This window comes from Paraburkholderia sp. BR10936 (assembly GCF_040965735.1).
GTDB classification, from domain to species: domain Bacteria; phylum Pseudomonadota; class Gammaproteobacteria; order Burkholderiales; family Burkholderiaceae; genus Paraburkholderia; species Paraburkholderia nodosa_A.
This window is the reverse complement of the sequence record NZ_JBFRCM010000011.1, coordinates 171,067-284,889: the sequence shown is the minus strand read 5'-3', so window position 1 is coordinate 284,889 and position 113,823 is coordinate 171,067. Positions and strand designations below refer to the sequence as shown.

The window sequence follows — 113,823 nt, the reverse complement described above, 5'->3', positions numbered from 1 at the left end:
GCACTGCCCGGCACGAGCCCCACCCACTCCCACTGCCGGTCGGGCCAGGCTTTCCGGTCAGGGCGGTCGCTGTCGAATGCGGATACCAGCATCTGGCTGCGTCCCTTGCCCGCGGCATTTACAAGCACGGCCTTCAGCTTGTCGTCGGGATTGAATGGCTTACCCTTCTCGATGCCGAGTTGGGCGAGCAGTCCATACATGGGCAGTAAGGCAGGATTCTGCGGCTCTTCCTGAATGATCTTGTCGAGGACTTCCCAAAACTGAATATTGTCTTCCCAGCGAAGCGACGAACTGTCCATCGCGCGTTTCGTGGTGTCCACGGCCTCGAGCGCCGGGCTGCTGGCGCCGCCTTCGGACCAGCGCCGGATCTTGACGGCGCGCAGCGCATCCATTGCCTTCGGAATATCTCCGCCGACCGGCAATGCGCGAACAGCAAGTAGATTCTTCAGCGTCGGAGAACGGGCAACGTAGTAACCGTCGGGTACCGTGCCCTTCCATCCCGGCGGCAGGATCAGGTGCTTGCCGCCTTTGCCCGCGTCAGGACCAGGAAGGCCGAGGTCCTTGACCCAGCCCTGGTTGTGGTCGTTGACAAGACCAATGTACGGCCCAGGCGGCAAGTCGATCTCGATCGGCCCCTGTGACAAGTCCAGCACCGCTGAGCCGTACGGGGTATCCGAGTTCAGTGTGAAGCCCACTTGCCTTGGGCCCGCGGCCGCGATCCCCCACTCCTTGCCATCCTGAATGCCAGCCGTACGAGTGCCGTTAAATATGCCTTCCACCGATACCGTTGGATACCAGAAGCGATAGGTGACGACGGCCGTTTGCAGCACTTCGTCGGCACGCGTGCGCTCCGACGTTTGCGGCGTGGGATAGCCACGGTCGAAGTCGTATCCCATGTTGTCTTTCGCGTGGGCCGCCGTGCCGGCACAGGCGAGAAGCAGTGCAGCAATCAAGCGTCGATGCATAAAGGCTCCTGTAGGAAGGAAAAGCAATTACGCTGCGGTGCGCTGCAGATCATGCGGTTTTCAGCGTAGGCATTTCTTTATTCTTTGTTCCAGGCGGTTCTTCATGTCACAGGAAAACCCAGACTGCAAGATATGGAGGACGCGGACGGCCGTATTCGGTGCGACCGGATTCGTAGACATGCATCACGCACGTCGCTCGCGCTTTCGCTCGTAAGCCACTGCCGGGTAGCTTTTCAGGCCAATAGAAACTCGGTGGCAATTGTTTGCCCTCTCGGCTTCGTCCACCGATGATTTCCCCCTTTTCTAATAGCCCATTTTCGATGCTTTACTACTTTTAGGTTGCCGACCATGCGGAATTTAGCTTTGACGCATCAAAAGAATATCAAGCATCTATAATTTTTGCATCAGTCATTGACTCGATAGTTGTCCCTGAACAATTCGTTTCTCGTGCCGTCGGCGTCACGCGGGGAAGTCGGCGGCAATGAAACAGTTGAACAAGGCAGCGAGAATTAAGGCACAAAGAAGCCGCAGGTTCCTGATCATGCGCAGGTTGTGACCTGCGCCGCACAGCACGGCGTGCATCGCATCGCCGAGCGCCCCCTTTAGCCGGTTCCGGTCGAGCTTCCCATCGGTCTTCATGTGGCCGATAGCTGGCTCGATCGCGCTGCGCCGTCTGATCATTGCGCGTAGTCCGCGTGTGATACCCGGTGGTAGATCTTCACGCCGTCGATGGCGACAACCTTGTAGCCGCGGTCGACGAAGGCGACTTCTGGCGTGGCGTCGCACAGGATTGCCGCCTTCTCCAGTGCTTCAGCCAGCATGTACCAATCGTACGGATTGCCAGGCATCGAACGCACGCCAACGAACTAGCTATCGTAGAACTGTCGGTGGGATCGGGCTGGCCATTTCATTATGTCCGCTCTTGTTGAAGAACGAATGGAAGCGCTGGTACGTCGCCAACCTTTGATGGTCCGCGGCGTTTCACTGAAGACTCGCGACTTGCTGAACGATCTCCATCCGCATAGCTTCTTGGCAATCTATCTGGATCTGTCGCAATAAGGAGATCTGCTATGCCGACGGGCCCTGAATGCGTGGCGTGATCGATGAACCGGGAGCTGAGTCCCGCGGTAGCAAAAGTTCTCAAACAGTTGCATTATCCGCTGGACGTGACGTTACTCTGCGTTCGGTGGTACGTGGCATATCCGCTGAGCCTGCGTCATCTCGAACAGATGATGGCCGAGCGCGGGATTGTGATCGATCACTCGACGATTCATCGTTGGGCGCTCAAACTCTTGCCGGTCCTGGAGAAGGCGTTTCGACGGTGCAAACGGGCGGTCGGCAAGAGCTGGAGGATGGACGAGACCTACATTCGAATCAGGGGTGAGTGGCAGTATCTTTACCGGGCTGTCGATAAGGCAGGCAACACCGTCGATTTTCTGCTGCGAGCCCGACGGGGTCAGATGAACGACGGCCGTAAGGCACTCACTCCCGCGCAGCAATTCTATTCTCTCTCTGCATAAGCAATCCTCTGTATTTCAGCACACTCGCCGGCCATCTTCCTTATTGCGACAGAACCCGATCAGCTTCTGCTGCCGTGGACTGGTCGGCCCATCAGCAAGCTGGCCTGGCTGAGGCAATCACCGGGGGAGCCGCGCGCAAAGGCCGTTCTGGCCCATATCGATCGTTTGCAGGCGATCCGCGCACTCGACTTGCCGCCGGACATCGGCCGCAACGTCCATCAGACCGGCTACTGCGTCTGGCGCGTGAAGGCGGACAGACCGCCGTCTATCAGATTGAGGAATATGAAACCGACCGGCGTCACGCCACCTTGATTGCGATCCTGCTCGACACGACCGCGACACTGACGGATGAAATTCTGAATCTCCACGATCGACTGATCGGCTCGTTCTTCACCAAAGCCAAGCACAAGTACGAGAAGCGTTTGGCGGCCGAGGGCAAAGCGGTCAATGACAAGGTGCGTCTCTACGCGAAGGTCGGCGCAGCATTGATCGCAGCGAAAGACGCGGGCGACGATCCGTTCCTGGCCCAGCCCTACGGCAGCAGCGCGAAATCGACGAAAGCCTGATCTCGCACGTCGCCCCGCTCGGCTGGAAGCACATCGACCCGACCGGCGACTATGTATGGCATGCCAATAAGCGCGTCGCCAAGGGGCGATTCCGAACGCTGCGCGTCAGGAAATCGACCGGGGCGTCTTAACGTACGAAAAAGTACGTTTCTTGAGGGCACCCCGAATCGCGGCATCGAGGTGCGCCGGGCCGAACGCGTGCCGGGAACGAAGAAGCCACGCGAGTTCACGCAGGGGACATGGAAGCGGTGATCGTGAAGCTGGTGCAGCCCTCAAAACCAGAGTCAAAACCTGGCCGGCGGCCGGCCAGGGCCCGCTGAATGGACGTAAGCGCCCTGCTGCTTCAGACGCTATCCTTCAACACTAAGTGGAGATCGAACCCGGGAAAGACAGAAGAAAATCTCTCTAAAACCGGACATTTCTTATATGGTCGCCTCCCATTTGCAAGGTGATTGTGCGTGGCGAGGAGGGTGGTTGCGGACTTATATCCGGACTCGATCGCGGGCATGCCCGCCGGCCCCGATGGATTTCGCCGCAAAGGTCCTAATCTAATTAGCGGACTCGAGGTCCGAGAAATGTCTCAGGCTTGCCTTTGCGCGGTCCAACCTGTCTTGCCATCACTCAGTACACCTGTGCAACCGTGAATGGGGTTACTGCCTTTGAAGCGTGGTCACTGCGCTTGAGCTGCTTCATACGTTCGGCCGTACGCGAGGAGCGCCCAGATTGTTCGCGCCATCTTGTTGGCGAGTGCAACAGCTACGACGTTCGTTGGACGACGGGACAGCATCTGGCGCAAGCGCTCCGGCAAGTGCCTTGCGCTTACGATGACCGATCGCGCACCGTGGATCAGCAGCGTTCGCAGATACACGTCGCCACGCTTGCTGATGCTGCCGAGCTTCACCTTGCCGCCGGAGCTGTTCTGTCGCGGTACGAGCCCCAGATAGGCGGCAAATTCCCGTCCGGAGCGAAACGTCTGTGCCTGTCCGATGACCGATACCGCAGCGGTTGCCGTGAGCACGCCCACGCCAGGAATCTCCGAGATGCGTTTGCATGCATCATCATTGCGGCGCCAATCGAGAATGCGCTGCTCGATCCGTGCGATCTGATCGTCGAGTGCGCGAAGCCGCGAGAACTGGTCCTGCAGGCTGTCTGCGAGCATGGCTGGCAGCTGCTCGGCCAGTGACGCCAGCGCGACTTTGGCGGCCTCGATCGATGCCCGGCGACCTTGCGGCAGCACGATACCGAATTCGTAGAGCAGCCCTCGAAGCTGGTTGACCTGCATGACGCGGATCCGGACCAGTTGCTGGCGTATCCGGTGCATCGCCAGCATGGCCTGCTGGTCTTCGGTCTTGACGGCCACGAACCGCATGCCGGGACGCTGGGCAGCTTCCCAGATCGCCGCAGCGTCGGCCGCGTCGTTCTTGTTTGACTTCACGAATGGCCGTACGAACTGGGCTGCGATGAGCCGGACGTCGTGCCCAAGCCGCGCGAGCACCCGTGCCCAGTGATGGGCGCTGCCGCAGGCCTCCATGACGACACGGCTCGCAGGCCGGTTGGCGAAGAACGGCACGAGCTGGGCGCGTTTGAGTACCTTGCTGCGGATTGCGCCGGTCTCGGTCTCGACGTAATGAATCTGGAAAACGCGCTTGGCCAGGTCGATGGCAATGGTCGTGGGTTCCATCTGGTTCTCCTTGGCGGCTGGACTGCCGAACCAGCAATGTCGCATGTTCAGGACGCGAGACTGCGGCGCTGGACGGCCCATTAAGGCGGGAGGCGACCATTCCATCTATTGAGCCGGAGATCGGATATCTGTATCTGGCCGGGACATTATAATGTTCGCAAACGACAAAACTCGTTGCATCCCATCCCATCTCACCGATCACCTTCAACGACCGCGGGCTTACCGCCCGCGGACCTCCGCCCAATCTTTCTAGCCGTAACGATAGACCCCGCGCCCAGTCTTCCGACCCAGACGTCCTGCGGCCACCAGTTCACGAAGCAGCGGGCACGCGCGGTACTTCGAATCGCCGAAGTCATGGTAAAAAACGTCCATGACCGAAAGCACCACATCGAGTCCAACGAGATCGGCGAGCGCCAGCGGCCCGATCGGCTGATTCGCTCCGAGACGCATGCCGGTATCGATATCCTCGGCTGGCGCGACGCCTTCGGCGAGCAGGAAGAAAGCCTCGTTGATCATCGGCACGAGAATGCGGTTGACCACGAAGCCCGGCGAATTGCGCACGCTGATCGGCGACTTGCCGAGCCGCACCGTCAACTCGTGGACCGCCTCCGCTGCGGCGCTACCGGTTTCGAGGCCCCGGATGATCTCGACGAGCGGCATCAACGGCACCGGATTGAAGAAGTGCATGCCGACGAGGCGCGACGGGTCGGCAAGCGCGGCGCCAAGCGTGGTGATCGAGATTGAAGACGTATTGGAAGCCAGAATGGCGTCGGGGCGCGCGACTGCTTCAATCTGCTTCAAAATGCGCAGCTTCAGTTCGAGGTTTTCGGTGGCGGCTTCGATAATCAGCCCCGCAGCACCGAGGCGCTGATAATCGGTGCACGTCTCGATGCGGGCAAGCGCGGCCTCGCTCGCCGCCGCGTCCAGCTTGTCTTTCGCGATGAGCCGATCGAGGCTTCCCTTCAGCGCGGTAAGACCTTTGTCGAGCGCGGCTTCGCTGACGTCGACCACAATCACGCGCACGCCAGCGAGCGCGGCGACCTGCGCGATGCCGGAACCCATCGTCCCGGCGCCCACGATTCCCAATGTTTCGATTTGCATGGCTTTATTTGGCGCGCCCGAAGGCGCACTCAACTCACTGGACGTTTTCGAAAATGGCGGCGATCCCCTGCCCGCCGCCAATGCACATCGTGACGAGCGCGTAGCGGCCACCAATGCGCTTGAGTTCGTGCAGCGCCTTCACGGCGATCAGTGCGCCGGTCGCGCCAATGGGATGGCCGAGCGAAATACCCGAGCCATTGGGGTTCACCTTTTCCGGGTCCAGACCCAGCTCCTGCGTGACCGCGCATGCCTGGGCGGCAAAGGCCTCGTTCGATTCGATCACATCGAGGTCCGCGACGGACAGCCCCGCGCGCTGCAACGCAAGACGCGTAGCCGGCACCGGCCCGATGCCCATGTAAAGCGGATCGACGCCCGCATGTGCATATGCCACGAGTTTTGCCATCGGCGCGAGGCCGCGCGCCTCGGCCGCTTCGCGCGACATCAGCAGCATGGCTGCGCCTGCGTCGTTGATGCCGGAGGCGTTGCCCGCCGTGACCGTACCGTTCTCCTTCGCGAATACGGGCTTGAGCTTCGCGAAGTCGTCGATCGTGGCGTCGTGGCGCAAATGTTCGTCGGTGTCGAAGACGGTCTCGCGCCCTTTCACCGTGCGCTTGACCGGCACGATCTGGCTGGCGAAGCGGCCCTCGGCGATCGCTCGCGCTGCGCGGCGATGCGACTCGAGCGCAAGATTGTCCTGTTGCTCGCGCGTGATGCCGTAACGGCCAGCGACATTCTCGGCGGTCACGCCCATCGGCACGGTGTGAAAAGGATCATTGAGCGCGCCCAGCATCATGTCGATGAGGCGTGCGTCGCCCATACGTGCGCCGAAGCGCGCCTCGGTCGTGATGTACGGCGCGCGGCTCATGTTCTCGGCGCCAGCGCCGATCGCCACGTCAGCATCGCCGAGCAGAATGGTCTGCGCGGCGGAAACGATCGCCTGCAGGCCGGAACCACACAGCCGGTTGACGTTGAACGCAGGCGTCGATTCGGGAATGCCGGCATTGATCGCGGCGACGCGAGACAGGTAGAAGTCCCGCGGCTCGGTGGCGATCACGTTGCCGAACACCACATGCCCCACGTCCTTTGCCTCGACGCGGCTTCGTGCGAGCAGTTCGCGCACGACGATTGAACCGAGTTCGGTTGGCGGCACGTCTTTCAGGCTGCCGCCGAATTTGCCGATCGCGGTCCGCACACCGCCCACCACCACGACTTCCCTATTCATATGGATTCCTCAGTTATCTGTCTGTCGCCTGTGAAGCGCCGACGCAGCCTGTATCTACCTCTGGTCCCGACCTGTTCAGGAAGTACCCAAGGCACGCCGTGGCAATCCTAGCGCCAACCGGCGCCTGACAGACTGATCAAACCGGCCGACATACTGACAAAACTGGCCATGTCATGCCGTCCACGGCGGCCGGACCGTGGAACGCGGTCACCCCTGTTAAGGTTTTGTTAAGGGGCCGATGCGTAGAATCGCCTTTGACAACCGGAACCCCCTTCAAGTGTTAACGCAAGAACGGGGGTGAAAACAGAGGGCCCCCATGGACGCAGTCGAAACACTGAACCGAACGTTTTTTATCGCACTCAATGCCACACCCGCGACGCCGCATTGGCTCATTACCGCGGGCACGCTGATCGCGGACTATGCGATCCTGCTGGTCCCGGCCATGCTGGTGGCGCTATGGCTGACAGGCTCGGACGAACGCCGCGCGTTGGCGGTGCGCGCCTGCTTTGCCGGCTTGCTGGCTCTCGGCATCAACCAGTTGATCGGTCTGGCGTGGTATCACCCCCGTCCTTTCGTCAGCGCAACGGGCTATACGTTTCTCGCCCATGCGCCCGATTCTTCGTTTCCTAGCGATCATGTGACGCTGCTTTGCGCAGTCTCGTTCACCTTCCTGTACGGCGGGAAGCGGGGAATCGGCTTGCTTGCCTTGTTCGTCGATATCGCTGTTGCCTGGGCTCGCATCTTCGTCGGCGTGCACTGGCCATTCGACATGATCGGCGCGGCGATCGTCGCGTGGCTGGCCTGCATGATCGGCAGCCCGTTCTGGCGCCTCGCGGGCGTGGCGGCGACCGGCGCGTTGATCGCGCTTTACAGGAAGGTTCTCGCTGTACCGATTGGCTTGCGATGGTTACGGCCGTAGTGAGCCCACCATCTTCGCGTTTCCTTTGTTTTCCAGATCGGAGAGGATCGGACTCCCGCGGCGGATAGCGGCTATCGCACCTTGAATATTCGATCGCGCGACAGCAATTCCCATATCCAGAATGATCTCGGCCGGCGCGCGCGAGTCGATACAACTGAGGACGATTGCTGCAGGATACTGGCCGCTGGCGCTCGCCCTCTTCTGCGCGAGGCAGTCCTGCTTTTTCATTTTGCCGGTACGAAACCGCTCGTTGCCGGCTTTCATCATTTCGATGATCTGATCGGGAGTCAGCGCATTGCGCTGCGATTCGGACAATGCCGCCGCCTGGATATCGCCCGCCGTGAACGGCGTGCCGGCAACGAGCGTCGCCACACTTATGCCGGCCTGGCCAGCGTGAAAGAAACATGAAGATGGTCAGACAGAGTATATGCAACTAGAAAGATAATCCTTCTTATCACTAGAGGCTTATTTCTACGCTAAACTTCGTCAGATGAAAACGCGTCACACACCCCTTGCCGCACCCGCTTCCACCGAGCCGCCCGGATTCCCCGACGCCGACGAACTCGCCGTGCTGCGCGCGTGGTATGCAGGCCTCGCCGTGCGGCCCGCCGTCGAGCGTTATCTCCCCTCGGCGCTCGGCGACGGGAAATCGGCGCGTGGCGTGCTCGGACGCATCCGGCGCAGGCTCGTCGCCCTCGCGCGCGAGGCGCATCGCGACGATCTGGTGGCGCTGTTCGAACATCCCGTGGAGGAACGCGAGCGGCACGCCAAGGCTGTCGCGCAGGCAATCGACAGCCTGCGCAACGCCCGCCCGCCCGAACCCCAGATTGCTGACGACATCGCGCAGTGGTTCACGCCGCGCGCCGTGCGGGTGCTGTACGCGCACGGCATCACCACGCTCGCCGACCTCACCGTGCGTATCCCGCGCCGCCGCCAGTGGTGGAAAGCCGTGCCGGGACTCGGTGTGGCGAGCGCCCGCGCGATCGAGGCGTTCTTTGCGGCCTGGCCAGCACTCACGGAAAAGGCGCGCGCGCTCATCGTGGCGAGCCAGCGCGGCGACATCGCACCGTGGGAGTCTCTTAAACTGCCGCACGAAGTCGACGGCTCCGAAGGCACCTTCCGTGCCCCCCGCGCGACCTGCACGCTGGACGCGTCGAACGACTATGAAGCGATCCAGACCTGGCTCGCGCTGCACGAGTCGCCCGCCACGCAGCGTACCTACCGGAAGGAAGCCGAACGGCTGATCCTCTGGGCGATCGTCGAGCGGGGCCGCGCGCTCTCGTCGCTCTCGACCGAAGACGCCATCGCCTACCGCGCGTTCCTGCGCCATCCCTCTCCACGCGGACGCTGGGTCGGCCCCGTGCGGGCACGCACGTCGCCGGACTGGCGGCCGTTCAACGGCAGCCTCTCGGCGCGCTCGGTCGCGCATGCGCTATCGATCCTCGGCGCGCTGTTCCGCTGGCTCATCGAGCAGCGCTACGTGCTCGCCAATCCGTTTTCCGGCGTGAAAGTGCGCGGCGCGAGCGGCGCGCAAGCACTCGATACATCGCACGCATTCAGCGAAGGGGAATGGGCGCTCGTGCGCACGATCGCAGACGGCCTCGAGTGGTCGTACGGCTGGTCAGCGCCGGCGGCTCAGCGGCTGCGCTTCCTGCTCGATTTCGGCTACGCGACCGGCCTGCGCGCGAGCGAACTGGTTGGAGCCACGCTCGGCCACGTCGAAACAGATGCACGCGGCGATCACTGGCTGCGCGTGACGGGCAAGGGAAACAAGCTTGCGCGCGTCGCCTTGCCGCCGCTCGCGTGGGAGGCGCTCGCGCACTATCTGGCCGAACGTGACCTGCCGGTCGTGTCCGTGCGCTGGAATCCGGCGACGCCGGTCATCGGCAGTCTCGAGGCCGACAGCGACGCCGCGATCAGCAGCGTGCGTTTGTGGGGGGTGCTGCGGCGCTTCTTCCTGCTGGCCGCCAAAGCCATCGAGGCCGATCATGCGCCGCTCGCGGAAAAGCTGCGCCGCGCGAGTCCGCACTGGATGCGCCACACGCACGCCACCCACGCGCTCGGGCGCGGCGCCGAACTCACCACGGTGCGCGACAACCTGCGGCATGCTTCCGTTTCGACGACCTCGATCTATCTGCACAGCGACGAGGTCAAGCGCGCGCGGCAAATCGCGGACGCATTTGGCAAAGCGAAATGAATCCACGTTCAGCCGAAGTAAGCGACCTGACAGCCGCTTATTGGGCCGGCTTAGTCGGGTCTTCCTGCGCGAGCCGGGTCAAGACGTCGGCGAGTGCGCGAATCCTGGCCTGAGCGGCGCGTTGCGAGGGATAGACGAGGAAATAGCCCAGTCCATTTTGCACAACCTCGCTGAACGGCATAACGAGTGCCCCCGCCTCAAGGCGCTCCTTCGCCATGGCCGCGCGATGCAATAGTTGGATGATGCGCCGATGGCCGACTCGTTGTTGTTCGCCCAGTTGAAGTTGTTCAGGAACAGGCCCCCGCTTCCGAATAGTACCGGTTCGGCGCGGGAAAGACCCCTGTCATGACTTCAATCAGGAACGGGCCGTCATATCGACTTGCTTCACCAAGAACATCGTCCAGCTCGTCGATTCCGCTAACCACGCGTGCCGCCACACCAAACGACGATGCAAACGCGGTCCAGCTATGACGGGGCAGTCTGGTGAACTGCTCGGAAATCAGACCGCCCCTCATCGCATCGATGTGAATTGCACCGTGCGCAGAGTTGTTCAGGACGACGTAGATCACTTTGACGCCGTAGCGAGCTGCCGTCTGAATCTCCGTTCCGTGCATCATCATGCATCCGTCGCCTGTGACTACGACGCAAGGGCGTTCGGGGGACGCAAGCTTGACGCCAATTCCGGCTGCAATAGCCCAGCCCATCGGCGCGAGAGCGTTGGACGAAAAGTAGTTGCCCATACCCGACGACAGCCAGTAGTGGGCCATGAATATACGATGGGCACCGGAGTCCACCACGACGTTGCTGTTGCTGGGCAACAGTTTGCACAGGCGCTTGATGACGGCGCCAGGATAAAGCGATTCATTACCGCTGGAGGTCTGCTGCGCGGAAAAATCCTCGAATTGGCCGTCGTACAGGGGAGTCTGGCTGACCCCGGCGATCCATGCCCTCCTTCTTTCGAGCACTTTCTGGAAATCGTCGCTGGCGCCCGTGTTGATCCGGGCAAGCAACCGGAAGCTAGCCCCGATTCCCGAGAAAATGCTGCGCTGGGCAATGTGCCCCATCGGCGGCTGATCAAAGCCATCATCGAAGACAAGCAGATCCTTCCCCTCGGTCAGCTTCCTGCTCCAGTTCATGCTGTCGCGCTGGTTCAGATCGCTGCCAAATACAACGAGCGCGTCAAGCTCGTCCGAATTGATCACACGTGCGGCGCGCGAATGGCTTGAGAACCCGTAGATGCCCAGCGCGAGTTCGTGTCCCTCGGGAAAGGCACCCTTGCCTGCCAGCGTCGTCGCGACCGGAACGTGAAATTTCTCGGCAACCTCAAGAAGCGCCCTTGCAGTTTCCGCGTCATTCCCGCGACTACCAATCAGAAACGCGACTTTCTTCGACTGGAGCAGATAGAGGCGGCACAGGGCATCCAGCGCGGTACGGTCAGGGGGCGCTTCACCCAGATTGAACTCGTGCTGGGCGTAGGGTCGCCGTCCTACCTGCGGACCGGGAGGGACGTCCTGCTTTTGAACGTCAACAGGGATACTGATGAATGACCGCGCCCGACGCATCCAGTTCAGCCCGTCCGTCGCACGACGTAGCTCCGCCTGAACATTATCCTTGTTCTTCAGTTCGACCACGTCCGTCATCAGACCTCTGACCACGCCACTTTCATAGATGCCACCTGATGTCGCATCCTGGAACGCCCCTTTACCCTCCGCTGTCGACGAAATCGCTCCCGCAATATAGAGCATCGGAATCCGGTCTGCCTGCGCGGCTGCCATGCCTGGCACGAAGTTCATGGTACCGGGACCGGAAATTCCTGCGCAAACGCCGAATTTGCGGCTAGCGCGCGCATAGCCATCGGCCATGAAAGCGCTGCCCGTCTCATGAGCGCCAACGATGCCGCGAATGGATGGTGAATCATCAATCGCAGCCAGAAGCGGGTAAATCAGCTTTCCGGGGACCAGAAACACGTGGTCTATTCCCGCGGACTCGAGCGACTTCACAACTACCTTCGATACGTTGGGGGAAGCGGAAGATCTCATGGTCTTTGATTGCGATCCGGACAGAAATCAACATTCGGATCCTGCCGCTCTCCATCCCGGGGTAATGCACGGCCTTGCGGATTTGAAATGCACCGAAGCCGGCGACAACCGATGCCTGGAGACAGCAAGATGGCCTTTGACACACTGCACATGGCGCTGCAGTCGTGTCTCGCGCTACTTCAACGGGCCCGCTCGTAACGCGGCCCGCGTGTCTCCATCCGGGAGTTCCTCGTCGCCGGCTGCGGCAACATACGGCGAGCGTCATCGTGGCTCTGCGTCCACTCGACCGGCCTGCGCTCTGTTCTGAATCGCCGCCCAAACCTCGCAGCCCGGTTCAGAATGTCTGCCAGTCCGATGTGCCGGCAGCGGTGGCAGCCAGAACTTTGCTCCCGCCCCCGGACGGCTCAGCCACCACGGCGACCTTTCTCGTTGTTGCCGGAGAGGACGTGAGGCGGTTCCGGGAGACGGTTTGCGAGGCCTTCTGCAGCTTCGTCGCCGGAGATGAAGTCGATTCGTTGCCATTGAACCTGAAAAAGGCCACCGCTTTGCGTAGGCTCTCCGCCTGCTGCGCCATCGTCTGCGCGGCTGCCGAAGCCTCCTCGACGAGCGCGGCGTTCTGCTGCGTGACCTGGTCCATCTGGTTGACCGCCTGATTCACCTGCTCGATACCGGTGCTTTGCTCGCTCGATGCCGACGAGATTTCGCCCACGACGTCCGTCACGCGCTTCACCGATTGCACGACTTCCTTGATTGCGCCGCCTGCTTCTTCGACGAGCCTCGAGCCTGCTTCCACCCGGTGAACAGAGTCGGAAATCAGTTCCTTGATTTCCTTCGCAGCAGTCGCACTGCGCTGCGCGAGCGTGCGAACCTCGCCCGCTACGACGGCGAAGCCGCGCCCTTGCTCTCCAGCGCGCGCCGCCTCGACTGCTGCATTCAGTGCGAGGATGTTGGTCTGAAAGGCGATGCCCTCGATGACACCGATAATCTCGGACATTCGCGTCGAACTCGTGGAGATGTCGCGCATCGTCTCGACGACGCGACCAACGATCTCGCCGCCGCGCTGCGCCACACCCGAGGCTGTACCCGCGAGCGTGGCAGCCTGCGTTGCATTGTCCGTGTTGTGGCGGACCGCCGCGGTCAGTTGCTCCATGCTCGACGCGGTTTCTTCGAGCGACGCGGCCTGTTCTTCGGTGCGGCTCGACAGCTCGAGATTGCCTTGTGCGATCTGCGCGCTCGCAGTCGCGACACCTTCAGCGTTTTCACGCACCTCCGACACGACCCGCATCAGGGCCTCGCACATGGACTTCAGCGATGCCATGAGGCTGTTTGTGTCGCCGGCGCGCAGGTCGATGCTCACGTTCAGGTCACCCGCGGCCACGCTTCTGGCCACGGCGGCGGCGGTTGCAGGCTCGGTACCCAGTTGCCGGGTGACGCTACGCATCATCCAGATGCCGATACCGAGGCCGATCGAGACGGACATCGCCACGAGGACAAGCATCAGATTGCGGCCTTCGCCGTACACGGCGTCGTTGGATTCCGCCGTCCTTTGCGCGTCGCCCTGTTTCAGGGTAACCAGATTGCCCATCAGGACGAGCGTCCTGAAACCCTTGTTGTGGTACTCACCCAGCATGTATTCAGTCAAGCCATCCCGGTCCTGTAACGCGGCAGAATTGATCTTGCCTTTCATTTCGTTGAAGGCCTGGATGTAGTCCTGCCAGCCCTGATCAAGCTCGCCGAAGGTCGCCTTCCCCTTGTCGGTATAGACGAGCGGTTCTGCCTGGTTCAGGTGATCACGCGCCTGGGCCAGTGCCTTGTCGGCCTGGTCCAGCGAGCCAGCCCGCTGCCCGGCCGTTGTGGCCAGAACCGCATTGCGCAGATAAGTTCCGACTCGCAGTACGTCCGCGTTAGCCTGCTGGATCAGGTTCAGTCCAACAAGATCCTCTCGATACGTCTTGTCTGCATTTGCGCTGATTTGCGCCATGTTGCGCAGACCGATCCCGCTAACCGCAGCGCTGATCGCCGAAACCAGGATGAAAGCGCTGATCAGTTTGGTGCCGAGCTTCATGTTGCTGAAATTCATGATTCACTTTGGTGAGAATGAAAGAACCAGAATGCTTAAGCGAGTTCGTGCCCAGCTCGACGCGGTATCAACGTCGAAAAGTCCGGCAACGGTGTTTCGACTCAACGAACAAGCGCAAACGCCTGGCGTCCGTGACGCCTGACACCGGTGCACTGCCACACGAACACCGGAAGCAGCACGGGACATATCTGGGTTATCGGCGGCATTATTTATTTCTTCATACAAATTGTTCATCTGCCGGCGAGATTTTTATTACATCGCTGCACGGTCCTTACGGGCGCGTCCTGGGAGTCCGAAAACGTTTCCAGCAACACAGCTGTCATAGACTTGCCATCGATTTCATTACACAAATCTTTCATTATTGCCCGATGCAATTGCCGAAACATTTATCCTTAAGACGTTTTCCAGGGTTTGGGTATTGACGCTGCACGCGCCATTCTTCTTGCCGTCCGGCTGCCGGCATTCCAGGTGCTCGTTTTTCCAGGAGAACTCTCGCGGCGTGCGGGGTCGGTGGCAGCAGCGAGTCGACAACGTCCACCTCGACGGCCACTCCTTCGAGCATCGGCGGCACCGTAGCAGTCGGCGACGCGCTAGCAGGTGCGAACGTCACGCTGATCGATTCGACGGGCAAGAGCGTCACGGCAACGAGCGACGCAGGTGGCAACGACTCGATGCCCCTCACGAAGTACAGTCGACCACTGGTTTCCTGAAGCAGAGGTGCGTGGGTGCCCCGTAAGCGGCATCCACGCTTTTTCCCGGCATGCTCCACGCCGGATCGCCTATCAGCTAGCCGAGCCCATCGCCGATTGCTGATAGTTTTCCAGGCCGATCTTGTCGATCAACCCGAGCTGGATTTCCAGCCAGTCGATGTGATCCTCGGTGTCGTCCAGGATCTCGACGAAAATCTCCCTTGAGACAAAGTCCCGAACGGATTCGCAGTAAGCAATGGCTTCCTTGCACTGTGCCTGCGCAGTGCGTTCGAGCGTGAGATCGCACTCGAGCACTTCGCGAACGTCCTCGCCGATCAGGAGTTTGCCAAGGTCCTGCAGATTGGGCAGGCCATCGAGCATGAGTATCCGCTCGATCAGTTTGTCCGCATGCTTCATCTCCTCGATCGACTCGTCGTATTCGTGTTTGCCGAGTCCTGCGAGACCCCAGTGTCCGTAAAGTCGTGCGTGCAAAAAGTACTGATTGATCGCCGTCAGCTCGTTCTTCAGTTCCGCATTGAGATATTCGATGACTTTCGGATCTGCTTGCATGACTCCCTCCGGGGCGCTGTGTCGGCACTATTACAACGAGCATAGACAGCTGACGCGCGCAGCGCACGAACGAGAGCATCGACGAGAAGAATTCAGCGTTTTACCGGCTCGATTTACGCAGAGGAATGACGCTTTAAACCGTCCATTGGCGTGTGTTGTTTGCGAACCACCGGATCAGCGCTGTGAAAGTTCCGGCCTGCGATCGTGCCAGCGGATCGGGTATGATCGCCGCAAAATCGATCTATGTTTGTATTCGTTACGACTGAGTTCCATGGAAACAGATATGTCGACGTCAGAGCCGGCCCGTGCAGGCTCCGCGCTTGAAGTCCTGCGAGTCTTTCTGAAGCTGGGCCTGACGTCCTTTGGCGGTCCCATCGCCCATATCGGCTACTTCCGTCGCGAGTTCGTCGAGCGGCGTCGCTGGCTCGACGACGCAACCTTCACGGATCTGCTCGGTCTCTGCCAGTTTCTCCCCGGTCCCGCCAGTAGTCAGACCGGATTTTCGATCGGTCTGCTGCGCGCCGGCTGGCGAGGCGGCCTGGCAGCCTGGTGCGGCTTCACGTTGCCATCCGTTGCACTCCTGATCGCCTTTGCCATCGTCGCGCCTGAACTCGGCGGCCCCGTGGGGAACGGGCTGATTCACGGACTGAAACTCGTCGCCGTTGCCGTCGTCGCGCAAGCCGTATGGGACATGGCGCGCCGCCTGTGCCCCGACCACCGCCGCGCCGGCATTGCACTCATTGCGGTCGTGCTTCTCGCTGTCATGACGACGGCGTATGCACAGTTGATCGTCATCGTGCTCGGCGCGGCGCTCGGTATCGTGCTGTGCCGATCCACGACTTCGGAAACCATCGCCGGCACGCGTCAGCACACGCAGGAGTTTCGCGTGTCGCGTACCGCCGGTCTGGTCGCGCTCGTCCTCTTTTGCGCCCTGCTTTTCGGGCTTCCGGCGCTTGCCGCATTCGACACGACGCATACTGTCCGCGTGTTCGACGCCTTCTACCGCTCGGGCGCCCTCGTGTTCGGCGGCGGTCACGTGGTGCTGCCGTTGCTGCAGCGTGAGACCGTGGCGACGGGATGGGTCTCGCCGAACGACTTTCTTGCCGGCTATGGAGCCGCCCAAGCGGTGCCCGGTCCGCTCTTCACGTTCGCGGCTTTCCTTGGATGGATCATGAGCGGCCCATCCAGTCATGCGCTCGGCGCCTTCGTGGCACTAGCAGGCATCTTTTTACCAGGCCTGCTTCTCGTGCTCGCCGCGCTGCCTTATTGGCAAGCGCTTCGCGCCCATCCCTCCATGGCGGCCATGCTGGCGGGCGTGAATGCAGCCGTGGTCGGGCTGCTCGCCATGGCGCTCTATTCGCCGGTGTGGACGAGCGCCGTCCAGTCACGGGTCGACTTTGCGGTCGCGGTCATCGGTTTCTTTTTGCTCACGCGCTGGAAGGTGCCGCCGCTCGTTGTCGTCGTGTTTTTGGCGGCGGCCGGCGTGGCCGAGATGCTTGTTCGTTGATGGCGAAGCTCACCCTCGCCAGGCTTGAAGAAACCTGAGCCAGGCCGTTGCGCCGGGATCGGCGTGACCGATACTGCGTTCCTGCACCCACGCCGCGCGTCCCTTCTTCGACTGCAACGCGGCCGTGGCGAGCACCTGTCGCTCCGCCGTGTCGATCATCGCGTCGAGGAGCGTGCGCTCGTCGGCGCCCAATTCGAACGCTTCTAGCGTATCGAGACTCGGCACGAGTGCATCGAGCACCGTCTTGTCGCCGAGCTGCGACTTGCCCCGCTCGGCTATGCGCGCGGCCACCGCGCGACCCATCGCGAGCGCTTCGGGCCGGCCCGCTGCATGGCTGCCCGTCACGGTCTTCGCCGCAGCGAGCAGCCCGCCGCCCACGAGCGCGCCGAACGTCGAAGGGTTCGCCGTCGAAAACGCCTTGCCCGTGGCGATCAGCACGTCGCCCAGCGCAGCGTCGGGCGGCAGCTTCGCAATGGCATCGGCTGCCGCGAGCGAGCCCGCCTTCACGGTGACGCCCAGGTCGCCGTCGCCGAGCGCGGCGTCGAGTTCGCGCAGTTCCTCCGCGCTGGCGGGCATCGCGTTCAACGCATCGATGAGCCGCGCCCGGACTTCGCTGACCGAAAGACTCATCGCGCACCTCCCTCGTCCACGCGCCAGCCTTCGCGCCAGAACGGCGAGCGCACCGGCGCATCGAGCAGCGTGTCGAGTTCCTCGTCGAGTTGCATCACGGAGATCGAGGCGCCCGCCATTTCGAGGCTCGTCACGTACTCGCCTACATAAGCACGCGCCACGCGCAGCCCGGCGGCGGCAACGGCCTGCGCGGCGCGCCGGTACAGCAGATACAGTTCTTCGAGCGGCGTCGCGCCGAGCCCGTTGACGAGCAGCGCCACGCTCGCCCCCGCCTTGGCCTGCAAGTCGCCGATTATCGCGCCCGCAAGCCGTTCGGCGATGGCATCCGCGCTCTCCAGTTTGCCGCGGTGCGTGCCCGGCTCGCCATGAATGCCGATGCCGATCTCCATTTCGCCATCGGGCAGCGTGAACGTGGGCTTGCCTGCCGCCGGCAGGATCGTCGGCGAAAGGCCCACGCCCATCGTGCGCGTCGCGCCGTTCGCCTTCGCGGCAATGCGCGCGACTTCGTCGAGCGTGTCGCCGCGTTCGGCCGCCGCGCCCGCGCACTTGAAGCCGAACACCATGCCCGCTACACCGCGGCGATCAGAAGCCCGCTCGGGCGGCGCGGAAGCGACATCGTCGGCAACGAGCACGGTGCGCGTCTCGATGCCGTCCGCGTCGGCCAGGTCCGCGGCGAGATCGAAGTTGAGGACGTCGCCGCCGTAGTTGCCGTACAGGTAGAGCACGCCCGCGCCGCCGTGCACCGCCTTGGTGGCCTCGTAGATCTGCTCCGACGATGGCGACGAAAACACGTTGCCCACTGCCACGCCGCTCGCGAGCCCCTTGCCCACGTAGCCGAGAAAGCCCGGCAGGTGCCCGGAGCCGCCGCCCGTCACGATGCCGACCTTGCCCGCGTTCGGCGCGTCGGCACGCACGAGCGCGCGGCGGTCGGCCGTGACCGGCTTGAGCCAGCCCGGATGGGCGAGCAGCAAGGCGTCGATCATCTCGTCGACAAATTGATCAGGATGATTAATGATCTTTTTCACGTGTCGCGTCTCCAGTAATGGGTGGCGTTCGCACCACCGCTCACGTTGACTTCTCCGTTCAAAGCTTGCGCCGTTGGCTCAGCGCGTCGAGCAAGACGGCCGCGAGAATCACGCCGCCCTGGATGAACTGCGTCCAGAACGGATTGACGCCGAGCAGCGAGAGCCCGACATTGATCACGCCGATCAGCACCACGCCAATGAACGTGCCGACGATCGAGCCGCGCCCGCCCGCGAGCGAGGTGCCGCCGATCACGACGCCTGCGATCACCTGCAGCTCGAGCCCGTTGGCCGCCGACGGCAACGCCGAATTGAGCCGCCCCGCGAGGACGATGCCCGCGATGGCAGCGGTCACGCCCGCTAACATGTAGGTAAGAAAGATCACGCGGCTCACCGGAATGCCCGCGAGCCGCGCCGCTTCCTTGTTGCCCCCCACGGCGAACACCTGGTGGCCGAATTCGGTCTTGCGCAGCAACACGTGGCCAATGACGAATACGGCCAGCATCACGAGCATCGGCGCGGGCAGGCCCGCAAACGTCTTCGCGCCGAACGCGGTAAACACGGCGGGGAAGTCGAATTTCGTGCGCCCGTCCGAAATCGCGAGCGTAAGGCCGCGCCCCATTGCCATCATCGCGAGCGTGACGATGAACGGCACGAGCCGCAGCCACGCAATGCCAAAGCCGTTGAGCGCGCCCACCGCCGCGCCGGTGACGAGCGCGATCACGAGCCCTGCTACGCCGAGCCCGACCGCGTCCGGGCTCGCGCCGGCCATGACAGTCGCGGCCACCATGCCGCTCAGCGCGACGAGCGAGCCCACGGAAAGGTCGATGCCCGAGGTGATGATCACAAACGTGCCGCCCACGGCCGCGATGCCGACCACGGACACCTGCACCATGATGTTGGTGAGCGTGCTCGTGGTGAGAAATTCGGGCGACGCCAGCGAGAGCGCGATACAGATCAGCACGAGCGCCGCAATGAGCGGCCCGAGGCCGCTGCGCAGCTGGCGCAGCACGCGCTGTTGCAGGGTTGGGGTTTCTTCACGCGGTCGAACCGTGGTGGACGTCATGCTGCAACTCCGGTGGTAGCCCATTGAATGATCGTCTCCGAGCTCGCGTGCTCACGCGCGACTTCGCCGACGATGCTGCCGCGATACATCACGAGCACGCGGTCCGACATGCCGAGCAGTTCGGGCAGTTCGGAGCTCACGAGCACGACGGCCGCGCCCGCGCGCGCCATCGCGACGATATGTGCATAGATCTCGGTCTTCGCGCCGACGTCGATGCCGCGCGTGGGCTCGTCGAGCAGGATCACAGCCGGCGACGTCGCGCTCGCGCGCCCGAGAATCACCTTCTGCTGATTGCCGCCCGAAAGGTTGCCGGTGAGCGACGTGACCGAAGGCGCGCGCACCGCGAAGCGCTCGACCGCCTCGCGCGCGAGGCGGCGCTTTCTCGCCGCGCTCACGAAGCCGCCGCGCACCAGCGCCCGCAGGCTCGAAAGCGCGACGTTTTCTTCGATGCTCGCGTCGAGCACGAGCCCTTCGAGCTTGCGGTCCTCGGCGGTGTAGACAATGCCCGCGCGCATGCCTTGCGCGGGCGAGCGCAGCGCGAGCCTGCGCCCGCGCAGCCGCAGTTCGCCACGGGTAAGCGGGAGCGCGCCGCAAAGCGTCTTCAAAAGCTCGGTGCGCCCCGCGCCCGCAATGCCACCGATGCCCACGATCTCGCCCGCGCGAATGCTGAAACTCGCGTCGCGCAGCACGGGCTCGCTCGCCACGTTGTGCGCTTCCAGCACGACGTCGCCATAGGGCCGCGCCTCCCACGGATAGAACGAGTCGAGATTGCGCGCGACCATTGCCTGAACGAGCGCCGGTTCGTTCCACTCCGGCATGGGCCGCGCGCCGACCGTCGCGCCGTCGCGCATCACCACGGCCGAATCGGCCAGTTCGAACACTTCTTCGAGATGGTGCGAAATGAAGATGATGCCCATGCCCGCCGCCCGCAGTCGCCGCACGACGGCGTAGAGATGCTCGATGTCGTGATGCTGGAGCGCGGCCGTGGGCTCGTCCATCACGAGAATGCGGGCGTCGCGCGCGAGCGCCTTGGCGACCTCCACGAGTTGGCGCTTGTTGAGCGGCAGATCACCGAGGCGCATGGCGGGTGGCACGCCTTCCAGTCCGACCTGGGACAGCGCCTCGCGCGCCATGGCGTTGGCGCTGCGATGATCGACGAGGCCATAGCGCCGCGGCATGCGGCCAAGAAAGAGGTTTTCGGCCACCGTCATGTCGTTGACGAGCGAAAGCTCCTGATAGATCACGGCCACGCCCGCGTCGATTGCGGCCTGGGTGCCGCGCGCGAGTCGTACGCCGTCGATCTCGATCGTGCCTTCGTCCGGCTCGTAAGCCCCGGAGAGCGTCTTGATGAGCGACGACTTGCCCGCGCCATTCTCGCCGACGATCGCCATCACGTGCCCCGCATGCAGCTCGAGGCTCACGCCTCGCAGCGCCTTCACGCCGGGAAAGCTCTTCACGATGCCGTTCATGCGCAACAGCGGCGGCGCGTCTGTGCTGCCGCCCGCGCTGTTGTTCGCCTGCTGCGATACGTCCATTGCCGAACCTGATTCGCGTTTCATCCGTTCATCCCTGGCGCCGGCGCACGCGTCACGCGCGGCCGGCGCTTAAGACCGCCCGTTACTGCTTGACTTCGAGCGCCCACAGACCGTATTGCTTCACGCCGTCCGAATCGATATTCGACTTGTCGATCAGATAGGTCGGCCACGCGTAATTCGAGGGCACGTCCTTCTTCGCCTCGTAGTCGGTAATGAACGTCATCGCCTTGGCGGACATGCCGATCGGGTTCTGCGAGATCGTCGCGTCCTGCTTGCCCGCACGGATCGCAGACAGCGCCTGCGCCGTGCCGTCCGCGCCGATCACCATGATGTGGCCGGGGTCGCCGAGCGGCTTGTAGCGGCCCGCATTGTCGATGGCTTTTTCCGCGCCCACGGTGTTGTCGTCGTTGGCGCCGAATACCGCATCGATCTGCGGGTACTTCTGGAGAATGCTCGTCATCGCGTTGAGCGACTTCTCCTGGTCGAAGCCACCTTCCTGACGCGCGACGACCTTGATGTCGGGATACTTCGCGATCTCTTCCGAGAAGCCCTTCTCCCGATCGGTCGCCGCCGTGGTGCCGATGAGGCCGATCAGATCGACCACGTTGCCCTTGGGCGAGCCATAACGCTTGCTCAACTGGTCGGCGATCCACTTTGCGCCGGTGGCGCCGAGCGCTACGTTATCCGAAGCAACGAACGAGGTCACCTTGCCGCCGTCCGAGCCGCGGTCGAGCATGAACACCGGGACGTTCATCGAATTGGCCTTCTCGACCGCCGGGATGATCGCCTTCGAATCGATCGGGTTGAGCACGATCGCCTGCACGCCCTGACTCAGCAGATTGAGCGTGTCGTTGACCTGCTGCTGCGCGTCGCCGTTCGCGTTCGTTTGCACGAGATCGAAGCCCTGCTTATCCGCGCCGCGCTCCACACCATTCTTCAAGCCGACGAAGAACGCGTTATTGAGCGTGGCGATCGAAAAGCCTACCTTGATCTTCGTGACTGCCGGCGCCGCGGCAGCGGCCTGCGCCGGTGCACTCGCAGCGGCGGCGTCGGACGCAGCCGCGCTGGTCGAAGGCGACTCGCTCTTCGAGCAGCCTGCCAGCATTGCCGCCGCGGCGAACATCGTCACGCCGGCCGTAGCTCCCATGCGCGCGCTGCGCGCCACCCAACTGTCGAACCCTGCTGAACTCCACGCCATCACCGTCTCCTGTCTTTGATCTGCTGGTTTTTGACTGACCTGCGAACCGCCAACCGACTGCGTAATCGTTTGTACCGCGTGTGTTTTGCAATGCAACGACTGCCTGGACGCGCGCGAGCGCGTATTACTTGCGCGGGCCGTAGCCCTTGAACTTCTCGATGACTTCCTCCATTTGCGCGTCGGAAAGCAGCGGCGGCTCGCCGAGTTGGCAGGCCAGCAAATATTGCTTTGCGAGCACCTCCACTTCGTTCGCCAGCCACAACGCCCGTGCGAGATCGCGCCCGAGCGCGATGACGCCGTGATGCGCGAGCAGGCACGCGAGCCGCTCGTGCAGCGCTTCGAGCGCGTGATCGGAGAGCGCCTGGCTGCCGAAAGTCGCGTACGGCGCGCAGCGAATCGAATTGCCGCCCGCCGCGGCCACCATGTAGTGATGCGCGGGTATGCCGCGACTGTGAATTGCGAGCGCCGTCGCGGCTTGTGAATGCGTATGGACCACGGCGTTCACGTCGGCGCGCGCGCGCAAGATGTCGCGATGAAAACGCCACTCCGACGAAGGGCGTTGCGCTTCAAAGAGCGGATCGTCGTCGCGCACGTCGAGCGGCATCCAGACGATGCGCTCGCGCGTGAGCGCGGCGCTCGGCACGCCGCTCGGGGTAACCAGAAGTCCGTCATGCCAGCGCGCGCTCACGTTGCCCGAGGTGCCCTGATTGATGCCGAGACTCTCCATTTCGCGCGCGGTATCGACGATCTGCTGGCGCATTTCGGTTTCCGCCCGCACATCGCGCGCACGTTCCGCCGTTTCGCCCGCACGACGCCCTTCGCTCGCGCCGCTCACGCCGCGGCTCCGTTAGCGAAGAGTGCGGCAAGGCTCTCCTCGAACGGCGCGCGCACGATGCCGCGCTCCGTCACGATGCCGGTCACGAGTGTATGGGGCGTGACATCGAACGCGGGGTTGCGCACCTGAATGCCTTCAGGCGCGGTGCGCTGTCCCGCGAGATGCGTCACTTCCGCCGCTCCGCGCTCCTCGATCACGATGTCCGCGCCGCTGGAGGTGCGCAGATCCAGCGTGGACGAAGGACACGCCACATAAAACGGAATGCCGAAATGCTTCGCCGCGATCGCCACGCCGAGCGTGCCGATCTTGTTCGCGACGTCGCCGTTCGCGGCCACGCGATCGGTGCCGACGATCACGAGATCGATGAGCCCCTGGGCCATCAGGGTCGGCGCCATACTGTCGGTGATCAGCGTGACGTCGAGCCCCGCTTGCTGCAGTTCGTAAGCGGTGAGCCGCGCGCCTTGCAGGAGCGGCCGCGTCTCGTCTGCGTAGACGCGAAACGCGACGCCGTCGCGGTGCGCGCAATAGAGGGGCGCAGTCGCCGTGCCGATACCCGCCGTGGCCAGTGCACCGGCATTGCAGTGCGTGAGCACGCCGCTGCCGGGTGCGATGAGCGCACGTCCGGCTTCGCCGATCCGCGCGCACAATTCGATATCTTCTTGATGAATGCGCTTAGCCTCGGCAACGAGCGCTTCATAAAGCGCGGCGCCCGTCGCACTGGACTCGGCGCGTGCGCGCGAGAGCATCCGCTCCAGCGCCCAGCGCAAATTCACAGCAGTGGGCCGCGCGCTGTCCAGAAACGCGGCGTGCGCTTCGAGACGCGCGAGGAACGTATCGCGCGGATCGGTTGGCTCGTGCCGCATCGCCACACACAGGCCATAGGCGGCCGCCACACCGATCGCAGGCGCGCCGCGAACGCGCAGCTCGTGTATCGCGCGCCAGACCGCCTCGACACTGCCCACGGCTTCGACCACACATTCGCGCGGCAAACGCGTCTGGTCGAGCAGATAAAGGGTGCCGTCGCGCCACTCGATGGTGGGCGGAAGACTCGATTGTTGCGCCTGCAACGTCATACGTTCTCCGTCGATGCCGGTTGTCCGGGCTCTGCCGCTCATACGGCAGCCTGTGTTCGATTACGCCGGTTCGATGAGCACCTGAGCGGCCAGCGCGGTAACCGCCTCGATCGACGCCAGCTCGCGCCGCCCGACCAGCAGCGCTTCGGCGAGCTTCAGACAGCGCACTTCCACGCGCGCGCGCACCGTATCGTCCTCGATACTCGTAATTTCCGCCACCTTCGCCATGCCGACGATGCGGCGGATCATCTTGCAGCCCGCAAAGCCGAGCGTATCGGCGAAGAGGCGTTTGATGAAATCGTCGCGGAAGGCCTCCGCCGCACGCGTGCCCGCCGGCCCGCCAATGTACGCGTGGCCGGTCTCGCGCTCGTGCAGCCGCCAGATCTGCGCGAACTTCTTCGCGAAGGCGTTCCACACAGCCTCGACCTGTTCGAGCAGCCAGCCCTGGTAGGCGGCCGGGTCGCGCCCCGTCTCGCGGTCGTGCCAGTCGCGCGCGTAATACGCGAGCAGCAGGTTCGCAATGAACGCGCCCGTGTCGAAGCCCATCGGCCCATAGAACGCGAACTCGGGATCGATCACATACGTCTCATGCTCGTTCGCCATGATCGAGCCGGTATGCAGGTCGCCGTGCACGAGCGTTTCCGCATGGTTCATAAAGGCCCACTTCATCTCGCCTGCCGCGAGCCTCAGCGGCTCGTGCGTGCGCAGCCGTTCGATTGCAGCAACCGGCAGCGCGGGGCTGTAGACATTCGAGGGATGATCTTCGAACGGAAACGTGAAGACGAGTTCCTCGGTGATCTTGCACAATTCCGTGTTGATGTCGCCGCCGACGGCCGCTTTCTTGGCACCCGGCGCCAGATAGAGATCGGACCCGTGAAAGAGCGTGCGGGCCAGAAACGTGGAAATGTGATCGGCGAGCCGCGGATATACGATGCCGTCTATCAGCCCCCCGCGCAGCACGCGATGCGAATCGAGCCGCTGCATCACCATCAGGAACTTCTCGCTATCCGCGTGAAAGACGCTCGGCACGTGCTCGGGGCACAACGCGCCGAAGCGGCGCAACGCCGCCACTTCGCGCTCCATGCGCTCGCGCGGCAAGGGCCACGCTTCGCCAACCAGCCGCAGGTACGGCGGCGCCTGCTTCACCACGACGCTCAAGCGCGGGTCGCGCGTGCTGCTCACGAAGTAGACGTAGTTCAGATTGCCATCGCCCACTTCGACGACCTGCAATTCCCTGTCGTCGCCAAGCCTTGCACAAACGGCCGGAATGCCCAGCAGATACTCGGTCAATTCGGCAGAGCTGAAAGCTTCGAAGTGCATACGTTCTTCCTGTCCGGAAATGGGCCGCTGGCCCGCCTAACGTCGCTTGCGCACGAGATCGAACTTGAAAATGCTGGCGTTGTAGTAGTCGTTGCTGTAGCAGACCGCGCGGCCGGTCTCGTCGAAATCCACTTCGTCGATCAGCAGGAACATGCCGATGTTCTCCTGCAATTCCGGCAAATCCCGCGGGGTGAGAACGGTCGGCTGGATCGAACTATGGGTGTGGGAGAGCCGAACGCCCGCGCGCTCCAGCGTGCCGAACAGCGACTCGCCCAGCTCCTGCCCTTCGAGCAGCGCCTTGGGCACGATGTCGATGCAGTAAGCGGCGATTGCATCGTCGGCGCGCCGCACGCGCTCGAAGCGCATGCAGGGATCGCCTTCGGCGATGCCGAGCTTTTGCGCGAGGCTGCCGGAAGCCGCGATCGTCCTCACCTGCAGACGGCTCGTGGAAGGCACCGCACCGACACTGCGTATCATGTCCGTCACAGACATCAGATCATCCAGACCGCCTTGCAGCTTGAGCGTGATTTGTCTGACGAAGGTCCCCTTGCCGTGCACGCGGGTGAGCAGACCGTGGGAAATCATCTGCGCGACCGCCTCCCGCAGGCTCGAGCGGCCCACGCCCAACAGCTCGCAAAGTTCGGGCTCCGGTGGGATTTGATCGCCCGGCTTGAGCGAGCGCTCGCGGATCATTTCCAGCAGCGAATCCTGGATTCGCTCGCACATCGACTGATCGACGCTCAGGCGCATGGCTTCCGCAAGATTGCGTGGGTTGGCGACATTGGGCTCCAATCTACATCAGACGTCTGATGTTATGGGCTCGTGGTTTTCCCTTTCATGCGGCGCAACACGACGAGAAGTGTGGGCGCGCTGCGCTATTTGACGCTCACCGAAAGCGGCACCGACTCGAGCAGATCCTCGATCCCGAGCCACAAGATCTGCAGGCCGATGCACAGCAGCACAAACGCAAGCAAGCGCATGAGCACTTCGGTCCCGACCGGTCCGAGCCGCTTGCCGACATGCCCCGCGAAGCGCACACACAGATAGATGCAGCCGCAAAGAACGACCAGGGCGAGCAGCACGCCGACGACATTGACGAGTTGCACGTGACCGCGGGGCCGACCCGTACCAAGCGCAATCGCGACCGCAATCGACCCCGGTCCGACAGTGACCGGCAGCGTGAGCGGATAAAACGCCATGGCGCGCAGCGTCGCCTGGCGCGCCGAAGCAGTGGGCGCCTGCGATTGTGCCGCCTCGGAGCCAGCGGGCGATTTGTGCAGCAGATTCCAGCCGGCAAATGCGATGACCAGCCCGCCCGCAACCCGCAACACGGGTATCGATATGCCGAAGAACGAGAGCACATAGGCGCCCATGAGCAGCGCCCCGAGCAGAATGAACAGGCTGTTGATGGCAATGATCCGCGCGAGAAATGCGCGTTCGCCGGCCGTCGCATGCGGCAGCATGCTCAGCACGATGAACCCCGCCGCGGGCGGATTGATCACGGGAAAGAGTCCCGCGAAGACGAGCAGGAAGGTGTCGGAGAGTTGATTGAGCATCCCTGTTCCCCCTTGGCATGACGGAGTATACGGACCCGCTCGCCGCCCGTTCAATACGACGATGATCCCACTGAATGACGATTATGGAACCGGAATGGAACTTCATCGGTCGATCCCGCTCGAACAATGCCGCCAAAATCTCGACGCGCACAGCGCAGACCCAACGTTCAAGCCCATCCGTCGATGCCTTTCGCTTCCCGACTTCGATTGCTGCACAGCCTGCTCGCCCTGATTGTCGCGGCCCTCGCGGCCGGCGCGGTTCCAGCCAGCGCCCATGCCGCCGCTCATCGCAGCGCGGCCGAAAGAACCCACCACGCAACGGCCACGAAGAAGAAGAGAGTCGCGCACAAGACGAAGCCCGCACATCGTTCGATGCCCGCCGATGCGCCCTCCACCAAACTCTCCGGGCCGAAGCGCCGCACCAAACGCGCGAAGCCCAGACATGGGCCGCCGCCCGCGCCGCAACACGCCGTGCACGCGAGCGCCAAAAACGCGCACGCTCCTCGCCTGCTCGCCCGCTGCGGCTTTACGCCGGCGTCGCGCAAGCAGCTCTTTTCGCATGCCGTCTACGTTGTGGACGAAAACACCCACACGCCGCTCTACGCGCGCCATGCCGACACGGTGGCGCCCATCGCATCGGTGTCGAAGCTCATGATGGCCATCGTCTGGCTCGATAGTGCGCATGCGCCCCTGCAACAGCGGCTCTCAGTCACGACCGCCGATCTCGACACGCTCAAATTCACGCATTCGCGCCTCGGCGTGGGCGCGTCGCTCACGCGCGCGAATATGCTGCACGTTGCGCTGATGTCCTCGGAAAACCGTGCGGCTTCGGCGCTCAGCCGCGATTATCCAGGCGGCCAGCCTGCGTTTATCGCGGCAATGAACGCGAAAGCGCAGCGCCTCGGCATGAAGCACACGCATTTCGTCAATGCGACGGGGCTCTCGCCGCAGAACGTTTCAACCGCGCGCGAACTGGCGAGCCTCGTGCGCGCAGCCGATGGCTACCCGCTCATTCGCCGCTATTCGATCGATCATCAGGAACGCGTGGCCACGGGCCACGGGCAGTTGCAGTATGTGAACACCAATCGGCTGGTGCGCTACGGGCAGGTGCGCGCGAGCGTGCAGAAAACCGGCTTCATCAACGAGTCCGGCCACAACATGGTGATGCGCGTGATGGTGCACGGCCGGCGGCCGGTGATCGTCACAATGCTAGGGAGCGCCACGCCCGAGGGTTCTCGTCTGGACGGCGTGCGCATCGCGCACTGGCTGTCGTGCTCCTTGCGCTGAGCGAGCGCGCGCGTCAGGAATTCTTTACATCAACGCCCTGCGCTCGCCGAGCGCATTCCAGCGGCGGATGGCGCGGCTTTCGTGGTCGAAGCCGAGAATGCTCACCGAAGCCGTGTCGAGATACAGATGCTCGCCGAGCGCCGCCGAACCGGAAGCCCAGCAGCCCCCCAACGCGCGCAGGAAATGCGCGTGTGAAAAGAGTGCCACGCGGCCCCGCATGGCCAGCAGGCCCTCGATTACCGACGCCGCCCGCGCCTGAACCCGCGCGAGATCCTCGCCATGCGCGATGGGCGAATGCCACACGCTCCAGTCGGGTTCGGTCTTGCGGATATCCGCTGTCTTGAGGCCTTCGTAAATCCCATAGTCCCACTCGTGCAAGTCGGCCGAAATCGTCATCTGGTCGCCGAGGCCCGCGAGCTGGCAGGTCTCGATGGCCCGCGCCATCGGGCTGCAAAGCACCGCGTCGAAGTGCTGTGCGGCGAGCGACGGCGCCAGCGAGCGCGCCTGCTCGCGTCCGTGACCGGTGAGCGCGATATCGGTGCGGCCGGTGTGCTGCCCGGAGAGGCTCCATTCCGTTTCACCATGACGGATCAACCAGACTTCGCGCAGTCCAGAGGACACACTGGCAGGATTGGCAGACATCGGGAGCTCCACGTTCGTGCCCCGCGCGGAACACACGGGATGCCTGCAGCATACCTGTTCTGAGGGCTTTTCGCCGTGCCGCTATCCTCCTGTTGCACATGGCAAAATGAAGGCAGATCGAAAGCGACGAGGCTGTCATGCCGCGCCGCTATTTATTTGCACTCCGTAGTAATGTGATTCAGAAAAGATGCGAGATGCCAGGCACGGCAAGCGTTTGCGAAGAATGCGGGGTCGTGACGGAAATGCCGGGCCAGCTCATCATCGCCTGGCCGTGGTTCTTCAGATAACCCGCACGCGCGTAAAGGCTCGTGCGCTTCGATATCTGATGATCGTAGCCAAGCTCCACACCCAGCGTCTCGTCGCTAACGCCGTGAATGTTGCGCTGAATACCGGCGATCTGGATCGCGTCGAACGAGGTGGCCTGAATCGTCGCGCCAACCTCCGTGACGTTATACGCATTCGCGGTGCCGAGCGCAGCAGCGAGTGAATGCGACGGTGGCATTTTCGGCCTCGCATACGAATAGTTCGCCTGCAGCCGCCGTTGTTCAGGTACTGGAAAAACGTGTCGGCCACGCCGTAGAGCGTCACGCTCGTCTGGGCGCAAGCGGCGCTCGCGGCCATTGCGAACGTCGCGCCCATCACACCCTGGCTAATCAGCTTCAAACGCATGCATGTCTCCTCTTCTATTGTCGGTATCCGCTCGTTGGAGGAATGGATTGCACTGCGAATTACCAGGAACCCGGCCGAGATAATCTTTCGGTCGAATCGGGCACGCGGATGTCAGCGCGCCCCGCGGCCCTCCTTTGTGGGCTGCAGCCACAGAAAGCCCGCCACGCCCGCTACGGCGAGTAGCGCGCCCATCGCGCCGAAACCCGCTTCGTAGCCGCGTGGGCCTGCCGTCGAATCGACGAGATGGCCCATGAGCGCCGGCGCGAACAAGCCGGCCGTCGTGGCGAGCGCGTGAACGCTCGAGAGCATGGCCGCTCGGTTCGCGCCCGGTACGACTTCGGCGACGAGTTGCGGCCCGAACGTAAACGCCTGAGTGGCGAATGCGCACGCCACGCCTACCAAAGCGAACCTTCACGAGCGGCGGCCACAATGCAAACGAGGCGCACAGCAAGATCCCGCCGACCGTGCAGCATGCGCTCACGAGCATGCCTCGCGCGATGCGCGTCGAAACGTTGCGCCTGAGCAGCGCGTGCGAGAGCGTGGTGCCCGCGTTCGTCGCGCAGTTGCTGGACGGCGTGGCGCCCGCCCGCGCGCGCATGGCGGACTCAACGGGTGCCGCCGATCTTTCGCCCTACGCCGCGGACTCTCCCGCCGACGCGCTCACGGCGCGCGAACTGGACGTGCTAAGGATGCTTTCGGCCGGCCACCGCAACCGCGTGATCGCGGAGAAGCTGTTCGTCTCCGAGCTGACGGTGAAGTCGCATCTTCGAAAGATCAACGCCAAGCTCGGCGCGGGCAATCGTACCCAGGCAGTCGCCATCGGCCGTGCGAAAGGGCTGATTCCTTGATTGTGGATCTCGCCGGCCTGAGCGCCGAACGCGCCACGCGCGGACAGCATGACGCCGCCGCCCCTTTCGAGGCGGCGGCGCGGTGGGTTAGCGATCGTTTATCAGTGATGGCGCTTCGTGTCCTTCTCCACGTCCTTTGCGGCCTCCTTCATGTCACCAACGTTCTTGCGTGCCTGGCCAGCTCCCTGCTGGAGGTCCCCCTTCACTTCGCGCGCCGGGTTGTCGGTTGCGCGGCCTACGGCCTCATTGACCTTGCCCTTCATCTTTTCAGCCGTGCCCTTCACCTGGTCCTTGTTCATGGTCACACTCCACGTAAAAGCGACGGTGTGTCGCGACGCTTCACATAGCGCATGCACCGTGCCCGCGGTTCCGGCGCCCGTATTCGGGGACGCAACGTCACACGTCAGTCGTGCGCCATGGCGCGGTCGATCGAGATCTGCGTGGGCATCATGTTGACGTTTGCGTTGTGCATGACCCACAGCGAAAGCCCGACGATCACCGCGATCAGGAACGCCGTGCAGATGAAGATGCCCGTGTTGGCGCGCTGGCTGCGCGATGCGCCGATATGCAGGAAATACACGAGTTGCACGACGAGCTGCGCGATGCAGAGCACGACGATGGCCGCAAGCCCGAAGGCCGGCGAAACGACTCGAAACATCACCACGCCGAACGACGCGAGCGTCAGCACGAGCGAGAGCACCGTGCCGATCATGTAGCCCTTGAAACTGCCGTGCGACGCGTCATGCACGGCGTGGTGGGTGGCATGGGACTGGCTCACAGGAAACCTCGCAGGTAAACAAACGTAAATACACAGATCCACACGAGATCGAGAAAGTGCCAAAAGAGGCTCAGGCAGGCGAGGCGGCGGCGGACCGTGCCGGTCAGACCGAACTTGAAGGTCTGGTGCATCATGATCGCGATCCACAACAGACCCGCCGTGACGTGCAGCCCGTGCGTGCCGACCAGTGTGAAGTACGCCGAAAGGTAGGCGCTCGTGCCGGGCCCCGCCCCATCGGCGATGAGCTTGGCGAACTCGTTCACCTCCATCGCGACGAAGCCCGCCCCGAACAGGAACGTGACGGCGAGCCACACGTTCACCTGTCCGCGCCGCTGCGCGTAGAGATTCAGCATGGCCATGCCGAAGGTGACGCTGCTCGCAAGCAGCAGCAGCGTTTCACCGAGCACGTAAGGCAGTTCGAATAGTTCCTTCGCGCCCGGACCGCCTGCCGTCGCATTCGCGAGCACGCCGAACGTGGCGAAGAGCGTCGCGAAGATGAGGCAGTCGCTCATCAGGTAGATCCAGAAGCCCAGCGTGGTTCTGGTGCTGTCGTCGTGATCATGACCATGGGCATGACCATGGGCGTGAGTAGTAGCAGCGTGAGCCATGGTTTATGCCATCTCCTCGATGTGCTCGGATTGATCGAAACGCTGGATGCCGAGTTGCCTGAAGCGCGCGTTCTCGATGCGCTCGACCTCGGCGGCGGGGACCCAGTAATCCACGTCCTGGTTGTAGGTGCGCGCGATGAACGTGGCGATCATGCCGATGAGTCCCGCCGCCGCGAACAGCCACATGTGCCACACGATCGCAAAGCCGAACAGCAGGCTGAACGCGGCGATGATGAAGCCCGCGCCGGTGTTGCGCGGCATATGAATGTCCTCGTACTTCGCCGGCTGCACGTAGGCGCGGCCCGCTTCCTTGTTGTCCCAGTGCTGCTCCATCGAAGTGATCTCCGGCAGCACGGCGAAGTTGTAGAACGGCGCAGGCGAAGCGGTCGACCACTCGAGGCTGCGGCCATCCCACGGGTCGCCGGTCACGTCGCGGTTGGCCTCGCGATCGCGCAGGCTCACCACGATCTGCACGATGAACGAGAGAATGCCGAGGCCCACGAACACCGCGCCCACGAGCGCCACCACGAGCCACGGGTGCCACTCGGCCACCTCATAGTGATTCATGCGGCGGGTCATGCCTTCGAAGCCGAGGATATAGAGCGGCGTGAACGCGAGCCAGTAGCCAATCAGCCAGCACCAGAACGACACCTTGCCCCAGAACTCGTTGAGCGTGAAGCCGAACACCTTGGGGAACCAGAAGCTCACGCCCGCCAGACAGCCGAACACCACCCCGCCGATGATCACGTTATGGAAGTGCGCAACGAGAAAGAGCGAGTTGTGCAGCACGAAGTCCGCCCCCGGCACGGCCAGCAGCACGCCGGTCATGCCGCCCACGGCGAACGTCACCATGAAGCCGATGGTCCAGAGCGTGGCGCTGTGATAGCGGATGCGCCCGCGATACATCGTGAAGAGCCAGTTGAAGAGCTTCACGCCGGTCGGGATCGAAATGACCGTGGTCATGATGCCGAAGAACGCATTGACGTTCGCGCCCGAGCCCATCGTGAAGAAGTGGTGCAGCCACACGAAGAACGAGAGGATGCCGATCGACGACGTGGCGTAGACCATCGACTTGTAGCCGAACAGCGGCTTGCCCGAGAACGTCGCGATGATTTCCGAGTACGCACCGAACGCAGGCAGGATGAGGATGTAGACCTCCGGGTGACCCCAGACCCAGATCAGGTTGATGTACATCATCGCGTTGCCGCCCAGCTCGTTCGTGAAGAAGTGCATGTCGAAGTAGCGGTCCATCGTGAGCAGCGCGAGCGTGGCGGTGAGCACCGGGAACACCGCGACGATCAGGATGTTGGTGATGAACGCCGTCCACACGAACACCGGCATCTGCATCATCTTCATGCCCGGCGCGCGCATACGCAGGATCGTGACGATGAAGTTGATGCCCGAGAGCGTCGTGCCGAGACCCGATAGCTGCAGCGACCATATGTAGTAGTCCATACCGACTGTCGGGCTATAGCCAAGCTCCGATAGCGGCGGATACGCCACCCAGCCCGTGGCCGCGAAATCGCCCACGAACATGGAGACCATCACGAGCACCGCGCCCACGACCGAAAGCCAGAAGGAGAGCGAGTTGACAAACGGATAGGCCACGTCGCGCGCGCCGATCTGCAGCGGCACGACCACGTTCATCAGGCCGAGAATGAGCGGCGTCGCCACGAAGAAGATCATGATGACGCCGTGCGCCGTGAAGATCTGGTCGTAGTGATGCGGCGGCAGATAGCCCGCGGCGTCGCCATACGCGAGCGCCTGTTGCGCGCGCATCATGATCGCATCGGCGAAACCGCGCAGCAGCATGACGACCGCGAGAATGATGTACATGACACCGATGCGCTTGTGATCGACCGACGTGATCCACTCGCGCCATAAATAGCCCCACTTGCCCGCGATCGTGATCGCGGCGAGCAAGGCGAGGCCGCCGAGCGCCACGACGGCGCCCGTGCCCATGATGATCGGCTCGTGCCAGGGAACGGCGTCGAGCGTGAGTTTTCCGAACATGGTGTGATTACTCCGCTGCCAGAATGGCGCTACGGTTGAGCGTGAGCGCCGGGGCGCCTGTGCCAGGGACTGCGCTGGGGGCCGTGCCCGGGACCGCGGGGACCGTGCCGCAAATCGGGTTGCCGTGCACGTCCCGCATGTATTTGCCGACCACGCCGTCGAACAGGCCCGGCGCGACGTTCGAATAGAGCGTCACTGGGGTCTTTTCGCCGGGCAACGCGAGCTGTTCGTAGGCCGCCCGGCTCAGCATCGTGGGCGACGCCTTCGCCTGCGCAATCCAGGCGTCGAAGTCGGCGCGGCTCTTGGCCAGCGTTTCGAAATGCATGTCGGAGAAGCCCGGGCCGCTGAATGCCGCCGACCGGCCCGCATAGATGCCGGGCTCGTTCGCGATGAGATGCAGCTTCGTCTGCATGGCCGGCATCGCATACACCTGACTGCCCAGCTGCGGGATGAAGAACGAATTCATCAGCGACTCGGCGGTGAGGTTGAACTCGACGGGCGTATCCACGGGAATCGCCAGCTGGTTCACAGAGGCCACGCCGTAATCCGGATAGATGAAGAGCCACTTCCAGTTGAGCGCAACCACGTCCACGCGCACGGGTTTCGTCTGCGATTCGATCGGGCGATACGGGTCGAGTGAATGCGTCGTGCGCCAGATCAGCACGGCGAGCGTGAGCACGATCACGCAGGGAATCGTCCACACCACCACTTCGATGACCGTGGAATGCGACCAGCGCGGCGCGTAAGTCGCGTTCGGGTTGGAGGCGCGATAGCGCCACGCGAACCATAACGTGAGCACGATCACGGGGATCACGACGAGCAGCATCAAGCCGAGCGCGATCAGGATCAGATTCTTTTCCTGCACGCCGATGTCGCCCTTCGGGGCGAGCAGCGCCATGTTGCAGCCGCTGAGCAGCACGAGCGGGATGCCCGCCGCGCCGAGAGCGGCGCGCCGCAGAAAGCGGGGGATGAGGAGTGGACGTGATGAAGAAGGCGGGCCGGCGGTAGCGGCCCGCCCCGAGCGAGGGTCTGGATTGCGCATGTCTGGTTCCAAGGTTGACGTTCGCGCAAACCCATCCATACGTGCTCACTCTGCTGCCGCACGAGCGGCCTTGGAGGGCCGCCGCAGAAGCCATACATAGCCTATATGTATGGATTTACGCGCTTCATGCACGCATGCTAGAGTAAGACATGACGCATACATCCGCGACAGAATGACACACGACCAACCTGCTGAAAGCGCCGGAGATATCAATGCATGGGCCACGGCGATGCAGTCCGGCAACGGCCCGCGCTACCTGCGGCTCGCCGATTTCATCGAAGCCGCGGTGGCGCACGGCACGCTGCGCCCCGGCGAGCGCGTGCCCGCGCAGCGCAGTCTCGCCACCCTGCTTGCGGTCGATCTGACCACCGTCACGCGCGGCTTCAACGAAGCCCGGCGGCGCGGCCTGATCGAGGCGCGCGGGCCGCTAGGCACGTTCATCGCCGCGCCGCGCGCCGAGCTGCTCCAACGCGTGGACCTCAGCATGAACATCCCGCCTGCGCCCGCCGACCTCGACATGAACGCGCTGCTGCGCGAAGGCATGGCGCGCGTGCTGGTGCGCAGCGACGCCGATCTGCTCATGACTTACCACATGGGCGGCGGCGGCCGCGCCGACTGGCAGGCGGGCGCGAAGTGGCTGCAGCCCGTGCTCGGCCACGTCGCGCCCGATCGCGTGGTGGTCTGTCCCGGCGCGCAGGCGGCGCTGGCCGCGCTGATCCTTGCGCTCACGCAGCCGGGCGAGGTCATCCTCGCCGAGCCGCTGCTCTATCCGGGTCTGCCGCACGCGGCGGCGCAACTGGGCCGCCGCATCGCACCCGTTGCCGTGGATGACCACGGCATGCGCCCCGACGCGCTCGAAGCGGCTTGCCGCAAGCACGCGGCGCGTTTCATCTACGTGAACCCCACGTTGCAGAACCCGACGACGGCGACCATGCCGGAGACACGCCGCCTGGAAATCCTGCGGGTGGCGCAGCGCTGCGGCGCGTTGATCGTCGAAGACGATCCTTACTGGCGTTTCGCGCCCGATGCGCCAGCGCCATTTGCCCGGCTCGCGCCCGCTCAGGTCTGCTATCTCGCGACGCTTTCCAAGACGCTCTCGCCCGGCCTGCGCACGGCTTATCTCGCGCTGCCCGACGAAGACGCGCGCACCCGCCTCGTGACCGCGCTGCGCACGTTCTCGCTGATGGCCGCGCCGCTCACCAACGCGCTCGCCACACACTGGATCGAGGAAGGCGTGGCCGAGCAGATCTTCGCGGACGTGAAGGCCGAAGCGCGCGAGCGCCAGCGCATCGCGGCGCATACGCTGGGATCGTCGGCGGGCGCGGGCATTCATCTCTGGTACACGCTGCCGCGCTACTGGCAGGCGCGCGAGCTGGCCGCGGCCGCGAGCACCGAAGGCCTCGCCGTGGCGCCCTCCACGGCTTTCCAGCAAGGCCCGGAGACCGCGAACGCGATCCGCATTTCTCTGGGCGCGACGGGCGGGCGCGAACAATTGCAGGCCGCGCTGCGCAAGCTCTCGGCGCTGCTCGCGAACGACCGCAGCGCGCAGGCGCAAGTCATCGTGTGACGGCGCTTGCCGCGATCTTCCCTGGCACCGTAATTGCTGCGGTGTATCGTTTCCCCTGCTTCAGCGCGGCTGCGCGGCCATGCCCACATAATGGCAAAGACGCGGCGCAGCGGCGCAAGTACACTCGTCGCAGCAGGCGGCGACCCGATTCGAGTAACCGCGCCCGCAAGGGCGCCCCAAATACGGGAGATACGACGATGGCAAACGAGCAAATGCTGGCGCAGATGCGCGACAAACCGGGCTTCATCGCCGCGCTGGATCAGAGCGGCGGTTCGACGCCTGGCGCGCTGCGCCAGTACGGCATCCCCGAAAGCGCGTATAGCGGCGACGCCGAAATGTTTCGCCTCATCCACGAAATGCGGGTGCGCATCGTCAGCGCCCCCGCATTCACGGGCGAGAAGGTAATCGGCGCGATCCTGTTCGAGGCGACCATGGACGGCCAGGCGCAAGGCAAGCCGGTGCCCGACTTCCTCTGGAACGAACGCCGCGTCGTGCCCTTCCTCAAGGTCGACAAGGGGCTGGAGGCCGAGTCCGACGGCGTGCGCCTCATGAAGCCGATTCCGGGCCTCGACGCCCTGCTCGAACGTGCGGTGACGGCCGGCATTTTCGGCACCAAGATGCGCTCGGTGATCGAGCACGCTTCGCCTTCCGGCATCGCTTCCATCGCCGCGCAGCAGTTCGCAGTCGGCGCGCAGATTTCGGCGCACGGACTCGTGCCCATCCTCGAGCCCGAAGTCTCCATCAAGGCCCCCGACAAGGCCAAGGCCGAGAAGCTGTTGCGCGACGAACTGCTCAAAGGGCTCGACGCGCTGCCCGCCTCGCAGAACGTGATGATCAAGCTCACGATTCCCGATACGCCCGACTTCTACCTGCCGCTCATCGAACATCCGCGCGTGGTGCGCGTGGTGGCGCTCTCGGGCGGCTACTCGCGTACTGACGCGTGCGAGCGTCTCGCCAAAAACCATCGCATGATTGCAAGCTTTTCGCGCGCGCTGATCAACGACCTCACGAAGTCGATGAGCGATGCCGAGTTCGATGCCGCGCTCGCCGCGAGCATCGACGAAATCTGGAAGGCTTCGGTGCGGAAGGACTGAATCCGGCCTGAACTCGGCCTCAAGCGGTGCCGGGCGCCGCGCCCGGCACGACACCGGTCAGGGATGTGAAAACGGGATGACACGCAGCCGGCCTCATTAATCGGGGCCGGTTATACTTGCGCCTTCTTTTTCTCCTATGCACCGGCCATGAGGCAGTTCCTCTGCCTGCTCGTCCTGTTGCCGGGCCTCGTGCAGACCGCGGCCGCGCAGGCGCAGCAGCAGGCGCCCGCTAGCGACGTCGTCAGCGCATCGGCTGCGAGCGAGGTTGCTCCCGCAAGCTCCAGCGCCATGTCCGGCGCGGTTTCGAAATACCTCACGCAAAAGTTCGGTATCGCGAAAGGGAAAGCGGCGCAAATCTCGCAAGCCGTCACGGGCGCCGCCGAGAAATATTCGCTGCCGCCCGCGGTGCTGCTCGCCATCATCTCGATCGAGTCGCGCTTTCGCGAGAAGGCGCACGGCGCGAATGGCGCGACCGGACTCATGCAGGTCGTGCCGTCGGCGCATCGCAATCTCCTGCACAACAAGGATCTCACCGACCCCGAGGTCAACATCGACGTGGGCTCGTCGATCCTCTATGGCTACCAGCGCGCGGCCGGCGGCGACCTCAATGCCGCGATGAAGAACTATGGCGGCTCGAAGGCCTATGCGGAAAAGATCCGCACGCGCGCCGTGGAGTTCAGCCGGGTGCTCGACACCGCTAGCACGCCTGCCGCGAGCGATGCGCGGGCGAGCGTCGGGCTGGCGGCATCGGCGGCTTCCGCCTTTGCGGCTGCGGCGGCAACGGCCGCGATCGGCGCATCCGGCCCTGCCGCTGCGCCCTCCGCGACATCGGCGGCCTCCGCGCAGGCTGCCGCGCAAGGCACCGCTTCGGCCAGCGCGCGCTAACACTGCTACCTGCTTCGCTCAGGCTGCCTCGCGTGCGATCGGCGGCCATGCGATGCGCATCGAAAGCACCCGAGTTCCCGATACGAAGGCCGACGTGCGCGCCGAAGGTTGCGCGCGCATCGATCGGCAGCGCCTCGCCAGACGTGCGAACGTCCCTCGCGCGGCGGTGCCGCGAGAGGGGCGTTTCGACGAGGGAACTTCCGGCGCGCGGGCTTAGGCGCCGCTTGCGGGCGTCTCGCCGTTTTCCGGTTGCTGTACCGCGGCTTCCGGCGCGCTGGACGGCGCTTGCGGCTCTACGCTCTGGGCTTCGAGCTGGGGCGCGGGTTCGGTCTTCGCCTCGGCCTTGGCCTCTGTCTTGACCTCCGGCTGGGCGTTGCCCTCTTCGCGCGTCTTGGCTTGCGCCTCGGCCTTGGCCTTCTGACGCGCCAGCGCCGCATTTGCGCGGCCGACGTGCGACGGGTCGATGCCCGGACCTTCCGAAGCCGTGCCGTCGAGTTCGTAGCGCGAGCCGCCTGCGGCCACGCGCTCGTGATAGCGCGGATGGTTCACATGGCGCTTGAGCACGGCGACGATCATCGTGCGCTCGTACTCGGGGTGACGCGCGACGAGGTCCTCGGCCACGCCGATCTTGAGCGGCAAACGGTCGCGGAAAGCCGGATAGTGCTTCGCGAACACATTCCAGACCGTGTTCAACTGGCGATTGCGCTCGATGCGCGCCTTTTCGGCCTCGCTCAGATTCGCGGCCGGCGGCTGCTGGGGACGCGCCGGACGGCGGCGTTGCTGCTGCCCGGAACGCTCGGCCGCCTCAGGTCCACGGGCCGGCTTCGGCTGCTGCGGCCGGCGCGGCTGCTGCGCGCGCTGCCCCTGCTCACCTTGATTCTGCTCCTGCGCTCGCGCGCCCTGAGGCCGGCCATGGCGCGAGCGCGCACGCTCGTCCTTGCCGCCGGCTGCGCCAGCAGCCGCCGAACCCTCTCTCGGCGCACGCGGGCCCTTCGGGGCGTGCGAGCCGCCATGGCCCTTCGCGCCCTTGTGAGCGGGCTTGCCTTGCGATTTTTGCGCCTGTTCTTCGGCTGGCTGGCCTGAGCCGCCCCCCATGCTCTTCTTGATCTCAAGAAGACCTTCCTTGAAGCTCAGGGTACGGCGTTGTTGCGATGCGGCTTTCACGTCCAGATCTCTTCCATATGGAACCGGACGCTATGATACCGAAAACACGGCCGATCCAACCGGGCAATCGTTTGTTGCGCCCCGTTTCGCGTCCGCCGTCGTGTGCCGCGCCACACCGCGACTGCACGCGGCGCGCGGCAAAATCCCTCGATTTCATGCATCGACACCTTGCGCAAGCAAGGATCGCATCCCTTTATCATCACGACACCATGACGATTTCGACATCCGCCCCCCGTTCCACCATTCGCGCCATCGTGACCGGCCATACGCGCGGATTGGGTGCGGCGCTCGCGCAATCGCTGCTGCAACGGGACATCGAGGTGCTCGGCCTCGGCCGTGGCGCGCATGCGGAACTGGCTTCCCGCCATCCGGAACGGTTCGCCGAGGCCGTCGTGGACCTCGCCGATCCCGCCGCACTCGAACGCTGGCTGGCGGGCGACACGCTCGATGCGTTCACGCTCGGCGCGCAGTGCGTGCTGCTCTTCAACAACGCGGGCAGCGTCGAGCCGATTGGCCCGCTCGGCGCGCAGGACCCGCTCGCCATCGCACGCGCCGTGACGCTCAACGTGGCAGCGCCGTTGATGCTCGCGAATGCGCTCGCCGCCACGTCTGCGCCCGGCGCGAGCGCATCACGACGCATCGTGCATATTTCGAGCGGCGCCGCGCGCAACGCGTATGCGGGCTGGAGCGTGTATTGCGCGACCAAGGCCGCGCTCGACCACCACGCGCGCGCCGTCGCCCTCGATGCGCCGGCCGGCCTGCGCATTTGCAGCATCGCACCTGGCGTGATCGATACCGGCATGCAAAAGATGATCCGCGCGACGAGCGTCGACCAGTTCCCGATGCGCGAGCGCTTCGAACAGCTCAAGCAGAACGGTTTGCTGTCCACGCCCGAAGCGGCCGCGCAACAATTGATCGACTATGCGTTGAGCGATGCCTTCGGCTCGTTGCCCGTCACTGATGTGCGCGAACCTGGCAAGGCGTGAGCGCGTCGTGCGTTGAATCGTTGCCGTCGCGCTTCACGTAAGCGCGACGCGCGGCCGTACCGCTTTCAGGCGCCGCATGCCACCCGCGAGCGCGAGCAATGCGCCGACCGCGAGCACGTCGCCCGCGAGCCGTGCGGGCAACGAAGCGGTGACATGCGTTGCACGCAGCAGCGTGTCGATGACGTTCGAAGCCACCGCGCCCCCCACGAAACAGACGAGGCCCTGCTGCCCCACGGTGACGACGGCCGGCAGCCGCTGCGCAAGCCACGCTATCCAGCCCTTGCGCACCGCCTGCGCGGCGAGCCACGCCACGGCGGCGAAGTTCACGATGCGCACGCTCGCGAGATTCTGCTTCATGTAGCCAGGCTGAGGGTCCAGATCGGCGAACAACTGGATGAACGCGAACGTGGCGACGAGCACCAGCGCGAACGCTGTCAACGCGCGGCCCGTCCAGGAGACCTGGAACGCACGCGACACCGGATAGATGCGGCACAGCAGCCCCAGCATGAACATGGCCTGCCAGGCAAACGGGTTGAACGGCCAGATGGCGCCGGGCGCGGTAGGCAAATACCCCACGAGCCAGCACCCGCCAAACCACAGCACGAAGCTGCCCACGAGCACGAGATCGGGCGAGCGGCGCGCAAGCGGCATCACGAATGGCAGGAGCATCACGAGCACGATGTACATGGGCAAGACGCCGGCCAGATACGGCTGGTCGCGAAACACCGCGATATTGGCGAGCATCGTGAACGGCTGCGCGGCGAAGCGCAGATAACCCGACTCTGCGACCAGCGGCGAATCCACCCGCATCGTTACCGCGGCGGCGCCCGACAGCAGCATGAGCGCAGCGGTGCACAGGTAGGCGGCGTAGATCTCGCGCCCGCGACGCCAGAAGCGCCGGTTGGCCGCGCCCTCGCCCTTGCGTCCGGCAATGGCGAGCCAACTCGCCGCGCATACATAGCCGCTCACGAACACGAACACTTCCGCGGAGTCGCAGAACGCGAAGTTGTGCAGCATCGCATGCGAAAGCACGCTGGAAGGAATGTGATCGAGCGCGATGGAAATCAAAGCGAAACCCCGGAAAAAGTCGATTTCGATCGATCGCTTCGCTGTCTGACTCATGGGTGACGACTCCCGTTCGTGTCGAAGATTACGATTGAAGGGGTGCGCGACTTCGATTCGATGAAGCTGTCAGCTTTACGGCTATTTTTGTAAGGATGCCTGATCGATTCATGGCCACACGCGCAACGCATGAAAGGGTTCCGTAAAAGGCTGCGCCGGAGCGCCGCCTCACCAAGCGACTTTAATGCCAGCTCCACGCGCAATGGGCCTGCGTAACCCATGGTAAGCATTTCGCCCGCTTCACGGTTGCACGCAGTCGCGCGCGCAGCCCCGGACGGTGCGCGCCATGCACACGGAATCGGCGTCCGCCCGTTTCTGGTGCCACATCCTATGGCGTCCCGGCGTCTGCACCGTCGCGGCATTTGGGCCGTCGCGTCTCGTGGAAAGGCGCACGAAAGCCTGCGTGTTCCCTTTGCTTGCGTCATTGGCGAGTTGACGCCGCGCCGCACCAAGGGTTCCACAAATATTCAGATGTTTCGCCGCCGCGCCCAGGGTCATCCCGCCCTCGCTCGCAAATTACTTGACACCTAAAGTAACTGAACCTACATTGACCTTGCAGACTGAACGAAGGAGCGAGCATGCGCATTGTTTGCATGGGTGGCGGGCCCGCAGGCCTCTATTTCGGCCTTTTGATGAAGCGCCGTCACCCCGACTACGAAATCGCCGTAATCGAACGGAACCGTCCGTACGACACGTTCGGCTGGGGCGTCGTGTTCTCGGACCAGACGCTGGGCAACCTGCGCGCGGCCGACCCCGAAAGCGCGGACGAAATTCTCGACGCCTTCAATCATTGGGACGACATCAAGATTCACTTTCGCGGCAGCGCAATCCGCTCGTCGGGCCATGGCTTCTGCGGCATTGGCCGCAAGCGTCTGCTCAACATTTTGCAGGCGCGCTGCGAGGCGCTCGGCGTGAAGCTCGTGTTCGAATCGCAGATCACCGACGACGACGTCGCCCACGCGGACCTCATCATTGCGAGCGACGGCCTGAACAGCGCCACGCGCCAGAAGTACGCCGCCACGTATCAGCCGGATATCGATTTGCGCAACTGCCGCTTCGTCTGGCTCGGCACATCGAAACTCTTCGACGCGTTCACGTTCGCGTTCGAAGAAACCGAATGGGGCTGGTTCCAGGCGCACGCCTACCGCTTCGACGACAACACGTCGACGTTCATCGTCGAAACGCCCGATCAGGTGTGGCGCGCAGCCGGCCTCGACACCATGAGCAAGGAAGACAGCATCGCGTTCTGCGAGAAGCTGTTCGCGCGTTATCTCGACGGCCACGCGCTGCGCTCGAACGCGTCGCACATGCGCGGCTCGTCGCAATGGATCCGCTTTCCACGCGTGGTCAATCGCGAATGGGTGCACTGGAAAACCGCGGCCGACGGTAAGCAAACGCCTGTCGTGCTGATGGGCGACGCGGCGCACACCGCGCACTTCTCGATCGGCTCAGGCACGAAGCTCGCGCTCGAAGACGCGATCGAACTCGCCAACAGCATGCAAGCGCATCCCGGCGATCTGCGCGCGGCGCTCACGCACTACACGAACGTGCGTAGCGTGGACGTCCTGCGCATTCAGAACGCCGCGCGCAATTCCACGGAGTGGTTCGAGCACGTGGACCGCTACGCGAAGTTCGATCCGGAGCAGTTCGCCTATTCGCTGCTCACGCGCTCGCAGCGCATCTCGCACGAGAATCTGCGCGAGCGCGACGCGCATTATCTGTCCGGCTTCGAAACGTGGCTCGCGCAACGCGCGGGTGGCGAGCCGCGCGCCGTGCCGCCCATGTTCACGCCTTATACGGTGCGTGGCGTGACGTTGAAAAACCGCGTGATCGTCTCGCCGATGGCGCAGTACTCCGCCCATGACGGCGTGGCCGGCGACTATCACCTCATGCATCTGGGCGCGCGCGCCATGGGCGGCGCCGCGCTCGTGATGACCGAAATGACCTGCGTCTCCCCCGAGGCCCGCATCACGCCCGCGTGCCCCGGCATGTATGCGCCCGAGCATCTGCAGGCGTGGAAGCGCATCGTCGATTTCGTGCATGCGAACTCGGACGCGAAAATCGGCATGCAGCTCGGCCATTCCGGCGCCAAGGGCTCGACGCGCGTGGCATGGGAAGGCATCGACCAGCCGCTCGACGACGGCAACTGGCCGCTCGTCTCCGCTTCGCCGCAGCAATATCTGCGCGGTGTGAGCCAGTGGTCGCATGAAGCGAGCACCCAGGAACTGCGCGACATCGAGGCGCAATTCGTCCAAGCCACGCAAATGGCAGACGAAGCGGGCTTCGACTGGCTCGAATTGCACTGCGCGCACGGCTATCTGCTTTCCAGCTTCCTCTCGCCGCTCACGAACCAGCGCACCGACGAGTTCGGCGGATCGATCGAAAACCGGCTGCGTTATCCGCTCGAGGTTTTCAAGGCGATGCGCGCGGTCTGGCCGGAAAACAAGCCCATTTCAGTACGCGTCTCGGCACACGACTGGGTGGAAGGCGGCAACACCCCCGACGACGCCATCGAAATCGCGCGCGCGTTCAAGGCGGCAGGCGCGGACATGATCGACGTTTCGTCGGGCCAGGTGAGCAAGGAAGAAAAACCCGTCTTCGGCCGCATGTTCCAGACGCCTTTCGCCGACCGCATCCGCAACGAAGCGGGCATCGCGACGATCGCCGTCGGGGCGATTTCCGAAGCGGATCACGTGAACGGCATCATCGCTGCCGGTCGCGCCGACCTGTGCGCCGTGGCGCGGCCGCACCTGGCCAACCCCTCGTGGACGCTCACTGAAGCGGCGCGCATCGGCTATCTCGACATCAAGTGGCCGAACCAGTACATGGCGGCCAAGACCCAACTCGAACGCAACATCGAGCGCGAACGCGCCGCAGCGGCAGCCGCGGCCGGCCTGTCGCCGATCGAGCGTGCGCAACGCGCCGAAGGAACCGTGTGAGCATGAACCAGGCAATCCTGAACGATCGTCATGCCGTCGTGACCGGCGGCGGCAGCGGCATCGGCGCGGCGACTGCCGCCGCGCTCCTGCATGCCGGTGCGCGCGTCACACTGATGGGCCGTGACGCCACGCGGCTCGACGCCCAGCGTGCCGCGCTCGGCGGCGGCGAGAACGTGGCTTGCGTGAGCGTCGATATCACCGACGAAGACGCCGTAAACGCCGCGTTCGTGCATGCGGCGCAATCGCTCGGCGCCGTCGATATCCTCGTGAACAACGCGGGCCAGGCTCAGGCCGCGCCGTTCACGCAAACCGACCTCGCGCTGTGGAAGCGCATGCTCGACGTGAATCTCACGGGCGCGTTTCTGTGCACGCGCGCGGTGCTGCCCGGCATGCTCGCGCGCAAGGCCGGACGCATCGTCAATGTCGCGAGCACGGCGGGCCAGGTCGGCTATCCGTATGTCGCCGCCTATTGCGCCTCGAAACATGGCGTGATCGGCTTGACGCGCGCGCTTGCGCTCGAAGTGGCCACCCAGGGCGTAACCGTGAACGCCGTGTGCCCCGGCTATACGGAAACGGAACTGCTGCAGGCGTCGCTCGAGCAGATCACGCGCAAGACTTCGCGCAGCGAAGCCGAGGCGCGCAGCATTCTCGTGCGCCACAACCCGCAGAAGCGTTTCGTCACGCCGGAAGAAGTCGCCAACGCCGTGCTGTGGCTTTGCGCGCCTGGATCGTCCGCGATCACGGGCCAGTCCCTATCCGTTTCCGGTGGAGAAATCACATGACATCGCCCGCATCCACGCGCAAGAACGCCACCGCGAAGGCCGCAACGAAAGCGCCGCGCAAGGGCGTCGAAAAGCCGGCGGAGAATGTCGTCGACATGGAAATGAGCACGGGCGCCGACAGCCACATGGGCCTGCGCCTGTGGCTGCGCCTGCTCACCACGACGAACCTCGTGCAGGCCGAATTGCGCCGCCGCCTGCGCGTCGAGTTCGACACGACGCTGCCGCGCTTCGACCTGATGGCGCAGCTCGAGCGCCACCCCGAAGGTCTGCGCATGACGGAACTCTCGCGCCGCCTGATGGTGACGGGCGGCAACGTCACGGGCATTACCGATCAGCTCGAAAAGGAAGGCCTCGTCGTGCGCGACGTCGCCCCCGACGACCGGCGCGCCTTCGTGGTGCGCCTCACGCCCGAGGGCCGCGCCCTGTTCGACCGCATGGCGGCCGCGCACGAGCAATGGGTGGTGGAACTGTTCGGCGGCCTCTCGCTCGACGAGAAGTCGAAGATGCACGAGCGGCTCGGCAAGCTCAAACAGCATCTGCGCAACGGGCTCGAAAGCTGATCACACTGAAATTGCAAAGATCCGGGAGACATATCTTGACGACACGTTCCAGCGCCGAAGCGCTCTTCGCGGGCAACCGCGTCACGCTTGCCGGTTATGAGGCGCAACATTTCGGCTGGTCGGTTCAAGGCCGCGTCGCAAGCATCACGCTGAACCGCCCCGAACGCAAGAATCCGCTCACGTTCGAATCGTATGCGGAACTACGCGATCTGTTTCGCCAGCTCGCCTATGCGACGGACGTGAAGGCCATCGTGCTGCATGGCGCGGGCGAAAACTTCTGCTCGGGCGGCGACGTTCACGACATCATCGCGCCGCTCATCGATCTGCCGATGCCCGAACTGCTGATGTTCACGCGCATGACCGGCGACCTCGTGAAAGCCATGCGCCACTGCCCGCAGCCGATCATCGCCGCCGTGGACGGCGTCTGCGCCGGAGCGGGCGCGATTCTCGCCATGGCCTCCGACATGCGCTACGCCACCGCGCGCAGCAAGCTCGCGTTCCTTTTCACGCGCGTGGGGCTCGCGGGCTGCGACATGGGCGCGTGCGCGATCCTGCCACGCATCATCGGTCAGGGCCGCGCGGCCGAGCTGCTTTATACGGGCCGCTCCGCGAGCGGAGAAGAAGGCCACGCATGGGGCTTCTACAACCGCATTTGCGAGCCCGAAATGCTGCTCGCCGATGCACAGAAACTCGCCGCCGATCTCGCCTCCGGTCCGACCTTTGCGCACGGCATCACCAAGACGATGCTGCATCAGGAATGGACCATGAGCATCGACGAGGCCATCGAGTCCGAAGCGCAGGCGCAGGCGATCTGCATGGCCACGCGCGATTTCGGCCGCGCCTATGAGGCGTTCGCGGCCAAAACGCGCCCGGTTTTCGAAGGGGATTGAATTGAACGCTGCCGTTGAAACGAATCTCCACGACGCACTCGCGTGGCCGTTCTTCGAAGATCGCCATCGCGCGCTCGGCGCGGGAATCGAAGCATGGGCGCGTGAGCATCTCGTGCACGTGCCGCACGACGACGTCGATGCGACCTGCCGCGCGCTCGTGCGCAAGCTGGGCGAAGCCGGCTGGCTACGCTACGGCGTGGGCGGCACCGCTTATGGCGGCCATGGCGACACGATCGACACGCGCGCCGTCTGCCTGCTGCGCGAAACGCTCGCGAAACACTCGGGTCTCGCCGACTTCGCGCTCGCCATGCAGGGCCTCGGTTCCGGCGCGATCTCGCTGGCTGGCAACGAAGCGCAAAAGTCGCGCTATCTGCCACGCGTCGCGCGCGGCGAGGCGATCGCCGCGTTTGCGCTCTCCGAGCCCGAAGCAGGCTCCGACGTCGCCGCGATGGCGCTCGCCGCACGCGCCGAGGGCGACGACTACGTGCTCGACGGCGAAAAAACATGGATCTCGAACGGCGGCATCGCCGACTTCTACGTGGTATTCGCCCGCAGCGGCGAGGCGCCGGGCTCGCGCGGCATCAGCGCGTTCGTGGTCGATGCCGACACACCGGGGCTCGAAATCGCCGAACGCATCGACGTGATCGCGCCGCATCCGCTCGCGCGCCTGCGCTTTACCGGCGCGCGCGTGAAGCGCAGCCAGATGCTCGGCGCGCCGGGGGAAGGCTTCAAGATCGCCATGCGCACACTCGATATTTTCCGCACCTCGGTCGCCGCGGCTTCGCTCGGCTTCGCACGCCGCGCGATGGCCGAAGGGCTCGCGCGCGCCGCTTCGCGCAAGATGTTCGGCCAGACGCTCGGCGATTTTCAGCTGACCCAGGCAAAACTCGCGCAGATGGCGCTCACCATCGACAGCAGCGCCCTGCTCGTCTATCGCGCGGCGTGGCTGCGCGACCAGGGCGAAAGCGTGACGCGCGAAGCCGCCATGGCGAAGTGGCATGCAAGCGAAGGCGCGCAGCAGGTGATCGATGCGGCCGTGCAGCTTTGGGGCGGCATGGGCGTGCAAAGCGGCAACATCGTCGAGTCGCTCTACCGCGAGATTCGCTCGCTGCGCATTTACGAAGGCGCGACCGAGGTGCAGCAGCTCATTGTCGGGCGTGACTTGCTCAAGGCATACAACGCCGCGTAAGCGCCTGCTGCGCGACGCTTCACTACGGAACCGGACGAAACATGAAACGAGCCCTTCTTCCCGCAGGCTGGGTCAAGCCACGCGGTTATGCCAACGGCGTCGCCGCTGCCGGCACGCAGGTCTATATCGCCGGCCAGATCGGCTGGGACGAGAACGCGCGCTTCACGAGCCGCGAATTCGGCGCCCAGGCCGTGCAGGCGCTACGCAATATCGTTGCCGTTCTCGAAACCGCGGGCGGCAAGCCCGAGCACCTCGTGCGCATGACCTGGTACGTCACCGACAAGAAGGAGTACCTGGCATCGCTGAAGGAAATTGGCGCTGCGTTTCGCGAGCTGATCGGCGACTACGACATCGCCATGAGCGCGGTGCAGGTGGTGGCCCTCATGGAAGACGACGCCAAAGTGGAAATCGAAGCGACGGCCGTGATTCCCGACGACGCGCGTCTCTCGCGCCAGTAGACCGGCGCCCGCGCAACAGCACGATCAGCTCATACAGACAGCCGGAGACGCCATGCAACCCACCGCCCATGTCGATACGTTCGCACGCGATCATCTGCCGCCCGAGTCGCAGTGGCCCGACATGCTGCTCGACAATCCCGATGTTGCCTACCCTGCGCGCATGAATTGCGCGGTCGAGTTGCTTGACCGCGCGATCGAGGCGGGACACGGCGAACGCCCGGCCATCTGGTCGGATATCGATGGCAAGCCACAAGCCACCACGTACGCCGAACTGCTCGCGCTCGTCAATCGCAGCGCCCGCGTGCTGGTGGAAGACATGGGACTGAAGCCGGGCAACCGCGTCCTGTTACGCGGGCCGAACACATTGCAAATGGCGGTGGCGTTTCTCGCGTCGCTCAAGGCGGGGCTCGTGGTGATTCCCACCATGCCGCTCTTGCGTGCAAAGGAACTCAAGCAGATCGCAGACAAGGCGCAGGTTTGCGCGGCGCTGTGCGACGTGCGGCTCACTGAAGAGCTCGCGCGCTGCATGGACTCCGCCGACGAGTTCTTTTGCGAAAGCATCAAGCAGGTCTGCTACTTTCACGACACCGCGCCGGGCACGCTGGAAGCGCTCGCGGCAGACAAGCCCGCCGACTTCACGGCCTGCGACACGGCCAGCGACGACGTCTGCCTGATTGCCTTCACGAGCGGTACGACGGGCATGCCCAAGGGCTGCATGCACTTTCACCGCGACGTGATCGCCATGTGCGACCTGTTCCCGCGCCACATTCTGAAGCCCACGGCCGAGGACGTGTTCTGCGGCACGCCGCCGCTCGCGTTCACATTCGGGCTGGGCGGGCTGCTGTGTTTTCCGCTGCGCGTCGGCGCGTCGACGGTGCTGATCGAAAAGCTCACGCCGGCGCTGCTGCTCGACACGATCCAGCGTTTTCACGCGACGATCGTCTTCACCGCGCCCACGTTCTACCGGCAGATGGCGGCGCTCGTCACGCAGTACGACCTGGCCAGCCTGCGCAAGACGGTGTCCGCCGGAGAAGCGCTGCCGCAGGCCACGCGCGATCTATGGCGCGACGCGACGGGCATCGAGATGATCGACGGCATTGGCGGCACGGAACTGATTCATATTTTCGTGTCGTCCGCCGGCGCCGATGTGCGCCCCGGCTCGATCGGCCGCGCGGTGCCGGGCTACGTCGTGCAGGCGCTGGACAATGACCTGCAGCCGGTGGCGCCCGGCGTGACGGGCAATCTGGCCGTGCGCGGCCCGACCGGCTGCCGCTATCTCGCCGACGAACGCCAGGCCGTGTTCGTGCGCGGCGGCTGGAATCTGCCCGGCGACGCCGTATCCATCGACGCCGACGGCTATGTGTTCTACCAGGCCCGCTCCGACGACATGATCGTTTCGTCGGGCTACAACATCGCGGGTCCCGAAGTCGAGACGGTGCTCATGCAGCACCCCGCCGTGGCCGAGTGCGGCGTAACGGGCGTGCCCGACGAAGTGCGTGGCCAGGTGGTGAAGGCGTTCGTCGTCTTGCGCCCGGGCTTCAGCGCCGGCGACGCCCTGGTCGCCGAGTTGCAGAACTTCGTGAAGAACGCGGTGGCGGCGTACAAATATCCGCGCCTGATCGCCTTTATCGACGCATTGCCGCGCACCGAGACCGGCAAGCTCAAGCGCTCGGCGCTGCGGTCGATGTGAAGCGGCCCCTAGCGGAAAAATACAACGCAAACTGTTGAATCTTCAACGAACACGCATTGACCCCTGAAACGCCGATATGCGCACGATATTGCGCATATCGGCGTTTTATCCACCATCTTGCGCAAAATTGCGCGCATTTTCCGCCACGAATCCCGATTGATTGGATGCGCAGAATTCTGCGCAAGCTGCTGGATAACGACCTATAATGCGCACTATGATGCGCAAAAATCCCGCGAACCTCTCGATTTCCAACGCCGAGCGCCTGGCAGAAGGCCTGCGCGCGACGCGCCGCGAGCGCAAGCTGACCCAACAGGCCTTGGCGGAGCAGGCCGGCGTCGCCCGTCGCACCGTCACGAACGCCGAACACGCAGGCAACGTCGGCGTACGCGAACTCTGCCGGCTCGTGAACGCGCTCGGCTATGAAGTCGTGCTTCGCCCCATGGATACCGTCATCCTCGAGGACCTGAACGACATATTCAGGGACGACGAATGACTGCCGGCGCCTCATTCGACCTCGAGCGGCTCCTGCGCGAAATCCGCAACCTGGAAGTCCATACGCCGCAGGGACCGAGCGGTCTGCTGGCGCGCGAGAGCCGCTTCGTCTTCAATTACGGCGACGCGCCCGACATGGCCGCCGTATCACTCACCATGCCCGTGCGGCGCCAGAGTTACGCGAGCGGCGACCTGATGGGCATCTTCGCGATGAACCGGCCCGAGGGCTACCTGCGTTTCGTCATCGAGGAACGGCTCGCGCGTTACGGTGCGCCGAGCGACATGTTTCTGCTCTTTCTCGCCGGCACCAATCAAATCGGGCGGCTCACCTATTCCGTGCCGGGAGAGCGGGTGCCGCAGAGCGACGGCGAACGTCTGGACGAATTGCTTTCCTCGCCGTCGGGCCGGCTGTTCGAGCGCCTGATCGACCGCTATGCACTCGGCTCGGGCATCTCCGGCGTGCAGCCGAAGGCGGTCGTCCCGCTCGCCGCAGAAAACGCCCCGCGCCCCGCCGAACACACGGCGCTGCCCCTGCGCACGGTGATCGTGAAGGCCGAAGGCGACGACTTCCCCGGGCTCGCGCGCAACGAATACTTCTGCATGTCGGTGGCGAAAGAGGCCGCGCTCGAAGTCCCCGACTTCTGGCTTTCCGAAGACGGCAAACTCTTCGTCATGTCACGCTTCGACCGCGAGGCGGACGGCACGCCCATCGGATTCGAAGACATGAGCGTGCTCACCGGCAAGGCGAAATACGAGGGCAGCTACGAGATGATCGCCAAGGCCGTGGACATCTATACACGATCGGACCCGGCGCAGAAACGCCGCCTGTTCGAGCGCATCGCCCTCTCGTGCCTGTTGCGCGACGGCGACGCCCACATGAAGAACCTGGGAATCCTTTATATCGATCCGACCGGACCGCGCCGGCTCGCTCCGGTGTTCGACGTGGTCTGCACGGACATCTATCCGGATCTCGATGGGCGTATGGCGCTCAGCCTCAACCGGAGCAAGACGTTCCCGCTGCCGGCGGAACTCCATGCCTTCGCCCGGCGCCTCGGCCTGCGGCAGTCCGAAGGCGAGGAAATCATGAGCCGCCTGCACGGCGCCTATCTCACGGTCGCCGAGCGTTTTGCGCAGGACCGGCGATTCCACGAGGGCGACCTGCTCGCCAGGATCCGGCGGGCCGTCGAACGTCCGGGCGTCAAACCCGTCTCGCGCCCGAAGCTGGTGCGTTAGGCGCGCGAGCACGGGCAACGCCGCCCGGCCAACTGCATCAGCTTGCGGCCGCCCCCTGCAACGCGAATGCCATGCGTTTGCCCGCCGCGTCGTAACGGCATATGACTTTGGCGCCCTCTTTCACGCCGCCCTTGAGCATTTCCTTCGCCAGCTCGTTCTCCACCGCCTGCTGCATCTTGCGCTTCAACTCGCGCGCGCCGAATTCCGGCCGATATCCCTCCGCCGCGAGGTAATCGATCACGCTGTCGTCGAACGTCAGGTCGATGTCCTGGCTGTGTGCCATCCGCCGGACCTGTTCGAGCTGCAGCCGCACGATCGAGCGCAGCTCGTCGCTCGTGAGCGGCTGGAACATGATGATCTCGTCGATGCGATTCAGGAACTCGGGCCGGAAATGCTGGCGCAACTCGCCCATCACCGCGCCTTGCATCGACCCTTCTGCGCTCGACAAAAACCCCGGCCCCGAGCGCTTTTGCCCGGAGACCAGGTCGGAGCCGAGATTGCTCGTCGCGATCACGACCGTATTGCTGAAGTCGACCACGCGCCCCTTGCCGTCGGTAAGCCGGCCGTCGTCGAACACCTGCAGCAGCACGTTGTAGACGTCGGCGTGTGCTTTCTCGATTTCGTCGAGCAGGATCACGCAATAGGGTCGGCGGCGCACCTTCTCGGTCAACTGGCCGCCTTCGTCATAGCCGACGTAACCCGGCGGCGAGCCGATCAGCCGCGACACCGCGTGGCGCTCCATGTACTCGCTCATGTCGATGCGCACGATGGCGTCTTCGTCGCCGAACACCACTTCGGCCAGCGCCTTCGCAAGCTCCGTCTTGCCCACGCCGGTCGGCCCGAGGAACAGGAAGACTGCCGTGGGCCGCCGGCCGCGCCGCAGCCCGGCGCGCGAACGGCGCACCGCGTCGCTGACCGCGACGATGGCCTGTTCCTGCCCGATCACACGCTCATGCAGCCGCGCTTCCATTTCGAGCAGCCGCGTGCGCTCCTCGGCGGTCAATTGCGTGACCGGCACGCCCGTGAGCTTCGAGACGATCTCCGCGACGTCTTCGCTCGTCACGTCCGAGGTCACGGTGCCGAGCTGACCTTTCCAGTCGTTGGTGGCCTGCGTGAGCGCCTTTTCCTTGTCGGCGATCGGCTCGTCCAGCGTATGGGCGCGCTCGAAATTTTTGCGCGTCGCCGCGTAGTCCTGCTCGCGCCGCAATTGCGCCAGCTCCGCCTCGAGTTCGAGGATCGCCGCAGGTCGCGAGGTGGCCGAAAGATGCACGCGTGCCGCCGCCTGGTCGACGAGATCGATCGCCTTGTCGGGCAGGAAGCGCCCCATCACGTAGCGGTCCGAGAGCTCGGCCGCCGAAACCAGCGCGTCGTCGCGAATGGTGACGTGGTGATGCACCTCGAGCTTGTCGCGCAAGCCGCGCAGGATGTTGATCGTCTGATCGACGCTGGGCTCGGAGACGAACACGGGCTGAAAGCGCCGCTCGAGCGCCGCGTCCTTCTCGATGTACTTCTGGTACTCGGAGAGCGTCGTGGCGCCGATCAGGTTCAGTTCGCCGCGCGCCATCGCGGGCTTGAAGACATTGGCGATGTCGAGCCCGCCCTCGCCGCCGCCCTGGCCCGCGCCGACGATCATGTGCACTTCGTCGATGAAGAGCACGAGGCTTTCGCGCTGCGCCGAGATTTCCTCCATCACGCCTTTCACGCGCTCTTCGAATTCGCCGCGATACTTCGCGCCCGCGATCAGCCCGTTGACGTTCAGCTCGACGAGGCGCCGCCCGCGCAGCGATTCGGGCACGTCGCCGTTGAGCATGCGTTGCGCGAGGCCTTCGGCGATCGCGGTCTTCCCCACCCCCGGTTCGCCGATCAGCACCGGATTGTTCTTGCGCCGGCGCGCGAGCACTTCCACCACGGTCTCGATCTCGCTCGAACGGCCGATCACGGGGTCGAGCTTGCCCTCGCTCGCGAGCGCGGTGAGATCGCGGCTGTATTGGTCGAGCTGCGGCGTCGCGCTCGGCCCCTTCGCGGCGGGTCGCTCGCGTTTGTCGCCCTGGGCCTCCACGAGCCGCTGCAACACCTTCTGGGGCGTGACGCCGTAGCGGCCCAGCAGATGGCCCGCAAAACTTTCCGGCACCTGCGTGAGCCCGAAGAGCAGATGCTCGGGCGCGACGTAGCTGTGACCCAGTTCGCGCGAGACGAGAAACGCACGGTCGAGCGCGCCCTTCAGGCGCGGGGAGACGCCGATACGGCCGTCCTCCCGCGCGGGCGCGCCTTCGCGCTTTTGCGCGTTGGCGTCGATGAACGCGCGCACATCGTCGGGCTGAATGCCGAGGCGCTTGAGGATCGCCGCGCCCGCGTCGTTGCCCGCGAGTTCGTAAAGCAGATGCTCGGTGTCGACTTCGCGCCGCCCGAACTGCACCGCCCGCTCCGCCGCGCGCTGGAGCAATTCACGCGCCACGTCGCTGAAATAGCGTTCGACGATGGCGCCGTCGCCCGCTTCCATGGCCTGTGGCGTAGGTTCAGCCGCCGGGCCGCCCGCATCGTCCGTGCCGTCACCCTGCTGCGAGGCGCGAAACAGCGCCTCCAGCGGGCTCAAGGTCCGTTGATGCCGCGTGAGTTGCGCGTAGTGATAGTCGCAGACATCGAGAAAGCGCCGCCTGCCGTCCTGCAACACGGCGACCCGCACCGTCGCGGGGCGCACGCCGCAGATATCGCAGTTGAACTGAGCCATTTCGTCTCCTTGGAAGCGATGCGCGGTGCGCGCGGTGCGCTGCCCGCGACCAGGAACGGCACGAGGCATGCCCACGCGAGCGCCGCATAAATGCTCTAACGAATGCCGAAGCGAAGTTCAGACGTCATCGTAACGTCGAATCGAACTGCGCGTCGGCAAGAGGAGACGTTTGCTAATCGATGGTGTTGGGTGCGCGGCGTCAAACGTCCTGATGGGCGGCCGAACTGGACGCCCCGTGGGCTTGCGCCGCCGGGTCGCGTATCCAGGCGCTCAGCAAGGTGGACGAAACGGCGAGGATCACCGGCCCGATGAAGAGCCCGACGATGCCGAAGGCGAACAGGCCGCCGAGCACGCCGGAGAGAATGAGCAGCATCGGCAGATTGACGCCGCGCCGGATCAGCACCGGACGCACGAGGTTGTCGAGCATGGCGACCATCACCGACCACACCGCGAGCAGGATCGCCGTGACATGCGCGTCGTGCACGAACAGCCAGATCACGCCGCCGAGTAGCGGCAACGTCGGGCCGATCTGCGCGAGACACAGCATGAGCATCACGGCCGTGAGCACGCCCGCGCCCGGCACACCCGCCACCCACAGACCGATGCCGCCCAGCGCCGACTGCAGGACCGCCGTCACGACGATGCCGAGCGCCACTGCGCGGACAGAAGCGCCCGCGAGCTTGACGGCCTGCTCGCCATAAGCGGGAGCCACGCGAATGGCGAAGCGCGTGACATAGTCGGCGGCCTGCTCGCCGTTGCTGTACAGAATGCCCGTGATGATGACGGTGATGAACATGTGCATGACGAACACGCCCACCGAAGCGGCGTGGCCGATCAACCAGTGCGCCGCGATCGAAACGTACGGTTCGAGCTGCGCGAGCAGACCGCCGGGGCCGGCGTCCGAAAACTCCTGCCACTTGGCGGCAATGCGCGAGCCAACCACGGGAATGTCGCTGACCCACTGCGGCGGCGCGGTCAACGCATAGTCGGGCAATTTGCGGATCAGCTCCATGATCTCGCCGCCGTGCACCGCGAGCGTCGAGATGGCTTCATAGAGCGGCAGCACGATCACGACCAGAAGGATCAGCAGCATGACGAGCGTGGCGAGCCAGCGGCGGTTGCCGCAGCGCCTCTCGATGGCTTTCATGGCGGGCCAGGTCGCGACGACGATGGTCGTGGCCCAGATCAGCCCCGGGAGGAACGGGCGCATGACATAGAGGCTGCCGATCGTCAGCGCGCAGAGTATGGCAACAACGAACAGGATGCGGGCCAGGTCCGGCAGGGCTTGCGGCTTCACGTACTTCTCCTCGATGCAGGGCGCGCCTCATGGCGCCGACGCGCTAGTCTATATCGGATAGGCTACGAATCCGTTTCAAAAGTCCCGCACGGCAGCACGGAACGCACTCTGGAATAATGCCCCTTTCCCCCGACCTTGCCACGAAGAAGAGCCAGCCATGACCGCAACCGATACGAAACTGCCCTGCGTGCTCCTCACCAACGACGACGGCATCGATGCGCCCGGCCTCGCCGTACTCGAAGCCGTGGCCGCCGACCTCGCGCACGAAGTCTGGGTCGTCGCTCCCGAGCACGACCAGAGCGGCACCTCGCACTCGATCAGCCTGCATACGCCGCTGCGCGTGAGCCGGCGCGGCGCGCGGCGCTTCGGGGTGCTCGGCACGCCCGGCGATTGCGTGGTGATGGCGGTGCGCCAGCTGATGGGCGACGTGCGCCCTTCGCTCGTGCTCTCGGGCATCAACCGCGGCGGCAACCTCGGCGTGGAGACGATGTTCTCGGGCACGGTGGGCGCAGCCATGACGGGCCTGTTGCTCGGCCTGCCGTCCATCGCCTTGAGCCAGACCTTCCGCGACCGCGAGCGGGTGCGCTGGGACACCGCCCGCGCGCTCGCGCCGGACGTGATTCGCCGCCTCGCCGCCGTCGCGCATGACGCGCCGGTCTGCCTGAACGTGAATTTTCCCGATATCGACGCCAGCGCCGCAGGCCCGCTCACGGTCACGCGCCAGGGCGTCGGGCTCGTGCAGGGCATCGACGTCGTGCCGCAGATCGACCCGCGTGGCATGGACTACCACTGGCTGCGCTTCAATCGCGGCCCGCGCGAAAACGGGCCCGACAGCGAAACGGCCGTGGTGAACTCCGGCCGCGTTTCGGTCACGCCGCTGCATTTCGAACGCACCGACGAAAAAACGTTTGTCACGTTGCAAGCGGCACTCGGCGCTGCCGCCTGAACGTGGTCCAATGATCAATCGCGCGCGGCGGCCGTCATCGCCCGCGCGATCGCATCGCGAATGTCATCAGGAATGCCAATCGACTTGTGAGTGTCGAGCGAGGTGGTCACGATGGTCTGGCGTGCCGCCATGCGCAGCACGCCGTCCACGCCCGTGCAGGCCCACGCGAGCGTGAGCGACGCGCCGCCCAGGCGCTCGACGTCGAGCGAGAGCCAGACCTCGTCGCCCATCTTGCTGACCGCCTTGAAATCCACTTCGAGCCGCACGGTCGGCATGCCCACGCGGCGAGCGCCTATCACGCCGTGATAGCCCTCCTGCGGCAACAACTCGTCGATCCACGATTCGACGAGATCGTTGAAGAGGACGAAATACTGCGGATAGAACACGATCCCGGCGGGATCGCACTCCGAGAAGTGAATCTTGTGTTTGCGGCGGTACGTGGGCATCGCCATGCGTGTGTCTCCTTTCATGCCAACTCGTCACTGCGCGCGGCAGCGTCAAATGACGAGCCGCGACACCTTCACGCCTTCCAGCGACACCCCGGCCATGAGGCCCGCGTTGGTCAGCACGAACGCTTCCACGGGGCTCGTCGCGGTCGAGGTATCGACATTGCCGTTCGCGCCCACCGTGACGAGCGCAACCGTGGCGTCTGCGCCTGCCGACCACCCCTGGCTGCTCGTGAAATCGTTGAGCGCGACCGGGTTCATGAACGCAAAGATGATGGCTTTGGACTGCGCGCCGATCTGCAGGCCGAACGAGCCCGCAATGGTGCTGTAGTAGCCCGTCGTGCGGCCATCCACGCGCAGCGCGCCGGTCCCGTACTGACCGCCGATCCAGAAACCTGCCGAAAGCACCTGCGGAAAGACGAGCACGCCGCTCGCCTTCGAGACCAGCTCCTGCGACCCGCTCACCGTGCTGAAGAGGCGCGAGAGCGTGGCGTCGACGCCTGCGTCGATCGAATTGCGCTTCGCCGTGTTTTGCGAGGCGCTGTTCTGCGTGCCGAGCGGCGTGGTCGTGCAGCCGGCAAGCGCGAGGCCGCTGGCGGCGAGAGCGGCGCTGGAGCTGAGAAGAAATTGACGTCGGCGCATTGCGTGGTTTTCCTGTGCAAATGGGGCTTCGGGTGCCCGCGCCGGCCCGATCGTGGACATCCGGGCCGTGCGCAAAGCGCTACAGGATAGCGCGCATGGCCGTCGCCGGGGCAAACCCGCAATCCGGCGCGTGGGCACCGGCCGCCCGCGGCGGCCATGACCGCTCATCCTTGGGGGTATAGGACCATGCAGCGGGCATCGAGTTCGCGCGAAGAGGTAAGGAAATCCCCAGCCGCGGGCGTTTCGATGCCACGCAACGGCGTCGACGGACGCGACATCTCACCGCGCTTATTGCCATCCTCAGGGCCGCGGGCGCGCGTGCGCAAACGCGAAAGGCCGTGTTAGACTCCGCCGCGCAATCATTCTCATTCTCATGAATTCACGCAAGCATTCACTGCTGACCGCATGGCTTGGCCTCGTCGCCATGTGGCTCATCGTGCTTGCGCCGCTCGTGAGCCAGCTCGTCGCCGCGCAGCACGCGCATGAGCCGGACGCCACGCTCTGCTCGGCCGTGCAGCCGGTGCAGTCCGGTAGCGCGCCGCATCTTTCGCACGACGACGCATTCGGCGCTTGCGGCTACTGCCATCTGCTCGAGCATCATGTGGCGATGGCTTCGGTCGCCACGCCCGCTCCGCTTGCCGCCCTCGTGCTCGCCCGCGAGACGATCGCGCCGCCCGTCACCCACGACCTCCCCTTAGGCGCCTTCCCTTCGGGCAGGCCGCGCGCCCCACCCGTCCTTTCCTGAGTTACGCCTTTACCGGCCGGTCGACCGCGATCTGATCGCGTGCCCAACGAGCACGCACGACACGCGCGACTGCTCGATTCCCGTTTCCAGGAAAGCATTTCATGTCCACGCTCACCACGCGTGGCGCTGGCGTTCGCTCGCGCGAACGCGCAACGCCGCGCGCGCTGCGGCATGCCGGGCGCCTCGCGCTCGCCATGCTGCCGCGCGTCTTGCCGCTGCCTCTCGTTGCACCCATCGTCTTTCATGCAGCCCATGCTGCCGAGGCGCAAGCCGCCGATGCCGCCTCGGCCACCACGCTGCCCACCGTCACGGTCAGCGCCTCCGGTGGCAGCGCCGCGGCGCCCGCCGTCGACCCCAACCTGCCCGCGACGGTGGAAACCGTCACGCCCGCGCAGTTCGCGAACTGGAACGTCGTCAACACGGAGGACGTGCTCAAGTACCTGCCCAATCTCGCCGTACGCAAGCGCTACGTGGGCGATCTGAACTCGATCATCGCCGTGCGCGGCACGAGCAATACGCAAAGCGCGCGCGGTCTCGTCTATGCCGACGGCCTGCTGCTCTCGAACCTGCTCGGCAACAGTTACAGTTTTCCGCCACGCTGGTCGATGGTGTTCCCCGACCAGATCCAGCAAGTGGATGTGATCTACGGGCCGTATTCCGCGCTCTATCCCGGCAACTCGCTCGGCGCCACTGTGCTCATCACCACGCGCATGCCGAAGGCGTTCGAAGCGACCGCGGACGTAAAGGCGTTCACCCAGCATTTCAGCCTCTTCGGCGTAAACCAGAACTTCAACGGCAGCGAGATGAGCGCTTCGATCGGCGACCGCATCGGCAAGTTCTCGTATCTGCTTGGCGTGAACCACCTGGAGAACACGAGCCAGCCCCTGCAGTTCGCCACGCTTGCGCAGTCGACGAAGCCCGCGCAACCGGGCGACGTGCCCGTGCGTGGCGCGTACTTCTACAACAACCAGACCAACACGCCCACGGTCGTGCTCGGCGTGAACGGCGAAGGCATGCAGCACACGGTGCAGGACCAGTTCAAGCTGCGCATGCAGTACGACTTCACGCCCACCGTGCAAGGCGGCGTGACGCTCGGCTACTGGCATCAGACCTATAACAACGCCACCTCGACCTTCCTTTACGATGCGAACGGCAACCCCGTGTACAGCGGCAAGGTATCGATCAATGGCTACGAGTACACCATTCCCGCCGCCGCGTTCGCGCCGAGCCGGGGCTGGAGCGAAAACTGGCTCTACGGTGCCACACTGCGCACGCATCAGGCCACCGGCTGGAATGCGGAAGCCGTTGCTTCGTACTACGACGTAAGCAACAGCGTGGGGCGCACGGCGAATGCCGGCGGACCCGGCAACGGCCCCGGCGTCATGACGCTCGGCGACGGCACCGGCTGGAAGACGCTCGACCTCAAGACGACGTGGACGCCGGCCACACCCGACGCCGGACTCGCCGCCCACTGGCTCACCTTCGGCTATCACTACGACGATTACGCGCTCGACAACCGCACGTACAACACGCTCGCGTGGCGCGACGGCGGTGCGAACAGTTTCGCCAACGCCTTCGCGGGCAAGACCGAAATGCAGGCGCTCTATGCACAGGACGCCTGGCGCTTCCTGCCACGCTGGAAGCTCGTGTACGGCGTGCGCTACGAGAACTGGCGCGCCTTCGACGGCTATCAGGCGCTCGGCAGTGTGAACGTGCCTTATGCGAACGCGGGCGACCATCACTTGTCGCCGAAAGCTTCGCTCTCGTTCGACGTGACCGACGACCTCACGCTGCGTGCATCGATTGCGCGCGCCTACCGCTTCCCGACTGTGAGCGAGTTGTTCCAGGGGCAGGTGAACGGCTCGTCCATCGTCAACAACAATCCGAACCTGCGCCCCGAGGACGATCTCTCGAAGGAACTGAGCGCCGAATGGGCGCACTGGAACGGCCTGTTCCGCCTGACGCTCTTTCAGGACGACGTAAAGAACACGATCTTTAGCCAGACCGATACGACGGTCATTCCGAACGTCACGAACTTCCAGAACATCGGCAAGGTGCGCTCGCGCGGCGTGGAAACGAGCTATCAGGGAGAAGACGTCATCGTGCGCGGGCTCGATCTCGCGGCGAGCGTGGCCTATACGCAGTCGAAGATCCTGGAGAACGCGCAGAATCCGGCGAGCGTCGGCAAGTACTTCTATCGCATTCCGCTGTGGCGCGCGAATCTCGTCGCGACCTACCGGTTCGACGCGCGCTCCGCGCTCACGCTCGCCGCGCGCTACTCGGGGCGCCAGTACAACACGCTCACGAATACGGACACGAACCCGAACGTATTCGGCGGCACGAGCACCTACACGGTCGCCGACGTGAAGTACACCTTCCGGCCGACGAAGAAGAGCGAGATAGGCGTGGGCATCGACAACCTGTTCGACGCGCGCTACTTCGTCTATCACCCGTATCCCGGCCGTACCTACTACCTCGAAGCGAAGCTCGGCATTTGAGCGGCTCGTTTTCGTTTGAATCATCCATGCATTCGAGCCGTGCCGGCTCGACAGGGAGTCCCCGATGTCCACGATATCCGACCCGGTCAGCGCACCGCCTGCCCACGCGGCGCAGTCCGGCTACCGCACGCTGTGGCGCTGGCATTTTTACGCCGGCCTCTTCGTCATGCCCTTGCTGCTCGTGCTCGCCATTACGGGCACGATCTACTGTTTCCAGCCGCAGATCGAACCGCTGCTTTACCCGCATCGGCTGGTGGTCGCGCCGCCGGCGACACCGCGCCTGCCCGTGGATACGCTGCTGGCCCGCGCGCGAGCCGCGCTGCCGCCCGACGCGCGGGCGCTGCGCGCGCACGTCGAGTCGAATCCCGCACGCAGCGCCGAATTCGTTTTCGCGCTGCCCGGCGGGACCAAAGAGAGCGTCTACGTGAATCCCTATGATGGCGCGGTGCTCGGCACGCTCGACGTCGATCGCCGCTTCATGCAGGTCGACCGCATGCTGCATCGCAAGCTCTTGCTCGGCAAGCCCGGCGAGCTGCTGATGGAACTGGCCGCCTGCTGGACGCTGGTGATGATCGCCACCGGCATTGCGCTCTGGTGGCCGCGCCCGGGTGCGTCGTGGCGCGCCGCGCTGCTGCCTCGCTTCGCCGCGCGCGGGCGGCCGTTCTGGAAGAGCGTGCACGCGAGCGTCGGCATCTGGCTCGCCGTGGGCGCGCTCGCGTTCGTGTTGAGCGGCTTGCCGTGGACCGGCTCGTGGGGCAAGCAGTTCAAGGCGCTCGCCACGCGCGCGAGCCTCGGCGCGCCGCGCGGCGCGTGGGGCGGCGGTCTCGCGCTGAAGTCGGCCTTGCCGGGTGCGCCGGCAGCAGCTAGCGGCGCAGCGGCGAATCCTCCCGCAAGCCACGCCGATCGACAAGAACACAGCGGAGAGCACGCGGGGCACGATATGGCGTCGATGCCAGGCATGGTGACGGACGACATGCCGCTGCCGCTCGTGCCCTGGGCCGTCGGCGCGGTTCCCGTGCCGCACTCGCCCGACGCGTTCGGCGCATCGCGACACTGGACGCTCGCCCAGGTCGTCGCCCAGATGCGCGATCTCGGCTTGCGCGACGGTTACGACATCGTGCTGCCCGCCACGCCCGATGGCGTCTACACGGTCTCGTACTTTCCGCCCGATCCGAAAGCGGAACGCACCGTGTATATCGACCAATACAGCGGCACCGTGCTCAAGGACATTCGCTATGACGATTACGGCGCAGTTTCGCAGGCCATTTCATATGGCACGTCGCTGCACATGGGCCGCTACTTTGGCCTCGCCAACCAGTTGATCTGCGCGGCGATTTCGCTGGGCCTCGGCGCGCTCGCGGTGACGGGCTTCGTGATGTGGTGGCTACGCCGCCCCGCCCGCGCGAAGGGCGCATCGATGTTGGCGGCGCCCTCACGCGAGCGCGCCGCGCCCCCGCTGCGCGCCTGGAAGACCGGTCTCGTGCTGCTCGGCATCGTGTTTCCGCTGATGGGCGCGACGCTCGTGGCGGTCTGGCTGTTCGACCGCGCAGCCTTCCGACGCGCCTAGAAGCTGCCGTCGTGCCGGCGTCGGCGGCCGCGGCGGCCCTGCGGTAATCTGCGGACACAAATACGTCTGAACCTGGCTGCGCCAAATGGTTTCAAACGTAGATATGCGGAGATTATCGTGTTGCGGCGAATTTCAGCGCTCGGCGCGGCCGCGGTGCTTGCGGGCTGCGCGGTCGCGCCCTATCCCGGGTACCCCGGGTACTACGGCTATGACTACGGCTACCCGTACGACTCGGGCTATCCGTACGCCTACGGTTACGACTACTACCCCGGCTATTTCGGCGGCGGCTATGGCGGCATCGCAATTTGGGGCGGTGGCGGCGGATGCTGCTATCACCACGGCTGGCACGGCGGTGGCCATGGCGGCGGCTGGCACGGTGGCGGTGGACATGGCGGCGGCTGGCATGGAGGCGGTGGCGGCACGTGGCAAGGCGGCGGCGGTGGCAGGGGGGCCGGCGGCGGCCACGGCCACTAACCCGTCACAGCGCGACCACAGCGGGACCACTCTGTTGAAGCGGTCCGTATACCGTGCGTGTCAGCGCGGCGCCGCGCTTATACGCGCCCGTTCACCGGAATCAGCGCTCCCGTAATCGCCTGCGCGTCCTCGCTCAGCAAGAACGCGATCACCGTAGCGATCTCGCGCGGCTGCACCCAGCGCGTGAAATCGGCGTCCGGCATGTCGGCGCGGTTCTGCGGCGTGTCGATGATGCTCGGCAAGATCGCGTTCACCGTCACACCCTTGTCCTTCAGCTCTTCCGCGAGCGCTTCCGTCAAGCGCGCCACGGCCGCCTTCGACGCCGAATACGCGCCCATGCCGAGCCCCGCCTTGAGTCCCGCGCCCGCGCCGATGTTGACCACACGCCCCGCGCCGCTCTTCACGAGATGAGGCAGCGCGGCCTTCGAGGCATTGAGCGCCGTCTTCACGTTCAAATCGAACATCAAATCCCACGTGCGCGTGTCGCCGTCGCCGATAGTTTCCCACCGGAACGCGCCCGCCACGTTGACGAGCGCGTCGAGCCCGCCGAGTCTCTCCTGCAATGCGCCGAAGGCAGTCTGGGCCGCCTTCGCGTCGACGAGATCGACGCCGCCCATGCGCAGCGCGTTCGCGAGCGCGGCGGGCAGCGCCGCCGCTTCGGGGGCCGCGCCGCGGCCGATCAGCGCCACGCGGGCGCCGCGTTCGGCCAGCAATTGCGCCGTCGCCAGACCCAGGCTGCCGAAGCCGCCCGTCACCGCGACCACTTTGCCGTTCAAACCATTTTCCATGCTCTTATTCCTTTGCTAACCTGAATTCGATGCGGCCCGCGATCGATGCGGGCGCCGCTGGCGCCACGTTACGCGAGCCGCGGCCTTCCATCAACCGGCGCGCGGGCGTCCGCGTGAAACCTCCGCGCGTACCGTGGCGAGCGCGTGCTGCTTGCGCAGGTTCTCCGTGGTGTCGCCGCCGCCGTCCGCGCGCCAGCCCGGCGGCAGGAAAACATAGCGCACGGCGGTCCAGATGTCCTTCGCCATCACGACGTCGCGTTCGAGCGTCTCCCAGTGTTCCAGTTCGACGACGAACGGATTGCGCGAGCGCACGGGCGTCACGAGCCCGTAGCGGCAAGGCTCTTCGGCACGTTCCGGCACGTAGGTACCGAACAGGCGGTCGAAAATGATCAGGACTCCGCCATAGTTGGCATCGAGATAGTCGACGTTCGAAGCGTGGTGCACGCGGTGGTTGGACGGCGTGTTGAACACGTACTCGAGCCAGCCGAGTTTCGGAATCCACGTGTTGTGCAGCCAGAACTGATAGAGCAGATTGAGCGAGAGGATGGCGAGCACGACTTCGGGCCGCACGCCGAGCCACACGAGCGGACCGAAGAACATGGCCGGGCCGGTCAGCTTGCCGGTCCAGCCCAGCCGGTAGGCAGACGAAAGCGTCAACTGGTTCGGCGAATGGTGCACGGCATGCGTGGCCCAGAAGAAGCGAATGCGGTGCGAAGCGCGGTGATACCAGTAATAGCAGAACTCCTGACCGATGAAGACCAGCAGCACGAGCGCAACCGTGTCGATATTCAGTGTGAAGAGCCGATGCTCCCACGCGAAATCCAGGATCGGCGCGGCGAGAGAAAGCGGCAGGAACGCGAGGAGCTTGCGGCCCGCGAGGTCGGCGAGCGAAAGCCCAACCTCAGACCAATCGAATGCGGCCTCTCCCGCCGCTTCGCGGCGCTTCCTGAACGTGAGCACGCACGCCTCGATCAGCGAGACGGCAACGACGAACAGCGTGACATAGAACGCGAGTTTTCCTGTAGTGAGCATGATGGATCGTGTGCATTGAGCGCGTCTTGCGCGGTGAAGAAAGACGCGTGTTGCACGCAGGAGTCGCGGCGTTGCGTCGGATGAAGGGCACTGTAGTGGCGCCCAACGGGAAAAACCACGCGCAAAGTATGTCGGGATATGTCACGCGCCACACGCGCGAAACACCGTCGATACGCCCGCCGCGCCGCGTGCGCGGGGAGTTCGCGCCAGCGGCCTCGCGCCGTGTAACACCGTGACATGGTTTACGACGCGACTTGCGCCGGGCCCAGCCCTATAGTTCGTTCCGCTGACACGCCGCAGCGTGCCTCCCGAAACGAACCGCAAGGACCTCTGATGAAAACGCTCCCCCTCGTCGTCGCCGCGCTCATCGGCTTCGCCAGCGCCCCCGCTTTCGCCGGCTGGTCCGGCCACGGCACGGCATACACGCCGCACGGCACGTACAACGGCGCGCACTACGGTTCCTGCAGCGGCGGCACCTGCTCGCATGCGGGCGGCGTGGCCGGTCCCTGGGGCGGCGTCGCCACCAACAGCGGCTCCGTCACCCGCACCGCGCCGGGCCAGTTCAGCAACAGCGGCACGGCCTACGGTCCGAACGGCCGCTCGGTCCAGCATTCGGGCGATACGAGTTGCGCGGGCGGCACCTGCTCGCACACCGGCTCGCTCAACGGCTCGGATGGCCGCAGCGCGAGCACCGCGGGCAGCGTGACGCGCACGGCGCCGGGCCAGTACTCGTCGACGGGCACGGTCACGACGGGCAACGGCAACACCTACGGGCACTCGGCGTCCACGAGCTGCGCGGGCAACACGTGCAATCGCTCGGGCACCGTCACCGGCACGCAGGGCGGCAGCGTCTACCACTCGGGCAGCGCCACGGGCGTCGGAACCGGCGTGGTGACCACGGGCGGCGGCACGACCGTTGTCCATGGCGGCACCGTGACCACCGGCACGGTAACGACCTCGGGCACGACGGTCGCCGTCGTCGGCGCCCCGGTCCCCGTGCCCGCGCCGGTCGTCGTCACGCCGCCGCCGCCCAGCACCACGGTGTATGTCGCCCCGCCGCCGCCCGCCCCCAAGACGGTCGTCGTCGCGCCCGCACCTGCACCGCAGACGGTTTATGTCGCGACTCCTGCACCGAAGACCGTCTATGTCGCGCCTCCCGCACCGAAGGTCGTCTACGTGGCGCCGCCGGCACCCAAGGTCGTCTATGTGGGCCAGCCGCTGCCGCGCGCCGTGTACATCGCCCCGCGCCCCGCCGTGTGGATTCCCGGCCACTGGGTCGGCCGCGTGTGGGTCCCTGCTCACTGGGCCTGAACCATCACCGGCGGCTGCGGATTCGCATGACCCGCAGCCGCCCGCCTCATTCGCTTGATCAACCGGCCGGCGAGCTACGTCGGCCACCTCACGGAGAACACCATGAAGAAGATGATCGCTGCCCTCGTTTTGTGTATCGTTTCAGCAGCGGTTTGCGTGCCGGCATCGGCTCAGGCCTTGCCAGGCGGCTCAGGCGACAGCGCGCGCGTCGAACGCATGATCGCGCAGCTGCAAGGGCGTTTCGCCGCCGCGAACACGACGCACGACGGCAAGCTCACGCGCGAGCAGGCGCAGGCGGGTATGCCGAAGGTCGCGCAGCACTTCGACGAAATCGACACGCAAAAAGCCGGCTTCGTCACCCTCGCGCAGATCGAGGACTTCATGCGAGCGCGCGCAGCAGCCCGATGAACGCCGGAGGCGTCACATGGAGCAGGCAAACAGGATCATCGTGCTCGACGACGAAGCCGAACTGCGCAACATGCTGCAGCGCTTTCTCACGAGCCAGGGTTTCGAGGTACGCGCCGTCGCCGACGGCAAGCGCCTCGACCGCCTGCTCCAGCGTGAGCCCTACGACCTGCTGGTGCTCGATCTCATGATGGAGCCCGAAGACGGCCTCACCGTATGCCGACGCCTGCGCGCCGAAGGCCAGACGCTGCCGATCCTCATGCTCACCGCGAAAGGCGATGCCGCCGACAAGGTGATCGGCCTCGAAACCGGCGCCGACGACTATCTCGCCAAGCCGTTTCTCCCCGACGAACTGGTCGCGCGCATTCGCGCCCTGTTGCGTCGCCAGAAGATGGCCTCGGGCGAGCCCACGGTCACCTCGCAAATGCTGCGCTTCGGCGACTTTCAGTTCGACGTTGGCAAACAAACGCTCTACCGCGACGGCACGCCCATCGAAGTCCACTCGGCGCAGATGCTGCTGCTTCACGCGCTCGGCTCGTCGCCGAATCGCGCTGTGAGCCGCGAGAACCTGCTCGCCCGCGCGCGCGGACGCGACCACAGCGCGCTCGACCGCAGCGTGGACGTGCAGATCCTGCGCCTGCGCCAGATCGTCGAGGACGATCCCGCCAAGCCGCGCTTCATCAAGACCGTCTGGGGCATCGGCTACATGCTGGTGGCCGGCGTCGAATCGTAATGCGCTTGCGGCTGCCGCGCTCGCTGCTCTCGCGCAACATCGCGCTGCTGGTGGCGCTCGTCGCGCTCTCGCAGATCTGCTCGCTCGTCGTCCTGCTGCACTTCGTGCAGCGCCCACGCATCGAACGCGCCTCGATCATCTTCGCCGATTACGTCAAGCTGCTCGACACCACGCTCGCGTCCATGCCACCCGACGAAGGGCGCGCGGCGGCCGCGCGGTTCGATGCGCGCCGTGCGGCGCCGCCACAAGCGTCGAGCGAGGCGCAGCCGAGTCTCGTCGACTTTTTCCGCACCTGGCAGCGCGACGTGTTCGTCGAAGCGCTGCAAAGCCATCTGCCGCCCGAGTTGCTGGTGCGCTGGGACGCGAGTCACGACGAGACCGCACCCGCCGAGGCTGGCGAAGCCGCGCAGGAGCGCCTGTGGATCCGCCTTCACGCAGCGGGCGAACCGGTCTGGATCGCCCTGCCGGTGACCGCCGACGCGCGAGCGAGCGGCATCACTACGGCGTTGATCCTCTCCGCCGCGCTCGCGCTGCTCGCCGCGCTCACCGGCTACCTGTTGCAGCGCCACATCAACCGCCCGCTGCGCAAACTCGCGCGCGCGGCGCGGCGCGTGAGCGCAGGCGAAACGCCGCCGCCACTGCCGACCAACGGCCCGACCGAAATCGCCCAGGTGAGCCGCGCCTTCAACCAGATGACCGAAGCGCTGAAGCAGGCTGAGGCCACGCGTGCGCTGATGCTGGCCGGCGTCTCGCACGACATCCGCACGCCACTCACGAAACTGCGCCTTGCGATTGCGATGGCGCTGCCGCGCGGCAGCAACGACGCGCTCGTGGCCTCGTCCGAGAGCTATCTGGACCAGATCGACACGATCCTCCAGCAGTTCATGGACTACGCAGGCAGCGGCGAGCGCGAAGCGCCGCAACCAGGCGACCTCAACGCGCTCGCGGGCCAACTCGTTGCCGACTTCGCGGGGCTCGGGCATGAATTCGATTTCGACGAGGGTGAATTGCCGGTTTTCGCGTTCCGGCCCATCGCGGTTATGCGTCTGCTGATGAATCTCATGCAGAACGCCGTGAACTATGGCCGCACAGGTCTGACGATTCGCACGTGGCGCGACGACGACACCGCCTGCGTGATCGTTGCCGACCGTGGCAACGGCATCCGCGCCGAGGAACTGGAGCGCCTCAAATCGCCCTTCAGCCGCGGCGCGAACGCCCGTACGCATTCGGGCGGATCGGGCCTCGGGCTTGCCATCGTCGAGCGGATCGCGCGGCTGCACGGCGGCTCGCTCACCTTCCGCGACCGCGAAGGCGGCGGCCTCGAAGCCGTCGTGCGCCTGCCGCTGAACCGTCCCTCGTCGAGTCGGAACGGCGCGCCGCCGGCCCCGCGCCCATGACATGACTCGACATAATTTGCGCGTGGATTTCGTGCGCCCTTCCCCCCATACTTGCGCCTGAGCCTGAGCAACGGAGCAGAACAAACCGAAGCCCAGACGCCGAAGCACCCTGGTCGATAGTTCGCCATCCTGAATAAATTGCGAGTATCGGCAGAAACGAGACACTCTTTCAGGTAAAAGGACATCGACATGCAAACGATCATCAACTTCCTCGTCAACAAGGCCAAGCGCATCGCGGGCACCACGTTCCTCGCCGGCGCGCTGTTCGCGAGCGGCTGCGCGTCGGCCGCGCCGGTCGTGCAGACGAACGGCCCGCTCCCGCAACTGCACGCCGACGTCGTCTACGTCTATACGTTCGACGCCGCCGCCGACCAGGTGAAGCTCGACAGCACCGGCATGCTGCACAAGCTCAAGACGATGACGAGCGGCGAGTCGTCGGCGCAGCAGCAACAGCAGGCCGCGCTGCAAACGCGCGAGCATCTCGCCGATCAGCTCGTGAGCGAACTTCAGAAAATGGGCCTGCCCGCCGTGCGCATGGACGGTCCCGCACCCGCTGGCCACAACGCGTTGATCGTGGAAGGCCGCATCGACACGATGGACGCGGGCAGCAGCCGCCGCCGCATGCTGATTGGTCTCGGCGCGGGCAAGAGCGAAGTGGGCGCGACGATCGCGGTGCTGTTCCAGCCCGCCAACGGCGGCGAACCGCAACCGCTCCTGAGCTTCCAGACGAAGGCGGATAGCGGCCATATGCCTGGCATGGCCGAGACGGCGGGCGTGGGCGCGGCGGCTGGCCATGTGGCGACGGCCGCGGTGGTGGGCGGCGGTCTGCACGGCGCCTCGGAGGCGAAGCGCGACACGCTCTCGTCGGATGCCGGCAAGCTGGCCCGCTCGATTGCGAAGGAAATCACGCAGATCAGCACGCAGAACGGCTGGATGGCAACGACGACGAAGAGCTGATACGGAGGAAGCGCGCTGCGCAGCGCAAGGGTACGTGCCCTTTACGGCGACGGTTCGATACCGCCGCCGTCTTTTTGTTTACTGGACTAGCGGTTCGCGCTGCGCCTGCGGCTCACGATATCGCGCGAACTTCGATGTATGGCCGATGCCGGGATTGAAGCAGTTGCATGGATCGAGCGTTTCGTAAAACGACTTCAGCGCAGGCTTCGCATCGTAGAGACGGCCGACGTTGTGCTCAGCGGGCTATTCGGCGCCGCGAGCGCCCAACCTCGACGGCAGGACGCGCGCGCAACCGGTGTGCGTCAAGACGGCGCCGGCCGAACAATCAGCCTAGCCCCATGCGTGTCTCGTCGACGAACTTCTCCGTGGCGTCGTCGATCTTGCGGCCCTTGCGGCCGGAGGGGCCATGAATGTAGACGGTCTTCATATCGACCTGCGGCGCGCCGCTCATGCCGGGGGGCGGCGTCATCTCGTAGTGGACTTCGCGCGCGTGGTCGGCCATTTGCAGGCGCGGATCGAACACCGAGTTGAAACGCCACAGCATGCGCACGAAATTGGTCTGGCCGTGCAATAGCAGATGCGTGGCCTGCCCCGCCGCGCCGCGCAGCGCGGTCCAGCCCATGTGCTTGCGATTGAGCACCTGCTGCGTGCGCACGAGTTCCGCGTAGAACTCGGGCAGCGGAAGCTGCGTCGGCACGACGGCGTGCTGGATGTCATAAAGGCGATAGTCGAGGCTCGTGAGGCGCCGCGCCTCGCGCTGCCAGTTCTCCGTGCCCGGATATGGCGTATTCACGCTGATATTGACGATCTCGGGAATCTCCAGGCACCACTGGCGGATCGTCTCGAAGCGTTCGCGGTCCCAGTCCGGATCGGCAATCAGGTTGATCGCGACGGTAATCCCCAACGAACGCGCGAATTCGAGCGCCTCGAAATTCTTGTCAAGGCTGATCCGTTTGCGAAACGCCTTGAGCCCCGCCTCGTCGATCGCCTCCAGACCGAGGAACATGTACTTCAGGCCAATGGACTGCCACAGACGGAACACGTCCTTGTTGCGCAGAAGCACGTCGCCACGCGTTTCCAGGTAGTAGCGCTTGTCGATGCCGCGTCGCTTGATCGCCTCGCCGATCGCCATGCCGTGTTCGGCATGCACGAACGCCACGTCGTCCACGATGAATACGCCCGGCTCGCGCAACGCCGCCAGTTCGTCCACGACGACTTCGGGGCTGCGCGTGCGGTAGCTGCGTCCGTAGAACGTCCATGCGCTGCAGAACGTGCAGTCCCACGGGCAGCCACGCGCGAACTCGATGGAGGCGCAGGGATCGAGCGTGCCGATGAAATACTTGCGGCGATGGCGTAGCAGGTCGCGCGCGGGCCGCACCGGATCGAGATTCTCGACGAAGCCTGGCGGCGGACCCGATCCGTGGCTCGTGAGGACGCCGGGCACCTCGAGCAGGTCGGCGCGGCGCGACACCGCTTCGAGCAGTTCGTTCACCGAAGCTTCACCCTCGCCGCGCAGCACGCAATCGATCGCGCCTTCGGCATGGCGCAGCAGATCGTGTGCGGTGAACGACACGCTGTGGCCCCCGACGAAGACGAAACACGAGGGAAGCGCGGCCTTCACGGCCTTCGAGAGATCGATGATCTCGGGAATGTTGGCCAGATAGTTGCCCGAGAAGCAGAGCGCCTCGGGCTGCCAGTCACGCACCATGCGCATGAGGTCGCGGTGTGTCTCGACCTGCAGATCGAGCAGGCGCACGTCATGGCCCGCCTCGCGCGCCGTACCGGCTACGGATTCGAGACCCAGCGGCTCGAGCCGCAGGAACACGCGCGTGTACATCAGTCCGCTCGGGTGGACAGCAAGCAATTTCATGAAGCCTCCTTGCGAAGGGCCGCCGCTTCGCGAGAGTCTACGCGCGTTGGCGGATCGCTGCCCCGCAGCGTGTTTCGCGCAGGAACGCCAGTCAGAAACTGCCGAACAGCGAACCGAGCACGATCACGACGGCGAGCGCGATGAGCGCGCCGACGATGCTCACCACCACGAGGTCGCGGTAGCTTTCGCGATGCGTCGAGCCGCACACGGCCAGCAGCGTGACGACGGCGCCGTTGTGCGGCAGGCTGTCGAGCGTGCCCGACGACATCACGGCGACGCGGTGCAGCAAAGCGGGATCGATGCCATGCTGGGCAGCGAGCTGCATGTAGGTGCCACCGAGCGCGTCGAGCGCGATGGTCAACCCGCCCGAGGCCGAGCCCGTGAGCCCGGCGAGCAGGTTCGTGGCCACGGCAAGCGAGACGAGCGGGCCGCCGCCGATGCCGAGCACCCAGTCGCGCACGGCCTCGAACGCGGGCAATGCGGCAATCACGGCGCCGTAGCCCACGAGGCTGCCCACGCTCAGCACCGGCAACACCGACGCGTTGGCGCCCGCATCGACGCTCTCGCGTAGCGCGCCGAGCCGCCCGCGATTGAGCGCCACCAGCACGATGATGCCGAGCGCGAGCGCGACCGAGACACCCCACACGCCCGCCACCGCCGAAAGCGTGGTCGAACCCCAGCGCGGTTCGGCGAGATACGAGGCGTCGATGCGCGGGAACACCACGACGTTCATCACGAAGTTCATCCCCACGACGACCACGAGCGGCGCGAGCGCAACGAAGGGCGACGGCGGCCCCGCATGGTCCGGTACAGCCGCGCCGCCGATCTCGGCGGGATCGAAGGCTTGGGCGAGACTCGCGCGCTCGCGCACGAGCGAGGACTTGCCGCGCTCTTCGTCATCGGCGCCGCCGTTGTCGGGCTCGACAAAGCCCTCGCCGTTGCGCAGCGCCGCCGCCGCCGCGCGCCCGAGCCACCAGAGGCCGAAGCCCGCCATCACGAGGCTCGCGATCACGCCAAGGCCCGGCGCCGCGAACGGCGTCGTGCCGAAGAACGGCATCGGAATGGCGTTTTGCAGCGCGGGCGTGCCGGGCAGCGCCGACATCGTGAAGGTCGCCGTGCCGAGCATGATCGCAGCGGGCATCAGGCGGCGCGGGATATCGGCGGAGCGAAACAGCGCCTGCGCCATGGGGGCGAGCACGAAGAACGCGACGAACAGGCTCACGCCGCCATAGGTGACGAGCGCGCCGCCCAGCACCACGGCCACGAGTGCGTGACGCGTGCCTAACCTGTCGATCATGAGGCGCGCCACGGCGTCCACCGAGCCGCTGTCTTCCATCAGCTTGCCGAACAGCGAGCCGAGCAGGAAGAGCGGAAAGAACTGGGCGAGAAAACGGCCCGTGCTCGACATGAATGTTTGCGTCCAATGCGCGAGCACCGGCTCGCCGGAAATGAGCGCGGCCAGCATGGCGCACAGCGGCGCGAGCAGCAGCACGCTCCAGCCGCGATACGCGAGCCAGATCAGCAGCGCGAGACTCGCGAGCATGCCCCCGAGGCCGATAACGAGCGTGCCCGCGCTCATTGCAGCACCCCTTCGAGCAGCGCTTCGAAATTGAACGTGGATGCCACGCCGAGCTGCGCACCGTGTTGCGCCAGGAATTCATCGGCGGTGTGGCGGCCTTCGTCGCGCAGCATCGTGATGAACGACCACTCTGCGTTGAGCTTCGACGACGCGCCCAGCGTGACGAGCTTCGCGCTATGCACGCGATGCAGGCGCATATGCGCCCAGCGGCGGCCCTCCTCGCTGCCTGCGTCGGCGACCTTGTGCAGCAGCGCCATCATGCGCAGCTCCTTGATTAGCGGCGAGTTGAACGCGATCTCGTTCACGCGGTTGATGATGTCGCGCGCCGAGCGCGGCGTGCCCGCGCGCTCCACGGGGTTCACCTGCACGAGGATCGTGTCGATCGAATCGGTCTCGCGAATCAGCGGCGTAATCGTCGGATTGCCCGCGTAACCGCCGTCCCAGTAGGCCTCACCGTCTATCTCGACGGCCTGAAAGAGCGTAGGCAGACAGGCCGAGGCGAGCAGCGCGTCGGGCGTGACATCGGCATTGCGGAACACGCGCGCCTGCCCGTTGGAAACGCGCGTGGCCGTGACGAAGAGCTTGATGCGCGAGCGGCGCAACGCGTCGAAGTCGATGGTGTCGGCGAGGATCGTGCGCAACGGGTTCACGCGCCCCGGATTCAGGTCATACGGAGAGACGACGCGCGCCATCATGTCGAGCGCGACGAACACGGGTGAATGATCGAGCGTCCAGCGCCCGAGCAGGATGTCGACGGGGCCGCGCCGGAACGGGCTGAAGCGTGCGGCGTCGGCCACGCGGCGCCAAAAGCGTTCGAGCGCCTCGCGCGCGCCGGCCGCGCCGCCCAACGCATGGCCGCTCGCGAGCACGGCGGCGTTCATCGCGCCCGCCGAGGTGCCCGAAATGCCTTCGATCTGCAGCCACGACTCTTCGAGCAGGCGGTCCAGCACACCCCATGTGTATGCGCCATGGGAGCCGCCGCCTTGCAGTGCGAGATCGACGAGCAAGGGCTCGGTGCGAGTCGTGCGGGTTGACGTCTCGGCTTCGGCAGGCATTGCGGCTCCGTTCCAGACAGACCACGGGCGAGATTACAGGAAAAGCGTAAATGGCCGCACGAGAATGACGCAGCGCGCAATCTGGCTCGAACGCGCTGGAGTCGCGCTGCGATCAGCGCGCGGCGGGCCGGTCGCAGCGGCGCACCAGGGCGTTTGGTAGACTGGATCTCCCGCCACGCCTTCCTGCCTTGCCGTGTCGAATGCCCATCCGCTTCGCGGGCCGGTTTCGCTATCGGGCCCGCTTCCCGCGCTGCTCGCCGAAATCCGCGCCTGCCATGCCTGCGCCGACGCGCTGCCGCTCGGGCCGCGCCCTGTGCTGCAGGCAAGCGATACGGCAAGCCTGCTGATCGTCGGCCAGGCGCCGGGCGCGAAGGTCCACGCCTCGGGCGTGCCGTGGGACGACGCGAGCGGTAAACGGCTGCGCGCGTGGCTCGGCATCGACAGCGAAACGTTCTACGACGCCGCCCAGGTCGCGCTCGTGCCGATGGGCTTTTGCTACCCCGGCCGCGGCGGCGGCGGAGACAACCCGCCGCGCCCGGAATGCGCCCCACTGTGGCACGCGCGGCTCATCGAGCAGTTGCGCGGCGTGCGCCTGACCCTGCTCGTCGGCCAGTATGCCCAGCGCTATTTTCTCGGCAGCGAGCGCCGCGGCTCGCTCACCGAGACGGTGGCGGCCTGGCGCGACTATGCACCCAATTTCGTGCCGCTGCCGCATCCGTCGCCACGCAATCAGGCGTGGTTCAAGCGCCACCCGTGGTTCGAACTCGACGTCCTGCCCGCGCTGCAGGCGCGCGTAAAAGCATTGCTGGCACCTGAAGGCCGCCACGCGCACACCACTAAAAAGGAGCCGACGATGACGAACCCGGCAATCGATATCCAGCGTGTCTACGAACCGCTGCCCGAGCAGGGACACCACTGCTATCTGGTGGATCGGCTGTGGCCGCGCGGCCTGAGCAAGGAAAAGCTCGCGAACGTGGAGTGGCTCAAGGAGGTGGCGCCGAGCACCGAACTGCGCCAATGGTTCCACAAGGACCCGGAGCAGTGGACCGAATTCAGGAAGCGCTATCTGGCCGAGCTGAACGCCAATCCGGACGCCTGGCGGCCGCTCGCCGAAGCGGCCGGGAACGGGCACATCACCCTGCTCTATGGCTCCCACGACACGCAGCGCAATCACGCAATCGTGCTGCGCGACTTTCTGGCGAAGCACGCCACCGGGCACAAATGACCGGACGGGGCTCGCGCCCCGCCCGTTTCACGCTCAGAAGAGATACATCCCCGCGACGAATACGACGCCCGAGAACAGCAACGTGGTCACGCAGTAACCCATGATGTCACGCACGCCGAGGCCGGCGATCGCGAGCGCGGGCAGCGCCCAGAAAGGCTGCGCCATGTTGGTCCATGCCTCGCCGTAAGCGATCGCCATCGCCGACTTGCCGAGGTCCGCGCCCAGCGCCTGCGCCGCCGGCATCACGAACGGCCCCTGCACGACCCAGTGGCCGCCGCCCGAAGGCACCGCGAAGTTGATCACCGCCGAGCTTAGAAACACGAGCAGCGGGAACGTGTGCACGTTCGCGATATCGACGAACCACTTCGTGATGACGCCCGCGAGACCCGAGTGGTCCATGAGCGCCTGAATGCCCGCGTAGAACGGGAACTGGATCATGATCCCCGAGGCGCCCTTCGCGGCGCCGGCCACGGCGCGCGCGTAGGCCATCGGCGTTTTGTGCAGCACGAGGCCCGCCGCGAGAAACACGAGGTTCACGGTGTCGATGTCGAGCGCGAAGCCCTTCGTGTGAAAGCGGAAGCCGAGGAACACGAAGCACAGTGCCGCCACCAGCAGCGCGAGCGCGCGGCTTTCCTCGATGCGCCCGGCGAAGGTCGCATCCGGGCCGAGCTTGCGCTCGACGCTCGGCGGGTCTTCGAGCAGCGCGGGGTCGACCGAGACGACATCTTCGGGCTTCGGCATCATGAGACGCACGAGAATCGGCAGCAGCACGATCAGTCCGAGCGTGATGAACGCGTTATAGCCCGTGAAGATGGTCTGCGAGACCGGAATCAGGCCGACGGCCTTTTCCATGGGATTGCCCTTCGTGGCCGCGACGAGCGGCACCGAGCCGGAAAGGCCGCCGTGCCACGTGAGAAAGCCCATGTACGCGGCGGCGACGAGCAGCCGGTAGTCCGCGCCGCGCACTCGCCGGGCCACTTCGCGCGAGAACATCGCGCCGAGCACGAGGCCGAAGCCCCAGTTGATCGCGCAGGCAATCGCGCCCACGAATGCCACCAGCATCACGCCCTGGCCCGGCGTGCGCGCGCAACTCGCCAGCGCGACCAGCATGCGCTTGACCGGGCCGGAGCTGGCAAGCGCGTGGCCGGTGACGAGAATCAGGACCATCTGCATCGCGAACGCGAGCAGGTTCCAGAAGCCCGAACCCCACATCAAGACGAGCGCTTCAGGCGGCTGCGGCGTGAGCGCGAACGCCAGCACGAAGGTCACGACGGTGAGGAGAATGGCGAAGATGAGCGGGTCCGGCAGGATCCGATGCACTACGCCGGTAAAGAAGTGGGAAATACGCTGAATCACGGTGGTCTGCTCCTCGTCTGCTGATACGGAATCGGCCGCCTGTTTTCTTCTTTGCGAACCGAGGCCGCGATTTTTGCACAGCGCGGCATACTGCGTGCGCCACGCCGGCAATTGGCCGAATGCGTGCTGAACGCTGCGCCTGACCGGTGCGCGCGCACCCGCACGAAATAAGCCGTTACATGCCTCGACGCGCCCTAAAAGCCTTATCTGCTACCGTTATGGTTGCTATCTCAATAAATGTCCGGGTGATTCCACCCAGCGGGAGGCAGCAATGCGCAAGCAGTTTCTCGGTGTCGTGCTCGCCGCGCTAGCCGGCTTATTCGTGGCTACTCCGCCCGCGCACGCCCAGTCGCAGGCATTCACGAATCAGACCGTCAACATCTACGCAGGACCCGCAGCCGACTTTCCGATCGTCGCGCAGATTCCGGGTGGCGTGGCAGTGACGGTATGGGGCTGCGTCGCGGGCTTTAGCTGGTGCGACATTGGTTTTCCGGGCCTGCGAGGCTGGGTCTACGGCACCTTCATCAGCTATCCGTGGCAAGGACAACGCGTGCCGGTGATGAACTATGGCCCGCGCATCGGTCTGCCTATCGTGACGTTCTCGCTCGGCGCGTACTGGGGCATGCACTACCGCGACCGGCCGTGGTACTCCAATCAATCGCGCTGGGCGCGCCATCCAGGGCCACGACCTCTGCCGCCGCCGCCCGTGCGGCCGCGTCCGCCCGTCGGTCGTCCGCCGGGCGGCACACGGCCGCCCAACCAGGGCGGCGGGAATCGGCCGCCCAACAACAACGCGGGACAGGGAAACCGGCCACCCGGCGCGGGCCCCGGCAATAACAACGCGCGGCCGCCCGGACAAGGGCACGCGCGGCCGCCGGGACAAGGAAATGCCCGTCCGCCTGGTCAAGGGAATGCCCGTCCGCCCGGCCAGGGCGGCGGCCGGCCTCAGGGGCAAGGCGGTGGGCGGCCGTCCGGCGGCGGGAATAATCGACCGCAGGGAGGTGGCGGTGGTGGCGGGCCTGGTGGCGGCGGTGGTGGTGGTGGTGGCGGACCGGGAGGCGGTGGCGGACCTGGCGGCGGCGGTGGCCGTCCGCCTCAGGGTAGCTAACGTCGCGACTAGCGGGCAAGTCCATGCCGACGCAAGGCGTGCCCGCGCTGGCTACTTCACCATCCCTCAGAACCGGTAGCCGATACCGCCCAGGATCACGTCCGTATCGCGGCTATAGCGCGTGACCACGCGGTTCCAGGTGACGCGCGCCGCCCAGTGCTGCGTCAAGCGATAGGAAGCCGAAACGGAGACGAGCCCCGAGAGAATCCCGTCGCCGGTATCGCGCTCGTCGGGATGCTCGCCGTGATGGATCGCCGCGTAGAGGCCAGCGCCGAACCCGAGCGTGAGACGCTCGTCGAAGAACGCGCGCGTGAGCCAGATTTGCGCCGTCGCGCCATCGCGCCGCGCCGAGATGCCATTGCCCTCGTGCAGATATCCCACTGTGGCGTCGAGAAAGGAATTAATGCCGCGCCGGTACTCGATTGCCTCGGCCGCAGATGTCTGCGATTCGAGGCTGTTGAGGATCGTCTCGCCCGCCATCAGCGTGATCTCGTTGTTCGTCACTTTCTGCGTGCGCGGCAGCGCGAAATCGCGCGGCCCTGGCGTGCCGGGCGCGTCGAGCTGATAGCCCACGCCCAGCATGAGCGATGTCGTCGATGGCCCGCGCGACACTTGCACGCGGTTGAGCTGCAGGTTCGCTGTCCAGCGATGCGTGGAGTACCACGTGGCGCGTGCACTGTAGAGCACGCCCCAGCCGTGCGTATCGGACCAGCCCTGGCCTTGTGACGCGGCCTCGGTATCGAAATAGCGATACGGCCCGACACCCAGCGCGAATACGAAGCGGCGCTGCGCGAGCGGCAAACGCGCCCACACCTGGATGGCCTGGCCGTCGCGGTGATGATCCGGAATATGGCCTTCGTTGAGCCAGGCAATGCTGCCGGCAAAATACTGGCCGAAACCCTCCGTGTAATCCATTTGCCACGAATAGGTATGATCGGCGCCGCTTTTGAGCGGCCCTGTGTAGAGCGCGAATTCCTGCGCGCAAACCGACCCCGAAGCCAAGGCGAGCGCGCTGCCGACAACACCGGCTGCGGCTAGCGACGTGATGCTTTTCATTGCGTGCGTTTTGCCTTGCGGTTGGGATGACGTGACTCGCTGCAAGGAAAACGTATGCAACGGAACGCGGAGCATACCGCGACGCGGCATATTTTGCGCAAACCCACTCGTTCAATTAATTACGACATGACGTAGCACAAATTTCCGATATTTATTTTGCCATCCTAATTACATGAATAAAAAAGAAACGCCGCACAAAAAGTGCGGCGTCTTCCTGCATTCAGCTTTGCAAGCGGTACAATATCAGCGTACGTGATGACAGACGCGCTCAGCGTGATGGTGGACGTGCTCGACGTGACATACCTCGTGGTGATACGGTTGGGCGACAGCAGCGAGCGGCGCGAAAAGCGCCGCGCAGGAAATCAGGGCAAACAGGCGGACAGCGGGCTTGGTAACGGCGTTCATGAGTCGGCTCTTGCGTATGAAAACAGCGTGGTGGGAATCAAAAGCCAGCACTGTATCGCAGAGCGTTCCGCGACGTATTACACGGTTGTAACGGGCGTAGCGCTCGATGAAACGCTCTTGACACGCCTTGCTACGCAAGAGCCGCTCGCGGCGGCCGCTCAAGTAGTGGGCTCGCCGCCCTCGTCGTGGGTGAGTCGCCGCAGCAGTTCGCGACCGCGGGTGGTGAGGCGCAGCGTGGGGTCGCCGCCCGCCTCGTCCATTTCGACGAGACGATAGCGCTGCAGCGCAAGGAAATCGGAATCGATCATTTGAATCGGCGCGTCCGCATCACGGATCAGCAGCAGGGTCGCTAGTTCGTGGTGACTGAGCATCAGGTCTCTCCAGTTGTTGGCCGGAGTCGAGGCGCAAGCGCCGATTCCAGCCACATGCCCGAAAAAGCAATCGACCGAAGGGCCGTGGGCTTGAGTCACCCCAGCATAGCGAGTCAATCGTACAGTTTCGCTACAGCCATGTTTCGCTGTGTTACGCGCCGGTGTCTGAAGCAAGAAAGCGGCGCGCAGCTGCACGATATGCAGTCTGCGCGCCGCCCGCTTACAGCCTCTCGCCCTTAGTTGATTTCGAGGCGCTTACTGGCGCTTGCGGCCCGCTTCGGTAGCGTCAGCGTCAGCACGCCATCCTTGTATTGCGCGGCCGCCTTTGCATCGTCGATTTCCGCTGCGAGCGTGAACGCGCGGCTCACGCTGCCCGCATAACGCTCGCGACGCACCACGCGCTCACCTTCCTTCAGTTCGCTGCCGCGCTCGACTTTCGCGGCAATCGAAACGAGATTGCCATCGATTTTCACGTCGATGTCTTTCCGGTCGACGCCGGGCATTTCAGCCTTCACCGTGAAACCAGCCTCGTCTTCCGTCACGTCGATCCGGATACTGGCCGCTTGCCCTTCCGCGCCGCTCGTAGCACGCAACGGCCGGAACAGCCCGTGAAACAGATCGGGCACACCTTCCATCGAAAACGGATCGTAACGCGAGATAGTGCTCATTGATGCCTCCATGGGCAGAACGTTTTTCGTGTCCACACAACGACGGCGTTGCGTCGGATTCCTAAGTTCCCCCATCAACTCGCACAGGCGCATGACACCTCTGCGGCCGACGTCCGGGAATCGCCTGCAACGAAGCGCGCCGCTCGCGCGGCGCGGTCGCTGCCGCTTACCGTTCCAACATGAAGGCGCCTCGCGCGTTTGCAAGACCCGTTTTTTGCCGCGCGCGAAATTTTTGTGTCGCCGCGCGGCGCGTCATTGCATGTGCATGCCGCCGTTGATCGCGATATCGGCGCCGGTGATGAACGCCGCATCGTCCGAACAGAGGAACGCCACGAGTGCCGCGACCTCGTTCGGTTGCCCGAGACGGCCTACTGGAATCTGCGGGAGGATGCGCGCATCCAGCACATCTTTCGGTACGGCTTCCACCATTTGCGTGGCGAGGTAGCCCGGCGACACGGTGTTCACCGTCACGCCTTTCTTCGCCACTTCCAGTGCGAGCGCCTTCGTGAAGCCATGCATGCCCGCTTTCGCCGCCGAATAGTTGGTCTGCCCAAAAGCGCCGCGCGAGCCGTTGACCGAGCCGATATTGATGATGCGCCCGAAGCCGCGCTCGATCATGCCGGGCAGGAACGGCTTCGTCACGTTGAAGAGCGCGTCGAGATCGGTGCGCAGCACGGAGTCCCAATCGGATTTCGACATCTTCACGAAGCTGCGGTCGCACGTAATGCCCGCATTGTTGATGAGCACGTCCACCTGGCCGAGATCGTCGAGCGCTTGCTGCGCCGCGCGCTCGCAGGCCTCGTAGTCGGCGACGTTCATCTGGTGGCAGCCGAATTCACGGCCCGCCGCGCGTTCGGCGGCAATCCAGGCATCGGCGCGCGTGTTCGCCGCCGAGCAAGAGACGGCGACGGTCATGCCCGCATCGTGCAGGCGCCGGCTGATCGCCTCGCCGAGTCCGCCCATGCCGCCCGTGACGAAAGCAACGCGCTTAGTGGCCATGCTGGCCTCCGCCCGCGCTGGCGCCCTGCGCACGGCCTGCGCCCGCCGCCTTGCCCGGATGCACTGCACCATTGGCGGCGCTGCTCATTGCGCGCTCGAAGGCGTTCATCCACTCGCGCATCGGCAGCGCACCCGGCACCTTGGCTGCGCTGGCTTGCGCGCCCGCACAGGCCTCCTGCCACTGCTGCGTGAAGTCGCGCGCACTGTCGGACCACGTGCTCGCGCTCTGCATCGCCGCCGCGACGCCCTCTTGCCAGAGCGTGGTGCTCGCGCCGAGATAGTCGCGCCAGACCGATTGCGTGGCGACCGCGAAATCGGTCCAGTCGCGCGCGGTGCGCAGCGATTCGAGCAGGCCCTCGACCGCCTCGCGGTCGCGCGCGATGCGGCGCTGCTCCAGCTTCAGCAACTGCTCGCGCCATTGCTGCTGCCCGACGAGCAGGCGCAACGCGGCCGACGTGTTGGCACGGTACGTGTCGAATGAGACGCCCATCGCGTTGCCGGGCGAGGCGGCGTCGAATGAGGGATGGGAAGCGGTTGCCATGGTCAATCTCCTCCTTATGTAGCTTTCGCCCGGCGCGGCCGGATGCGTTTGCTGCCAAAGAGACCGCGGTGGACCGCGACGGGACGCGGGCTGCGGCGAGCGAAATGAAAGCGCTTCACGCGCGACGATGGGGAACGGGATGCTTCGGAGTGCCGTATGTTCGCAAGACGGCCGACTCAAGCCAACATCATAGGCAGGAAGACGGCGTCCCGCGCGACGAATGGGCGATTTGTCGCTTGATCGACGTCACATTTCGAGATACCTGATGCGCAGCGAGTCAACACCAGGCTTGTCATCGCGGGTATTTCGCGACGGACTGTAAGGGCGGGAACGCTGCCCGGCCGATCGCGCCCTCGACCCGAACCGGCCGGTGGAACCGGGCACACCGGTCAGTTGGCCGGCAGCTCTTCGTCGCGCACCAGCATCACCGGCCGGTCCGCCATGCGCAGGAACGACTCGGCCACGCTGCCGAGCAACAGGCGCTTCATGCCCGACAAGCCACGCGTACCCATCACGACGAGGTCCGCGCCGTCCTCGGCGGCGATGCGCGAGATCACTGCGGCGATCTCCTCGCCGCTTGCGTCGGCCGCGCGCGTGGAGCCCGGCACCTGAGCCTGCGCGAACACCAGTTTCGCCTCTTCGAGCGCCGCCGTTGCCGCGTCGTTTTCCGCCGAGTGGCGCGCCTGTTCCTCGGCGAAGCCCGTACTGACGTCCACGAGCCGCGCCGGATGCCGCACGACATACAGCGCCTGAACGGCGGCGCCAGTCGCTTTCGCGACCTTCACGGCCTCCTCGAGCGCGCGCCGGCCGCTGCGGCTGCCATCGACAGCTACCAGAATCTGCTTGTACATCATGGACCTCCCGGGCGTCGCCCATGTTGCGCACCGGCTCCCGGCGCGCTATCTAGATAAAGATCGTTGTAGCGCATTCAGGTACGGATGCGCGCCCCGGCCAGTGCGACCCGTTGTCTCTACTGCGTCACCATCGTGATCCACCTGACCGGCTCAGCGCATCGTCAACACCGCCGCGCCCGTGAGCCGTCCCTCGCGCAAATCGGCCAGCGCCTCGTTCGCGCGCGCGAGCGGGTACGGCGTGATTTCGATTTCGAGCTTGTGCCGCGCAGCGATCGCCATGAACGTCGCACCGTCCTCGCGCGTGAGATTCGCCACCGAAACGATGCGCCGCTCTTCCCACAGCCATGCGTAAGGAAACGAGGGAATGTCGCTCATGTGGATGCCGCCGCACACGACCGTGCCGCCCTTCGTCAGCGCCCGCAGCGCAGCGGGCACGAGCGCGCCGACCGGCGCGAACAGCAGTGCCGCGTCGAGTTCCTCGGGCGCGCGCTCGTCGCTGCCGCCGGCCCACGTCGCTCCGAGGCGCCGCCCGAACTGCTGCGCTGCGACATCGCCCGGACGCGTGAACGCGTAGACGGTGCGCCCCTGGTGGCGCGCGACCTGCGCGACGATATGCGCCGCGGCGCCGAAGCCGTAGATGCCGATGCGCCGTGCATCGCCCGCCAGCGCGAGCGAGCGATAGCCGATGAGTCCCGCGCAGAGGAGCGGCGCGGCCTCGAGGTCGCTGTACTGGCGCGGCAGATGAAAGCTATAGCGGGCGTCGGCGACGGTGCGCGTGGCGTAGCCGCCGTCGATCGTGTAGCCGGTGAAGCCGGGTGCGTCGCAGAGGTTCTCGCGCCCGTCGGCGCAGAAACGGCAATGGCCGCAGGTGCGGCCGAGCCACGGCACGCCCACGCGGTCGCCGGGCGCGAAACCCGTCACGCCGGCCCCGAGCGCCGCGACCGTGCCGACGATCTCGTGACCGGGAATGAGCGGTCTTTTCGGGTGAGCGAGATCGCCGTCCACGACGTGCAGGTCGGTGCGGCATACGCCGCACGCATGCACGTCGATCAGCAGTTCGCCCGCGCCCGGTGCCGGGTCGGGTAGATCGGCTTCGCGCAGCCGCGGATTCTCGCCGTCGAACAGCATTGCCCGCATCGCTATCCTCCTCGCCAGAACGCGGCAGACGCGCCGCATCGATCACCATAAAACCATGTTATGCAATCGGACCGCGCGCTGTCGTGCATTGCGCGCTGCGGCGCAGCTACCCCGATGCGACTCGCCGCCACAGGACATCCACGCGTGGCGCGCCGCGCGATCGTGGCACCATAAGACGAATCCCACAGGACCACGAGGGCCGCAGGCCGGCCTGGCGCGCGGAGTCCGTCCGCCGTGCGGGCCGCCGGCTCGCGCCACGCACGCCGCCGCGCCGCGCACGCAGTCCGCCTCGGTCCGCCTTCCGCCGCCGCGCAACCGGAGCCCCGCATGAACGCCACCGACACCCCTGCCTACCCGCCGCTCTCCGACGACCTGCTGCGCCGCATGGACGCCTGGTGGCGCGCGGCCAACTACCTCTCGGTTGGCCAGATCTATCTGCTCGCCAATCCGCTCTTGCGCGAGCCGCTGCAACTCGCGCACGTGAAGCCGCGCCTGCTCGGCCACTGGGGCACGACGCCGGGCCTGAACTTCCTCTACACGCACCTGAATCGCATCATCAACGCGCGCGATCTCGACGTGCTGTTTCTCGCGGGGCCGGGCCACGGCGGCCCCGCCGTCGTCGCGAACACCTGGCTCGAAGGCACCTACAGCGAGACCTGGCCGAACGTGCCGCTGGATGTCGAAGGCATGGCCGTGCTCTTCAAGCAGTTCAGCTTTCCGGGCGGCATTCCGAGCCATGTCGCGCCGCAAACGCCGGGATCGATCCACGAAGGCGGCGAACTCGGCTACGCGCTCTCGCACGCCTACGGCGCGGTGTTCGACAACCCGGATCTGGTCGTCGCCTGCGTGGTGGGCGACGGCGAAGCCGAAACGGGCCCGCTCGCCACCGCCTGGCACTCGAACAAGTTTCTCAATCCCGCCACCGACGGCGCGGTGCTGCCCATCCTCCATCTGAACGGCTACAAGATCGCGGGACCGACCGTGCTCGCGCGCATAGGCGACGACGAACTCGCCTCGCTGATGAAGGGTTATGGCCACGAGCCGATCTTCGTGGAGGCCGAGGAACCGGACGTGGCGCATCGCTTGATGGCCGCCGCGCTCGACACGGCATTCGACGAAATCGCCCGCATCCAGAAGACTGCGCGCGAACTCGCGGACGAACACGGCAACCTGCCGCCCGGCTATGTTCGCCCGCGCTGGCCGATGATCGTCATGCGCACGCCCAAGGGCTGGACGGGCCCGAAGACCGTGGATGGCCAGAAAACCGAAGGCTCGTGGCGCTCGCACCAGGTGCCGCTCGCCAAAATTTCGAAGCCGGGGCACCTCGCGCTGCTGGAAGGCTGGATGCGCAGCTACAAGCCCGAGGAACTGTTCGACGCGCAAGGCCGCCTCGTGCCCGACATCGCCGCGCTCGCGCCGCAAGGCGAAAAGCGCATGAGCGCGAACCCGCGTTCGAACGGCGGCGGCCGCGTGCGCGAACTGCGCGTGCCACCCTTCGAGCACCACGCCGTGGCTGTGCCCGCACCGGGCCAGGTGGACGCCGAAGCCACGCGCGTGATGGGCGCGTTCCTGTGCGAAGTGATGCGCGTGAACGACGCCACGCGCAACTTCCGCATCTTCGGGCCCGACGAAACTGCGTCGAACCGCTGGGGCGACGTATTTGACGTGACGTCGCGCACCTGGCTCGCGGAGGTCACGCCCGACGACGTCCAGCTCGCCACCAACGGCCGCGTGATGGAAATCCTCTCCGAGCACACCTGCCAGGGCTGGCTGGAAGGCTATCTGCTCACGGGCCGCCACGGTTTCATGTCGTGCTACGAGGCGTTCATCCACATCATCGATTCGATGTTCAACCAGCATGCGAAGTGGCTGCAGGTGATCCGCGAGATTCCGTGGCGGCGGCCACTGCCCTCGCTCAACTATCTGCTCACCTCGCACGTGTGGCGCCAGGACCATAACGGATTCAGCCATCAGGACCCGGGCTTCATCGATTATGCGGTGAACAAGAAGGCGGACACGGTGCGCGTGTATCTGCCGCCCGACGCCAATACGCTGCTCGCCGTGACGGACCATGTGCTGCGCACCTGGAACCGTATCAATATCATCGTGGCGGGCAAGCAGCCGCAGGCGCAATGGCTCGACATGGACGCAGCCATTCGCCACTGCGCGGACGGCATTGGCATCTGGCAATGGGCGAGCAACGACGACGACGGCGAACCCGACGTCGTGATGGCCTGCGCCGGCGACGTGCCGACCATGGAGACGCTAGCCGCCGTGGATCTGCTGCGCACCTGCCTGCCCGACCTGAAGATCCGCGTGGTGAACGTGGTGGACCTGATGACGCTCCAACCCGCCGACCGTCACCCGCACGGTCTGCCCGACGCCGATTTCAACGCGCTGTTCACGACCGACAGGCCCGTGATCTTCGCGCACCATAGCTATCCGACGCTGATCCACAAGCTCACGTACCGGCGCGCCAATCACGCGAACATTCACGTGCACGGCTTCATCGAGGAAGGCACGACGACCACGCCATTCGACATGACGGTGCTCAACCGGCTCGACCGCTACCACCTGTGCGAAGCCGTGATCGACCGCGTGGACGGCCTCGCGCAACGCGCGGCGCATCTGCGCCAGACACTGCATGACAAGCTGGCCGCGCACCGCCGCTACGTGGACGAGTACGGCGACGACATGCCCGAAATCCGCGACTGGCGCTGGCCGGCGGCGCGCGCCGCGCAGGGCTCAGGTGACACGGCTTAGTTGCGCCTTGCGCCGCTCAGGCCGAAGCCGGCTTCGTGCGCCCGAACACGCGCGCGAACGCGGTGACAAAGGCGTCGAGCCGGTTCGATTCGAGACAATCGATGCCTGCCGCGCCGACCCGGCCGTTTCCGCCGGGGAACGCGCGGCAGAGTTCATCCGCGCCGCGCGGTTCCGTGAGCGGCGCGCGCACGCTCACCGCATAGTTGCCGTCCGCGTTCACGCTCAGCACCGCGTGCGCGCGCGAGGGCTCCTCGTTCGCGAGCACATTGGCGAACACGCCGCGCACGCGGCGCGCCCACGGCTCGTCGGGCAACACGCAAACGCTGCCGTACTGGAGCGCGACGAGCGGCGCGATGGCCTGGGCCAATTCGAGATCGCCGTGACGGCAACGGGCGAGCTGTCCGACGATGGGCTCCGAGGCGATGAAATCGAACGGATCGGCATAAGGCTTCAGCGCCGCGTACAGATCGAGCGGCGCGATCATGAGATCTTCGACGCAGTCGCCGTAAGCGTTGTAGTTGATCGACTCGCCAAGCTCGCGCAGCTGCACGGCCTGCCCGGCATCGAGCCCGGCCTGCTGGGCAAGCGCCTGCGCCGTGTCGGGCAGGTTGTCGCCCCAGGCCGCCGCGATCGCCCACGGCCGGTAGCGGCCGGCGAGATGGCGGTCCACGAGCACGCTCGTGCAGACCTGCGCCGTCGTGTCGATATGCGCGACGAGATTCCTGTTCACAGGCAGGTCGCCCGCGTGGTGATGATCGAAATATTCGATCATCACGTCCTTCGCAAGTAGCGCGGTGAGCGCCTTGCGATTCACATCGAACGAAATGTCGAGAACCGTTAGCGAGTCGCCCGACTTCGCGGGCACGCGCTCGACGAGTGCGATGTCGCGCTTCGCGCCGGTGATGAGCGTCGCCTCGCGCGGCCTTGCGAGCCGCAGTTGATGCAGCGCGCAGATGCCGTCTGCGTCGCCGTTGAATACGTCGAAATGCGCCATGTATCCGGAATTCCGTTGGGTTGAACTAGACAGTATCGCGCAGCCTCCCCCGATTGCACAAAAGGTACAAGACGCCGATGCCCATGCAGACCGTTTCAACCAAGGCATTGACATGCCGCGCAACGGCCTTCCCAAGCTGGCTCGCGCTATGCTGGTTCCGACGCTTGTCGCCCCGTTGCCCTCTTTTCCCACGACAGCCACGCCGATGTCCGACACGCCTATCTCACGCCATGTCCCCAATCGCCAGCGCGTAGCGCGGCGCCACAGCCGCCTCGTGGACGCCGCGCTCTCGCGCGCCTCCACGTATGCGCACCCGGCCGGGCGCATCGTGCGCATCGAAACGCATATTTCCGTGGTCTATCTCGCCGGGCGGTACGCGTACAAGATCATGAAGCCCGTCGATTTCGGCTTCGTCAATTTTGTGCGGCTCGATGCCCGGCTCCGCTGCTGCGAAGCTGAGATTCGTCTGAATGCGCCCTTCGCCGGACCGATTTATCGCGACACAGGCGAGCTATTTTTTGACGGTCGGCGTTGCAGGCTCAGGTCCAGACGCGGCGGGCGCGGCAACGTAAAGATCATCGACTATGCGGTACGTATGCGCCGCTTCGATCAGCGCCTGCTGTTTTCGAACCTGCTCGCGCACGGTGAACTGGGCACGGACGATATCGATGCAGCCGCAACCAGCCTCGCCGCGAGCCATCGGCATGCGCACCGGGCCGGACGCGGGCCGATGGCGCCCGCAGCGCGCCTCGGCTCCGCAGCACTGCTGCGCGAACAGGTGCTCGCGGCGCTCGCGCCCCTCGAAGCGGATCCGCGCACCGCGCATGCAGTGACACGCGCCGGGTTGCGCGAGACGTGCGAAAGCGAACTCGCACGTCTCGCGCAGCACCTGGACGGCCGCCGCACGAATGGATTCGTGCGCGCCTGCCACGGCGATCTGCATCTCGACAACATCGTGCGGTACGGGCGGCACGCGCTGATGTTCGATTGCATCGAGTTCAGCGACGAACTGCGCTGGATCGACGTGACCTGCGATCTTGCGTTCCTGCTGATGGATCTGCGCGCGCATGGCCGCTCCGCCTATGCCCACCGTCTGCTCAATCGCTACCTCGAAGCGACAGGCGATTTCGCGGGGCTCGCGGCGTTGCGGCTCCATATCGTTTATCGCGCGCTGGTACGGGCATTGGTAGCGATGCTCAAGGCGGGATCGCCCGCGCGGTCCGATGCGCAAGCGCGCGCAGGCGTCGCCTCGCGCTACCTGGCGCTCGCGGCCAGCGAAGCGCGCGCCATGCGCGAGCCCGCACCCTGGCTTCTGCTCTGCCACGGCTTTTCGGGGTCGGGAAAGTCGGTCGCGAGCCGCGCGCTCGCCGAATTGAGCGGGGCGATCCGTGTGTCGAGCGATCTCGAACGCAAGCGGCTCGAACCCTTCGCCCCGCCCTCGCTCGAGGCGCTGCCGGCAAGCGCCTACACGCATGCCGCGCTCGATGCGCTTTACGAGCGCCTCGTCGCCCATGTGCGCGACGTGCTGAACGCGGGATACACGGCGCTAGTCGATGCGACGTTTCTCAAGGCAACTCATCGCGCACGTTTTGCAGCGCTCGCGCGTGAGCTGAACCGGCCAATGCTGATCCTGAACTTCCACGCGCCGCAAGCGCGGCTCGCCGAGCGTGTGAACGCACGCGCGCATGGGCCGCGCGACGCTTCCGACGCCGGCGCCGACGTGCTCGCCGCACAATTGGCGCAAGCGGACGCACTCGATGCGCGCGAACGGCAGCGCACCGTTGATCTCAATACCGACGTGGAAATCGCGGCATTCTCGCGCGAGTCCTGGTGGGCGCCGCTGCTCGCACGCATGCGAGCGGAGGATGGGGGAATTTGATGCTGCGGCGGACCGATGATCCGCCGCAGAAGACCTGCGCGCTGCCCGCTCATCGCTCCACGAAAGGCCGCGAGAGTGGCCAGCGCAGCGAGGACGCCACCGGAAAGCGCGGCTTGCGGCCGGCCGGCGAGCGCCACGGCTGCATGCGTGCGGCCATGGCCGCGCACAGGGCGAGGCCTTCCTCGCCGTGCAGACGCTCCATGGCGTGATGCACGAGACCGGCGTCGAACCACAGCTTGAAGCGGCGATGGCAGGTGCGGAAATCGGGATACTGCTCGGGCAGCTTCGACCAGACCGAGCCGGTGGCCAGTACCCAAAGAATTCCCGCGAAAACGCGACGAGGATTGTGCGCCGGGCGCCCGCGGCGGCGACCTTCAACACGGATTTCGTGAAACATGGGCGCGATGCTGCGCCACTGCACATCGGTAAGTTCCGGAGATATACGGGAAGACATCTGATGGCCCCTGTGAAGTTATCTGACACAACTGGACTAAAGTAGCCTCACAGCGGACAGGAAAATATCGGACTATGCCTAAAAATCGGGATGAACTCGGCGGTTCAGATCGGCACGCTAACCAGCGGCCGCGGCCAGTGCTGCGCTACACTGCGCCATCCCGGCTTCGCTGACGGATTTCCAATGGCGCCTTCATCCACTTCAAAAGCCCGGCACGGCCGGATTCGCGTCGGCGTGGGCGGCTGGATCTATGCCCCGTGGCGTGGCACGTTCTATCCCGACGGCCTTGCGCAGCGCCGCGAGCTGGAATATGCGAGCCGTCATCTCTCGACGCTGGAAATCAACAGCACGTATTACGGCGCGCAGCGCCCCGAAAGCTTCACGCGCTGGCACGATGAAACTCCGGAAGACTTCGTGTTTTCGCTGAAAGCCCCGCGCTTCGCGATGAATCGCCGTGTGCTGGCCGAAGCCGGGGCCACGATCGAGCGCTTCCTGAGCGGCGGCGTGCTGAACCTGCGCGACAAACTCGGGCCGATCAACTGGCAGATCACGCCGGGCAAGCGCTTCGATCCCGAGGACTACGCACGATTTCTCGAACTGCTGCCGGACGAGGCCGAAGGCCGCCCGCTGCGCCACGCGCTCGAAGTGCGCGACGAGAGTTTTTGCACGCCGGAATTCGTCGCACTCGCGCGCAAGCACAAGGCGGCGATCGTCATCAGCGGCGATTCGGACTATCCGCTGATCGGCGATACGAGCGCGCCGTTCGTCTATGCCCGCATCATGGGAACCGCGCAGGATCACCCGCTGGGCTATGCTCCCGCCGATCTCGACCTCTGGGCGAAGCGCGCGCTCGCCTGGTCGCGCGGCGAAACACCCGACGACCTCGCCACCTACGCGAAGCCGCTCGCCGCGAAGGCCGGCCGCGACGTGTATCTATACGTCATCAGCGGCTTCAAGGAGCGCAACCCGGCGGCAGCGGTGGCGCTGATCGAGCGCGTCGGTGCGAGCTAGCCGCGCACGGCGAATCTAATCTGACACGTAAAAGACCGTAATGCCGCCGTCATGACCTGGTCAGCAGCGAGTTGATATGGGTCAACATGCAAAGTTGCAACGCAGCGAGATACTGAATCGATGCGTTGCGGGCACTGCCGCTCCCGGCGCCCAACCGCACCACGGAGTGTCCTGCCTTTGCAAACTGCAATCGAATTCACAATCCGCGCCGGTATCCTGCTACTCATCATTGCGCTCTGCCACGCCGCTGCACAGCGTTTTCGTCTCTCCGATTCGTTCGGCCTGACCAGCGCCGGCGTGCTGCTCGGCGCGGGCTACCTCGCCTTGCAACAGTTCGCCCCAGCCTTCACCGCTTCGACTGTCGTACCCTTGCTCACGACATCGCTTCCGCCCGAGGCGTATCTCTGGATATTTCTGCCGCCCATCCTCTTCGAAGCGGCGTTGCAGGTCGATACGCGCGGTCTTCTCGCCGATCTCGCGCCCATCCTTCTGCTCGCGATCGGCGCGGTGGTGGCCGCTGCGGCAGGCGTTGGCCTCGCCACGTGGATCAGCAGCGGCGAGAGCCTGATCGTCTGCCTGCTGCTCGGCGCGATCGTCAGCACGACGGATCCTTCCACCGTGATCGCGCTCTTTCGCAATAGCGGCGCGCCCGAACGCCTGATCCGGCTGATCGAGGGCGAAAGCCTGCTCAACGATGCCGCCGCTATCACCATCTCCACGCTCCTCACGAGTGCACTGGTGCTGGCGCCGACCGCTGCGCACAACCACGGCTATCCGCTCGCATCGTTCCTCGTTTCGCTCGTCGGCGGCTGCGCGTTTGGGGCGCTCGCGGGAGCGCTTTTCGTGGCGACGTCGAGCGCGCTGCGCCGCCTGCCTTTTTCCGAGTACGCGCTGTCGCTCGCGCTGCCCACGCTGCTCTATCCGACCGCGGAACACGGGCTTCACGTTTCCGGCGTGGCCGCAGTGGTGTGCGCGGGTCTCGCGGCCAGCCAGCTCATGCGGACACGCCCGCGCGCCGCGAGCCAAGGGCTGTTTCGCCAGCTTTGGGCGTACCAGGCTGGCATCGCCTCCGCCGCTGTCTTTCTGCTCGCGTCAGCGCACGTGCCCGGTCTGGTGCACACGCTGCATCTGCGCGACGCCCTCCCGCTCGGGCTGGCGCTGGTGGCCGCCACGCTGAGCCGATTCGGCATCCTCACGATCTTCGTGCCGCTGCTGAGCCGCTTTGGCATCTGCAAGCCGTTGCCGCGCGCGCATCAATGGCTGATCGCATGGGGCGGCGTGCGCGGGCCCGTCACGCTCACGCTCGCGATTTGCGTCGCGCGCAACGACGCGCTTTCGCCCGACACGCGCGCGTTCGCGGCCGCGATGGCCGCTGCCTTCGTCCTGCTGAATCTGCTCTGCAACGGCCTCACGCTAGGACGTGTGGCGCGATGGCTCGGCATTGCGCCAGGCACTTCCGGCTGACGCGCGCGGCGCTTCGCCCCGCGCTGGGTGCGCCACAAATAGCCGATCGCGGCGCGCGTAACGTCACATGCGGTCCACGCGCTACCACACGTGTCGTTACGCCGGTCACGCGCCGCTGACCTCCCCCCGTCTTCTGGCACGCGGAAGAAACCGCATGCCTCAAATCTGCCGGCGCATCTCAGCCGCTGGCAGCTTCATCATCTGCCGATACTTCGTGACCGTGCGGCGCGCCACCTGCACGCCCTGCTTTTCGAGTTCCTGCGTGAGGATGACGTCGGAAAGCGGGTCGCGCGGATCTTCGGCGTCGATCATTTCCTTGATGAGCGCGCGCACCGCAGCCGCCGAGCACGTGCCACCCGTGCGCGTCTCCAGCTCGCGCGGGAAGAAGCGCTTGAACTCGAAGATGCCGCGCGGCGTGGCCATGTACTTGTTGCCCGTGGCGCGCGAGACGGTCGACTCGTGCAGACCTAATTCGTCGGCGACGTCGCGCAGCAGCATAGGCCGCAGCGCGATTTCGCCGTACTGGAAGAACGCCTTCTGACGCGCGACGATGCACTCGCCCACGCGCAGGATTGTCTCGCAGCGCTTGTGCGCGTTGCGGATCAGCCAGCGCGCTTCCTGCAGCTGCTGAGCGAGCGGCGAGCGGCTCGTCTGATCCGAGCGCGCGAACATTTCCGCATAGAGCTTGTGGATGCGCGCCCGCGGCTCGATGGCCGGGTTCACGCTCACCACCCACTTGCCGCGCACCTGGCGCACGATCACGTCAGGAATGACGTAGCCGCCGTCCGCACGGCCATAGTGGTTGCCCGGTTTCGGATCGAGGCGGCGCACGAGCGCACTCGCGGCCTGCAGCGAAGCGGCGTCGCAGCCGAGCTGGCGCTGCAGCTCCCCGTGCTCGCGGCGCGCGAGGCGTTCGAGATGCTGCGAGACGATCTGCAAGGCCAGTTCGCGATGCGGGGTGTCATGCGGCATCGCCTCGAGCTGAAGCACGAGGCATTCGGAGAGCGAGCGCGCACCGATGCCGGGGCGATCGAGCGTCTGCACCACCCGCAGCGCCACGCGCAGACGGTCCTCGTCGAGCGCGTCGCCCGCGCCCTCCACATCGGCGAGATCGGCGAGGTCCTGACGCAGGTAGCCGTCGTCGTCGAGTGCCTCGATCACGATCTGCGTTGCGATCCGGTCAAGGTCGTCGAGCGGCGAGAGGCGCAGCGCCTCATGCAACTGCTCGCGCAGCGTAACCGGCACGCGCACCCAGTCGGAGGCCTCGGAATCGCCATCCTCGCCGCCGCGATAGCTCGACGTGCGCAACGCGCCGGGCGTTGGCATCTCGGCGGTGTAGCCCGAGCCTTCGTCGCTGTAGCTGGCCTCGGCGTACGACGTCTCTGCGTAGGGGGACGCTTCCTGCGCCATGCCGGCATCGAGGCCGGACTCGCCGGCGCCTTCGGTCGCCATGGCGGGAACTTCTGCCGCGGGCGCCGCCGCGGAGCCGATGCCCGCTGCGCCGTCGGCCGCTTCGGCAGCCTCGCCGGTCTCCGAGGCGGGCGGGACATATTCGAGGAACGGATTGGTGTCGAGCGCCTCGCGCAGCTCCTGCTGGAATTCGAGCGATGACAGTTGCAGCAGCCTCACCGCCTGCTGAAGACGCGGCGTGAGCGCCAGATGCTGGCGCGCGTGTAACGCGATGGAAGGCATGGCAATCCCGTTTTGTTGAATTGAGTGGTAACACCGCTCATGCAACAGCCATGCCAGTTTTTACAACGCACTGTTTTGAAACGGGATCGGCACTTGCAACGCCTACGACGCGAGCCTTTTTCCCGACCCCACCGTGGAGATTTTTACAACGGTGCGGAAAAATTTGTGCGCGCGCCGGTCGGGGAAACCGGGTCGCGTGAATCGGCCGCAATCCCGCATAGTGGGCTGCGTAGACGGCTTCCAGCAGGCTTTCAACGGCGTGCGCAGCGAGCACCGACGCGGCGAGGCACGCACCTTGCGGAGGGAAGCTGCGACCACAACCAGAAAGGGAGTAGCCATGAAGCGCATCCTGATCCTCAAGACCGCGGCTGGCGCCGCTTGCATGACGTTCGCACTTCTCGCCGGTGCGCAGACCACGACGAACAGCTCCGCACCCGCGGCCAGTTCGGAGTCCATGGGCCAGCACGTCGACGATGCAACCATCACGACCAAGGTCAAGGCCGAACTGCTCGGCGCGAAGAACGTGAAGTCCGAGCACATCCACGTGAAGACGCGTAAGGGTGTGGTCTCGCTCACGGGCACCGTGCCGAGCGCCGAAGACCGCGATAACGCCAGGCAGGTCGTGGAAGGCGTCTCAGGCGTGACCTCGGTGAAGAACCATCTGAAGGTCTCGGCGGCGAGCTGACCGATCGTCCGGGCAACCGGATCGACCCAGTTTCAGGCCAGACCGCGCCGGCGGCTTCCACCGCCGGCGCTTTTCATTCCAGCTTCGTTCCCGCGTCATTCCCGCGTCATTCCTCTTCCTGCCGCGATTGCCGCAGCTGCGCGCGCCGCTGCTCGCCCTGACGCGCGAGCATCCAGCCCGGATACTCGGCGGGCAGTCCGCTCGCCTCGCCCAGCACGCCCAGCTCTTCGACACTGAGCTTCACTTTCGTGGCCGCGATGTTGTCGTCGAGCTGGTCCACGCGTTTCGCGCCGATGATCACCGATGTCACCGCCTTCTGATGCAGCAGCCACGCAAGCGCGATCTGCGCGACCGACACGCCTTTGGCCTGCGCGATAGGCCGCATCGCGTCCACGCAGTCCCATGCGCGCTCGCGGTTCACCGGCGGAAAATCGAAGGTCGTGCGGCGGCTGCCCGCCTCGCCTTGCTGGTCGCGCCCATACTTGCCGCTCAGGAGCCCGCCCGCGAGCGGACTCCAGACCATCAGTCCGAGCCCCTCGCTCTCCAGCATCGGCACGAGCTCGCGTTCGAGATCGCGCCCTGCGATCGTGTAGTAAGCCTGCAGCGACTCGAAGCGCGCGAGCCCTTCGCGCTGCGCAATGCCCAGCGCCTTCACGATCTGCCAGGCGGCCCAGTTCGAAACGCCGGCGTAGCGCACGTGCCCCTGCTGCACGAGCGTATCGAGCGCGCGCACCGTTTCCTCGATCGGGGTGACGGGGTCGAAGGCGTGAATCTGATACAGGTCGATGTGGTCGAGCTGCAGTCGCTTCAGGCTCGCCTTCACGCCGTCCATGATGTGATAGCGCGTGGCGCCGCGCTCGTTCGGCGACGAGCCCATTTCGCCGAACACCTTGGTCGCGATCACCACCTGCTCGCGCGGGATCTTGAGGTTCTTGAGCGCCTGGCCGGTGATCTGCTCGGAAACGCCTTGCGAGTAGACGTCGGCGGTATCGATGAAATTGACGCCCGCGTCCAGCGCGCGGCCAACGAGCCGTTCGGCGTCGGACTGCTGGAGATCGCCGATCTGGTTCCAGATGCCGGTGCCGCCGCCGAAGGTCATCGTGCCGAGGCAGAGTTCCGAAACGAACAGGCCGGTGCGGCCCAAGGGGTTGTAACGCATGGTGTGACTCCGTCGTGGGTTCGAGGGAAAGTCCAACGCGGCGAGGATACTGCGTTCGGGCCGCGCCTGCCGGATGGCCGTCACGGCTTGAAACGCAGCAAGGCGGCCGTACATTCCTGCCTGCACCCTGCAACGCCAGCAGCCGCATCGCCCCGCGCCAGGCAGACGCGCACGAAAGCTGCGAGACTGGCAGACGTGCAATGCCGCCGCCTCTGCCGCTTTTTTTGCCGCACATCGCCCGCATGACAACGCCTTCGCCCGTATCCGATCCGCACGCCCCGGCAGCCGCCGCCAGTCAAGACGGCGAGCAAAGCGACGTGCTCGCGCGCTTTCATCCGGCTGTGGCCGGCTGGTTCCGGCGCAGCTTCGACGCGCCCACTGCCGCGCAACGCGCCGCATGGCCGTTAATTGCGAGCCGGCGCGCGACGCTGGTGGCCGCCCCGACCGGCTCGGGCAAGACGCTCACCGCCTTTCTCGCCGCGCTCGACGAACTCGTGCGCGATGGCCTCGCGAACGGTGGCGCACTGCCCGACACGACGCTTGTCGTTTACGTCTCGCCGCTCAAGGCGCTCTCCAACGACATCCGGCTCAATCTGGAACGGCCGCTCGAAGGTATCGGCGAGGAACTCGCGCGGCTTGGCTTGCCCCCGGTCGACATCCGTACCGCGGTGCGCACCGGCGATACGCCGCAGCCCGAGCGCGCGGCGCTCAGAAAACGCGCGCCGCACATCCTCGTCACGACGCCCGAATCGCTCTACGTGCTGCTCGGCTCCGAATCGGGCCGCCGCATGCTGGCGAGCGCGCGCAGCGTGATTGTCGACGAGATTCACGCGCTCGCGGGCAACAAGCGCGGCTGCCATCTCGCGCTGAGCCTCGAGCGGCTCGATGCGTTGTGCGGCGCGCGTCTGCTGCGCATCGGGCTGTCGGCCACGCAAAAGCCGATCGAAACCGTCGCGCGCTTTCTGGTGGGCAGGGGCGACGCGGCGCAAGATCCGAACGCAAACCCGCCCGCGTGCGAGATCGTCGATGTGGGCCATACGCGCAAACGCGATCTTGCGATAGAAATGCCACCCGTGCCGCTCGAAGCCGTGATGGCAAACGACGTGTGGGAGCGCGTGTACGACCGCATGGCCGAACTCGTCGCCATGCACCGCACGACGCTCGTCTTCGTCAACACGCGCCGCATGGCCGAGCGCGTGGCGCGCCATCTCACCGACCGTCTGGGCGCCGAAGCCGTGGCCGCGCACCACGGCAGCCTCGCGCGCGAGCATCGGTTTCTCGCCGAGCAGCGGCTCAAGAGCGGCGATCTGCGCGTGCTTGTGGCGACGGCGTCGCTCGAACTGGGCATCGATATCGGCGACGTCGATCTCGTGTGCCAGATCGGCTCGCCGCGCTCGATCGCGGGCTTCCTGCAGCGCGTCGGGCGCTCGGGCCACCAGGTCGGCGGCGTGCCGAAGGGACGGATCTTCCCCACGTCGCGCGACGACCTGATCGAATGTGCGGCGCTGCTGGATAGCGTGAGGCGCGGCGAACTCGACCGCCTCGCGCTGCCGCAAGCGCCGCTCGATGTGCTCGCGCAGCAGATCGTCGCCGAAGTGGCCTGCGAGGCCTGGGAAGAAGACGCACTCTATGCGCTCGTGCGGCGCGCCACGCCATGGGCGGCGCTCGAGCGCGCGCAGTTCGACGCCGTGCTGCGCATGCTCGCCGAAGGTTACACGAGCCGCCACGGGCCGCGCGCCGCCTACCTGCATCGCGACGTGGTGAGCCACACACTGCGTGCGCGGCGCGGTGCGCGGCTCGTCGCGCTCACGTCGGGCGGCACGAGTCCCGACAACGCCGACTACTCGGTGCTGCTCGAACCGCAGGGCGTGCAGATCGGCACCGTCAACGAGGACTTCGCCGTCGAAAGCCTCGCGGGCGACGTGTTCCAGCTCGGCAACGCGTCGTACCGGATCCTGCGCATCGAGGCGGGCCGCGTGCGCGTGGAAGACGCCCGCGGGCAGCCGCCCAGCATTCCGTTCTGGCTAGGCGAGGCGCCAGGTCGCAGCGACGAGCTTTCGTTCGCGATTTCGCGGCTGCGCAAGCAGGTGGAAGCCGCGCTGATCGATGCGAGCGCGAGCGCTGCCGCGACGGATGACGCCGCGTCGCCCGCCGTGGTCGATCGCGCCACGGCGGCGCTCGCCGCATCGCTCGAGATCGACGATGCCGCCGCGCGCCAGATCGTCGAATATCTCGCGCGCGCCCGCGCCGCGCTCACGGTGTTGCCCACCCAGGACACGCTCGTCATGGAGCGCTTCTTCGACGAGGCGGGCGGCACACAGCTCGTGATCCACACGCCGTTCGGCAGCCGCCTGAACCGCGCGTGGGGTCTCGCGCTGCGCAAGCGTTTTTGCCGCCAGTTCAACTTCGAGCTGCAGGCCGCCGCGACCGAGGACGCCATCATCCTCTCGCTCACCGGTGCGCACAGCTTCGCGCTGGACGAGGTATGGCGCTATCTCCATTCGAATTCCGCGGAACATCTGCTCGTGCAGGCGCTGCTCGAGGCGCCGCTGTTCGGCGTGCGCTGGCGCTGGAATGCGACCACGTCGCTCGCGCTGCCGCGTCAGACCAGCGGACGCAAGACGCCGCCGCAGATCCAGCGCATGCGCAGCGAAGACCTGCTCGCGGCCGTGTTTCCCGACCAGGTGGCGTGCGTCGAAAACATCGCAGGCGAGCGTGAAGTGCCGCGCCATCCGCTCGTCGACCAGACGCTCGACGACTGCCTCCATGATGCTATGGATACCGAAGCATGGATCGCGCTGCTGCGGCGCATCGAGGCGGGCGACCTGAAGCTCGTGGTGCGCGAACTGCCCGCGCCCTCGCCGCTCGCGGCCGAAATCCTCACCGCGCGCCCCTATGCGTTCCTCGACGACGCCCCGATCGAAGAGCGGCGTACTCAGGCCGTGCTGTCGCGCCGGTGGAGCGACCCAGAATCCACCGACGATCTCGGCGCGCTCGACCCCGAAGCGATTGCGAGCGTGCGCGAAGAAGCCTGGCCGCAAGTGCGAGACGCCGACGAAATGCACGACGCCCTCACGAGCCTCGGCGTTCTCGCCGAAAGCGAGGCGCAGCAGGCGCCGCAGTGGCTCGCATGGCTCGCCGATCTGGCGGCGGCGGGCCGCGCAACGCGGCTACCGGTCTCGGATCACGACGCGCTGTGGGTGGGCATCGAGCGGCTTGCGTGTGTGCAGGCCATCTATCCCCAGGCGCAGTGCGAGCCGCCGCTCACGCCGCCGCCTGAATACGCGGATACGTGGACCGAAGACGCGGCGCTCGTCGAGATCGTGCGCGCACGGCTGTCGGGCTTCGGACCGCTCACGATCGCGCAGGTGGCGCGGCCGCTCGCGCTGGAGGCGAGCGTGGCGGCGCTCGCGCTCACGCGCCTCGAAACCGAAGGCACCGTGATGCGCGGACGCTTCACGCCGCAAGCGATGGGCGGCGGCCAGGAGGAATGGTGCGAACGCCATCTGCTCGCGCGTATCCACCGCTACACGGTGCGCAAGCTGCGGCGCGAAATCGAGCCGGTCGAGCGTCACGACTTCATGCGCTTCCTGTTCGAATGGCAACGCGTGGCCCCCGGCTCGCGCGGCTCTGGCCGCGACGCGCTGGCCGCCGTACTCGACCAGCTCGAAGGCTGGGAAGCCTCGGCGCTCGCGTGGGAGGACGAGATCCTGCCGGCGCGCATCGACGATTACACGCCCATGCTGCTCGACGAGCTGTGCCGCTCCGGGCGCCTCGCCTGGGCGCGGCTGCCCGCGCGCGCGGTCGCCGCTTCGACGGTACGCAGCACACCGGTCGTGCTGCTTACGCGCCGTGAGCTGGCGCGCTGGATGGCGCTCGTCGAAACGATCGACACCGCGGGACTATCGGCGCGCGCGCAGCGCGTGTACGAGGCGCTGATACGGCACGGCGCGATGTTCTTCGACGAACTGGCCGCCGATGCGCACCTGCTCGGCGTCGAACTGGAGAACGCGCTCGGCGAGCTGGTGGCGGCAGGCCTCGTCAACGCAGACAGCTTTGCCGGGCTGCGCGCGCTCGTGAAGCCGGCGGCGCAGCGCAGCGCGCATCACGGCAGACGCCGGCCGCGCGGCTTCGGGCCGCTCGCGGGCGGCATGGCCGACGCGGGGCGCTGGGCGACGCTGCGGCGTGTTGCGTTGGCCGATGCGTCGAGCACTCCGGTTGCGGATCTGGACGATGAAGCCGCGCTTGTCGCGACGGAACCGACTGGACCGACTGGACCGATTTCGAGCGCAGCAGCGGGCCTGCGTTCGCAGGCGCTTGCGCGTGCAAGGCAAACGACCGCCAGCACCGCGCGCCGGTCGCCCGCCGACCCGGATCTGCTGGAGCACGTCGCCAACGTGCTGCTGCGCCGTTACGGCGTGGTCAGCTGGCACCTGCTCGGACGCGAGGCGGCGTGGCTGCCGCCGTGGCGCGATCTGCTGCGCGTGCTGCATCGCCTGGAGGCGCGCGGCGAGGTACGAGGTGGACGCTTCGTCACCGGGATTTCGGGCGAACAGTTCGCGCTGCCCGAAGCCGTGGCGCTCCTGCGCGACGTGCGGCGGCGTGCAGCAGCGCAAGGCGGAGGCGGCGCGCTCGTCTGCGTGAGCGCCGCCGATCCGCTCAATCTTCTCGGCACGCTGCTGCCGGGCGAGAAGGTGCCCGCGCTCGCCGGCAACCGTATCGTGTTCCGCGACGGCGTGCCGGCCGCCACCCTGATTGCCGGCCGCTTCGGCTTTCTCGGCGAGTTCGACGAAAGCACCCGCGCCGAACTCCGCGCCCGCCTCGCGAAGCCCTGGTGAGGCGCGCTGGGCGCGTGCGGGCGGGACTGGCTGTTAGTTGCGTTGCTTTGCCTGCGCGGAAGGCTTCAACACGTTGCGCGTGCCGTCGAAATGCCGGCGCACGCGCAGACCGTTCGCCACGACGAGCAGACTCGCGCCCACGTCGGCGAACACGGCCATCCAGAGCGTGGCCTCGCCCGCCATCGCGAGCACGAGAAACACGGCCTTGATGCCGAGCGCAAGCGCGATGTTTTGCTTGAGCACGCTCGCGGTCTTGCGCGAGAGGCCGATGAACGCGGCGATTTTGCGCGGATCGTCGTCCATGATCGCGACGTCGGCGGTTTCGAGCGCGGTCGCGGTGCCCGCCGCGCCCATCGCGAAGCCGATGTCGGCGCGTGCGAGCGCGGGCGCGTCGTTCACGCCATCGCCGACCATTGCCGCCATCCCGTACTGCTTCGAGAGCGCGGCGATCGCGTCCTGCTTGTCCTGCGGCAGCAGATCGCCGCGCGCGTCGTCGATGCCGAGTTGATCGGCGATCGCCCGCGCGGTCGACGCGTTGTCGCCGGTCAGCATGACGGGCGTCACGCCGAGCGCGCGCAAGGCGCGCACGGCCGGTGCGCTTTCCGTACGCAGCGCGTCGGCCACGGCGAACACGGCGACGGCCTCCTGCGGCGCGCACAGCACGATCGCCGTCTTGCCCGCTAGTTCCAGCGCGGCCAGCTGCGCTTCGAGTTCGGGCGAGCACAAACCGAGCTCCTCCACCAGACGGTGATTGCCGAGGCGCCAGAGCGTGCCGTCGACGCGGCCTTGCACGCCGCGACCGTTCAGCACCGCGAACTGATCGACGGCGAGCAGGCGTGCCTCCGGCTGACGCGCCCGCCAGCCTTCGACCACCGCGCGAGCGACGGGGTGCGTGCTCGCATCGTCCAGGCTCGCGGCAATGCGCAGTGCGTGTTCTGTCGAAAGCGGCGGTTCGCTGGACGCACCAGCGCCGACCAGCGCTCGCATCGGCGCCTTGAGCGCATCGGTCAGGACAGGTTCGCCGCGTGTGAGCGTGCCGGTCTTGTCGAGCGCGACGGCCTTGAGCAGCCGGCCGCGTTCGAGCCACACGCCGCCCTTCACGAGCATGCCGTGGCGCGCGGCGGCGGCGAGGCCGCTCACGACCGTCACCGGCGTCGAAACGACGAGCGCGCACGGGCAGGCGATCACGAGCAGAACGAGCGCCTTGTAGAGCCATGCACTCCACGCGCCGCCGAAGACGAGCGGCCCGGCCAGCGCCAGCACCACGGCAAGTACGACCACGGCCGGCGTGTAGTAGCGCGCGAACTGGTCGACGAAGCGCTGCGTGGGCGCGCGCTGCGCCTGCGCCTCCTGCACCGCCGCGGCGATGCGAGCGAGCGTGCTGTCCTTCGCGGGCGCGGTGACGAGCGCTTCGACCACACCATCGACGACGATGCTGCCCGCGTAAAGCACCGCGCCGGTTTCCTTGTCGACAGGCAGGCTTTCGCCCGTGATCGGTGCCTGATCGAGCGCGGCTCGGCCGGCGATCACGCGCGCGTCGAGCGGCACGCGCTCGCCTGTACGTACACGAACACGGCTGCCGACAGCCACATCGCCCACCGCGCACTCGCACCATTCGCCTTGCCCGGATGCGCCCTCGCTGGGTTGCCAGACTTCGGCGGTCTCAGGCGCGAGCACGGTCAGCGCACGGATGGCCTGACGGGCGCGTTCGAGCGACAGCGCCTCGATTTCCTCCGCAAGGGCGAACAGGAACACCACCATCGCCGCTTCCGGCCACTTGCCGATTGCAATGGCGCCGATCAACGCCAGCGACATCAGAAAATAAATGTTGATTGTGAAGTTGCGCAGCGCGATCCAGCCCTTGCGCAGCGTGGGCAGACCCGCGCACACGATCGAGATGGCTGCGCAAGCGAGTACGAGCAGGCTGGTTTCCCGGCCGGTGCGCCAGGCGAGCACCTCGGCGCCTGCGGCTGCCACGCCGCTCACCGCCAGCAGCAGCTTCTGGCGCAGTACGAGACCGACCGGCGCAGGCGGGGCGTCTTGCGCGGACGCGCTTTCATCCAACTCACGCGGCGCCATGTCGAGTGCGCGCAGCGCGGCGACGACCGGCTGTGTATCGTCGAGCCGATGATGGACAGTCAGCTCGCGCGCGAGCAGGTCGAAATCGAGGCGCACGACGCCCGGCAGGGACTCGAGCCGGTTGCGGATCAGGCGCTCTTCGGTCGGGCAATCCATGTTTTGGATGCGCCAGCGAGCGCGGCGCGTGCCTTCGGGCGCCGGAGCCGTGTTGCGCTGACTTTGCGGCGGCGTGCTGTGCGCAGTGTCGCCGTGACAGCAGCTATGGGCGTGCGCGTGGCTGTTCGGCTCGGTTTGTCCGTGGCCGTGCTCGTTGTCGTGGTCATGGTTGTGGCCGTGACCGCGCCCCTGATCGTTGTCGTGGCCGTGCGCATGGCCTTGGTCGTGGGCGTGCTCGTGACCATGGGCACGATCATGGTCTTGTCCTTGATCCTGGTCGTGCCTATGCCCGTGGCCGCCGCACGCGCCGCCCACGCCGCCAGACCCGTGAGCGCCGCCCACCGTCCGTTCCTCATCACGCGCGCGAAGGCGTTGCGCAATGCCGAGCCGCGACACGTAGCTCTGGTTCATAGCCGGTTTCTCCCAAAAGTGACACAATCATTGAACAGCCTGTAGCCGCTACAGGGTCAAGTGATTTGGGAGAGCCGCGACCATGCGAATTGGTGAACTGGCGCGCTGCGCGCACTGCGACGTCGAAACGGTGCGCTTTTACGAGCGCGAAGGCCTGCTGGACGAGCCCGCGCGCGAAACCAACGGTTACCGCAGCTACACGGCCGTGCATGCCGCGCAGCTCAACTTCATCCGTCATTGCAGGTCACTCGGCATCGGGCTCACGGACATTCGCATGCTGCGCCGCTTCCAGGCCGACCCGAGCCAACCCTGCGACGAAGTCAACGAATTGATCGACAGCCAGATCGAGCGCATCCATCAGCAGATCGAAGCGATGCGCGTACTCGAGCAGCAATTGCGCACGCTGCGCGAGAGCTGCCATGCCAATCAGAGCAGCAGCGCGGAGTGCGGGATCATGAAGAGTCTCGAACAGCCCGTCGACGACGAAAGCTGCTCATGCCATGGTGACGGGCACGCTGCACAGGACGCGCCGCCTGCAGACGGCGCGCCTTCCCCTCCCCGCCACTAGCCGCTCAAGGGCAATTCAAGGCGCGGCGGCGATCACTTCGGCCACCGTGGCCGTGAGCTTCTTCGCGTAGGGCACATGGAGGAACTCGTTCGGCCCGTGCGCGTTGGACTTCGGGCCGAGCACGCCGCACACCATGAACTGCGACTTGGGAAACCCTGCCTGCAGCACGTTCATGAGCGGGATCGTGCCGCCCTGGCCGAGATACGCGCAGTCCGCGCCGAAATGCGTGCGCGAGGCGGCGTTGAGCGCTTCCGAGAGCCACGGAGCGAGTTCCGGCGCGCTCCAGCCGTTGGCCGCGCCCGCGTCCGGCCTGAAGGTGACCTTGGCGTTATACGGCGGATCGAGTTCGAGCAGCGCCTTCAGTTCGGCTACGGCCTTCGAAGCCTCGACTAGCGGCGGCAGGCGCAGCGAGAGCTTGAACGCCGTCCGCGGCCGCAGCACGTTGCCGGCGTCGGCGAGTGCGGGCAGGCCCGCCGCTCCCGTGACCGAAAGCGAAGGCCGCCACGTGGAGTCGAGCAGCGCCTGCTGCGGGTCCGTGGTGGTGGGCAGCACGCGCCGGCCGTCCTGGCCGCACGCCCAAGGCATGGTCTTCCAGACGCTTTCACCAAGGATCTTCGCCGTGGCCTCGGCTTCGCTCAAGCGCTGCGCGGGGATCGCGCAATGGAAACCCTTGGGCAGCAGCGTGCCGCTCGCGGCGTCTTCGAGACGCTCGAAGAGCTGCCGCATCACGCGGAAACTGGACGGCGCAATGCCGCCGTAAGAGCCCGAGTGAATGCCCTCCTCGAGCACTTCGACTTCGAGGTCGCCCGCCACGAGACCGCGCAGCGACGTGGTGAGCCAGAGCTGGTCATAGTTGCCCGCGCCCGAATCGAGACACACGACGAGACCGACCTTACCGAGCCGCTCGCGCAGCGCGTCGACATAAGGCAGCAGGTCGTAGCTGCCCGACTCCTCGCAGGTTTCGATGAGACCCACGCAACGCGGACGCTCGCTGCCCTGCGCGTCGAGCGCGGCGAGCGCCGTGACGCTCGCGTAGATCGCGTAGCCGTCGTCCGCGCCGCCGCGCCCGTAGAGGCGTCCGTCTTCGAGCTTCGGCGTCCAGGGGCCGAGGTCGTTGCGCCAGCCCGCGAATTCCGGCTGCTTGTCGAGGTGGCCGTAGAGCACGACCGTCTCGCTGCTTCCCGAGCGCGTGGCGGGCGCTTCGAAGAAAATCACCGGCGTGCGATTGGGCAGCCGCACGATCTCCAGCTTCAGGCCGCGCACCGGCTGCTGTTCCGCCCACTTCGCGGCCTCCTGCACGACGCGCTCGAGATAGCCGTGCTGGGCCCACTGCGGATCGAATGCCGGGCTCTTGGCCGGCACCGCGATGTAGTCGGTCAACGCGGGCACGATCTCGTCATGCCATTTGCGTTCGACGAAGGCGCGCAGTTCGTCGTGGTCGAGTTGACGGGTGGCCTCGGACGGGTCGGAGATCATGGTGTGGGTTCCCAGCGATGAAAAACCCGATGATAGACCCGAACCCCCACCGGCCGACACCCCTCGCGCCCGGTGATGGCCGTCCGGCCAGGGCATGGCGTGCGCTCAGGGCCAATCCGCGCGACAATGATCCTTCGGGCATATTCCGCCCTTTTTTCTGGAGAATGGAAATATGGTGAGCCGTTCCGTCTTCGAGATCATCGTTCTCGCAGCGGTGGTCGCGCTCTACTTTCTCCCAGCGCTGATCGCCGACAGGCGTCAGCGTCACGACCTGCTGGTCATCGCAGTCTTCAATGCCGTGCTCGGCTGGACACTGCTCGGCTGGCTGCTGGCGCTCTTCTGGGCGCTGCAACCGAATCCGCCGAAGGATCTCGGCGGCCAGACCAGGATTCGCAGCCGCCGGCTGGGGATGCTGCTCTTCTCGCGCCGGCTCGACGACCGGGTCCAGGCGCGCGAAAGCCGCGCCACTGAGAGCAAGCGCTCGCCGCATTGAGGCCGTCGCGGCTTATCCGTTTGGCCAACGTTTCAGGCCATGGCGCGCAAGCGCTGCCGTCGCATGAAATAATCACCGGGAATCAAGCTGCGTTGGCCGCGCCGTTTTGATCGTTTTGATCGTTCTATATCTGGCTGAAGCGCTCAGCGTTGTGCCCATCGCTCGAGTCGCCTTCACACCCATCAGCAACCCAAGCAAACATCAACACGGAGCCTCGTCATGCCACACGCCGCCCCGCTGCTCGCCTTTGCCGCCGTCGCACTCGGCATGGCGCTCACGCCCGGACCCAACATGATCTACCTGATCTCGCGCTCGATCTGCCAGGGGCACAAGGCGGGCCTGATCTCCCTGGGCGGGGTCGCGCTCGGCTTCGTGTTCTACATGCTGTGCGCCGCCTTCGGCATTACCGCGTTGCTCATGGCCGTGCCGTTCGCCTACGACGCGCTGCGCCTGGGCGGCGCGCTCTATCTGTTCTGGCTCGCGTGGCAGGCGCTCAAGCCCGGCGGCCGCTCGCCGTTCCAGGTGCGCGAGTTGCCCGCCGACCGCCCGCGCAAGCTCTTTCTGATGGGGTTCGTCACGAACCTGCTGAATCCGAAAATTGCCATTCTGTATTTGTCGCTGCTGCCGCAGTTCATCGACCCACATCACGGGAGCGTGCTCGCGCAGTCCATCGTGCTCGGCAGCGTGCAGATCGCGCTTTCGATCAGCGTGAATGCCGCCGTGGCGATGACGGCGGGCACGATTGCAGCGTTTCTCGGCGACCGGCCGGGCTGGCTCAAGCTTCAACGCTGGCTCATGGGTACGGTGCTGGCCGGACTCGCCGTGCGTATCGCCGCCGAAGGCCAGCGCTAAAGCAAACGGCCGGGCGCATCCGGCCCGGCCGCTACTTCATCGTATTTGACGCGCCTGTGGCGCGTGTGCAGTCTGCGTGGGTCTACGCCTCAGACCCTGCCGATGGCCCTTCCGCCAGCCGGGCTGCGCATCTTGACGAACGCCGCGGGAATCGAGCGCGGTTCGATCTGCACCATGTCCTGAGCGAACATGTCCTGGCGCAGTTCGCCTTGCTCGTCGAACCACTGGCAGATCAGCCAGTGACCGCTGGCAAAGCCTACCGGGCCGGCATACATGACGGTCATGCGCGGACCGCCCGATTTCAGGGTGACAACGTCGCCAATTCCGGCCATGGCAGCGAGCGGCTTTTCGGCTACGTCGATGGTCGTATCAAGCATGATGTGCCCCGTTAAAAAAGTCGCACAGAGAAAAAACCCGGGCGGGTTAGCCCCTGGCTCCCGCCCGCCCTTTCGATAATCAGAATGGGACGGTCATTAATAAGTTTGGCAAGACTAACAACTCGAATTAATGCGTGCAAGTGGTTTCCATTAAACCTGCTGAAAACCCTGTTATTCGACGCACGCCGAAACCCCCGTTTAATCCCTTCCCGCACAATTTACGCGGAAAGCCGTACATGGCTGGAAAAAGCTACCGGGCAAGGTTTCCCCCGAAACAGTCATATTATTTCCAATCCACAACCGGAAAATCCCGCAATGCAGCGGCAATAAACATGGCACACGGCAACTGCATTAACGATTTCGTCCAAAAACCGGAAGCCCTGCCAGAGCGAATGGAAACGATTTCTACGCGGATAAACCGTCCGTTCGATTAATTCGCCCACGCCGCACTTGAACTGTTCTCCTGGGGGGAAATCCTCATGTTTTACCGATGCCCACAAAATTCTGCGGTTGAAATACGGTTGTCACTTAAATGGAATTGCAGTGCGGTGCAAAAAAATGCCCCATCCGGCAAAGCCGGATGGGGCTGCGCGCGCAGGACGCGGTCAGTCCGCTTATTCGGCAAACGGCAAGGTCGTCTGGCCTTCCGCGCGCATGGCGAAGACATTGAGCGTCATTGCGACGAGCGCGTAGTAGCCAAGCAGCCCGACCAGGTTGATCGTGGTTTCGTAGCCAAAGCGCTCGACGGCACGCGCGTAGGTCGCGTCGGACACACGCTTCGCGTCGTACAGCTCGGTCGTGAACGCGTAGATCAGCGCGTCGTCGGGCTCGTCGAACCGGGGCGCGACGCCCGTGCGGATCTGCTCGGCCAGCACCTCGGGCACGCCCGCCTTCAGGGCGATGGGATAATGGATGTACCACTCTGCCTGCGCCTGCCAGCGCGCGGCCGTGACGAGAATCGCCAGTTCTGAGAGGCGCAGCGACAGGCCTGTCTGGTAACGACAGAACGCCCCAAGGCGCTGCGCATGCTGCGCCAGTTCCGGGCTGTGGATCCAGCCGAGGAACGGACCGTTGAGGTTGCCGCGCGGACCGGAAAGGATCTCGTCCAGCACCGCCTTCTGCTCCGGCGTCGCCTGGGCAGCGTCGAAAGCGGGAAGCCGCGAGGTCGGGTTTTGCGTCATCAATGGACTCCGTTGGAGGTTATGACCGGCGCGCGCGACCGATTGCGGTCGCCGCGATCTCGGCCGCCGCTAGCGGCGGACAGTTAGTTGCACTTCAACTCCATACAGCGAAGCTTACGCCGGGCGCGCCACGCCCGTTACGTCGAGCGCACCGTCGACGGCCGCGGCAAGCCGCTCGACGATCGAGTCGATGTTCTGCTCCGTGCAGATGAAAGGCGGCGCGAGCAGCACATGATCGCCGTTGCGGCCGTCCACGGTGCCGCCCATCGGATAGACCATCAGGCCGCGCGCGAACGCCTCGCGCTTGATCGCCGCGTGCAGCTTGAGCGCCGGGTCGAAGGTGGCCTTCGTGGCGCGGTCCTTCACCAGCTCGACACCGACGAACAGGCCGCGGCCGCGCACATCGCCCACGTACGGATGGTCCGCATAACGCTCGCGCAGACGCGCACGCAATTGTTCGCCGCGGGCGAGCACGTTGTCGAGCAGCTTCTCCTCGGCGATCACGCGCTGCACTTCGAGCGCCGCCGCGCAGGCCGTGGCGTGGCCGATATACGTGTGGCCGTGCTGGAAGTAGCCGCTGCCGCCCACGATCGTCTCGTAGATGCGCTGGCTCACGAGCGTCGCGCCGATCGGCTGGTAGCCTGCGCCCAGGCCCTTCGCGATCGTCAGCAGGTCCGGCGCAACGCCGTCCTCTTCGCAGGCGAACAGATGGCCGGTGCGGCCCATACCCGACATGATCTCGTCGAGGATCAGCAGCACGCCGTAACGGTCGCACACCGCGCGGATCTTGCGGAAGTAGTCGCGCACGGGCGGCACCGCGCCGGCCGTTGCGCCCACCACGGTTTCCGCGACGAAGGCCGCAACCGTTTCGGAACCGAGTTCGAGAATCTTCTGCTCGAGTTCATCGGCGAGGCGCTGCGCATAGGCCTCGTCGGTCTCGCCTTCGTGGCGCTCTCGGTACGCAAAGCAAGGGCTCACGTGATGCGATTCGATCAGGATGGGCAGGAACGGCTCGCGGCGCCACGCATTGCCGCCGATCGCGAGCGCCCCGAGCGTGTTGCCGTGATAGCTCTGCCGGCGCGCGATGAAGTGGCGGCGCGCAAGCTCGCCCTTCTCCACGAAGTACTGGCGCGCGAGTTTGAGCGCGGCCTCGATCGCCTCCGAACCGCCCGACACGAAGTACACATGGTCGAGCCCCTTGGGCGCCGCGGCGATGAGGTGATCGGCGAGTTGCTCCGAGACCTCGGTCGTGAAGAAGGAGGTGTGCGCGTACGGCAGTTGCTGCGCCTGACGCTTGATCGCGTCGATCACGCGCTGGTTGCTGTGGCCGAGGCATGAAACCGCGGCGCCGCCGCTTGCGTCGATGTAGCGCTTGCCGGTGGAATCGACGATTTCGATGCCTTCGCCTGCCACCGCGACGGGCAAGCTTTGCTTCGGCATCCGGTGAAACACCTTGGTCATATGTGTCCTCGATGAAGTCCGTGAATATTTAGCGGTTCGCGCCGTCTGCATCGCGCGCGTTCGAATCGATAAAGCGGCCAAGCACGCGCTCGCCGCCCTGCCAGACGTCGAACGCCACGCCGCGCGGCTCGACGCGCATGCAGGCGGTGGCGAGCGTGTTCTCGTCGTCGGGGTCGTGCGGATCGTCGCGGAAGATCGGCAGGCCGGCGCCCGCGCGATCCTGCAGCACCTGCACGAAAGCCGCGCCGTCGGGCTGCGCGCCAAGCGCGGGCAACAGCTCGGCGAGACGGGTCTGGCGATCGCGCGACGAGTCGGTGACGATCTGCGCCTCACGCTCGCAGCCCGAGTGAATGAGGTGATTCGCGTGTCCCGAGGGCGCGCTCACTTCGCGCGCCGAAGCGCGCTGCGCAGTGGCTTCGACGCTAACCACACGCACCTCGCCCGCCTCGTCGGTCCCGCCGATCGTGTGGTGGAAGCCGCTCGCGCGCGGCGTGTCGCGCAGCAGCGCGAGGGCTTCTTCCAGCGTCGCGCAATCGAGCACGGCGCGCGCCAGGATCATGCGCGGCACACCCACGCGCGGCTCGCGGATGCGCACGTTGTTGATCGCTTGCGCAAGTCCCGCACGCGTAGCTGCGAAGGTATGCCCCGGCAGCGAGCCCGGATAGTAGAAGCTGAGGAAACCGGGCTTTCCGTCGGGTTCGACCTCGACCACGCTGCAGTGGCCATGCAGCCAGGGGTCGCCGTCTTCGTTGTGCGCGATCAGGCCCACACCCGGCGTGCGCACCGCGAGCGTCGTGCAGCCGTCCGGTGCGTGGTGGATCAGTTCACCGCGGCAATTCCAGAGGAACAGGTCTTCCGCGGACCAGTCCAGCGCCTGCGCCATTGCGTCGATTTCCGCGACATAGGTCGGAAAATACTGTGCGGCTGCGGCGCGCAACTGCTGCGCAAACGCACTGCCGCGCCAGCGGCTCACCGCCCGCCAGGCGCTGCTTTGCGCCATGTAATCCGCAAAGGTCGGCTTCACGTGTGCGCCGAGCTGCCGGCCGATCGCCTCAGGCGAACCGGCCACGCGGATAGTCTTGAGTTCCTGCATCTGTTTCTCGCTTTTGCTACCGGTATGGGTCTACCTCTTCCTATAGTGCGCTTTATACGTCACCGCAACATATGTTGTCAAATTAAAAATCGATCACAACAAATGCGATGGAAACGAGCAAAGCAAAGCCGGATGCCTGCTCACAACGACATCCGGCTGCGGGAAAACAGGCGCGAAATGGCGCGGAAATGCCGGGGGTGGCGCTCAGGGCACGTAAGCGCCGCGTGCGTTCAAGGAACGCTCGGCCTGTTCGAGCTGCGCGATCGCGCCCGAGCCTTCGAGCGCCAGCAGATGGGCGACGAGCGACTCGGCCAGGGCCGTCGCAGCGACGAGCGAAGGGAAAAACGATGGGCTTTCGTGCGTGAAGATCAGCGCCTTGTCGGCGTTCAGCGCAATGGGCGAGACGGCGCTGTCGGTAATCGCGATCAGGCGACTGCCTTTGGCGAGCGCGGCCTCGGCCACGCGCACCGCCTCGACCGAATACGGTGCGAAGCTGACAACAATCGTTGCGCTGTCGCGCCCGATGCCGAGCAACTGCATCTCCAGCGTCCCCGCCTCGCCGCCCAGCAAGGAAACCGAAGGCCGGAACAGGCGGTATCCGTAGACGAGCCCGAACGCCACTGCATAGCACGAGCGAAAGCCCGCCACGTGCACATGCTTCGCGCGACGCAACACGCGCGCCGCCTCGACCATCGAGCGGGTATTGTGCGCGGCGCTCGCCTCCAGATTGTGCTGTTGTGCCACGAGCAGGTCGCGCGCGAGGCCGTCCTTCGCATTGCCCGCCACGAGCGAGCGGGCCCGCGAGGAAAGCGGCTCCGGCCGCGTGCGCACGCGCGCGACGAACAGGTCCCGCAGCTCGTTCCAGCCCGGAAAGCCCAGTTGCTGGGAAAGCCGCACGAGCGAAGCAGGCTGCACGCGGGCGCGCTCGGCCACTTTGCGCATCGACGAAACGGCCACTTCGTCGGGATGGTCGAGCAGGAAGGCAGCGCCGGTCTGGAACTGCGGGCTCAAATCGGAGAAACGCGCGCGGATCAGCGCGGCGAGCTGGTCGAAACTGTCTGGCATGCGTCGCTCTGGCAGTGGGTGACAACAAATGTTACCACCGGTGTTGCCGGATGTTGCAAGTCGGGACAGATGACGATGTCGCGCATGCCGACGGACGCGGGCTCCATCCAGGCGCCCGCGTGCTTCATACATCGAAGAGTCGGTTCAAGCCTGTTTGCCCCACAGATCGTCAATCGCACGGATCGCGAGCAAGTATCCGTTCGCTCCTGCCCCGCAAATTACCGCGGTGGCCGCCACCGAAATCGTCGAGTGACGATATTCTTCCGAGCGTTGGTGAATATTGGTGATATGCAATTCCACGACTGGCCGGCGGATGAGCTTGACTGCGTCGAGCACCGGAATCCGACCGAATGAAAAGCCGGCCGGATTGATGATCAGCGCGGCGTCCTGCAGGAATGCTTCCTGAATCCAGTCGATCAACTCGCTTTCGCTGTTCGTTTGACGAAATACGCAGTCGAACTTGAGCGCGTCGGCCAGCGTGAGGCAATTCTGTTCGATGTCCTTCAGCGTAGTGCTGCCATAAAGATGAGGCTCCCTCGCGCCCAGCATGTTCAGGTTGGAACCATTGAGGATGTAGAGTTTGCGCGTCATGGTGTCAGTGTGCAGAAGAGCGTTCGAGGACCGTGTCCTTGGTTTCCCGGGACATTGCGATCATCAGGAAGGAGATCAGGTTCAGCGAGCCGCAGACCGCTACGATGGCCCACGGGGAACCGTGAAAGGCATTGAGCAGCGCCACGGCGACGATAGGCATCGGGCCGCCGGTGAGCAGGTTGGCTCCCGAATACGACAGTGCGGACCCTGTGTAGCGCGCCTCGGTCGGGAATGACTCGGCGAACCAGACTGGCTGGATGCCGCTCTGGAACTGTGTAAAGCCGAGGAACGCGCCCATGACTGCCATCGTCATCGCGATCGAGTTGTGGTTGAGGATTGGAAAGTAAATCAGGCAGCAGATCAGCGTGCAGGCCGAACCGATCATCAGCGCACGTTTGCGTCCGATCCGATCGCTCAGATAGCCGCCCGCCAGCGCGCCCACGATGGCGCAGACATTCGCCACCATCAACAGCATGAAACCGGTCTGCTTAGGCACGCCGAGGTGTTTCGTCAGGTAGCTGAGCGAGAAGACCACGATCAGATAAAACAGCGCGGCCGGGCCGCAGAAGAACAGCGTCAGGCGCAGCGCGGTGCGCCAGTGATATTTGAAGACCGTGCCGAGCGGATTGGCGGCGCGTGTGGATGCGCCAGTCCTCTTGAGC

Annotated in this window: 101 protein-coding genes and 4 pseudogenes (2 of these 105 cut by a window edge); 43 read left to right on the top strand and 62 right to left on the bottom strand. The window is 65.5% G+C overall.

The features are described 5' to 3' along the window. Positions 1–965, bottom strand: partial view of a DUF1254 domain-containing protein gene (locus AB4Y36_RS23525; RefSeq protein WP_368684237.1) — the 5' portion only. The gene continues 481 nt to the left of window position 1, outside the view; the window shows 965 of its 1,446 coding nt (coding positions 1–965); the start codon lies at positions 963–965; its stop codon lies off the left edge, out of view. 459 nt (positions 966–1,424) lie between these two features. Then, positions 1,425–1,751, bottom strand: a complete 327-nt coding sequence (locus AB4Y36_RS23520; protein ID WP_342946134.1) for a transposase — start codon at positions 1,749–1,751, stop codon at positions 1,425–1,427. Between the two features lie 317 nt (positions 1,752–2,068). On the opposite strand from AB4Y36_RS23520, the pseudogene AB4Y36_RS23515 reads away from it, so the two are divergent. Both AB4Y36_RS23515 and AB4Y36_RS23510 read left to right on the top strand, forming a co-directional pair. Beyond that, a pseudogene (locus tag AB4Y36_RS23515) lies at positions 2,069–2,419 on the top strand (IS6 family transposase); the annotation flags it as partial. Between the two features lie 140 nt (positions 2,420–2,559). Further along, a complete protein-coding gene (locus tag AB4Y36_RS23510; RefSeq protein ID WP_368684236.1) occupies positions 2,560–3,051 on the top strand; it encodes a hypothetical protein in 492 nt (163 codons plus the stop codon). A gap of 670 nt (positions 3,052–3,721) precedes the next feature. Here AB4Y36_RS23510 and AB4Y36_RS23505 read toward each other — a convergent pair. The 3 genes from AB4Y36_RS23505 to bktB all read right to left on the bottom strand — a co-directional run bounded on the left by AB4Y36_RS23505 (position 3,722) and on the right by bktB (position 7,055). Next, on the bottom strand, positions 3,722–4,732 hold the full coding sequence (locus tag AB4Y36_RS23505) for an IS110 family transposase (RefSeq protein ID WP_069261896.1): 1,011 nt from the start codon (positions 4,730–4,732) through the stop codon (positions 3,722–3,724). Between the two features lie 249 nt (positions 4,733–4,981). Next, positions 4,982–5,833 (bottom strand): 3-hydroxybutyryl-CoA dehydrogenase, encoded by an 852-nt coding sequence (locus tag AB4Y36_RS23500; protein WP_368684235.1) that lies wholly within the window; start codon positions 5,831–5,833, stop codon positions 4,982–4,984. Between the two features lie 34 nt (positions 5,834–5,867). Then, entirely contained in the window at positions 5,868–7,055 is a 1,188-nt protein-coding gene (bktB, locus tag AB4Y36_RS23495) for a beta-ketothiolase BktB (protein ID WP_368684234.1), read from the bottom strand. A 316-nt stretch (positions 7,056–7,371) separates the two neighbouring features. Between bktB and AB4Y36_RS23490 the strand changes: the two genes are divergently transcribed. Beyond that, complete coding sequence (locus AB4Y36_RS23490) at positions 7,372–7,974, top strand: phosphatase PAP2 family protein (RefSeq protein WP_069261899.1); 603 nt, start codon at positions 7,372–7,374, stop codon at positions 7,972–7,974. On the opposite strand, the gene AB4Y36_RS23485 is transcribed toward AB4Y36_RS23490, so the two are convergent. Next, positions 7,963–8,346, bottom strand: a complete 384-nt coding sequence (locus AB4Y36_RS23485) for a hypothetical protein (protein WP_368684233.1) — start codon at positions 8,344–8,346, stop codon at positions 7,963–7,965. The genes AB4Y36_RS23490 and AB4Y36_RS23485 overlap by 12 nt on opposite strands. A 118-nt stretch (positions 8,347–8,464) precedes the next feature. On the opposite strand from AB4Y36_RS23485, the gene AB4Y36_RS23480 reads away from it, so the two are divergent. After that, positions 8,465–10,171 (top strand): phage integrase family protein, encoded by a 1,707-nt coding sequence (locus AB4Y36_RS23480; RefSeq protein ID WP_368684232.1) that lies wholly within the window; start codon positions 8,465–8,467, stop codon positions 10,169–10,171. A gap of 37 nt (positions 10,172–10,208) precedes the next feature. Here the strand turns inward: AB4Y36_RS23480 and AB4Y36_RS23475 are convergent. The 4 genes and pseudogenes from AB4Y36_RS23475 to bfr all read right to left on the bottom strand — a co-directional run. Then, positions 10,209–10,388, bottom strand: a pseudogene (locus AB4Y36_RS23475) (LysR family transcriptional regulator); the annotation flags it as partial. Positions 10,389–10,458: 70 nt separating this feature from the next. After that, complete coding sequence (locus AB4Y36_RS23470; RefSeq protein WP_368684231.1) at positions 10,459–12,210, bottom strand: thiamine pyrophosphate-binding protein; 1,752 nt, start codon at positions 12,208–12,210, stop codon at positions 10,459–10,461. 334 nt (positions 12,211–12,544) lie between these two features. Beyond that, positions 12,545–14,290 carry a methyl-accepting chemotaxis protein gene (locus AB4Y36_RS23465; protein WP_368684230.1) on the bottom strand — a complete coding sequence of 582 codons (1,746 nt, stop codon included), beginning with the start codon at positions 14,288–14,290 and terminating at the stop codon, positions 12,545–12,547. 782 nt (positions 14,291–15,072) lie between these two features. Further along, on the bottom strand, positions 15,073–15,549 hold the full coding sequence (bfr, locus tag AB4Y36_RS23460) for a bacterioferritin (protein ID WP_368684229.1): 477 nt from the start codon (positions 15,547–15,549) through the stop codon (positions 15,073–15,075). 271 nt (positions 15,550–15,820) lie between these two features. Here bfr and chrA point away from each other — a divergent pair, with 271 nt between their 5' ends. Beyond that, entirely contained in the window at positions 15,821–17,056 is a 1,236-nt protein-coding gene (chrA, locus tag AB4Y36_RS23455; RefSeq protein WP_368684228.1) for a chromate efflux transporter, read from the top strand. 9 nt (positions 17,057–17,065) lie between these two features. Here the strand turns inward: chrA and AB4Y36_RS23450 are convergent, their stop codons facing one another. The 10 genes from AB4Y36_RS23450 to AB4Y36_RS23405 form a co-directional block, all read right to left on the bottom strand. Beyond that, positions 17,066–17,686: a DAK2 domain-containing protein gene (locus AB4Y36_RS23450; protein ID WP_368684227.1), complete on the bottom strand. Its 621-nt coding sequence runs from the start codon at positions 17,684–17,686 to the stop codon at positions 17,066–17,068. Then, positions 17,683–18,711 carry a dihydroxyacetone kinase subunit DhaK gene (locus AB4Y36_RS23445; RefSeq protein ID WP_368684226.1) on the bottom strand — a complete coding sequence of 343 codons (1,029 nt, stop codon included), beginning with the start codon at positions 18,709–18,711 and terminating at the stop codon, positions 17,683–17,685. Before AB4Y36_RS23445 ends, AB4Y36_RS23450 begins: the two co-directional genes overlap by 4 nt. A 58-nt stretch (positions 18,712–18,769) precedes the next feature. Then, entirely contained in the window at positions 18,770–19,774 is a 1,005-nt protein-coding gene (locus tag AB4Y36_RS23440; RefSeq protein WP_368606503.1) for an ABC transporter permease, read from the bottom strand. After that, on the bottom strand, positions 19,771–21,309 hold the full coding sequence (locus AB4Y36_RS23435; protein WP_368606517.1) for a sugar ABC transporter ATP-binding protein: 1,539 nt from the start codon (positions 21,307–21,309) through the stop codon (positions 19,771–19,773). Before AB4Y36_RS23435 ends, AB4Y36_RS23440 begins: the two co-directional genes overlap by 4 nt. 82 nt (positions 21,310–21,391) lie before the next feature. Further along, complete coding sequence (locus AB4Y36_RS23430) at positions 21,392–22,507, bottom strand: sugar ABC transporter substrate-binding protein (RefSeq protein ID WP_368684225.1); 1,116 nt, start codon at positions 22,505–22,507, stop codon at positions 21,392–21,394. 124 nt (positions 22,508–22,631) lie between these two features. Then, positions 22,632–23,267 carry a class II aldolase/adducin family protein gene (locus tag AB4Y36_RS23425; protein WP_368684250.1) on the bottom strand — a complete coding sequence of 212 codons (636 nt, stop codon included), beginning with the start codon at positions 23,265–23,267 and terminating at the stop codon, positions 22,632–22,634. Between the two features lie 71 nt (positions 23,268–23,338). Then, positions 23,339–24,415: an S-methyl-5-thioribose-1-phosphate isomerase gene (gene mtnA, locus AB4Y36_RS23420; protein WP_368684224.1), complete on the bottom strand. Its 1,077-nt coding sequence runs from the start codon at positions 24,413–24,415 to the stop codon at positions 23,339–23,341. 60 nt (positions 24,416–24,475) lie between these two features. Continuing rightward, positions 24,476–25,735 (bottom strand): S-methyl-5-thioribose kinase, encoded by a 1,260-nt coding sequence (gene mtnK, locus AB4Y36_RS23415; RefSeq protein ID WP_368684223.1) that lies wholly within the window; start codon positions 25,733–25,735, stop codon positions 24,476–24,478. A 36-nt stretch (positions 25,736–25,771) separates the two neighbouring features. Continuing rightward, positions 25,772–26,527: a GntR family transcriptional regulator gene (locus tag AB4Y36_RS23410; RefSeq protein ID WP_342946117.1), complete on the bottom strand. Its 756-nt coding sequence runs from the start codon at positions 26,525–26,527 to the stop codon at positions 25,772–25,774. An 83-nt stretch (positions 26,528–26,610) separates the two neighbouring features. After that, complete coding sequence (locus tag AB4Y36_RS23405; protein ID WP_368684222.1) at positions 26,611–27,291, bottom strand: MarC family protein; 681 nt, start codon at positions 27,289–27,291, stop codon at positions 26,611–26,613. Positions 27,292–27,474: 183 nt separating this feature from the next. On the opposite strand from AB4Y36_RS23405, the gene AB4Y36_RS23400 reads away from it, so the two are divergent. Next, on the top strand, positions 27,475–28,578 hold the full coding sequence (locus AB4Y36_RS23400; RefSeq protein WP_368684221.1) for a serine hydrolase: 1,104 nt from the start codon (positions 27,475–27,477) through the stop codon (positions 28,576–28,578). A gap of 24 nt (positions 28,579–28,602) precedes the next feature. Here the strand turns inward: AB4Y36_RS23400 and AB4Y36_RS23395 are convergent, their stop codons facing one another. The 3 genes from AB4Y36_RS23395 to AB4Y36_RS23385 all read right to left on the bottom strand — a co-directional run bounded on the left by AB4Y36_RS23395 (position 28,603) and on the right by AB4Y36_RS23385 (position 30,198). Further along, the gene (locus AB4Y36_RS23395; RefSeq protein WP_133186972.1) at positions 28,603–29,220 is read right to left on the bottom strand and encodes a histidine phosphatase family protein; all 618 of its coding nucleotides are present in this window, start codon (positions 29,218–29,220) and stop codon (positions 28,603–28,605) included. 178 nt (positions 29,221–29,398) lie between these two features. Further along, a complete protein-coding gene (locus AB4Y36_RS23390) occupies positions 29,399–29,722 on the bottom strand; it encodes a hypothetical protein (RefSeq protein WP_368606509.1) in 324 nt (107 codons plus the stop codon). Positions 29,723–30,000: 278 nt separating this feature from the next. Beyond that, a complete protein-coding gene (locus AB4Y36_RS23385; RefSeq protein ID WP_368684220.1) occupies positions 30,001–30,198 on the bottom strand; it encodes a hypothetical protein in 198 nt (65 codons plus the stop codon). A gap of 71 nt (positions 30,199–30,269) precedes the next feature. On the opposite strand from AB4Y36_RS23385, the gene AB4Y36_RS23380 reads away from it, so the two are divergent. Beyond that, positions 30,270–30,737 carry a response regulator transcription factor gene (locus AB4Y36_RS23380; RefSeq protein ID WP_368684219.1) on the top strand — a complete coding sequence of 156 codons (468 nt, stop codon included), beginning with the start codon at positions 30,270–30,272 and terminating at the stop codon, positions 30,735–30,737. Between the two features lie 101 nt (positions 30,738–30,838). Here the strand turns inward: AB4Y36_RS23380 and AB4Y36_RS23375 are convergent, their stop codons facing one another. The 5 genes from AB4Y36_RS23375 to cyoA form a co-directional block, all read right to left on the bottom strand. After that, positions 30,839–31,036 carry a CsbD family protein gene (locus AB4Y36_RS23375; RefSeq protein WP_069261918.1) on the bottom strand — a complete coding sequence of 66 codons (198 nt, stop codon included), beginning with the start codon at positions 31,034–31,036 and terminating at the stop codon, positions 30,839–30,841. A 104-nt stretch (positions 31,037–31,140) separates the two neighbouring features. Continuing rightward, on the bottom strand, positions 31,141–31,515 hold the full coding sequence (gene cyoD, locus AB4Y36_RS23370; RefSeq protein WP_368684218.1) for a cytochrome o ubiquinol oxidase subunit IV: 375 nt from the start codon (positions 31,513–31,515) through the stop codon (positions 31,141–31,143). Next, positions 31,512–32,123, bottom strand: a complete 612-nt coding sequence (gene cyoC, locus AB4Y36_RS23365; protein ID WP_368617956.1) for a cytochrome o ubiquinol oxidase subunit III — start codon at positions 32,121–32,123, stop codon at positions 31,512–31,514. The genes cyoD and cyoC overlap by 4 nt, the downstream gene beginning before the upstream one ends. Before the next feature lie 3 nt (positions 32,124–32,126). Beyond that, positions 32,127–34,136 (bottom strand): cytochrome o ubiquinol oxidase subunit I, encoded by a 2,010-nt coding sequence (gene cyoB / locus AB4Y36_RS23360; RefSeq protein WP_368684217.1) that lies wholly within the window; start codon positions 34,134–34,136, stop codon positions 32,127–32,129. Between the two features lie 7 nt (positions 34,137–34,143). Then, complete coding sequence (cyoA, locus tag AB4Y36_RS23355; RefSeq protein WP_368684216.1) at positions 34,144–35,178, bottom strand: ubiquinol oxidase subunit II; 1,035 nt, start codon at positions 35,176–35,178, stop codon at positions 34,144–34,146. A gap of 172 nt (positions 35,179–35,350) precedes the next feature. On the opposite strand from cyoA, the gene AB4Y36_RS23350 reads away from it, so the two are divergent. The 3 genes from AB4Y36_RS23350 (at position 35,351) to AB4Y36_RS23340 (ending at position 38,724) form a co-directional block, all read left to right on the top strand. Continuing rightward, the gene (locus AB4Y36_RS23350; protein WP_342946107.1) at positions 35,351–36,745 is read left to right on the top strand and encodes a PLP-dependent aminotransferase family protein; all 1,395 of its coding nucleotides are present in this window, start codon (positions 35,351–35,353) and stop codon (positions 36,743–36,745) included. Between the two features lie 197 nt (positions 36,746–36,942). Beyond that, positions 36,943–37,839, top strand: coding sequence for a fructose bisphosphate aldolase (locus AB4Y36_RS23345; RefSeq protein ID WP_368684215.1), 897 nt, complete (start codon positions 36,943–36,945; stop codon positions 37,837–37,839). Positions 37,840–37,986: 147 nt separating this feature from the next. Further along, positions 37,987–38,724 carry a transglycosylase SLT domain-containing protein gene (locus AB4Y36_RS23340; protein ID WP_368617952.1) on the top strand — a complete coding sequence of 246 codons (738 nt, stop codon included), beginning with the start codon at positions 37,987–37,989 and terminating at the stop codon, positions 38,722–38,724. Positions 38,725–38,937: 213 nt separating this feature from the next. Here AB4Y36_RS23340 and AB4Y36_RS23335 read toward each other — a convergent pair whose 3' ends face one another. Continuing rightward, a complete protein-coding gene (locus AB4Y36_RS23335; protein WP_368684214.1) occupies positions 38,938–39,888 on the bottom strand; it encodes a ProQ/FINO family protein in 951 nt (316 codons plus the stop codon). Between the two features lie 209 nt (positions 39,889–40,097). Between AB4Y36_RS23335 and AB4Y36_RS23330 the strand changes: the two genes are divergently transcribed. Further along, positions 40,098–40,874 carry an SDR family oxidoreductase gene (locus tag AB4Y36_RS23330; protein ID WP_368684213.1) on the top strand — a complete coding sequence of 259 codons (777 nt, stop codon included), beginning with the start codon at positions 40,098–40,100 and terminating at the stop codon, positions 40,872–40,874. 33 nt (positions 40,875–40,907) lie between these two features. Here the strand turns inward: AB4Y36_RS23330 and opgC are convergent, their stop codons facing one another. After that, positions 40,908–41,996 carry an OpgC domain-containing protein gene (opgC, locus tag AB4Y36_RS23325; RefSeq protein ID WP_069261926.1) on the bottom strand — a complete coding sequence of 363 codons (1,089 nt, stop codon included), beginning with the start codon at positions 41,994–41,996 and terminating at the stop codon, positions 40,908–40,910. Between the two features lie 578 nt (positions 41,997–42,574). Here opgC and AB4Y36_RS23320 point away from each other — a divergent pair. The 9 genes from AB4Y36_RS23320 to AB4Y36_RS23280 all read left to right on the top strand — a co-directional run bounded on the left by AB4Y36_RS23320 (position 42,575) and on the right by AB4Y36_RS23280 (position 52,229). Then, positions 42,575–44,935: a bifunctional salicylyl-CoA 5-hydroxylase/oxidoreductase gene (locus AB4Y36_RS23320; RefSeq protein ID WP_368684212.1), complete on the top strand. Its 2,361-nt coding sequence runs from the start codon at positions 42,575–42,577 to the stop codon at positions 44,933–44,935. A 2-nt stretch (positions 44,936–44,937) separates the two neighbouring features. Then, on the top strand, positions 44,938–45,717 hold the full coding sequence (locus tag AB4Y36_RS23315) for an SDR family NAD(P)-dependent oxidoreductase (protein ID WP_368684211.1): 780 nt from the start codon (positions 44,938–44,940) through the stop codon (positions 45,715–45,717). Next, on the top strand, positions 45,714–46,277 hold the full coding sequence (locus AB4Y36_RS23310) for a MarR family winged helix-turn-helix transcriptional regulator (protein ID WP_069261929.1): 564 nt from the start codon (positions 45,714–45,716) through the stop codon (positions 46,275–46,277). Before AB4Y36_RS23315 ends, AB4Y36_RS23310 begins: the two co-directional genes overlap by 4 nt. 35 nt (positions 46,278–46,312) lie before the next feature. Further along, on the top strand, positions 46,313–47,167 hold the full coding sequence (locus AB4Y36_RS23305; protein WP_342946098.1) for an enoyl-CoA hydratase family protein: 855 nt from the start codon (positions 46,313–46,315) through the stop codon (positions 47,165–47,167). Between the two features lies 1 nt (position 47,168). Further along, positions 47,169–48,356 carry an acyl-CoA dehydrogenase family protein gene (locus AB4Y36_RS23300; protein WP_368684210.1) on the top strand — a complete coding sequence of 396 codons (1,188 nt, stop codon included), beginning with the start codon at positions 47,169–47,171 and terminating at the stop codon, positions 48,354–48,356. A 41-nt stretch (positions 48,357–48,397) separates the two neighbouring features. Then, positions 48,398–48,814, top strand: coding sequence for a RidA family protein (locus AB4Y36_RS23295; protein ID WP_368684209.1), 417 nt, complete (start codon positions 48,398–48,400; stop codon positions 48,812–48,814). A gap of 52 nt (positions 48,815–48,866) precedes the next feature. Continuing rightward, positions 48,867–50,504 carry an AMP-binding protein gene (locus AB4Y36_RS23290; protein WP_368684208.1) on the top strand — a complete coding sequence of 546 codons (1,638 nt, stop codon included), beginning with the start codon at positions 48,867–48,869 and terminating at the stop codon, positions 50,502–50,504. A gap of 205 nt (positions 50,505–50,709) precedes the next feature. Then, complete coding sequence (locus AB4Y36_RS23285) at positions 50,710–50,997, top strand: helix-turn-helix domain-containing protein (protein ID WP_368684207.1); 288 nt, start codon at positions 50,710–50,712, stop codon at positions 50,995–50,997. Continuing rightward, a complete protein-coding gene (locus AB4Y36_RS23280; protein WP_368684206.1) occupies positions 50,994–52,229 on the top strand; it encodes a type II toxin-antitoxin system HipA family toxin in 1,236 nt (411 codons plus the stop codon). Before AB4Y36_RS23285 ends, AB4Y36_RS23280 begins: the two co-directional genes overlap by 4 nt. 37 nt (positions 52,230–52,266) lie before the next feature. Here the strand turns inward: AB4Y36_RS23280 and AB4Y36_RS23275 are convergent, their stop codons facing one another. Together AB4Y36_RS23275 and ydiK are read right to left on the bottom strand one after the other, a co-directional pair. After that, on the bottom strand, positions 52,267–54,957 hold the full coding sequence (locus AB4Y36_RS23275; RefSeq protein ID WP_368684205.1) for an ATP-dependent Clp protease ATP-binding subunit: 2,691 nt from the start codon (positions 54,955–54,957) through the stop codon (positions 52,267–52,269). 199 nt (positions 54,958–55,156) lie between these two features. Next, a complete protein-coding gene (gene ydiK, locus AB4Y36_RS23270; protein ID WP_368606857.1) occupies positions 55,157–56,254 on the bottom strand; it encodes an AI-2E family transporter YdiK in 1,098 nt (365 codons plus the stop codon). A gap of 157 nt (positions 56,255–56,411) precedes the next feature. Between ydiK and surE the strand changes: the two genes are divergently transcribed. Next, positions 56,412–57,200: a 5'/3'-nucleotidase SurE gene (gene surE / locus AB4Y36_RS23265; protein ID WP_069261937.1), complete on the top strand. Its 789-nt coding sequence runs from the start codon at positions 56,412–56,414 to the stop codon at positions 57,198–57,200. A 14-nt stretch (positions 57,201–57,214) separates the two neighbouring features. Here surE and AB4Y36_RS23260 read toward each other — a convergent pair whose 3' ends face one another. Beyond that, positions 57,215–57,652 (bottom strand): acyl-CoA thioesterase, encoded by a 438-nt coding sequence (locus AB4Y36_RS23260; RefSeq protein WP_368684204.1) that lies wholly within the window; start codon positions 57,650–57,652, stop codon positions 57,215–57,217. 45 nt (positions 57,653–57,697) lie between these two features. Next, a complete protein-coding gene (locus AB4Y36_RS23255) occupies positions 57,698–58,288 on the bottom strand; it encodes a YSC84-related protein (protein ID WP_069261939.1) in 591 nt (196 codons plus the stop codon). Between the two features lie 373 nt (positions 58,289–58,661). On the opposite strand from AB4Y36_RS23255, the gene AB4Y36_RS23250 reads away from it, so the two are divergent. From AB4Y36_RS23250 to AB4Y36_RS23235, 4 genes are all read left to right on the top strand, one after another. Then, a complete protein-coding gene (locus AB4Y36_RS23250; protein WP_368684203.1) occupies positions 58,662–59,033 on the top strand; it encodes a DUF2946 domain-containing protein in 372 nt (123 codons plus the stop codon). Positions 59,034–59,134: 101 nt separating this feature from the next. Next, complete coding sequence (locus AB4Y36_RS23245) at positions 59,135–61,531, top strand: TonB-dependent receptor (RefSeq protein ID WP_368684202.1); 2,397 nt, start codon at positions 59,135–59,137, stop codon at positions 61,529–61,531. 64 nt (positions 61,532–61,595) lie between these two features. After that, positions 61,596–63,098: a PepSY-associated TM helix domain-containing protein gene (locus AB4Y36_RS23240; protein ID WP_368684201.1), complete on the top strand. Its 1,503-nt coding sequence runs from the start codon at positions 61,596–61,598 to the stop codon at positions 63,096–63,098. A 117-nt stretch (positions 63,099–63,215) separates the two neighbouring features. Then, complete coding sequence (locus AB4Y36_RS23235) at positions 63,216–63,572, top strand: hypothetical protein (RefSeq protein ID WP_368606860.1); 357 nt, start codon at positions 63,216–63,218, stop codon at positions 63,570–63,572. A gap of 77 nt (positions 63,573–63,649) precedes the next feature. Here AB4Y36_RS23235 and AB4Y36_RS23230 read toward each other — a convergent pair whose 3' ends face one another. Together AB4Y36_RS23230 and AB4Y36_RS23225 are read right to left on the bottom strand one after the other, a co-directional pair. After that, positions 63,650–64,360: an SDR family NAD(P)-dependent oxidoreductase gene (locus AB4Y36_RS23230; RefSeq protein ID WP_368684200.1), complete on the bottom strand. Its 711-nt coding sequence runs from the start codon at positions 64,358–64,360 to the stop codon at positions 63,650–63,652. Positions 64,361–64,450: 90 nt separating this feature from the next. Continuing rightward, positions 64,451–65,392 carry a sterol desaturase family protein gene (locus AB4Y36_RS23225; protein ID WP_368684199.1) on the bottom strand — a complete coding sequence of 314 codons (942 nt, stop codon included), beginning with the start codon at positions 65,390–65,392 and terminating at the stop codon, positions 64,451–64,453. A 333-nt stretch (positions 65,393–65,725) separates the two neighbouring features. Here AB4Y36_RS23225 and AB4Y36_RS23220 point away from each other — a divergent pair, with 333 nt between their 5' ends. The 5 genes from AB4Y36_RS23220 (at position 65,726) to AB4Y36_RS23200 (ending at position 70,195) form a co-directional block, all read left to right on the top strand. Next, positions 65,726–66,703, top strand: coding sequence for a hypothetical protein (locus tag AB4Y36_RS23220; RefSeq protein WP_368684198.1), 978 nt, complete (start codon positions 65,726–65,728; stop codon positions 66,701–66,703). 102 nt (positions 66,704–66,805) lie between these two features. Then, positions 66,806–67,111, top strand: coding sequence for an EF-hand domain-containing protein (locus AB4Y36_RS23215; protein WP_368684197.1), 306 nt, complete (start codon positions 66,806–66,808; stop codon positions 67,109–67,111). A gap of 16 nt (positions 67,112–67,127) precedes the next feature. Further along, positions 67,128–67,841, top strand: coding sequence for a response regulator (locus AB4Y36_RS23210; protein ID WP_342946085.1), 714 nt, complete (start codon positions 67,128–67,130; stop codon positions 67,839–67,841). Beyond that, positions 67,841–69,238 carry an ATP-binding protein gene (locus AB4Y36_RS23205; RefSeq protein WP_368684196.1) on the top strand — a complete coding sequence of 466 codons (1,398 nt, stop codon included), beginning with the start codon at positions 67,841–67,843 and terminating at the stop codon, positions 69,236–69,238. The genes AB4Y36_RS23210 and AB4Y36_RS23205 overlap by 1 nt, the downstream gene beginning before the upstream one ends. Positions 69,239–69,427: 189 nt before the next feature. Then, a complete protein-coding gene (locus AB4Y36_RS23200) occupies positions 69,428–70,195 on the top strand; it encodes a DUF4410 domain-containing protein (protein ID WP_368684195.1) in 768 nt (255 codons plus the stop codon). Between the two features lie 78 nt (positions 70,196–70,273). On the opposite strand, the pseudogene AB4Y36_RS23195 reads toward AB4Y36_RS23200, so the two are convergent. The 4 genes and pseudogenes from AB4Y36_RS23195 to AB4Y36_RS23180 form a co-directional block, all read right to left on the bottom strand. Then, positions 70,274–70,462, bottom strand: a pseudogene (locus AB4Y36_RS23195) (hypothetical protein); the annotation flags it as partial. 58 nt (positions 70,463–70,520) lie between these two features. Continuing rightward, on the bottom strand, positions 70,521–72,065 hold the full coding sequence (gene hpnR, locus AB4Y36_RS23190; RefSeq protein WP_368684194.1) for a hopanoid C-3 methylase HpnR: 1,545 nt from the start codon (positions 72,063–72,065) through the stop codon (positions 70,521–70,523). Positions 72,066–72,156: 91 nt separating this feature from the next. Next, entirely contained in the window at positions 72,157–73,644 is a 1,488-nt protein-coding gene (locus AB4Y36_RS23185; protein ID WP_368684193.1) for a GntP family permease, read from the bottom strand. Then, positions 73,641–74,699, bottom strand: a complete 1,059-nt coding sequence (locus AB4Y36_RS23180; RefSeq protein ID WP_368684192.1) for a patatin-like phospholipase family protein — start codon at positions 74,697–74,699, stop codon at positions 73,641–73,643. The genes AB4Y36_RS23185 and AB4Y36_RS23180 overlap by 4 nt, the downstream gene beginning before the upstream one ends. 193 nt (positions 74,700–74,892) lie before the next feature. Between AB4Y36_RS23180 and AB4Y36_RS23175 the strand changes: the two are divergent. Both AB4Y36_RS23175 and AB4Y36_RS23170 read left to right on the top strand, forming a co-directional pair. Beyond that, a pseudogene (locus AB4Y36_RS23175) lies at positions 74,893–75,510 on the top strand (uracil-DNA glycosylase family protein); the annotation flags it as partial. 42 nt (positions 75,511–75,552) lie between these two features. Continuing rightward, positions 75,553–75,924 carry a DUF488 domain-containing protein gene (locus AB4Y36_RS23170; protein ID WP_368617996.1) on the top strand — a complete coding sequence of 124 codons (372 nt, stop codon included), beginning with the start codon at positions 75,553–75,555 and terminating at the stop codon, positions 75,922–75,924. 33 nt (positions 75,925–75,957) lie between these two features. Here AB4Y36_RS23170 and AB4Y36_RS23165 read toward each other — a convergent pair whose 3' ends face one another. After that, positions 75,958–77,280 carry a TIGR00366 family protein gene (locus AB4Y36_RS23165; RefSeq protein ID WP_368684191.1) on the bottom strand — a complete coding sequence of 441 codons (1,323 nt, stop codon included), beginning with the start codon at positions 77,278–77,280 and terminating at the stop codon, positions 75,958–75,960. A gap of 271 nt (positions 77,281–77,551) precedes the next feature. Here AB4Y36_RS23165 and AB4Y36_RS23160 point away from each other — a divergent pair, with 271 nt between their 5' ends. Next, positions 77,552–78,388, top strand: a complete 837-nt coding sequence (locus AB4Y36_RS23160) for an SH3 domain-containing protein (RefSeq protein ID WP_368684190.1) — start codon at positions 77,552–77,554, stop codon at positions 78,386–78,388. Positions 78,389–78,454: 66 nt separating this feature from the next. On the opposite strand, the gene AB4Y36_RS23155 is transcribed toward AB4Y36_RS23160, so the two are convergent. The 8 genes from AB4Y36_RS23155 to AB4Y36_RS23120 form a co-directional block, all read right to left on the bottom strand. Then, positions 78,455–79,444, bottom strand: coding sequence for a hypothetical protein (locus tag AB4Y36_RS23155; RefSeq protein ID WP_368684189.1), 990 nt, complete (start codon positions 79,442–79,444; stop codon positions 78,455–78,457). Between the two features lie 243 nt (positions 79,445–79,687). Next, positions 79,688–79,849, bottom strand: a complete 162-nt coding sequence (locus AB4Y36_RS23150) for a hypothetical protein (protein WP_176732820.1) — start codon at positions 79,847–79,849, stop codon at positions 79,688–79,690. 158 nt (positions 79,850–80,007) lie between these two features. Beyond that, positions 80,008–80,220, bottom strand: coding sequence for a hypothetical protein (locus AB4Y36_RS23145; protein ID WP_368684188.1), 213 nt, complete (start codon positions 80,218–80,220; stop codon positions 80,008–80,010). Positions 80,221–80,456: 236 nt separating this feature from the next. Then, positions 80,457–80,888: an Hsp20/alpha crystallin family protein gene (locus AB4Y36_RS23140; RefSeq protein ID WP_368684187.1), complete on the bottom strand. Its 432-nt coding sequence runs from the start codon at positions 80,886–80,888 to the stop codon at positions 80,457–80,459. Positions 80,889–81,140: 252 nt separating this feature from the next. Next, complete coding sequence (phbB, locus tag AB4Y36_RS23135) at positions 81,141–81,887, bottom strand: acetoacetyl-CoA reductase (protein WP_368617932.1); 747 nt, start codon at positions 81,885–81,887, stop codon at positions 81,141–81,143. Beyond that, complete coding sequence (locus tag AB4Y36_RS23130; protein WP_342946076.1) at positions 81,877–82,428, bottom strand: hypothetical protein; 552 nt, start codon at positions 82,426–82,428, stop codon at positions 81,877–81,879. The genes phbB and AB4Y36_RS23130 overlap by 11 nt, the downstream gene beginning before the upstream one ends. A 389-nt stretch (positions 82,429–82,817) precedes the next feature. Beyond that, positions 82,818–83,279, bottom strand: a complete 462-nt coding sequence (locus AB4Y36_RS23125; protein WP_342946628.1) for a universal stress protein — start codon at positions 83,277–83,279, stop codon at positions 82,818–82,820. A gap of 153 nt (positions 83,280–83,432) precedes the next feature. After that, complete coding sequence (locus AB4Y36_RS23120; protein WP_368684186.1) at positions 83,433–84,419, bottom strand: zinc-dependent alcohol dehydrogenase family protein; 987 nt, start codon at positions 84,417–84,419, stop codon at positions 83,433–83,435. Between the two features lie 327 nt (positions 84,420–84,746). Between AB4Y36_RS23120 and AB4Y36_RS23115 the strand changes: the two genes are divergently transcribed. Further along, the gene (locus AB4Y36_RS23115) at positions 84,747–87,182 is read left to right on the top strand and encodes a phosphoketolase (protein ID WP_368684185.1); all 2,436 of its coding nucleotides are present in this window, start codon (positions 84,747–84,749) and stop codon (positions 87,180–87,182) included. Positions 87,183–87,198: 16 nt separating this feature from the next. Here the strand turns inward: AB4Y36_RS23115 and AB4Y36_RS23110 are convergent, their stop codons facing one another. Further along, positions 87,199–88,176 carry an acetyltransferase gene (locus AB4Y36_RS23110; protein ID WP_368684184.1) on the bottom strand — a complete coding sequence of 326 codons (978 nt, stop codon included), beginning with the start codon at positions 88,174–88,176 and terminating at the stop codon, positions 87,199–87,201. Between the two features lie 205 nt (positions 88,177–88,381). Between AB4Y36_RS23110 and AB4Y36_RS23105 the strand changes: the two genes are divergently transcribed. Continuing rightward, positions 88,382–90,055: an AAA family ATPase gene (locus tag AB4Y36_RS23105; protein WP_368684183.1), complete on the top strand. Its 1,674-nt coding sequence runs from the start codon at positions 88,382–88,384 to the stop codon at positions 90,053–90,055. A 49-nt stretch (positions 90,056–90,104) separates the two neighbouring features. Here AB4Y36_RS23105 and AB4Y36_RS23100 read toward each other — a convergent pair whose 3' ends face one another. After that, a complete protein-coding gene (locus AB4Y36_RS23100; protein WP_083245038.1) occupies positions 90,105–90,509 on the bottom strand; it encodes a transposase in 405 nt (134 codons plus the stop codon). Positions 90,510–90,692: 183 nt separating this feature from the next. Here AB4Y36_RS23100 and AB4Y36_RS23095 point away from each other — a divergent pair, with 183 nt between their 5' ends. Next, positions 90,693–91,520: a DUF72 domain-containing protein gene (locus AB4Y36_RS23095; protein WP_368684182.1), complete on the top strand. Its 828-nt coding sequence runs from the start codon at positions 90,693–90,695 to the stop codon at positions 91,518–91,520. A 177-nt stretch (positions 91,521–91,697) separates the two neighbouring features. Continuing rightward, positions 91,698–92,984 carry a cation:proton antiporter gene (locus AB4Y36_RS23090; RefSeq protein ID WP_368604824.1) on the top strand — a complete coding sequence of 429 codons (1,287 nt, stop codon included), beginning with the start codon at positions 91,698–91,700 and terminating at the stop codon, positions 92,982–92,984. 159 nt (positions 92,985–93,143) lie between these two features. Here the strand turns inward: AB4Y36_RS23090 and AB4Y36_RS23085 are convergent, their stop codons facing one another. Beyond that, positions 93,144–94,676: an RNA polymerase factor sigma-54 gene (locus tag AB4Y36_RS23085; RefSeq protein ID WP_069261965.1), complete on the bottom strand. Its 1,533-nt coding sequence runs from the start codon at positions 94,674–94,676 to the stop codon at positions 93,144–93,146. Positions 94,677–95,013: 337 nt separating this feature from the next. Here AB4Y36_RS23085 and AB4Y36_RS23080 point away from each other — a divergent pair, with 337 nt between their 5' ends. Then, entirely contained in the window at positions 95,014–95,361 is a 348-nt protein-coding gene (locus tag AB4Y36_RS23080; RefSeq protein ID WP_069261966.1) for a BON domain-containing protein, read from the top strand. Between the two features lie 106 nt (positions 95,362–95,467). On the opposite strand, the gene AB4Y36_RS23075 is transcribed toward AB4Y36_RS23080, so the two are convergent. Beyond that, positions 95,468–96,520, bottom strand: a complete 1,053-nt coding sequence (locus tag AB4Y36_RS23075) for an aldo/keto reductase (protein ID WP_069261967.1) — start codon at positions 96,518–96,520, stop codon at positions 95,468–95,470. Between the two features lie 242 nt (positions 96,521–96,762). On the opposite strand from AB4Y36_RS23075, the gene AB4Y36_RS23070 reads away from it, so the two are divergent. Further along, entirely contained in the window at positions 96,763–101,358 is a 4,596-nt protein-coding gene (locus AB4Y36_RS23070; protein ID WP_368684181.1) for a DEAD/DEAH box helicase, read from the top strand. Positions 101,359–101,391: 33 nt separating this feature from the next. Here AB4Y36_RS23070 and AB4Y36_RS23065 read toward each other — a convergent pair whose 3' ends face one another. Then, the gene (locus AB4Y36_RS23065; RefSeq protein WP_368684249.1) at positions 101,392–103,908 is read right to left on the bottom strand and encodes a heavy metal translocating P-type ATPase; all 2,517 of its coding nucleotides are present in this window, start codon (positions 103,906–103,908) and stop codon (positions 101,392–101,394) included. A 178-nt stretch (positions 103,909–104,086) separates the two neighbouring features. Between AB4Y36_RS23065 and AB4Y36_RS23060 the strand changes: the two genes are divergently transcribed. After that, positions 104,087–104,572: a Cd(II)/Pb(II)-responsive transcriptional regulator gene (locus tag AB4Y36_RS23060; protein WP_342946065.1), complete on the top strand. Its 486-nt coding sequence runs from the start codon at positions 104,087–104,089 to the stop codon at positions 104,570–104,572. Between the two features lie 15 nt (positions 104,573–104,587). Here the strand turns inward: AB4Y36_RS23060 and AB4Y36_RS23055 are convergent, their stop codons facing one another. Beyond that, positions 104,588–106,048 (bottom strand): M20 family metallopeptidase, encoded by a 1,461-nt coding sequence (locus tag AB4Y36_RS23055; protein WP_368684180.1) that lies wholly within the window; start codon positions 106,046–106,048, stop codon positions 104,588–104,590. A gap of 172 nt (positions 106,049–106,220) precedes the next feature. Here AB4Y36_RS23055 and AB4Y36_RS23050 point away from each other — a divergent pair, with 172 nt between their 5' ends. After that, positions 106,221–106,541: a superinfection immunity protein gene (locus AB4Y36_RS23050; RefSeq protein ID WP_368604818.1), complete on the top strand. Its 321-nt coding sequence runs from the start codon at positions 106,221–106,223 to the stop codon at positions 106,539–106,541. A 219-nt stretch (positions 106,542–106,760) separates the two neighbouring features. Next, positions 106,761–107,393 (top strand): LysE family translocator, encoded by a 633-nt coding sequence (locus AB4Y36_RS23045; RefSeq protein ID WP_342946063.1) that lies wholly within the window; start codon positions 106,761–106,763, stop codon positions 107,391–107,393. An 89-nt stretch (positions 107,394–107,482) separates the two neighbouring features. Here AB4Y36_RS23045 and AB4Y36_RS23040 read toward each other — a convergent pair whose 3' ends face one another. Further along, on the bottom strand, positions 107,483–107,770 hold the full coding sequence (locus AB4Y36_RS23040) for a YodC family protein (protein ID WP_069261973.1): 288 nt from the start codon (positions 107,768–107,770) through the stop codon (positions 107,483–107,485). Between the two features lie 134 nt (positions 107,771–107,904). Here AB4Y36_RS23040 and AB4Y36_RS23035 point away from each other — a divergent pair, with 134 nt between their 5' ends. Beyond that, entirely contained in the window at positions 107,905–108,204 is a 300-nt protein-coding gene (locus AB4Y36_RS23035; RefSeq protein ID WP_368684179.1) for a hypothetical protein, read from the top strand. Positions 108,205–108,384: 180 nt separating this feature from the next. Here AB4Y36_RS23035 and AB4Y36_RS23030 read toward each other — a convergent pair whose 3' ends face one another. From AB4Y36_RS23030 to AB4Y36_RS23005, 6 genes are all read right to left on the bottom strand, one after another. Further along, on the bottom strand, positions 108,385–108,951 hold the full coding sequence (locus AB4Y36_RS23030; protein ID WP_069261974.1) for a carboxymuconolactone decarboxylase family protein: 567 nt from the start codon (positions 108,949–108,951) through the stop codon (positions 108,385–108,387). Between the two features lie 114 nt (positions 108,952–109,065). Then, a complete protein-coding gene (locus AB4Y36_RS23025; RefSeq protein ID WP_368684178.1) occupies positions 109,066–110,412 on the bottom strand; it encodes an aspartate aminotransferase family protein in 1,347 nt (448 codons plus the stop codon). 28 nt (positions 110,413–110,440) lie between these two features. Next, positions 110,441–111,505 carry a C45 family autoproteolytic acyltransferase/hydolase gene (locus tag AB4Y36_RS23020; protein ID WP_368684177.1) on the bottom strand — a complete coding sequence of 355 codons (1,065 nt, stop codon included), beginning with the start codon at positions 111,503–111,505 and terminating at the stop codon, positions 110,441–110,443. A 204-nt stretch (positions 111,506–111,709) separates the two neighbouring features. Continuing rightward, positions 111,710–112,570 carry a MurR/RpiR family transcriptional regulator gene (locus AB4Y36_RS23015; RefSeq protein ID WP_368684176.1) on the bottom strand — a complete coding sequence of 287 codons (861 nt, stop codon included), beginning with the start codon at positions 112,568–112,570 and terminating at the stop codon, positions 111,710–111,712. A gap of 144 nt (positions 112,571–112,714) precedes the next feature. Further along, positions 112,715–113,161, bottom strand: a complete 447-nt coding sequence (locus tag AB4Y36_RS23010) for a type II 3-dehydroquinate dehydratase (RefSeq protein WP_069261978.1) — start codon at positions 113,159–113,161, stop codon at positions 112,715–112,717. A gap of 4 nt (positions 113,162–113,165) precedes the next feature. Beyond that, positions 113,166–113,823 carry the 3' portion of an MFS transporter gene (locus AB4Y36_RS23005; RefSeq protein WP_368684248.1) on the bottom strand. 626 nt of this gene lie beyond the right edge of the window, so the window shows 658 of its 1,284 coding nt (coding positions 627–1,284); its start codon lies off the right edge, out of view; the stop codon is at positions 113,166–113,168.

Excerpts from the sequence above, each read along its gene's own strand:
- AB4Y36_RS23505 (WP_069261896.1), bottom strand. The coding sequence starts at position 4,732 with ATGGAACCCACGACCATTGCCATCGACCTGGCCAAGCGCGTTTTCCAG.
- AB4Y36_RS23500 (WP_368684235.1), bottom strand. The coding sequence starts at position 5,833 with ATGCAAATCGAAACATTGGGAATCGTGGGCGCCGGGACGATGGGTTCC.
- bktB (WP_368684234.1), bottom strand. The coding sequence starts at position 7,055 with ATGAATAGGGAAGTCGTGGTGGTGGGCGGTGTGCGGACCGCGATCGGC.
- AB4Y36_RS23490 (WP_069261899.1), top strand. The coding sequence starts at position 7,372 with ATGGACGCAGTCGAAACACTGAACCGAACGTTTTTTATCGCACTCAAT.
- AB4Y36_RS23480 (WP_368684232.1), top strand. The coding sequence starts at position 8,465 with ATGAAAACGCGTCACACACCCCTTGCCGCACCCGCTTCCACCGAGCCG.
- AB4Y36_RS23470 (WP_368684231.1), bottom strand. The coding sequence starts at position 12,210 with ATGAGATCTTCCGCTTCCCCCAACGTATCGAAGGTAGTTGTGAAGTCG.
- AB4Y36_RS23465 (WP_368684230.1), bottom strand. The coding sequence starts at position 14,290 with ATGAATTTCAGCAACATGAAGCTCGGCACCAAACTGATCAGCGCTTTC.
- bfr (WP_368684229.1), bottom strand. The coding sequence starts at position 15,549 with ATGCAAGCAGATCCGAAAGTCATCGAATATCTCAATGCGGAACTGAAG.
- chrA (WP_368684228.1), top strand. The coding sequence starts at position 15,821 with ATGGAAACAGATATGTCGACGTCAGAGCCGGCCCGTGCAGGCTCCGCG.
- AB4Y36_RS23450 (WP_368684227.1), bottom strand. The coding sequence starts at position 17,686 with ATGAGTCTTTCGGTCAGCGAAGTCCGGGCGCGGCTCATCGATGCGTTG.
- AB4Y36_RS23440 (WP_368606503.1), bottom strand. The coding sequence starts at position 19,774 with ATGACGTCCACCACGGTTCGACCGCGTGAAGAAACCCCAACCCTGCAA.
- AB4Y36_RS23435 (WP_368606517.1), bottom strand. The coding sequence starts at position 21,309 with ATGGACGTATCGCAGCAGGCGAACAACAGCGCGGGCGGCAGCACAGAC.
- AB4Y36_RS23430 (WP_368684225.1), bottom strand. The coding sequence starts at position 22,507 with ATGGCGTGGAGTTCAGCAGGGTTCGACAGTTGGGTGGCGCGCAGCGCG.
- AB4Y36_RS23425 (WP_368684250.1), bottom strand. The coding sequence starts at position 23,267 with ATGCGCCAGCAGATCGTCGATACCGCGCGCGAAATGGAGAGTCTCGGC.
- mtnA (WP_368684224.1), bottom strand. The coding sequence starts at position 24,415 with ATGACGTTGCAGGCGCAACAATCGAGTCTTCCGCCCACCATCGAGTGG.
- mtnK (WP_368684223.1), bottom strand. The coding sequence starts at position 25,735 with ATGCACTTCGAAGCTTTCAGCTCTGCCGAATTGACCGAGTATCTGCTG.
- AB4Y36_RS23405 (WP_368684222.1), bottom strand. The coding sequence starts at position 27,291 with ATGCTCAATCAACTCTCCGACACCTTCCTGCTCGTCTTCGCGGGACTC.
- AB4Y36_RS23400 (WP_368684221.1), top strand. The coding sequence starts at position 27,475 with ATGCCTTTCGCTTCCCGACTTCGATTGCTGCACAGCCTGCTCGCCCTG.
- AB4Y36_RS23395 (WP_133186972.1), bottom strand. The coding sequence starts at position 29,220 with ATGTCTGCCAATCCTGCCAGTGTGTCCTCTGGACTGCGCGAAGTCTGG.
- AB4Y36_RS23390 (WP_368606509.1), bottom strand. The coding sequence starts at position 29,722 with ATGCCACCGTCGCATTCACTCGCTGCTGCGCTCGGCACCGCGAATGCG.
- AB4Y36_RS23385 (WP_368684220.1), bottom strand. The coding sequence starts at position 30,198 with ATGCTCTCGAGCGTTCACGCGCTCGCCACGACGGCCGGCTTGTTCGCG.
- AB4Y36_RS23380 (WP_368684219.1), top strand. The coding sequence starts at position 30,270 with ATGCGCACGCCACGCCTACCAAAGCGAACCTTCACGAGCGGCGGCCAC.
- AB4Y36_RS23375 (WP_069261918.1), bottom strand. The coding sequence starts at position 31,036 with ATGAACAAGGACCAGGTGAAGGGCACGGCTGAAAAGATGAAGGGCAAG.
- cyoC (WP_368617956.1), bottom strand. The coding sequence starts at position 32,123 with ATGGCTCACGCTGCTACTACTCACGCCCATGGTCATGCCCATGGTCAT.
- cyoB (WP_368684217.1), bottom strand. The coding sequence starts at position 34,136 with ATGTTCGGAAAACTCACGCTCGACGCCGTTCCCTGGCACGAGCCGATC.
- cyoA (WP_368684216.1), bottom strand. The coding sequence starts at position 35,178 with ATGCGCAATCCAGACCCTCGCTCGGGGCGGGCCGCTACCGCCGGCCCG.
- AB4Y36_RS23350 (WP_342946107.1), top strand. The coding sequence starts at position 35,351 with ATGACACACGACCAACCTGCTGAAAGCGCCGGAGATATCAATGCATGG.
- AB4Y36_RS23345 (WP_368684215.1), top strand. The coding sequence starts at position 36,943 with ATGGCAAACGAGCAAATGCTGGCGCAGATGCGCGACAAACCGGGCTTC.
- AB4Y36_RS23340 (WP_368617952.1), top strand. The coding sequence starts at position 37,987 with ATGAGGCAGTTCCTCTGCCTGCTCGTCCTGTTGCCGGGCCTCGTGCAG.
- AB4Y36_RS23330 (WP_368684213.1), top strand. The coding sequence starts at position 40,098 with ATGACGATTTCGACATCCGCCCCCCGTTCCACCATTCGCGCCATCGTG.
- opgC (WP_069261926.1), bottom strand. The coding sequence starts at position 41,996 with ATGAGTCAGACAGCGAAGCGATCGATCGAAATCGACTTTTTCCGGGGT.
- AB4Y36_RS23320 (WP_368684212.1), top strand. The coding sequence starts at position 42,575 with ATGCGCATTGTTTGCATGGGTGGCGGGCCCGCAGGCCTCTATTTCGGC.
- AB4Y36_RS23315 (WP_368684211.1), top strand. The coding sequence starts at position 44,938 with ATGAACCAGGCAATCCTGAACGATCGTCATGCCGTCGTGACCGGCGGC.
- AB4Y36_RS23310 (WP_069261929.1), top strand. The coding sequence starts at position 45,714 with ATGACATCGCCCGCATCCACGCGCAAGAACGCCACCGCGAAGGCCGCA.
- AB4Y36_RS23295 (WP_368684209.1), top strand. The coding sequence starts at position 48,398 with ATGAAACGAGCCCTTCTTCCCGCAGGCTGGGTCAAGCCACGCGGTTAT.
- AB4Y36_RS23290 (WP_368684208.1), top strand. The coding sequence starts at position 48,867 with ATGCAACCCACCGCCCATGTCGATACGTTCGCACGCGATCATCTGCCG.
- AB4Y36_RS23285 (WP_368684207.1), top strand. The coding sequence starts at position 50,710 with ATGCGCACTATGATGCGCAAAAATCCCGCGAACCTCTCGATTTCCAAC.
- AB4Y36_RS23280 (WP_368684206.1), top strand. The coding sequence starts at position 50,994 with ATGACTGCCGGCGCCTCATTCGACCTCGAGCGGCTCCTGCGCGAAATC.
- AB4Y36_RS23275 (WP_368684205.1), bottom strand. The coding sequence starts at position 54,957 with ATGGCTCAGTTCAACTGCGATATCTGCGGCGTGCGCCCCGCGACGGTG.
- surE (WP_069261937.1), top strand. The coding sequence starts at position 56,412 with ATGACCGCAACCGATACGAAACTGCCCTGCGTGCTCCTCACCAACGAC.
- AB4Y36_RS23260 (WP_368684204.1), bottom strand. The coding sequence starts at position 57,652 with ATGGCGATGCCCACGTACCGCCGCAAACACAAGATTCACTTCTCGGAG.
- AB4Y36_RS23255 (WP_069261939.1), bottom strand. The coding sequence starts at position 58,288 with ATGCGCCGACGTCAATTTCTTCTCAGCTCCAGCGCCGCTCTCGCCGCC.
- AB4Y36_RS23250 (WP_368684203.1), top strand. The coding sequence starts at position 58,662 with ATGAATTCACGCAAGCATTCACTGCTGACCGCATGGCTTGGCCTCGTC.
- AB4Y36_RS23245 (WP_368684202.1), top strand. The coding sequence starts at position 59,135 with ATGTCCACGCTCACCACGCGTGGCGCTGGCGTTCGCTCGCGCGAACGC.
- AB4Y36_RS23240 (WP_368684201.1), top strand. The coding sequence starts at position 61,596 with ATGTCCACGATATCCGACCCGGTCAGCGCACCGCCTGCCCACGCGGCG.
- AB4Y36_RS23230 (WP_368684200.1), bottom strand. The coding sequence starts at position 64,360 with ATGGAAAATGGTTTGAACGGCAAAGTGGTCGCGGTGACGGGCGGCTTC.
- AB4Y36_RS23225 (WP_368684199.1), bottom strand. The coding sequence starts at position 65,392 with ATGCTCACTACAGGAAAACTCGCGTTCTATGTCACGCTGTTCGTCGTT.
- AB4Y36_RS23220 (WP_368684198.1), top strand. The coding sequence starts at position 65,726 with ATGAAAACGCTCCCCCTCGTCGTCGCCGCGCTCATCGGCTTCGCCAGC.
- AB4Y36_RS23215 (WP_368684197.1), top strand. The coding sequence starts at position 66,806 with ATGAAGAAGATGATCGCTGCCCTCGTTTTGTGTATCGTTTCAGCAGCG.
- AB4Y36_RS23210 (WP_342946085.1), top strand. The coding sequence starts at position 67,128 with ATGGAGCAGGCAAACAGGATCATCGTGCTCGACGACGAAGCCGAACTG.
- AB4Y36_RS23205 (WP_368684196.1), top strand. The coding sequence starts at position 67,841 with ATGCGCTTGCGGCTGCCGCGCTCGCTGCTCTCGCGCAACATCGCGCTG.
- AB4Y36_RS23200 (WP_368684195.1), top strand. The coding sequence starts at position 69,428 with ATGCAAACGATCATCAACTTCCTCGTCAACAAGGCCAAGCGCATCGCG.
- hpnR (WP_368684194.1), bottom strand. The coding sequence starts at position 72,065 with ATGAAATTGCTTGCTGTCCACCCGAGCGGACTGATGTACACGCGCGTG.
- AB4Y36_RS23185 (WP_368684193.1), bottom strand. The coding sequence starts at position 73,644 with ATGAGCGCGGGCACGCTCGTTATCGGCCTCGGGGGCATGCTCGCGAGT.
- AB4Y36_RS23180 (WP_368684192.1), bottom strand. The coding sequence starts at position 74,699 with ATGCCTGCCGAAGCCGAGACGTCAACCCGCACGACTCGCACCGAGCCC.
- AB4Y36_RS23170 (WP_368617996.1), top strand. The coding sequence starts at position 75,553 with ATGACGAACCCGGCAATCGATATCCAGCGTGTCTACGAACCGCTGCCC.
- AB4Y36_RS23160 (WP_368684190.1), top strand. The coding sequence starts at position 77,552 with ATGCGCAAGCAGTTTCTCGGTGTCGTGCTCGCCGCGCTAGCCGGCTTA.
- AB4Y36_RS23155 (WP_368684189.1), bottom strand. The coding sequence starts at position 79,444 with ATGAAAAGCATCACGTCGCTAGCCGCAGCCGGTGTTGTCGGCAGCGCG.
- AB4Y36_RS23150 (WP_176732820.1), bottom strand. The coding sequence starts at position 79,849 with ATGAACGCCGTTACCAAGCCCGCTGTCCGCCTGTTTGCCCTGATTTCC.
- AB4Y36_RS23145 (WP_368684188.1), bottom strand. The coding sequence starts at position 80,220 with ATGCTCAGTCACCACGAACTAGCGACCCTGCTGCTGATCCGTGATGCG.
- AB4Y36_RS23140 (WP_368684187.1), bottom strand. The coding sequence starts at position 80,888 with ATGAGCACTATCTCGCGTTACGATCCGTTTTCGATGGAAGGTGTGCCC.
- phbB (WP_368617932.1), bottom strand. The coding sequence starts at position 81,887 with ATGGCCACTAAGCGCGTTGCTTTCGTCACGGGCGGCATGGGCGGACTC.
- AB4Y36_RS23130 (WP_342946076.1), bottom strand. The coding sequence starts at position 82,428 with ATGGCAACCGCTTCCCATCCCTCATTCGACGCCGCCTCGCCCGGCAAC.
- AB4Y36_RS23125 (WP_342946628.1), bottom strand. The coding sequence starts at position 83,279 with ATGTACAAGCAGATTCTGGTAGCTGTCGATGGCAGCCGCAGCGGCCGG.
- AB4Y36_RS23120 (WP_368684186.1), bottom strand. The coding sequence starts at position 84,419 with ATGCGGGCAATGCTGTTCGACGGCGAGAATCCGCGGCTGCGCGAAGCC.
- AB4Y36_RS23115 (WP_368684185.1), top strand. The coding sequence starts at position 84,747 with ATGAACGCCACCGACACCCCTGCCTACCCGCCGCTCTCCGACGACCTG.
- AB4Y36_RS23110 (WP_368684184.1), bottom strand. The coding sequence starts at position 88,176 with ATGGCGCATTTCGACGTATTCAACGGCGACGCAGACGGCATCTGCGCG.
- AB4Y36_RS23105 (WP_368684183.1), top strand. The coding sequence starts at position 88,382 with ATGTCCGACACGCCTATCTCACGCCATGTCCCCAATCGCCAGCGCGTA.
- AB4Y36_RS23100 (WP_083245038.1), bottom strand. The coding sequence starts at position 90,509 with ATGTCTTCCCGTATATCTCCGGAACTTACCGATGTGCAGTGGCGCAGC.
- AB4Y36_RS23095 (WP_368684182.1), top strand. The coding sequence starts at position 90,693 with ATGGCGCCTTCATCCACTTCAAAAGCCCGGCACGGCCGGATTCGCGTC.
- AB4Y36_RS23085 (WP_069261965.1), bottom strand. The coding sequence starts at position 94,676 with ATGCCTTCCATCGCGTTACACGCGCGCCAGCATCTGGCGCTCACGCCG.
- AB4Y36_RS23080 (WP_069261966.1), top strand. The coding sequence starts at position 95,014 with ATGAAGCGCATCCTGATCCTCAAGACCGCGGCTGGCGCCGCTTGCATG.
- AB4Y36_RS23075 (WP_069261967.1), bottom strand. The coding sequence starts at position 96,520 with ATGCGTTACAACCCCTTGGGCCGCACCGGCCTGTTCGTTTCGGAACTC.
- AB4Y36_RS23070 (WP_368684181.1), top strand. The coding sequence starts at position 96,763 with ATGACAACGCCTTCGCCCGTATCCGATCCGCACGCCCCGGCAGCCGCC.
- AB4Y36_RS23060 (WP_342946065.1), top strand. The coding sequence starts at position 104,087 with ATGCGAATTGGTGAACTGGCGCGCTGCGCGCACTGCGACGTCGAAACG.
- AB4Y36_RS23055 (WP_368684180.1), bottom strand. The coding sequence starts at position 106,048 with ATGATCTCCGACCCGTCCGAGGCCACCCGTCAACTCGACCACGACGAA.
- AB4Y36_RS23050 (WP_368604818.1), top strand. The coding sequence starts at position 106,221 with ATGGTGAGCCGTTCCGTCTTCGAGATCATCGTTCTCGCAGCGGTGGTC.
- AB4Y36_RS23045 (WP_342946063.1), top strand. The coding sequence starts at position 106,761 with ATGCCACACGCCGCCCCGCTGCTCGCCTTTGCCGCCGTCGCACTCGGC.
- AB4Y36_RS23040 (WP_069261973.1), bottom strand. The coding sequence starts at position 107,770 with ATGCTTGATACGACCATCGACGTAGCCGAAAAGCCGCTCGCTGCCATG.
- AB4Y36_RS23030 (WP_069261974.1), bottom strand. The coding sequence starts at position 108,951 with ATGACGCAAAACCCGACCTCGCGGCTTCCCGCTTTCGACGCTGCCCAG.
- AB4Y36_RS23025 (WP_368684178.1), bottom strand. The coding sequence starts at position 110,412 with ATGACCAAGGTGTTTCACCGGATGCCGAAGCAAAGCTTGCCCGTCGCG.
- AB4Y36_RS23020 (WP_368684177.1), bottom strand. The coding sequence starts at position 111,505 with ATGCAGGAACTCAAGACTATCCGCGTGGCCGGTTCGCCTGAGGCGATC.
- AB4Y36_RS23015 (WP_368684176.1), bottom strand. The coding sequence starts at position 112,570 with ATGCCAGACAGTTTCGACCAGCTCGCCGCGCTGATCCGCGCGCGTTTC.
- AB4Y36_RS23010 (WP_069261978.1), bottom strand. The coding sequence starts at position 113,161 with ATGACGCGCAAACTCTACATCCTCAATGGTTCCAACCTGAACATGCTG.